This is a genomic window from Kaistia granuli DSM 23481 (genome assembly GCF_000380505.1).
GTDB lineage: Bacteria > Pseudomonadota > Alphaproteobacteria > Rhizobiales > Kaistiaceae > Kaistia > Kaistia granuli.
This window is the reverse complement of the sequence record NZ_AQYH01000010.1, coordinates 168,430-282,072: the sequence shown is the minus strand read 5'-3', so window position 1 is coordinate 282,072 and position 113,643 is coordinate 168,430. Positions and strand designations below refer to the sequence as shown.

Sequence of the window (113,643 nt, the reverse complement as noted above, 5' to 3'; positions counted from 1 at the left end):
TATTACGGTCCGTTCGCCTCGGCCGGTGCCGTCGGCAGCACCATGAACGCCATGCAGCGGGCTTTCCTGATCCGCACCTGCACCGACAGCGTCTACGAAAGCCGCACCCGTCCCTGCCTGCTGTTCCAGATCAAGCGCTGCGCCGCTCCCTGCACCGGCGAGATCGCGCTCGACGACTATGCCGAGCTGGTGCGTGAGGCGAAGGGCTTCCTGACCGGCAAATCCTCCGTGATCAAGACTGACCTCGCCCGGGCCATGGAGGCGGCCAGCGCCGATCTGGATTTCGAGCGCGCTGCCATCTATCGCGACCGCATCGCGGCGCTCTCGCATGTGCAGTCGCACCAGGGCATCAACCCCCAGACCGTCGACGAAGCGGACGTGCTCGCCGTGCACCAGGAGGGCGGCCAGAGCTGCGTGCAGGTGTTCTTCTTCCGCACCGGCCAGAACTGGGGCAACCACGCCTTCTATCCGCGCGCCGACAAGAGCCTCGACGCCGCCGAGATCCTCGGCGCTTTCCTGGCCCAGTTCTACGAAGACAAGCCCTGCCCGCGCCTGATCCTGCTCAGCCATGAGGTCGAGGAGATGGATCTGATCGCCGAGGCGCTCAGCGAACATGCCGGCCACAGGGTCGAGATCGCCGTGCCGAAGCGCGGCGAGAAGAAGGACCTGGTCGACCACGCGCTGCTCAACGCGCGCGAAGCGCTCGGCCGCAATCTGGCCGAGACGGCGAGCCAGTCGCGCCTGCTCGAAGGCGTCGGCACCACCTTCGGGCTGGAAGGCCCGCCGCGCCGCATCGAAGTCTACGACAACAGCCACATCATGGGCACCAATGCGGTCGGCGGGATGATCGTCGCCGGGCCGAACGGCTTCGTGAAGAACCAGTACCGCAAGTTCAACATCCGCTCAGAAGAGATCACCCCGGGCGACGATTTCGGCATGATGAAGGAAGTGCTGACCCGCCGTTTCTCGCGGCTGGTCAAGGAGCACGGTTCGCGCGAGGCCGCGCCGCGCGACGAGGAGGGTTTCGGCCCCTGGCCCGACCTCGTCTTCATCGACGGCGGCCAGGGCCAGCTCTCGGCGGCGCGCGAGATCATCGACGGGCTTGGCCTGACGGACCAGGTGCCGCTTGTCGGCATCGCCAAGGGACCGGACCGCGACGCAGGGCGCGAAAAATTCTTCATTCCCGGCCGCGAGGGCTTCATGCTGCAGCCGCGCGACCCCGTCCTCTATTTCGTCCAGCGCCTGCGCGACGAGGCGCACCGCTTCGCCATCGGCACGCACCGCGCCAAGCGCAAGGCAGCGCTGACCAAGAGCCCGCTCGACGAGATCGACGGCATCGGCCCGACGCGCAAGCGCGCCCTGCTGGCCCATTTCGGCACGGCGAAGGCGGTGAGCCGGGCCAGCGTGCCGGACCTGCTCGACGTGCCCGGCATTTCCGAGCAGATGGCGCGGACGATCTACGACTTCTTCCACGACAATGGCGACTAGGCGCGGTAGCGCCTCGTCCTGCGAACACTCTCAGGCGTCTGGTGCGACCGCCCGACGCCAGTAACCGAAGGTCACCGGCCCGATCGTCGCGCGCCGATCCTCCGGCAAGGTCTCCAGCGCCGCGAGGAAAGCCAGCGCCTCCGGCCCCAGCCCGAGCAGGGTCAGGGAGCGCAGGATCCGGCTGATGCGCAGCAGATTGTGATTGCCGGGCGTCAGCCAGTTGCGCGACTGGGCGGGGAAACCCGGCGCGGGAATGATGGTCTCGCGCTGTTCCTCGAAGCCGTAGAAAGCGAGCAGCCGGAGGAATGCGCGCCGCAGCGCCGCACGCAAATCCGCGCGGGTCCGGAACGCCGCGATGTCGGCATCGCCGAGCGCCGGCGCGGCCGGGTTGAACGCACTGCGCTCCGGCAACGGAAAGAGCCACTGGATGTAGTCGTGCACGCGCTCCAGCCGGTCGTCGTCCCAGGCGAGGATGTCGACGAGAGTCCGGCCGCGGTCATCCCTGCCCGTGCCGGCATGAAAACCGACCAGCGCGGAGGTGACGTCTGCCATCCGGTGTCCTCGCCAGAATAGGTTGACCGCCGGACCGCTCAGATCTCAGCCCCTGCGGCTGCGGCGGCCTCGCCATACTTCATGCCTTCCAGCTTCAATCCGTCCGGATCGAGGAAGAAGACCGCGTAATAGTCGTCGTAATACTCCGCCGCGGGATCGACGATGGTGACGTGCTCGCCGCGCAGGAATGCCTGCAGATCGTCGACATCCTTGCGGCTGCGAAGCTCGAACGCATAATGGTGGAAGCCGATGTCGCCGATCCGGTACGGCCGCTTCTTGCCCTCGGCGTCCGCCTCGCCGATCCAGAAGCGCGTCTTGCCATTGGTCCAGCCGATCGTGTCGCCATAGTCGCCCAGCACCTCGAAGCCGAGGAAGGTGAACAAGCGCCCGTAGAAGCGCTTGGAGCGCTCATAGTCGCCCACCCGAATGACGAGATGATCGATACCGACGACGCGAACCATCCTGCTTTTCCTTCCGCTTGACCTCCGCATTGTACGGCCGCGGCCAACAGCGCATCGAAATTTCGAAACCAGCGCCCGCCGACGAGTTCTGTCCAACACTATCGAAAATGGCACTCCCGGTAGACGCATACTCCTTATAATTCAATAAATAGAACAAAATTAAATAAGTATATCTTATTTTCAAGAAACTTAATTCAACACCCTGTCAATCAACTCTAATTTACTCGACGTCATGCAGGGTGCGTCCCTAGATTTCGCTCCATTGCGACTTCAACCCACGGTCCGCCAAGCGGGGAAAGCAGGCCTAACTCATGACCAAGATCTGGATTGCGGCAACGCTGGGAGCTGCGCTGGCAGCCGCGGCAGCGCCATCAGCCTATGCGGCGTCGCCCCTGACGAAGGAGGAGGCCCAAGCCATCGGCGTCGACGCCTATCTCTATTTCTACCCGCTGGTGACGATGGAGCTGACGCGGGGACAGAGCACCAATATCGCGCCGGGCAAGGAGCTCGGCCGCGGCCCGATGAACATGTTCAACAACATCCCGGAATTCCCCCCGGCCGACTTCAAGGTCGTCGTCCGGCCCAACTTCGACACGCTCTACTCGTCCGGTTGGCTCGACATGACCAAGGAGCCTATGGTCGTCTCCAGCCCGGATACCGGCGGCCGATACTTCCTGCTGCCCATGCTCGACATGTGGTCGGACGTGTTTGCCTCGCCCGGCTGGCGCACGACCGGAACCGCCGCCGCCAACTACCTGATCACGCCGCCGGGCTGGCGCCCCGACCTCCGGGATCGCTGGCGCGAGGAATTCAAGCTGCCGGAGGGCACAAGCCGCATCGAGGCGCCGACGCCCTATGTCTGGATCATCGGCAGAACCAAGACCGACGGCCCGGCAGACTATGACGCCGTCCACAAGATCCAGGCCGGCTACCGGATCGTGCCGCTTTCCGAATGGGGCAAGGACGCCAAGCCCCCTGTCGCGACGATCGATCCCGCCATCGACATGAAGACGCCGCCCAAGCTCACGGTCGACCACATGGCGGCCGACGCGTACTTCGCCAAGGCAGCCGAGCTGCTCAAGCTGCATCCCCCGCACATCACCGACCAGCCGATGGTCGCCAACCTCGCCAAGATCGGCATCGTCCCGGGCCAGACGTTTGACTTCGCCAAACTCACGCCGGAAGTGCAGGAGGGGCTGAAAGCCGCGCCGGCCGGGGCGCAGAAGCTGATGGCGTGGAAGGTGAAGACCCTGGCAGACGTCAAGAACGGCTGGTCGATGAACACCAGCACCATGGGCGTCTACGGCAATTATTACCTGAAGCGGGCGATTGTCGCGCAGCTCGGCCTCGGGGCCAATCTGCCCGAGGATGCCATCTATCCGCTCAATCTCGGCGATTCCGAAGGACACCCGCTCGACGGCGCCAACGACTACGTGCTGCATTTCGAGGCCAACGAACTGCCGCCGGTCAACGCGTTCTGGTCTGTCACCCTCTATGATCCGGACGGCTTTCAGATTGCCAACCCGCTCAATCGCTTCGCCGTCTCGAGTTGGATGCCCTTCGTCAGAAATGCCGACGGCTCGCTGGATCTCTACTTCCAGAACGAGAGCCCGGGCGCTGATAAGGAAGCCAACTGGCTGCCGGCCCCCAAGGGTCCGTTCAATCTGACGATGCGTCTCTACGCGCCGCAGAGCGCCGCCCTGACGGGCCGCTGGAACCCGCCCGCGGTGACCAAGACGACGGGGACGGCAGCCTTCCCGCAATAGGACGACGGCAACGCAAAGGGGACCAGGCCGCGAGGTCTCGTCCCCTTCTCATTCATCCATCGAGCTTGGTGATCAGAGCCAGAAGTTCGCCGAGATGCGGGACCTCGCGAAAGCGCGGCGCGCCGAGCGGCGGCTCGACATGCTCGAACGACCAGGTCAGGTCATGCGGAACATAGACGCCCCAGCTTCCGGCCTCGATCGCGGGCACGATGTCTGACTTCAGCGAATTGCCGACCATCATGCTCTGCGCCGGGCCGTCCGCGTGGCGGCTGAAGATGCGGTGATAGGTCGAGGCATTCTTGTCACTGACGATCTCGACCGCGTCGAACAGGTCGCCGAGCCCCGAGGCCGCGAGCTTGCGCTCCTGGTCGAACAGGTCGCCCTTGGTGATCAGGATCAGCCGATAGTTTCCGGCCAGTTGCTCCAGCGTCTCGCGCACATGCGGCAGTGTCTCGACCGGATGGACCAGCATGTCGCGACCGGCGGCGAGGATGTCGCTGATCGCGCCGGCCGGAATCCTACCGCCGGTCAGTTCGATCGCCGTCTCGACCATCGACAGCGTGAAACCCTTGATGCCGAAACCGTAGAGCTTGAGGTTGCGCCGTTCGGCCTCGTTCAGGCGGGCGGCGATGTCGGCGCGGTCGGCATGCTCGGCGAGCAGGTCGATGAAGCGCTGCTCGGTCAGCCGGTAGAACTGCTCGTTCTGCCAGAGCGTGTCGTCGGCATCGAAGCCGATGGCGGTGAGAGAGGGACTGCGAACCTGCATCGAACGGACCATTGGCAAAGGGGCCAATAAAAATGGCGGGTCCGGAGATTACCCGGACCCGCCACACAATTCCACGCGATCGTTGAGACGATCGGATCCAGATCAGGTTTCCTGGATGGCGGAAACCTTCCACGGACCGCCATCCTTGCGGGCGAAGGTCCAGAGTTCCGTCGTCTCGGTCAGCGCGTCGGCGCCGCCCGAAACAATTGCGCCGGTCGCCCGGTCGCGCATCACGTCGCGGCTCTCGTAGCGCATGGCGACGGTGGCGTAGTCGGTGTCGCCCTCGCTCCAGGCCTCGGCGAGATCGCCCTGCAGCAGCGTGATGTCGGTGACGTCGTTGCGCTGGCCGTTGGTGGCGTTCTGGCTGAGTTCCTCCGACAGGTAGGACATGATTTCCGGCGTCGTGCGCTCGCGCAGGCCGGCATAGTCCTCGCGGCCGAAAGCGCCCTGAACTTCGTCGAGAAGCTTCTGGAAGCTGTCGAGGTCGTCGCCGGTGATGCCGATCTCGTCATTGGCATTCATCGCATTGGCCGGACGCTTCTTGGCGCCGGCGCCGAAGCCGCCACCCAGACCACCGAGCGCACCCAGACTACCGAGGCCGCTACGGGGCGTCGTATTCGACGGGGCCTCGGCCGGTGCATCCGGCGTCATGCCGCGTGGCATGCCGGCCGGAGCCGCGCCAGCGGTGGCCGTACGATTGCGGTTGGCGAAGAAGCGGAACAGGAACATCGCGGCGATCGCCAGCAGCGCGAACTGCAGGATGAAGCCGAACGCTCCGGCCATGCCGCCGAGACCGTTGCCCATCAGCATGCCGATCAGGCCGCCCATCATCAGGCCGCCCAGCATGGCGCCGCCGAAACCACCCAGGAAACCGGGACGCTGGGCCTGCTGGCCCGGACGAGCCGCCGCGTTGGTCGCCTGGCCCGGCTGCGTCATCGAACGCTGAACGGGCTGCGCCGCGCTCGGCGCCGTCGGGGTAGCCGGCGCAGACTGGAACGTCCGCCCGCCACGACTACCGAAGCTGCCACCGCGACGCGCCTCGGCGTCATCGAATGCAGGGAAGCTCATCGCCGTCGCGAGGCCAAGCATCGCGAGAAATACCGGTGTGCGCTTGCCGAATAACATGTGAGATCCTTCTCCCTGCCAAAAAATCGGGCCCTTCCAGACCCTTGCCTGCATCATGTAGGAACTGACATTCGATTTGTTGAGAGGGAAATCCGCGTCACCCTGTCGATTTGCGCAAATCGGGCGCCGTGCTATTGGCTCGCCGCATGACATACAAGGTTGCCGCCCTCTATCAGTTCGCCGCGCTGCCCGACTTCGAGGCCCTGCGCGCGCCCCTGCTCGAACTCTGCGAAACGCAGGGGATTCGGGGCACGCTGCTGCTATCGCCGGAAGGCATCAACGGCACCATCGCCGGTACGGATGAAGGCATCGACGCGGTCATCGCCAGCCTGACGACCGGCGAACTTTTCGGCGGACGGCTCGATAATCTCGAGCTCAAATTCTCGGGCGCATCGGCGATGCCATTCAAGCGGCTGAAGATCCGGCTGAAGAAGGAAATCGTCACCCTCGCGCAGCCGCAGGTCGATCCGACCCGCCAGGTCGGCACCTATGTCGCGGCCGAGGACTGGAACGCGCTGATCTCGGATCCCGACGTCGTCGTCGTCGACACGCGCAACCGCTTCGAAGTGAAGATGGGGACGTTCGAACGGGCGCTCGATCCGGAAACGCGGAAATTCTCGCAGTTCCCGGATTTCGTCGGCCGCTCACTCGACCCGGCCGTCAACAAGAAGGTTGCCATGTTCTGCACCGGCGGCATCCGCTGCGAGAAGGCGAGCTCCTACCTGCTGTCGCAGGGTTTCGCAGAGGTGTTCCACCTCAAAGGCGGCATCCTCAAATATCTCGAGACCATCCCGCCGGAGCAAAGCCTCTGGCAGGGAGAATGCTTCGTCTTCGATGAGCGGGTGGCGCTCGGCCATGGTCTGGCGGAGCGCGCTCCGGAGGATCCGGCCGAGGAAGACTGACCCCGGCAGGGATCCTCGATCTGGCAGGGCGCGATCGGGATCGCGCCCGTCACTATCAGCCTGCGTCGTTCGCGTCGCTGGCGTCGTGCAGATAGGCCTCGACCACGCCCTTCAGCTTGATCGTCAGCGGATTGCCGAAGCGATCGCGCGCCTTGCCGGCGGCGACGCGGACCCAGCCTTCGCTGATACAATATTCTTCGACATTGGTCTTCTCGACGCCGTTGAAGCGGATGCCGATGCCGCGCTCCAGCAGGGCCTCGTCATGGAAGGGGCTCTTCGGGTCGTTCGAGAGACGGTCGGGCAGCGTGTCGGTCATGATTGAGCTTTCAAATCGATAGCATTCGACGGCACACATAGCGGGACGCCACCGTCCTGCCAACCCGCGCCGGCGCGACCGTCACCGGCCAAGCAGGGTCGCGATCGTCAGCATCCCGACATAGAGGCTCGTCGCCACCAGCATGAACATGACCGCGGCCGAGCCGAGATCCTTGGCGCGCCGCGCAAATTCGGAGCGCTCCGGCGAGACGCGATCGACGATCTCCTCGATCGCCGTGTTGATCGCCTCGACCGAGAGCGAGGCGAAGACCAGCACGAGATAGACGCCGATCTCGGCCAACGAGCGCCCCAGGACGACGATCCAGACCAGTGCGGCGAGACCTCCCGCAAGCTCCATTCGCGCCGCCGTCTCGCCCCGGAACAGGATCGCGACCCCGGACGCCGACCAGCGACTCGCCGCGACAAGATGTTCGAACCAGGCGCGCATGCGCGTCCCCCTCATCTGTTCGGCGGCGGCCGATTGTTGCCGGCTCGGCCGCTTCGCCATGGCGGAACGGCCGCCGGACGGGATATCATGTAGCCGATTCCCGCGAACGCCGTGTCGGCATCGCATTGTCGCGCCAGCCTCCTGGCCATATCCGGTTCTGCCATGTCTTTTGCTAGCCACCCTTGGCAGGGGCAGGCCCGGATGCAATATGAGGGTGAGGGTTCAAGGACGGTTATGAGCGAGCTTCGCACCTTCGACGTCAGACGGCCGCAGCGAGCACTTCTGCTTTCGCTCCCGAACATCCTGACCTATGCCCGGATTCTGGCTGTCCCCCTCGTCGTCTTCTGCGTCGTCGGTGGCAAGGATTCGTGGCGCTGGATCGCGCTGGCGCTCTTCATCCTCGCCAGTGTCACCGACTATCTCGACGGCTATCTGGCGCGGATCTGGAAACAGCAATCCTCGCTGGGCCGCATGCTGGATCCGATCGCCGACAAGCTGCTGGTCTCCGCCTGCCTTCTGGCGCTCGTGTTCGAACGCACGATTGGTGGGCTGTCGCTCTGGGCGGCGCTGATCATCCTGTCGCGCGAAATCCTCGTCTCGGGCCTTCGCGAATATCTCGCCGAGCTGCGCGTCAGTGTGCCGGTGTCGCGCCTCGCCAAGTGGAAGACGGCGCTGCAGATGGTGTCGATCGGGTTCCTGCTGGCAGGCCCCGCCGGCGACATCCATTTCGCCTATACGACGCTGATCGGCATCGTGCTGCTGTGGATCTCGGCCATCGTCACCCTCTATACGGGCTATGATTATTTCCGCGCCGGGCTCGGCCATATCCTGGAGGAGGAACCGTGAAGCTCCTCTATTTCGCCTGGGTGCGAGAGCGGATCGGCACGGCCGAGGAAACGATTGAGCCGCCGCGTGGCGTCGATACGGTTGACGACCTGCTCGGCTGGCTGCGCACGCGGGGCGAAGCCTATGACCTCGCGCTGGCTGAACCGGCCGCCATCCGCGTCGCCCTCGACCATGATCATGCCGAGCATGACACGCCTATCGCCGGCGTGCGCGAAGTCGCCCTCTTTCCCCCGATGACGGGAGGCTAGCCGCCATGGCCCATGTCCGCGTTGCCATCGTTTCCGAGCCGCTCGACATCACGGCGGAGATCGAGCGCGTGACGACGGGCCGGGGCGACATCGGCGCGGTGGTGACCTTCACCGGGCTCTGCCGCGACGAGGACGGCCGGCTCGAGGCGCTCGAGCTCGAGCACTATCCCGGCATGGCGGAGACGGAAGTGACGCGCATCGCCGAACAGGCGGCGAAGCGCTGGGAAATCTCCGACGTCACCGTGCTGCACCGGCATGGCAAGGTGAAGCCCGGCGAGACCATCGTGCTGGTGGTGACGGCCTCGAAGCATCGTCACGCCGCGTTCGAATCGGCCGAATTCATCATGGACTTCCTCAAAACCCACGCGCCCTTCTGGAAGAAGGAACACACCGCCGCCGGTGCCGTCGCCTGGGTCAGCGCCAAGTCGTCCGACGACGACGCCGAGGAACGCTGGAACACCGTCGATTGAATCTCTCCCTGACGAACCGCGGCAACAACGCCTTCGCGCCGCATCAGGCGCTGGCCGAACGCCTGCTGCCGCATGCGACCGACAGCGATGACGGCTCGCACGACATCGCCCACCTGCAGCGGGTCTGGAAGAACGCGGCCGCCATCCACGCCCGGGAAGGCGGCGACGGCGAGGTCCTCGCGGCGGCCGTCCTGCTGCACGACTGTGTCACCGTCGAGAAGAACGACCCGATGCGTCCGCAAGCCTCCCGCCTCGCGGCCCGCAAAGCCGCGGGCATCCTGGCCGATCTAGGCTGGGACCCGGCCCGGATCGACGCCGTCGCCCATGCGATCGAGGCGCACAGCTTTTCGGCGGGCATCACGCCGGAGACACTGGAAGCGCGCATCCTGCAGGATGCCGACCGTCTCGACGCGATCGGCATGATCGGCGCGGCCCGCTGCTTTTATATCGCCGGCCGCCTCGGCAGCGGCCTCTATGATCCCGACGATCCGCAAGCGATCGCCCGGCCGCTCGCCGATGCGCGCTTCGCGCTCGACCATTTCGAGAACAAGCTGTTCAAGCTCGCCAGCGGCTTCCAGACCGAGGCCGGATCGAGCCTGGCGACACTTCGGCAGGACCGCCTCCGCCGCTTTTACGATGAGTTTCTCGACGAGATCTGACGTCGCCGTCCCGGCGGATGCGCCGGCACGCCGGGAGGAGAGACAGATGCTGACGATCTGGGGCCGCAACAACTCGAACAACGTCAAGAAGGTGCTCTGGTGCGCCGAGGAAATCGGCCTCGCCTATGAGGCGATCCCGGCCGGCGGCGCTTTCGGCCTGACGGGCGATCCCACCTATCGCGCCATGAATCCGAACGGCTTGGTGCCGACGATCCGGGACGGCGACTTCGTCTTGTGGGAATCGAACGCCATCGTCCGCTACCTCGCCGCACGCTATGCCCTCGGCACGCTGGCGCCGGAGCCGGCGACGCTGCGCGCCAGCGCCGACCGCTGGATGGACTGGACGACGTCGAGCTTGGCCGCCCCGTTCCGCGACGTGTTCTGGGGCATGGTGCGCACCGCACCGGACCGGCGCGACAGCGCCGCGATCGAGGCGGGCCGGACCAAATGCGCTGCCCTGCTGGGAATGGCGGATCAGGCGCTCGCCGAGCAGCCCTATCTTTCGGGCCCGAGCTTCGGCATGGGCGACATCCCGCTCGGCTGCTTCGTCTATGCCTGGTTCGCCATGCCGATCGAGCGGCCCGACCTGCCGCATCTGGCCGCCTGGTACGAACGCCTCTCGGCCCGCCCCGCCTATCGCAAGGCGGTCATGATCCCGCTGAGCTGAGGCCGGCGAGCCTGGAAAAGCCCGATGCGGCGCGCCAGAAACAAAAATGGCCGGGGCAAGCCCGGCCATTCGAATTCAGAAGTGTTCGGTGATTAGCCGACGAGCTCGATGCCCGAGAACCAGTAGGCGATCTCCTGGGCAGCGGTCTCCGGAGCATCCGAACCGTGCACCGAGTTCTCGCCGATCGACAGGGCGAATTCCTTGCGGATCGTGCCGGCGTCGGCGTTGGCCGGGTTGGTCGCGCCCATGACTTCGCGGTTCTTCAGGATGGCGCCTTCGCCTTCCAGAACCTGAACGACGGTCGGGCCGGCGGTCATCGTCTCGACCAGCTCACCGAAGAAGGGACGCTCCTTGTGAACGGCGTAGAAGCCCTCGGCCTGCTGGCGGGACATCCAGACGCGCTTGGAGGCGACGACGCGCAGGCCGGCATCTTCCAGCTTGGCGGTGATCTTGCCGGTCAGGTTGCGCTTGGTCGCGTCGGGCTTGATCATCGAAAAGGTGCGTTCAATCGCCATTTCTCGGTCCTGTCTGTCGGTTTGATTTGGGTAATTGGGTGGCGCTGTATAGCCTCGTCGCCCCGACCCGGCAAGGGCGCGGACCCTTTCGATCGCTCTGTCGGAGCGTAAAAATGTCAGCCATACTTACCTGATAAACGCGACGTTTTCGCGACGGGCACGGGAGCCAGGCCTTGAAGCAGCACTTCACCATGTTCGCCGCCTATAATGCATGGGCCAATGAGCGCCTCTACGAGGCCGCGCGCTCCGTCTCACCGGAGCTCTATCACGCCGACCAGGGCGCGTTTTTCGGTTCGCTCGGCGGCACGCTCAACCACCTCGTCGTCACAGACCGGATCTGGATGCGCCGTTTCACCGGATCCGGCCCGCTGCACACGGCGCTGGACGAGACGGCGGCGGAGGCGCTCGACGAGCTAGCGCTGCTCCGGCGCGTCGAGGACGAACGGATCGTCGCCTATGTCGAAGGGCTCAGCGAGGCGGACATCGCCGGCAAGTTCACCTACCGGCCGATCACCAATCCGACCGAGGTCACGCAGCCGCTCGGCCCCGCCCTCGCCCACCTCTTCAACCACCAGACCCACCACCGCGGCCAGGCGACCGCGATCCTGACCCGCATCGCCGGCCGCGACGCCTGCGCCAGCCTCGATCTGATCCTTTTCCAGCGCCAGTCGGGAATGGGCCTTAGCTAGTGCCCGCGCGGCACGGGCAACCGGTCCGCCTGCAACCGATCGCGCAAATATATCGGCGATGTGTGATGGCGGTCGCTTGATTCAACCGAGGGGGAAGAGCACGTTTCCACACAGTTTCGTTCTCTTTGCCTGCGAGTCCCCATGTTGCGGCCCCTTCTCCTTGCCTTCGCCCTCTCCGTTTCGGCCGCGCAGGCAGCCACCCCGACGATCGAGGCCGAGCCGCCGCAGGACATCACCGACGCCCATCTGGCCGAGGTGGTCGACTTCGTCGTCGGCAACGCCGTGTTCGCGCTCTATCACCAGGCCGGCCACATGATGATGCAGCGCTTCGGCGTGCTGCAGGACGGCGGCGAGCAGGCGGCCGACGATTTCGCCGTCATGACGCTGCTGGAGCCGCGCTCCGGCGCCGGCGACCAGACGCTGGTCGACGCCATCGATAGCTGGATGCTTTCGAATCATCTGACCGCTTCCGCCCGCCCCGAGGCCGTCGGCCTGCCCGATCGCCATTCCCTCGACGCCGAGCGGACCAACGGCATCGTCTGCGACATGGTCGGCGCCAACGGCAAGGATTTCGCCGATGTCGCCGACGCGTCGTCGCTGACGCCTGCGGCCCGCGCCGATTGCGCCGCGAGCTACCAGAAGAAGCGCGCCCTCTGGACCGAAGGGCTGAAGCCGCTGGCCCGCGCCGCGGGCGCGCCCATGACCACCATCCCCGTCGTCTACGAAGAGCCGACCGGCGGCGAGATCGCGGAAGTGACCATCCTGCACGACAATCGCGTGCTGGAAGAGGTGGCGACGCGGCTCGCCAATGATTTCACGCTCTCCCCCGCCCCGACCATCCGGGCGAAAAGCTGCGGCGCGGTGACGTCGAGCTATGACGCGGCCCGCAACGAGCTCGTGCTTTGCTACGAGCTGGCGAGCTACCATGCCGAGCTGATCGTTCGCGACATCGCCGGTCGCTAGAAACGACCGGCGACTTGTCGACGCGGAACGCTTGCGTCCGGCGCCAAGGCACGGCACATAGCCGGCCATGCTGCATGTCAACGAAGTCACCTATCGCATCGCCGGCCGTACGCTCCTTGAGGGGGCGACCATTGCCCTACCCGACGGGGTAAAGGCCGGCTTCGTCGGCCGCAACGGCACCGGCAAGACGACCCTGTTCAAGCTGGTCACCGGCGAGATCGCGCCGGAGAGCGGCTCCATCGGCCTGCCGCGCGGCGTCCGCATCGGCCAGGTCGCCCAGGAGGCGCCTGGCACCGAACAGTCGCTGATCGACTTCGTACTCGCCGCCGATACCGAGCGCGCGGCGCTGCTGGCCGAGGCCGAGCACGCGACCGATCCGCACCGCATCGCCGAGATCCAGATCCGCCTGTCCGACATCGGCGCCCATGCGGCCGAGGCGCGCGCCGGCACCATCCTGTCCGGCCTCGGCTTCGACGCCGCGGCGCAGCTGCGCCCCTGCTCGGCCTTTTCCGGCGGCTGGCGTATGCGCGTGGCGCTCGCCGCCGTGCTGTTCGCCGAGCCCGACCTGCTGCTGCTCGACGAGCCGACCAACTATCTCGACCTCGAAGGCACGATGTGGCTCGAGAACTATGTCGCGCGCTATCCGCACACGGTCTTCCTGATCAGCCATGATCGCGACTTGCTGAACCGCGCCGTCGACATGATCGTCCATCTCGACCAGGGCAAGCTGACGCCCTATCGCGGCGGCTATGACAGTTTCGACCGCCAGCGCCGCGAGAAGCAGGCGTTGCAGCTGAAGCTGAAGAAGAAGCAGGACGATCAGCGCAAGCACCTGCAGGCCTTCGTCGATCGATTCAAGGCCAAGGCTTCCAAGGCGCGCCAGGCGCAATCGCGCATGAAGGCGCTGGAAAAGATGCAGCCGATCGCCGGCATCGTCGATTCGGATGTGACGCCGTTCTACTTCCCGCCGCCGGCCAAGATCCTGGCGCCGCCGATCATCGCGCTCGACAACGCCTCTGTCGGTTATGAGGAGGGCAAGCCGATCCTCCGCAAGCTCGACCTCCGCATCGACGTCGAGGACCGCATCGGCCTGCTGGGGGCCAATGGCAACGGCAAGTCGACCTTCGCCAAGCTGCTCGCCGGCCGCCTGCCCAACCTGACTGGCGCGATGCGACGCGCCGACAAGCTCGACATCGCCTTCTTCGCCCAGCACCAGCTCGACGATCTGCGCCCGGCCGAGACCGCCGTACAGCACATCCGCATGCTGATGCCGGACGCGACCGAGGCGCAGGTTCGCGCCCGAGTCGGCGCCATGGGTTTTCCGACCGCCAAGATGGACACGCCGGCGCGCGAGCTCTCGGGCGGCGAGCGGGCGCGCCTGCTGCTCGGCATCGCCACCTTCCGCGGCGCCAATCTGCTCATCCTCGACGAGCCGACCAACCATCTCGACATCGACAGCCGCGAGGCGCTCGTGCAGGCGCTGAACGACTATCCGGGCGCCGTGATCCTGATCAGCCATGATCGCCATCTGATCGAGGCCTCGGTCGACCGGCTGCTGCTGGTCGCCGACGGCACGGTGTCGAATTTCGACGGCGACATGGACGACTACCGAAAGCTGATCGTGAAGGGGCCGGATACCTCCAACGGCAAGACGGAGGGCGACGCCTCCAAGAACTCGGCCCAGGATCGTCGCCGCGAGTCGGCCGCCAAGCGGTCGGAGCTGGCGCCGCTGCGGAAAAAGATCAAGGAAACCGAATCCTTGATGGAAAAGCTTCAGAAAGAGATTCAGAAGCTGGACACCGCGCTCGCCGACGTCGAGCTCTACGTCAAGGATCCGAGCAAGGCGACAACGCTTGCCAAACAGCGCGCCGACGCGGTCCGGACGCTGGGCGAGCGGGAAGAGCATTGGCTGGAAATGTCGGCAGAATACGAGACGGCGGTCGGAGTGGACTGAACTCCTCTCCGCCCCGTTTCACCGAAATACGATCTCCGGAGACCGACGTGACGCTGCCTCTCATCACCGCCATCTGGATCGGTGACAAGCTCAATCCGCTATCCGCCGCCTGCCTCCGGTCGTTCGTGGTGGCCGGACATCGCACCCGGCTCTACAGCTACGGCAATCTCGGCAACGTTCCGGATGGCGTCGAGACGGCCGACGCCGCGACGATCCTGCCCGAGGCCGAGATGATCCGCCTGTCGTCCGGCGGCAAGTTCTCGCTGTTCTCGAACATTTTCCGGTACGAGCTTCTGCAGCGGGTTCCGTCGATCTATGTCGACTGCGACGTCTATTGCCTGAAGCCGCTGCAGCCGGCCGAGATCGTGCTGGGCTACGAGCGGGACAGCAGCATCAACGGCGCCGTCCTCGGCCTTGAGCCGGACAGCGAACTGCTGCAGGACCTGCGCCGGTCGGCGACGCCGGCCTTCATTCCCCCGTGGCTGAAGCCCCGTCATCAGATGAAGATGCGGATCCGGCAGTGGATTGGGCGGCCACGGCCGTTCTCGGAGACACCGTGGGGGACGCTCGGGCCGCGCCTGATCACCCATTTCGTCAACCAGCGCGGGCTGCACCATCACGTCAAGCCTGCGGACGTGTTCTATCCCGTCGACGCGGACCGGATTTCGCTCCTCTATGATCCGGATATCCAGCTCAAGGATCTGACGACGCATCGGACGTCCTGCGTCCATCTCTACAACGAGGTCATGCGGAGAGCCGCCCGGGACAAGATCCCGCCGACGTCACCCTTGGGGCAAATACTGCAACCCTATTAGGGGGTGCCAGGATCGGCTTCACGCCTTCTTCTGCCAGCGCCCCTGCTCGGATTGCTGCCAATAGGTCGCGTCATGGCCCTCGGCCTTGACGCGCTTCCAGGAGGCGCGGGCGCCGTCCAAGGCATCGGGGTCGTTGCCATCGAACATCAGCACCACGCGGACATAGCCGGAGAGGTCGCCGGCGGCGGCGCCGGCGACCAGAAAGCGGACATTGGCCTGATTGGGATTGTCCGGCTCGGGCGTGATCAGGATTGGGTGCTGCGCCGCGTCCGGGTCGCGCCAGAGGCCGTGCGGCAGGAACGTCTCTTCGCCATAGGTCCAGAGCAAGGCATCGAGCGCCTCGCAGCGCTCGACCGATCCGGCCTCGACGACGACCTTCCAGCCACGCTCCAGGCTCTTCTCGAGCAGGCCCGGCAGGAGCACTTCGAGCGGCTGCTGCTGCAGATGATAGAACAGAACCTCGGTCATCTCGCCTCATTGCGGGATCGAAGCCGAGCAATCCTGTCGCGCCACGGATCCATTATCGTCCTGCTCTCCGATGTCCGACGTCTCTGCTCTTCGCTGAGCCGCGCCACCTGGACGTTGAGAAGACGCCGGAACAGATCGGTATCCACCCCCTCGCCCGACGGATCGAGGATGGAAGCGACGTCTATACTGGATCTTTCGCCGCGCAGGCGATCATTCTCCTTGTGGAGATGCAGAACTTTCGCCGTTCCGGGAAAATCGACGTCCCGCGCCGCCAGATAGGCATAGCCGGGGTCGAGGGCGAGGATCGCATTCTCGCTCGCGAATTTGTTCAGATGCGACTCATCGTGCCAGACGGCGATGACGGCGCGCGAAAGATCGGCCTCGATCGACAGAGCGATGGCGTCGATCATCGAAGCGAATGCGTGCCGCTTCCCGCCGAACAGGCATCCCTGGTAGTAGCAGCGCCGCCGATCCCTGGGGACGAAGGCAGTCGAGATCGGATCCGTCTCGAACGTCGCCAGCGACGTCCTGTTGTAGAAGGACGGATGCACCACGGCGCACAGCGGGCTCTCGAGAACCGTGGAGCCGAATTCGCGAACGACCAGCATGTCGGCGTCGATGCAGAACAGATAGTCGGCATCGATCTCGGCATAGGCCGTCCGGATGCGATGAAACTTCAGCAGGGAATCGAAGGGCCAGCCGAGCCTCTCGATCCGAGCGAACCGAACCCCGGCCCGCGCCGGCGGGCTGCGGTCCGTCAGGCAGAGCACGGAAACGTCGTGCGAAGGAAACGCCCGCTCCAGGATGGAGCGGGCGAGATCGTCAAAGAAGTGGTCAAAATAGGCCCCCGTCGCAGTCACAACGAAAGCTATCTTCATAGGATCGCAGCCATCCGGTGGGAGCCTCCCTCGCAGATCGCGTCAGCCCTCGTAATTGTCGGCGACCAGGCGGTCGAGGATGCGGACGCCCCAGCCGGAGGCCCAGGAGCGGTTGATCTCGGTCTGCGGCGAGCCCATCGCCGTGCCGGCGATGTCGAGATGCGCCCAGGCGACGCCGTCGTCAACAAAACGCTTCAGGAACTGCGCTGCCGTGATCGAGCCGCCATAGCGGCCGCCGGTATTCTTGATGTCGGCGAACTTCGATTCGATCATCTTGTCGTAGGCCGGCCCGAGCGGCATGCGCCAGACCTTCTCGCCCGTCGCCTCGCCGGCCTTGGAGAGCGCGTCCGCCAGCACGTCGTCGGTGGCGAACATGCCGGCATAATCGGTGCCAAGCGCCACCATGATCGCGCCGGTCAGCGTCGCCAGATCGACGATCACCTTCGGCTCATAGGTCTTCTGCGCGTACCAGAGCGCGTCGGCCAGCACGAGGCGGCCTTCGGCGTCGGTATTGATGATCTCGATCGTCACGCCCGAGGCGGCGGCGACGATGTCACCCGGCCGCTGCGCGTTACCGTCCGGCATGTTCTCGACCAGGCCGATGATGCCGACGACATTCGCCTTCGACTTGCGCGCGGCGAGCGCGTGCATCAGGCCGACGACGGCGGCGGCGCCACCCATGTCGCCCTTCATGTCCTCCATGCCGCCGGCCGGCTTGATCGAGATGCCGCCGGTATCGAAGACGACACCCTTGCCGACAAAGGCGACGGGCTTCCCCTTGGACTTGGCGCCGTTCCAATGCATGGCGACGAGGCGCGGTGGCCGGACGGAGCCCTGGGCCACGCCGAGCAGCGCCCGCATGCCGAGTTTCTTCATCTGCTTCTCGGTCAGCGTCTCAATCGTCACGCCGAGCGCCTCGAGGGCGGCGGCCTTCTCGGCGAACTCGACCGGGCCGAGCACATTGGCCGGCTCGTTGACCAACTCGCGCGCCAGGATCGCGCCCTCGGCGATTGCCGAGCGGGCGACCCAGGCCTTCTTCGCCTTGCCGGACTCGGCCGCGACGATGTCGAGCGTCACCGGCGCCTTGGCGGCCTTGCCGTTGTCGCCGTCCTTGCCGTTCTTGCCCTTGCTCTTGTAGCGATCGAACGAATAGGCGCGCAGCACGGCGCCGAGCCCGATATCCGCCAGCTGATCGCCGCTGATCGCCGTTCCGTCCGGGCGTTCCGCATGAAGGGTCGCCTTCTCGCCCTTGCGCAGCGCGCCGAGGATGACGCCGCCGAGGCGCGACCAGTCACCTTCCACAAGTTCGTCCGCCTTGCCGAGCCCGACGACGACGAGCCGGTCAAAGGCAAGATTCGCCGGCGCCAGCAGGTCGAGGACCGCCAGGGACTTGCCCTTGTAGTCCGCCGTCGCTGCGGCCTTTTGGAGCAGGTCGGCAATGCCGAGCCCCTGTGCCGCGGCGCCGAGCCCGAGCGTCTCGTCGGTCAGGACGATCAATGTCCCCGTCTCGTTCATCGTCGACTTGTGGAAGGAAACGGCAGGGCTATGGGTCATTTTGGCTCGCAGAAATTGAGCAGCCGGCGCCGGAAGGCGCTGTCTGGGACAGGGGGTGCGTGGCTTCCGCCACACCCTTGGGATGATCAATCTGTCCTGCGACGGTCGTCTCTGGCAAGTGGCGCAGGTTCACGGTAGATATTCACCCTTCGTTAACACTGTTCATTCGCGTTTGATTCACCCAATTAGTCCACCCATGGAGCACCCCGGTCGTCGGGATCCGTGGGAGGTTCGATCCGCCATCTTGTTTCAGCCGAGGGCATGGCTGACATCGACACGGGGGGCGTGCAGAGTTCGAGGATCGACAATAGCCAGATGAAGCTCATCGAGCGTTACATCTTCAACCGCATGCTGGCGGCCTTCCTGCTCAGCCTCTGCGGATTGTCCGGTACGGTCTGGCTCAGCCAGGCCTTGCGCGAACTCGACCTGATCACGAGCAAGGGCCAGAACTTCGTCACATTTTTCCGCGTGTCGAGCCTGATTTTCCCCGGCCTGCTGCTGATCGTCTGCCCCGTCGCCCTGCTGATCGGCGCGATCTACACCTTCAACCAGCTGAACGCCGATTCCGAGCTCGTCGTCATCAACGCCAGCGGCGCCTCGCAGACGCGGCTCTTGAAGCCGGCGCTGGTCATGGGCCTGATCACCGCGATCATCGTCGGCTCGATGTCGCTCTATCTGGTGCCGCGTTCGCTGCAGGCCTTTCGCGGCTTGCTCACCGGCATCAACGCCGACCTGATCACCAGCTTCGTCAAGGAAGGCCAGTTCATGGAGCTGGGCAACCGCCTGGTGTTCCATGTCCGCGACCGCAAGCCCGACGGCACGCTCGAAGGCATCTTCATCCAGGACGGCCGCCAGGATGACCAGACGTCGATCTACATCGCCAATCGCGGCGTCGTGCTGAAGAACCCGCTCGGCACCTTCCTGATCATGCAGAACGGCACGATCCAGCAGAAGTCGGAAACCAACAGCTCGATGTCGATCATCGAGTTCGAGTCCTACGCCTTCGACCTGTCGACCTTCGGCAGCCGCAATGCGCTTCCCGCCTATACGGCGGCCGAGCGCAGCACCGCCTATCTGATCTCGCCCGACCCGAACGACCCGGAATACCAGAAGCGGCCCGGCACCTTCCTGTCCGAGCTGCATGACCGACTCTCGGCGCCGCTCTACGCGATCTTCTTTGCCATCCTGCCGGTCGCGGCCCTCGGCCAGGCCCAGACGACCCGCCAGGGGCGCAGCCTTGTCGTGCTCGGTACGATCGCGCTCGCCACCGGCGTGCGAATCGGCGGGCTGATCCTCGCCAGCCTTGCCGCCAACGACGCGCGCCTCATCCCGGCGCTTTACGCGCTGCCGATCGCCTTCATCCTGCTATCGCTGTTCGCCGTCTACAGCTCGTTCCGCTTCTCCGCCTCCGACAGCATCGCCTCGACGGTGACGGAGCTGGTGCAGCGCATCGGCAGCCGCCTGCGCATCGGCGCCCGCCCCTCGGCCGGGGGCCGGATGTAAGCCATGTTCCGCAGCCCGACGCTCAGCTTCTATTTCGCCCGCCGCTTCGCCAAGACCGCGCTGATCATCTTCATCGTCGTATTCGTGCTGATGGCGTTCATCGACTATCTCGAACTGGCACGGCGCGCCGCCCGGCGCGAGGGCTTCGACGCCTTCCTCTATCTGCTCGTCTCGCTCGCCCGCGTTCCGAACGTGATCGAGCGCGCCCTGCCCTTCACCATCCTGTTCGCCTCGATGGCGAGCTTCGTCATGGCGAATCGGCAGCTCGAGCTGGTGGTGGCGCGCGCCTCCGGCGTCTCGGCCTGGCAGTTTCTGCTGCCGGCCGGCCTCGTCGCCGTGCTGATCGGCATCTTTGCAACCACGGTCTTCAACCCGATCTCCACCGAGCTCAAGGAGAGGTCGATCCTCCTCGGCAACCAGCTTGCCCAGGAGCGTGTGAGAATCGAATCGGCAAAGCTTGCCGAGAAGAAGGCGCCCGAGCCGGCACCACCGCCGACGACCGAAATCGTCGCGTCAGCGGACAATTCGGATTGGCCGGTCTGGATGCGCCAGACGGGCCGCGAGGGATCCTCGATCATCGGCGCGCGACAGAGCCTCAACCGCGGTCTGTCGCTCGTCGACGCGTCGGCTTTCGTGTTCAAGCCGGACGGCTCCCTGGCCCGCCGGATCGATGCATCCACAGCTGATTTCGAGGACGGCGACTGGGTGTTCCGCAACGCTACCGTGCTGCAGGCGGGCTCGCGCCCGACACCGGTTCCCGAGGTTCGCCTGCCCACCGATCTCAATGCAAACCAGGTCAGCCAAAGGCTGGCGGACCCTGAGACAGTGTCCTTCTGGTCTTTGCCCGAACTTGTTGAAATTTCTAAGAAATCGGCAGTTCCTAGCGATGCGTACGAAATGCAGTTCCAATCCCTGCTGGCGCAGCCCCTGCTGTTCCTCGCCATGGTCTTCGTGGCTGCAACCGTATCGCTCCGTTTCTCCCGTTCGCGCGATCTCGGGCAGGTGATTTTGACTGGTGTCGCGGTAGGCTTCGTGCTTTATGTGATCACGGAATTGGCGAGGGGATTGGGGAGGAGCGGCGTCGTGTCACCGATGATTGCCGCTTGGACTCCTGCTATCGTCGCCATCTTATTGAGTGTAACAGTGCTTCTTCATCGGGAGGACGGATGATGGTCGTTTCCGCTCCTCGCCTGAGGCACAGCCTCGGCCAGCGCGCTGCGCGTGGCATCGGCGCGCTCGCCATCGCGGCAACCTTCGCTCTCGGTCTCGGTTTCTCGGACGCCGCTCTGGCGCAGTCGAGCCCCGGCACGCTGGGCTTCGGCGTCGATTCGATGCCGCGCCCTTCGAGCAACGCCCAGATGGTGCTCGAATCCGATCAGCTCGTTTATGATTATGACAAGTCTGCGGTTTCGGCCGTCGGCGCCGTCAAGATCTATTACGACGGCTACACGCTGGAAGCCGATCGGGTCACCTACGACCAGAAGAACAAGAAGATGCGCGCCGAAGGGCGCGTGAAGATCGTCGATCGCACCGGTGCCACCGTGACCGCCGACACGATCGACATCACCGACGATTTCGCTACCGGCTTCGTAAACGCGCTCCGGCTCGATACGCCGACGCAGACGCATTTCGCGGCCGAAAAGGCACTGCGCGACCAGGGCAAGACGACGACGTTCTATCGCGGCGTCTATACCGCTTGCGAACCCTGCCGCGAAAAGCCCGAAAAGGCGCCGATCTGGCAGGTCAAGGCTGCCCGGATCATCGTCGACCACAACGAACACATGGTCTATTTCAAGCGCGCGTCGATCGAATTCCTCGGTATGCCGGTGGCCTATTTCCCGGCCTTCTCGGCGCCCGATCCGACCGTCAAGCGCAAGAGCGGCTTCCTGTTTCCGTCCGCCGGCTACAAGAAGACGCTCGGTGCCTTCCTGCAGACGCCGTATTTCTGGGCGCTGGCGCCGAACTACGACCTGACGCTGGCACCGGCCGTCTACACCAACCAGGGCTTCCTGCTCGACGTCGAGTGGCGCCATCGCCTGGAGCACGGCCAGTACTCGCTGCGCATGGCCGGCATCAACCAGATGAATCCCGAGGATTTCTACGACGAAGGCACGCGCAATTCGGGCGTCAAGGATTTCCGCGGCGGCATCAAGACCGACGGCGAGTTCTATCTGAACCGCTACTGGACGTTCGGCTGGGACGCGACGCTGCTCAGCGACCGTACCTTCAGCCGCGACTACAGCCTGCTGTCGACCAACACCGACATCAATGTCTCGAATGTCCACCTGACCGGCATCAGCGACCGCAACTATTTCAATGCGCAGGCGCTGTATTTCCAGGTGCTGACCAACGACGAGGACATCAAGTACGATCAGGGCCGCCAGGCCATCGTGCATCCGGTCATCGATCACAGCTACATCTTCGACGACTCGATTCTCGGCGGACAGCTCTCGATCAAGTCGAACCTGACTAGCCTGTCCCGCGACGAGACCGATATCGTCAACGACCAGGGCGTCGGCATCGAGATCGCCCAGGGTGTCACCAACGGCGTCCTCGACGACGACGCGCACATCCTCGGCCTCTCCGGCAACTACAACCGGCTGAGCAGCCAGGCGACCTGGCAGCGAAGCATGATCGGCCCGATGGGCATGGTCTTCAAGCCGTTCGGCTATCTGCGCGGCGACGCCTACTACATCGATCAGGACCAGATCATTAATGGCCTGAACGACAACGGCTCCTATTTCCGCGGCATGCCCGCCGTCGGTCTGGAGTGGCGCTGGCCGATCATGGCGGCGGGGCTCGCCTCCAGCTTCCTGTTCGAACCGGTCGCCCAGATGATCGTTCGCCCGGACGAGCCGATGGCCGGCGCGCTGCCGAACGAAGACGCTCAGAGCCTCGTGTTCGATGATTCCAGCCTATTCGACTGGGACAAGTTCTCCGGCTACGACCGCATCGAAGGCGGCACCCGCGTCAATGTCGGCTTCCGCTATCTGGCCAGCGTCGGCCAGCTCGCGACGATCCAGGGCGTCATCGGCCAGTCCTACCAGGTCGCCGGGCTGAACTCCTTCGCCGTCGAGGACCTGTCGGCCACCGGCGCGGTGTCCGGCCTCGAGACCGATGTGTCCGACGTTGTCGCCGGCGTGACCCTCGATACGGGCTATGGCTACTTCCTGGCGGCGCGGGGCCGTTTCGACGAGGCGAACCTCGACGTCAACCGGGCCGAGCTGACGGCGACGGGCAAGTTCGGCGACGTCACGGCGTCGGCATCCTACCTGTTCATGCGCGAGCAGCCGGCGATCGGCAACGATTCGCGCACCGACACGATCAGCGCCCGCGCCTCGTGGCAGATGACCGATACCTGGCGCGTGTTCGGCTCGGTGGCGTGGGACATCGAGGGTGACCAGCTTGCATCGAGCGGCGTCGGCATCGCCTATGACGACGAGTGCACCACCTTCTCGATCGCCTATAGCGAGATCCGCGACGACTACACGGACCTCCAGACGTCCAAGCAGCTGATGGTTCGGCTCGAGCTCCGGACGCTGGGTGGAACCAAGTTGCGCAGCGACGTCGGCGAACTGACGTCCAGCAACAATTGATCTTCATGGTTTCGCCGGATTTGCAGGGTTTACCCATTCGAAATGAACGCCGTCGTGGCGGCAGGTCGGTTCGGTGCGCCGAGACGACGGCATCACGCCGCATCTGACAGGATTCGGATCATCGCCATGCGCATTCGACTGAAGTCTCTCTTCCTCCCCGCCCTCGCCGTGGCCATCGGTCTGGGCAGCCTCGGCCTGACCGAGGCCGCCTTTGCCCAGTCGGCCGTCCGGGCCACGGTCAACGACCAGCCGGTCACCTCCTACGAGGTGTCGCAGCGCGTGAAGCTGATGAAGCTGTTCCGTCAGCCGACGGGCGACAAGATCGCGCTCGATGAACTGGTCGACGAGGCGCTCATGGACCAGGTCGCCAAGCGCCGCGGCATGACCGTGTCCGACTCGATGGTAGATGAGCGCTTCAACGCCATCGCCAAGCAGGTCAAGCTGCCGCCGGCGCAGTTTGCCAAGGCGCTCGGCTCGCAGGGCGTGCAGGCCGATTCTCTCCGCAAGTTCCTGCGTGCCCAGATCACCGGCGCCATGGTGCTGAAGGCCCGCGCCCGCAGCGTCAAGGTCAGCGAAGCCGACGTGCAGGCGCAGATCGAGAAGGAAGGCATCCAGACCGAGACGGCGACGATCAAGGAGTTCAAGCTCCAGCAGATCGTCTTCGTCGTGCCGAAGGGGTCGTCGCCCGGTTATGTCGGCCAGCGCCAGCGCGAGGCCGAGGCCTTCCGCAAGCGTTTCGCCGGCTGTGACGCCAGCCTGGCCCAGGCCAAGGCCCTGAAGGGCGTCGTTGTGCTCAACATGGGCCGCCGCGACAGCACGCAGGTCCAGGGCCCCGCCGGCGACGCGCTGAAGACGACGCCCGTCGGCGGCACGCTGAAGCCGGACGTGACGGAGCGCGGCGTCGAGATCATCGCCGTCTGCGAAGCCAAGGAAATCCGCAGCACCGCCGGCGTGCGGGCCGAGATCGAGGAAAAGCTCGCCGGCGAGCAGAGCAAGAACCTCGGCAAGGAATTCATCGCCGAACTCCGCAAGAACGCCAAGATCTCCTACAAGTGAGCCGACATGGCTGAGCGCGAACCATTCCGTCCGCTTGCGCTGACGATGGGAGAGCCGGCCGGCATCGGTCCGGACGTGACACTGGCCGTCTGGCGAGAGCGTCGCGAGCGGAAGCTGCCGGCCTTCTACGTGCTGGCCGATCCCGATGCGCTCCGCACCCGGGCGGCCCTGCTCGGCCTCGACATCCCGATCGAAACGGTTAGCGCGACGGAGGCGATCGACGCCTTCGACCGCTTCCTGCCGGTCGTGCCGCTGGAATCACCGGCACACGCCTCTCCCGGCCAGCCGGACCGCGCCGCCGCGCGCGGCGTGATCGAGGCGATCGCACGTGCCGTCGGCGACGTGCGCGCCGGGCTCGCCTCGGCGCTCGTCACCAACCCGATCAACAAGAAGGCGCTGTTCGACGCCGGCTTCCAGCATCCGGGCCATACCGAGTTCCTCGGCATGCTCTCGGCCGCCTGGAGCGGCTCGCCCGCCCATCCGGTGATGATGCTGGCGGGACCGGGGCTGCGCGCCGTGCCGGCCACCATTCATGTGCCGATATCAGCCGTTCCCGAGCTCCTGACGGAAGACATGCTGATCCGCACGGGACGGACGATCGATCATGACATGCGCCGCCGTTTCGGCATGCCGAACCCGCGCATCGCCGTCGCCGGCCTCAATCCGCATGCCGGCGAAGGCGGCGTGATGGGCACGGAGGACGACGCAGTCATTCGTCCGGCCGTCGCAGCATTGCGCGCCGACGGCATCAATGCGTTCGGCCCGCTGGCGCCCGACACCATGTTCCACGCCGAAGCGCGCGCCCGCTACGACGTCGCGCTCTGCATGTATCACGACCAGGCGCTGATCCCGACCAAGACGATCGCCTTCTCCGAGACCGTCAACGTCACCCTCGGCCTGCCCTTCGTCCGCACTTCGCCCGATCACGGCACCGCCTTCGACATTGCCGGCACCGGCAAGGCCGACATGTCCAGCCTCGCCGCCGCGCTCCGTCTCGCCGACGAACTGGCGCGCCACGAGGCGGAATACCGCCAGCGCGAATTCGCCGGCGGGGTCGCTTCGTGACGTTAGCCCAGGACGGCCTCCCTCCTCTCCGTGACGTGATCGCCACCCATGGCCTGCAGGCCATGAAGGCGCTCGGCCAGAACTTCCTGCTCGATCTGAACCTGACCGGCCGCATCGCGCGCGCCGCCGGCCCTCTGGCCGGCGTCACCGTGATCGAGGTCGGCCCCGGACCCGGTGGACTGACGCGGGCGCTGCTTGCGGAAGGCGCGGAGAAGGTCATCGCGATCGAGCGCGACCGGCGCTGCCTCGATGCGCTCGCCGAAATCGCCGCCCATTATCCCGGCCGCCTCGAGGTGATCGAGGGGGATGCCATGCAGGTCGACATGGCAAAGCTGGCGACGGGCCGGGTGCGCATCGCCGCGAACCTGCCCTACAATATCGGAACGCCGCTGCTGCTCGGCTGGCTACAGAGCGAGCCCTGGCCGCCCTTCTACGAGAAGATGACGCTGATGTTCCAGCGCGAGGTGGCCGAGCGCATCGTGGCAGCGCCGGACGACGATGCCTATGGCCGGCTCGGCGTCATGTGCGGCTGGCGCAGCGAGGCGCGCATCCTGTTCGACATCTCGCCGAAGGCGTTCACGCCGCCGCCGAAGGTCGTCTCGTCGGTGGTGGAACTGATCCCGCGCCAGACGCCCCTGCCCTGCGAGCGCGCCAAGCTGGAACGCGTAACGGCCGCCGCCTTCGGCCAGCGCCGCAAGATGCTGCGCCAGAGCCTGAAAAGCCTCGGCACCGACCCGCTGCCGCTGCTGGCGGCCGCTGGCATCGTCGAGACCGCCCGCGCCGAAGAGATCGACGTCGCGGGCTTCGTGCGGCTGGCCAACGCGCTGCCCTGACGAGCCGCTCCGGGATCCGCCGCGGCGGAATCCGGTATCGCTAGTCGCGGGTGGTACAGTTCGTCGTCTCGCCGCCGACGGTCAGCATCGCGCCCTTGCCCTTGATCCAGAACTCGAGATCGTCCTTCACATAGCGCCCGCCATCGGCCGAGACGGCCTGCGGCAGCACGATCGTCTTACCGTCGGCGAACACCAGTTCGGCCGAGCCCGGCGCCGCTTCCGGCGAGCTGAAGCTGGCTGTCAGCCGCGTACCGTTCTCGCATTGATAGGCGAAGTTCCTGGCTGCCGAATTGTCGGTCGCCTCGACGGCGGAAGGCTGGAGGTCGGCAGCGAGGCCCACGGAAGCCGCAAACGGCATGGGCGCGAAAGCGAGGGCCAGGGCGAGGCAACGGTGGCGAAGCATCATCAGGTCTCCAATCAGGACAGATTTGCTGGGATCCTCGCCGCGCCGCGGATCCGGGGCAATGGGCAACCCGGACGCGACGCGGCGAACGTCTCACTCCTGCTGCAGCAGGTCCTCGACGAAGCCTTCCAGCCAGGTCGTGCGGGCGCGGCGCATGCGCTCGGCATAGAGGATCGCCTGCGCCTTCTCGAGCGAGGTCTGCAGGTCCTTGTTGATCAGGACATAGTCGTAGTCGCGCCAATGCTGGATCTCGGCCCGGGCGTTGGCCAGCCGCTTGGCGATGACATCCGGCGCATCCTCGGCGCGACGCACGAGGCGTGACGCCAGCTCGGCCATGGTCGGCGGCAGCACGAAGATGCGGACGAGATCCTCCGGCATCGCCTTGGCAACCTGGTCGGCGCCCTGCCAGTCGATGTCGAACAGCACGTCCTTGCCGGAGGTCAGCCAGGCCTCGACGGGCGCGCGCGGCGTGCCGTAGCAATTGCCGTGCACCTCCGCCCATTCGAGCAACTCGCCGGTATCGCGCAGCTTGTTGAAGGTCGGCTGGTCGATGAAGTGGTAGTGCACGCCGTCGATCTCGCTCGGCCGGCGCGCGCGCGTCGTCACCGAGACGGAGAGGACGATGTCCTTGTCCTCGGCCATCAGGTGGCGGGCGATGGTCGACTTGCCCGCGCCGGACGGCGAGGACAGGACCAGCATCAGGCCACGCCGCGAGGGTGAGTTTCCGGCAACCGACATCAGAGACTTCCTATTCGAGATTCTGGACCTGCTCGCGCAGCTGGTCGACGGCGGCCTTCAGATCGAGGCCGATCGCGGTCAGGGACCGGTCATTCGCCTTGGCGCAGAGCGTATTGGTTTCGCGGTTGAATTCCTGGGCCAGGAAATCGAGCTTGCGGCCGACGGCGCCACCTTCGGCAAGCAGCGCCCTGGCCGCCACCACATGCGCGGTCAGCCGGTCGAGTTCCTCGCGGATGTCGGCCTTCGTCGCCAGCAACACGGCTTCCTGATGCAGGCGATCGGGGTCGAGCTGGTTCGACGCCTCGAGCAGCGCCGCGACCTGATCAGCCAACCGCTTCTTGATCGCCTCGGTAGTGCGGGCCGGCGCCGTCTCGGCGGCATCCTTCAGACGCTCGATCTCGTCCATGCGCCCGGCCAGCACGGCGCCGATCGCCGCGCCCTCGCGGTCGCGCACCGCGACGAGCTCCGACAGCGCGGTTTCGAGATCGGCAAGAAGATCGGCGGCGAGGCCGGCCGCGATTTCCGGATCGTCCTCCGCCTCGACGGATTCGAGAATGCCACGGATCGACAGCAGCCCATCCAGCGTCGGCGGCGCCGCATCGATCTGATGGCCGACCCGGCGCACGAGATCGAGTACCTGGCCAAGCAGCTCTTCATTGACGCGCAACGCCGCGACACTGGTCTCGCGCTGCAGGCTGAGGCCGATCTGGATGCTGCCGCGCTGCACGGCCCTGCCGACACGCTCTCGCACCGGCTGGTCGAGATGATCGAAACCCGGCGGCAGGCGAAGGCGGATATCGAGCCCCTTGCTGTTGACGCTGCGCAATTCCCAGGTCCAGCGATAGCCGTGGCCCGCGCCGGCGGCTCGTGCAAAACCGGTCATGCTCGTCAATGCCATGGAATGTTCCCGGTCTCGCCCACTTCGGAGCGGCGACAGTAATGCGCGCACCGATGCCGCTCAAGGGCAACGGCGCGATATGCCGGCTATCCGGCAGGCCAATTGTCGCGAAACCCGGTTACAGGTGGAAGTCGGCCGACCAATTGGTTCTACTGCCCCGCGCAGGGACAGACGCGCTGCCACGGAGACACCATGCAATCCATCCTGAAACTCTCGCTCATCTCCCGCTACAGCGTCTTCGCGCTCTGCATCGTCGCGGCGCTCCTGATTCCGTTCACGCAGATCGACCAGCCGCTCAATTTCGTCCTGGTCGCGCTGTTCGTCGTACTGAGCGTGATCGGCATTTTCGACCTGATCCAGACGCGCCACGCCATCACCCGCAACTACCCGGTGATCGGCCATTTCCGCTTTCTGTTCGAGGCCGTGCGACCGGAACTGCGGCAGTACCTGTTCGAATCGGATTCCGACAAGCTGCCCTTCTCGCGGGCGGAACGCTCGCTGGTCTATCAGCGCGCCAAGAACGATCCAGATCAGCGCCCGTTCGGCACCATCCTCGACACCTATGCCAACGGCTACGAGTTCATCGGCCACTCGATCCGGCCGGCGCCGATCCAGGATCCGCAGAGCTTCCGCATCACCATCGGCAACGAGCAGTGCACGAAACCCTATTCCTGCTCGGTGCTGAACATCTCGGCCATGAGCTTCGGCGCGCTCAGCGGCAACGCCATCCAGGCCCTGAACCGCGGCGCCAAGCTCGGCGGCTTCGCCCAGGATACCGGCGAGGGATCGATCAGCGCCCACCATCGTGAATTTGGCGGCGATCTGGTCTGGCAGATCGCCTCCGGCTATTTCGGTTGCCGCAACCCGGACGGCAGCTTCTCGGCCGAGAAGTTCGCCGCCCAGGCGGCGAGCGACCAGGTCAAGATGATCGAGCTGAAGCTGAGCCAGGGCGCCAAGCCCGGCCATGGTGGCATCCTGCCCGGCAACAAGGTCAGCCCCGAGATCGCCGAGACTCGCGGCGTCCCGGTCGGACAGGAATGCGTCTCGCCGGCCGCCCATTCGGCCTTCTCCACCCCGACCGAGATGATGGCCTTCCTGGCGCGGCTCCGCGAGCTATCCGGCGGCAAGCCGGTCGGCTTCAAGCTCGCCATCGGCCAGCCCTGGGAATTCATGGCCATCGTCAAGGCGATGCTGGTGACCGGCGTCATCCCTGACTTCATCGTCGTCGATGGCTCCGAGGGCGGTACGGGTGCTGCGCCCGTCGAACTCAGCGACCATGTCGGCGTGCCGATGCGCGAGGCGCTGCTGCTGGTGCACAACACGCTGGTCGGCGCCGGCCTGCGCCAGCACATCCGGATCGGCGTCGCCGGCAAGGTCGTCTCGGCCTTCGATATCGCCGCCGTGCTCGCCATCGGCGCCGACTGGGTCAACGCCGCGCGCGGCTTCATGTTCGCCATCGGCTGCATCCAGTCGCGCAGCTGCCACACCAACAAATGCCCGACCGGCGTCGCCACCCAGGACGCATTGCGCCAACGGGCGCTCGTCGTGCCGGACAAGGCGCAGCGCGTCGCCAATTTCCATCGCAACTCGCTGCACGCCCTGGCCGAGCTGCTGGCGGCGGCGGGGCTGGAGCATCCGTCCGCCCTGCGTCCTCATCATCTGGCGCGGCGCGTCAGCGCCAACGAGATCCGCCTCTATTCGAAGCTGTTTCCCTATTTGACAGCAGGTGAGCTGCTGAGCGGTGACAGCCCTCACCCCTTCTATCGCCAGTCCTGGGATCTCGCATCGGCCGACAGCTTCGCGATCAACGAACTGCGCCAGGTCAATTGAGCAGCGTCTGAAGGCAGCTCCTCCAGGAAGTGCGCGGCTGTATCGCGGATCCATCCCACGTGTCGACCACTGCCGGCGACGAGACCGCTTTCCCTTTTCGTCGGCGCATGATTGCCTGTGCCGAGGGAATGAGAAGGCGGACTGGAATCGATCGATGAACAATCTGCATGTGGGCTCCTGCCTTTGCGGCGGAGTGAATTACGAGATCTCGGGGGATTTCGAGCGCTTCTATCTGTGCCACTGCCCGCGCTGCCGGAAGGACACGGGATCGGCGCATTCCGCCAACCTGTTTTCGACTACGGCGCGGCTCGTCTGGCTCACCGGCCAGGACAGGGTGAAGACTTATCAGCTGCCGACGACGCGGCACCAGAGAAGCTTCTGCCGCGATTGCGGCTCCGCCCTGCCCGATCTGCAGATGGAGGGCGCGCTGCTCGTCGTGCCCGCCGGAAGCCTCGATGGCGCCGCTCCGATCGAGCCGAACGCGCATATCTTCGTCGCCAGTCGCGCCAATTGGGACGACGATCTGGAAAGCCTTCCAAGATGCGACGGGCTGCCCGCCTGACCGGACGAGATCACGGAGCCGGCGGAGGATGCCACGGGCGGCAGGTGATCCTGCCGCCTTGGTCCCGGCCGCGTTGACCTAGGGCTTGGGTGCCGGCACTGGAGCGTCGTCTGCCGACGCATCGTCCGGCGCTTCCTCGGCATCGCCCGGACCGGCGCTCTGCTCGGCCGCCGACGCGTCGCCCTTCGCCTTCTGCTCCGCCACCCATTTGCGATAGCGCGCAACGTTCTTGCGGTGATCGGCATAGCTCTCGGCGAAGGCGTGACCGCCCGTGCCGTCGGCGACGAAATAGAGGTCCTTGGTACGCGACGGATTGGCCGCGGCGGCGAGCGCCGCCTTGCCCGGATTGGCGATCGGTCCCTTGGGCAGACCCGAAATCTTGTAGGTGTTGTAGTCGTTGACGGCGTCGAGATCGGAGCGGCGGATCGGCGTGCCGGACGGCAGGCCGCTACCGCCATAGATGCCGTAGATCACGGTCGGATCGGACTGCAGGCGCATGTTCTGGCGCAGCCGGTTGATGAACACGGCGGCAACACGGCTGCGTTCGTCGGCGATGCCGGTTTCCTTCTCGACGATCGAGGCGAGCGTGACGAGCTCTTCCTGCGTCTCGATCGGCAGATCCTTGTCGCGGCCATTCCAGACCGCCGTCATCACCCGGTCGCGCTCGCGCAGCATGCGGTCGATGATGTTCTGGCGGCTGTCACCGCGCGAATAGCGATAGGTATCGGGCAGCAGCGTGCCCTCGGCCGGGATTTCCTGGACCTCGCCGACGAGCACCGGGTCGGCGTTGAGTCGGTCGACGATCTGCTTGCTGGTCAGGCCTTCGGGGATTGAGACCGAATAGAGGATCGCCTTGCCGCCGACCATGGCGTTCATGATCTCGCGCATGCTGGAATGCGGCGCGATCAGATAGTCGCCCGATTTCAGATCGTCCTGCAGACGATAGGCGCGCACGCCGGCGATGAAGATCCATTTCGACGAGATCAGGCCGCGCTCATGCAACTCCTCGGCGATTTCGCGCAGACTCTTGCCGCGTTCGATCGACACCGTGCGGGGCTGGTCGAAATGGCTTTGCTGCTCGAAACGCAGCTTGCCGAAGAAGAACAGGCCGGCTGCGCCGAGAACGCCGACGACCAGGATGGTCATGGCGAAATTCATGACGATGACGATGGGGTGGCGCGCCTGCTGCGAGCGCGGCGGCGGCGGCGGCACACGCTCCGGGCGAAGCGCGTCGCCCGGACTGCGCGGATTGATGCGATTTCCGAACTCCGACGGGCGTCCGTCGCCGGGTTCGCCGGCCTTGTTATCCTTGGCGCCCGGTTGGTTCGTGTCGTTCATCGCACCCTACTTCTCAACATGACGACACCCGGACTCGATCCGGATGCCGAGATGCGACTGTATGGAGGATTATGGCGAAAGCGCGAAGCCGCGCTCTCAATCCGCGTGCCGACGGAAGACCAGCGACGCATTCGTGCCGCCGAAACCGAAGGAATTCGAAAGCGCGACGTCGATCTTCCGCTTGCGAGCCACCTTGGGGACAAGGTCGATCGCCGTCTCGACGGAGGGATTGTCGAGATTGATCGTCGGCGGCGCGACGTTGTCGCGGATCGCCAGCAGCGAATAGATCGCCTCGACCGCGCCGGCCGCGCCGAGCAGATGGCCCGTGGCGGACTTGGTCGACGACATGGAGATCGTCGAGGCGGCATCGCCGACAACGCGCTCCACGGCCTTCAGTTCGATGCCGTCGGCCATGGTCGACGTGCCATGGGCATTGACGTAGTCGATATCGGATGGCTGCAGACCGGCGCGCTTCAGCGCAGCGACCATGCAGCGATAGGCGCCGTCGCCGTCCTCGGACGGGGCGGTGATGTGATAGGCGTCGCCGGACATGCCGTAGCCGATCACCTCGCCATAGATCTTGGCGCCGCGGGCGATGGCGTGTTCGCGCTCTTCGAGCACGACGATGCCGGAGCCCTCGCCCATGACGAAGCCGTCGCGGTCGCGATCATACGGACGCGATGCTTCTTCGGGGCGATCGTTGAAATTGGTCGCCAGCGCCTTGCAGGCAGCGAAGCCGGCCAGCGCGATGCGCGAGACGGAGCCTTCGGTGCCGCCGGCGATCATGACGTCGGCATCGTCGAGCGCGATCAGGCGCGCAGCGTCGCCGATGGCATGCGAACCGGTCGAGCAGGCCGTCACGACCGAGTGATTCGGTCCCTTGAAGCCGTAGCGGATCGAGACCTGGCCGGAAGCCAGGTTGATCAGGCGGCCCGGAATGAAGAAGGGGCTGATGCGGCGGGGGCCCTTGTCGCGCAGCGTGATGCCGGCCTCGACAATGCCCTGGATGCCGCCAATGCCGGAGCCGATCAGCACGCCGGTGCGGATCTGGTCCTCATAGGCAGTCGGAAGCCAGCCCGAATCGTGCACGGCCTGGTCGGCCGCGGCCATCGCGTAGACGATGAAATCATCGACCTTGCGCTGATCCTTCGGCTCCATCCAGTCGTCCGGATTGTACTTGCCGTCGGCCTTGTCACCGTGCGGGATGAGACAGGCGATCTGAGCCGGCAGGTCATCGACCTGGAAGCTCGTGACCTTCTGGGCGCCGCTCTTGCTGGCAAGAATATTGGCCCAGTTGGCGTCGACGCCGCAACCGAGCGGCGTCACCATCCCCATCCCGGTTACAACGACACGTCTCATACGATTCCCCCGATCCGGACCCAAGCGGGTCCGGCCGTTCTTGTCATTGGCTTACGATGAATGAACATCGGCAATCAGCCGGCGTTCTTCTCCAGGAAGCTTACTGCGTCGCCGACCGTCAGGATCGTCTCGGCTGCATCGTCGGGGATCTCAACGCCGAATTCTTCTTCGAACGCCATGACCAGCTCGACCGTGTCGAGGCTGTCCGCGCCGAGATCATCGATAAAGCTGGCGCCTTCGGTCACCTTGTCGGCTTCGACGCCGAGATGCTCGATGACGATCTTCTTAACCCGCTCAGCGATGTCGCTCATGTCTAAAAACCTCGATTGTTCTCTGTCTATTATTTCCGCGACTTCTCGCGCGCTGGAAACCCGGACGTATCGGCAATCCCCCGAAAACGCACCGCGATATCGTCACTAGTCTTCGGCGATCGTCAATCCACACCCGCACCACCGCGAAAGCGGCGAAGACGGGGCACTGATATTGCGCGGTCCTAACATAGTTTAAGAACCTTGACCAGCCGCAGCGGAGGGGCGTGACCACCCACTCCAAAAGGAATTGCCCGAAGGCAAATTCCTCAATTAGATCATAGCCATACCACCGTTTACGTGCAGGGTTTGGCCGGTCACGTAGGACGCTTCTTCAGACGCCAGATAGACCACCGCGGCGGCGATATCCTCGGGCGAGCCGAGACGCTTCGCCGGAACCCGCTCGAGCAGTGCGGTGCGAATCTTTTCGTTCAATGCGTCCGTCATCGCCGTTTCGATGAAACCGGGCGCGACGCAGTTGACCGTGACGTTGCGGCTGGCGACTTCCTGGGCCAGCGATTTCGACATCGCGATCAGCGCCGCCTTGGACGCCGTGTAGTTGCCCTGCCCGGCATTGCCGGTGACGGCGACGATCGACGTCATCGAGATGATGCGGCCGCTGCGGCGACGCATCATGCCGCGCAGCGCCGCGCGGGTCAGGCGGAAGGCGGACGTCAGATTGACGTCGAGAACTTCCTGCCAGGCCTCATCGGACAGGCGCGCGAACAGCATGTCGCGGGTGATGCCGGCATTGTTGACCAGGATGTCGAGCTCGCCGAGCGCCTCTTCGGCGCGCGGAACCAGCGCCTCGACCTCTTCGGCGACCGACAAGTTGCACGGCAGGACGTGCACGTTGGTGCCGAGCTCGGTCGCCAGTGCGTCCAGCGCCTCGCGCCGGGTGCCCGAGATGGCGACGGTCGCGCCCTGCTTGTGCAGGGCCAGGGCGATCGCCCGACCGATGCCACCGCTCGCGCCGGTCACCAGCGCGCGCTTGCCGGTCAAATCGAACATGACGACTTCCTTCTGGTTACCGTGTTCCGGAACACTCAAACGAGACGCTCGACGGCGGCGGCGACGTCGTCCGACGTGCCGACATTCAGCGTCTGTGCCTCGGGTGCGATGCGCTTGGCAAGCCCCGAAAGCACCTTTCCGGCGCCAATCTCGGCAAAAAGGTCCACCCCATTGGCGGCGAGCCAGCCGATCGAATCGCGCCAGCGCACCATGCCGGTGACCTGCTCGACGAGACGGTTGCGAATTTCGGTGGGATCGGAGATCGGCGCGGCCAGCACATTGGCGACCAGCGGCACGACGGGCGCGTTGATCGTCACCTTGGCGAGCGCATCGGCCATCACGTCGGCGGCCGGCTGCATCAGGCGGCAATGGAACGGCGCGCTGACGGGCAGCAGCAGCGCACGCTTGGCGCCCTTGGCCTTGGCGATGTCGAGCGCCCGCTCGACGGCCGCCTTGTGGCCGGAGATGACGACCTGGCCGGGGCCGTTGTCGTTCGCAGCCTCGCAGACGTCGCCCTGAGCGGCTTCGTCGGCGACCGCCTTGGCCGTCTCAAAATCGAGGCCGAGCAGCGCCGCCATGGCGCCCTCGCCGACCGGCACGGCGGCCTGCATGGCGGAACCGCGGATGCGCAGCAGCCGGGCGGCGTCGCCGATCGACAGGCTGCCGGCGGCGGCGAGCGCCGAATATTCGCCAAGCGAGTGGCCCGCGACATAAGCGGCCTTGGAAACCTCGAAGCCTTGGGCCTCCAGCACGCGAAGCGCGGCGAGGCTGACCGCCATCAGGGCGGGCTGGGCATTGGCGGTGAGCGTCAGCGTCTCGATCGGCCCGTCCCACATGACGGCCGAGAGCTTCCCGCCGAGCGCCGCATCGACCTCGTCGAAGACGGCCCGGGCTTCCGCGAAATTATCGGCAAGCGACTTGCCCATGCCGACGGCCTGGCTTCCCTGGCCGGGAAAGGTGAGAGCAATGGTCATGGCGGGCTCCGCACGAATTGTTTCAGCGCTGATGGTCGCGTGTTCGGCGGCGGCTAATCCGCTGTAACGGCTGCCGAGTCAAGTCTCGCGGCATTTTCGCCTCGCGCCAACGACCGAATCCCACGGCCGGACGGGCCGATTTCGCCCCGAAACCATCGCATGACGACCCGCCTCGGGACGCCGGCCCGACGCGCCCGCGACGCTGCGGCGGCAAGGATTTTGGGTGCCCCAAAAGCAGATCGGCGGCGGACTGTTGTCCACCGCCGATGCTAGAGGCCGCCTCGTCAGGCGTGCCTTGGCTTCCGGATGTTCGGCAGGAAGGCCGTCAGCAGGCCCAGGACGGGCAGGAAGGCGCAGATCTGGAACACGAAGGTGATCGAGGTCCAGTCCGCCAGCTCGCCCAGCGCGGCGGCGCCGATGCCGCCCATGCCGAAGGCGAAGCCAAAGAACAGGCCGGACACCAGCCCGACCTTTCCGGGCACCAGCTCCTGCGCATAGACGATGATCGCCGGGAAGGCCGACGACAGGATGAAGCCGATCACGACCGACAGCGCCGCCGTCCAGAACAGATTGGCGTGCGGCAGGAGGAGCGTGAACGGCAGCACGCCGAGGATCGAAAACCACATGACGAACTTGCGGCCGAAGCGATCGCCGATCGGTCCGCCTGCGATGGTTCCCGCCGCGACGGCGGCGAGGAAGACGAACAGGTAGAGCTGCGAATCCTTTACCGACACGTCGAAGGTCTCGATCAGGTAGAAGGTGTAGTAGCTGGTCAGCGCGGCCATGTAGAAGAACTTGGAGAAGATCAGCACGCCAAGGATCAGGATCGAGCGCACGACGACGTTATGCGGCAGCGTCTGCACGACGGGCGGTGCAGCCTTCTTGGCCCGCTCGCGCTGATGCTCGCGATACCAGAAGCCGACCCGCGTCAGGATCAGCATGCCGGCGAGCGCGACGAGCGAGAACCAGGCGACGCTGGCCTGCCCGCGTGCGAGCACGATCACGGCAGCGAGCAGCGGCCCGATCGCCGAGCCGAAATTGCCGCCGACCTGGAACAGCGACTGCGCGAAGCCGTGACGTCCGCCGGACGCCATGCGGGCGACGCGGGATGCCTCGGGATGGAAGATCGACGAACCCATGCCGATCAGGCCGACGGCGAGCAGCAGCATCGGATAGCTCGACGCAATCGACACCATCAGCAGGCCGCATAGTGTCACGCCCATGCCGACAGCCAGCGAGAAGGGCTGCGGATGCTTGTCCGTGTAGATGCCGACCACCGGCTGAAGAATCGACGCCGTCAGCTGGAAGGCCAGCTGGATCAGGCCGATCTGGCCGAAGCTCAGGGTGAATTCATCCTTGAGGATCGGATAGATCGCCGGAATGACCGACTGCATCAGGTCGTTCAGCATATGCGAAACGCTGATCGCGACCAGAATGCCCAGGGATGCCCGTTCGACGACGCCGCGGCTCGGCGACGACGGCAAGGCTTGCGCGCTCTCGCTCACTTCCAAAGTCCTTGGTTGAGAATGACCAGGGGAAGGCGAGCCAAAAAGGGGCCATTCCGGAGGTCCAATGGAACGATGCCACTATGACGTCGACCTTACGAGAAGGGAAGCGTCGAATTATTGATAATTCCCATCACGACGGCTGATGGATCGCCGCCCGACCCTGTGTTCCAACCCGCGCATGGCGTGTCACGCAGCCCGCGCAGCGACGTCAACCGCGTCGACTTTCCGGGCTTGACCGCCGGCGACGGCTGCGGAGATCATCGGACCTGCATCCCGTGCCCTGCGAGCGTCTTCGATGGAACACGATCCGAACCTGCCCGTGCCGACGCCGCGAATCGATTCCGCCTTCCGCAACGGCTCGCTGACCGCGATCGGTATCATCCTCGGCTTCTCGCTCGGTTTCACGGCGCAATGGGCGACCGACGACTCGCCCTGGATCCTCTCGGACTATGTCGCCGCCGTCGCCCTCACCATCGGCATCGTGCTGCAGATCAAGGCGCTGGCCGAAATGCTCGAGGTCCATTCGCTCGAGATCCCGGTCTACAACCGCGCCAAGAACCGCTTCATGTCCGGTCTGCTGGTGACCGCCTTCGGCATCGGCATGGTGATCGTCGTCAACGCCGCGACGGCCTGAGCCCGGGCTCAGGCCCGCAGCGCGGCGGCGGGCGGCTGGCGGTAGGCCATGACCGCAGGAACGGCCGCCAGCACCGCCGAGACGCCGAGCAGCGCCAGCACGAGCCTCCAGTCCGCCGGCGCGAAGGCCACTGGCAGCACGACACCGTTCTCGCGCGTGAACAGTGCCGACAGGAACAGCGCAACGCCATAGCCGAGCGCCAGGCCGAGCAGGACGCCTCCGGCGACCAGCAGGAACAATTCGGTCCAGACGATGCCGAACAGCGCCAGGCGCGGCGCGCCCAGCGCCCGCAGGGCGCCGATCTGGCGGCGACGTTGCCCGACATGCACGATCGTCACCAGCGCGATGGCGGCGGCGACCAGGACCTGCGCGCCGATCGCCACCGCGCCCAGCACCTTCTTGGCGTCGCCCAACGTCGCATAGAGACTGGTCAGCACCTCGCCGGGAAATACCGCGAGCGTCGCGCCGGCGCGGTACTGGCCGCGCAGCTTGTAGGCGTCGGCAAACGTTTTCGGCTTGACCAGGATCGCCGGCACACCGGGCGTTGTCCCGCTCCACGGCCCGCCAATCGCCGACGGCCGGGCCTCGCCGGGATCGTGCTCCTCCTGCGCGGGATCGGCGCCCGCCTCGTGATCCTGGTCATGATCGTGGTCGTGGCCGGCGGGCTCGGGCGCCGTCTCCATGCCATGGATACCCCAGACCGCCTCGATCGGCACCAGGATGGCGCGATCCCAGGGCGTGCCGGTCGACGCCATGCGGCCGACGACGCGATAGGCGATCTCGGCATGGGCATGGCCGCCCTCTCCCGGCATGCCGTGCATCGGCTTCACGTCCTGCCCGAGCTTGAGCGCCACAGCGGAGCCGATGACGGCCTCCGGTCGCGCGGCGAAGGCCCGGCCCTCGGCCAGCCCGCCGCCGGCGCCGTCGATCAGGGCCGTCGTGGTGCCGACGATCGGATGGCCGACGAAGGAATCGCCGAAACCGACCGGTGCCGCCCAGGCGACGCGCGGGTCTTCGGCCAAATCGTGCAGCACCTTGCCCGGCACCAGCGGCAGGGGCGACGGCTGCAGGAAGATCGACGACAGCACCAGCTGCGTCTCGCTGCCGGCGGCGCCGACGACGAGATCGAACTTGTCGGCGGCGCGCGCGCTGCCGAGCCGCAGCGCCCGCTCCTGCAGCGTCACGGCGACGCCGAGGGCGGTGGCCAGCGCCACCAGCAGGACGACCACCAGCGATCCCGCCCAGAGGCGGCGGAGATCGGCGAGAACGAAGCGAATCATGCGGCGAGGTCTCCGGCCGGCTCTGCGATGATCCGCCCGGCGACGAGGCGGATGCGACGATCCATCCGTTCGACCAGCCGCGCATCATGCGAGACGACGAGCAGCGTCGCGCCCGCCTCCTCCGCCAGTTCCAGAAGCAGGTCGGCGACGACGGCCCCGCTCTCGGGATCGAGGCTGGCGGTCGGCTCGTCGGCGATGATGACGCCGGGATTGCGCAGGAGGGCGCGCGCGACGGCGACGCGCTGCATCTCGCCGCGCGACATGGTCGTGATCGACTGGTCGTGCCGCACGAGCCCGACCCGGGTCATCAACTCACGCGCCCGGCCGATATGCGATGCGACGCTGCGGGCGCGCAGGCGAACCGGCAGCAACACATTCTCCAGCGCCGAAAGGCCCGGGAAGAGGTGAAAGTCCTGCATCACCAGCCCGATATTCTCGGCCCGCCACGCGTCGCGCTTCGATTCGGGCAGCGTGGCGATGTCGGTATCGCGCCAGCGCACGACGCCCTGCGTCGAGCGTTCCAGGCCGGTGACGATATTGACCAGCGTGCTCTTGCCGGAGCCGGACGGCCCGGTCACTGCGACGCGCGCGCCGGGGGGGATCTCGAGTTGCGGGATCGACAGCACCGGTGTCGGCAGCCCGGGGAACGAGACGGCGAGGCGTTCAATATGCAGTCCGAGCATGGTCTAGGCTTCGTCGAAGCGGGCGCCGCGCAGGCGTAGCAGGCTGACGAAGCCGGTCTCTGCATCGGTCCAGGAACCATATTCCAGCGTCCCGCTCACCTCGATCACGGTGTTCGGCTGCACGAAGGTCTGCTTGGCGTCGAGATAGACAACGACGATGTTGTCCGGCCAGTCGGAGTCCGACGAGCAGAACGGGCAGATCGACATCGGGATTTCGGTGAGGACGAAGAAGGCCGCCTCGGCCTTGAGCGGCGGCGCCATGAAGCCGCGCATCGTCACCGTCTGGCCGGCCAGTTGCTTGACCTTGTCCGAGAAGGTCAGACCGAGCACGCCGACGGAGCCGTAGAGATCGTCGAAGGTCAACTGAGGGGCGGCGGCCTGCGCGGGCCGCAAGCCCACCGTCACCAGCGCCGCGACGCCGCCGGACAGCATCGCGCGGCGGGAAATCCGGGCCTCGGACATCGATCATTCCTCGATCAGGCGGCTTCGGGCGCGAACGCCCGGAGCCTGTTTTCAGGATGAAGCGAAAGCCGGGATCAGGGCTTGGCGGGCGCGAGCGCCAGCGCGTCGACGATGACTCGGTAGACGTCGCTCTGCTCCATGTAGCCCTTGAAGCCTTCGGCGCCCGGGCCGGCGGCCTGCAGCACGACGTCATCAACAGAATGCACGCCCGAGTCGCCATCCCTGGGGATGTTGCCGGTCACCAAAACCGCGCCGGGAACGTCCTTGTAGGCTTCGTTCGCCACATATTCCTTCTTCTCGTTCTGCACGGCCGGCACGAACGGGCCGTCGAGCTTCGGACGGAAGGTCTCGTAGTGGTCGGGGCCGTTATTGGCGGCGAGGAACAAGCGACGCGTCACGTCGATGCTGTCGGGATAGCCGTCCTTGTTGGCGTCGACATAGTTCGGGAAGCCGGCATCGGCATAGGTGCCGACCTTGGCGCGCATCTCGTCGCCGGGCTTTTCGTCATCGACAGTGCCGATGATCGAGACGCCATGCGTATGGTCGCCGGTGACGATGACCAGCGTGTCCGGGTTCTTCTCGGCGAAGGCGCGGGCGGCGGCGACGGCCTTGTCGAATTCGATCGTCTCGACGACGGCGCGGTCCCAATCGAGCGGGTGGGACATCTTGTCGATGTTCGCCGCCTCGACCATCAGGAAGAAGCCTTCCGGATTCTTGGCGAGTTGGCCAAGGGCAGCTTCCGTCATCTCGACGAGGCCGGGCTGGTTCGGGAACTTGCCGACCGTGCCCTTCTTGAGGAAGTCACGGTCCAGCACCGTATCCAAGTTGCCGGTGTGGAACAGGCCGAGGATTTTGCCGGTATTGGTGCCGGCGGCCTTGGTGAGCTCAGCCTTGTCGGTTGCCAGCGTGTAGCCGGCTTCCTGGAACTGCTTGATGTAGTCCTTGTCGTCCTTGCGCTTGGAGCCGGGCGTCTCCTTGCCGAGGAAATAGGCGGAACCGCCGCCGAGAACGACATCCGGCTGGACGTCGAACAGCATGCCGGTGATCTCGGCCTTGTCGGCGCGCTTGCGGGTATGGGCGACCACCGCGGCCGGGGTCGCGTCCTGCAACTCGGAGTTGGTGACAATCCCGATCGACTTCTTGGTCTGGCGACGCAGAGCCTCGCCCAGCGTCTCGACCTTCGGATCGTCCATCGTCGCCGGCGTGCGGTCAGCATAGACGCCGAGCGCGTTCACCGCCGTCTTGTGGCCGGTCATGTAGGCCGACATGGTGTTGGCGCTGTCGGTCGCGACCGCTTCGGTCGACGAGGTGCCGATGAAGGCCATATGGTCGAGATCGTCCATGGCGAGGCGGCCGTCGGCCTTGCCCTCGGTCATGCCCTTGGACATGATCCGCGCCGCGGTGCGATGCGCCACCGAAAGACCGTCGCCGATCAGGAAGATGACGTTCTTGGCCTTGGGCTGCTCGGCGGTGCCGTAGACATCCCAGGTGACCGACTTCGTCTCGCCGCCGGCCGTGGCTTCGACCGTGTAGGTGCCGGGCGTCGCGAGCACGAGCTTGCGCAGGATCAGGGCCGAGCCGAGCTTCTTTTCGTCCTTGCCAAGCTCACTTTCCGTGAAGGTCGCCTCGGCGCCGAACGCCGCCTTGTAGTCCTGACCGTTGACCGTGACCTTGACGTCCTCGGGCTTGACGGTCTCGCTGAACTCGACCTTGAAGTCGAAGGGCGAGCCGGCCAGGATCGTCGCGCGGTCGAGCGGATAGACGGTCGCCGCCTGAGCCGCGCCCGCAAGCATCGTCGTCGCTGCAAGAGTGAACAGCAGTTTGCGCATCGGAAGCCTCATGCATTGGAGTGACCGCCAGGCGGTCGACGTCTCCGGGGCTAAGACCTGTGCGTGACGCCGATGTGAAGCCTCGACGACGCTTCGATGACGGCCCCCGATGATGGGTCAGGCACGGTCGGCGTTCGCCTTGATAAAGTCGATGAAGGCACAGAGCGGCCGCTGGAGCCGGTGCTGGAGCCCTGGTGGCAGAGCTTCTCGGGACCGTCTCTCTATTGCCCGGGCCGGCGGCTCGTGCCTGCGCGAAGCAGGCGCTGCTGCCGCACCTTGCCTTCGCCGCCATTCCCGTATATGCACCGCCCGTCGTATCGACACCCGGCCGGGGGTTGAACGGAAGGCGGCGTGAGCCGTAGGGATCACAAGGATCCCGTCTTCCCGTGTCTCCGCTCTCGAAGTTCGTACCGATCAGCCTTTCTCGAAGGCTTCGGTGAGGCTTGGCGCCGGGAAATGAAAAGGAAGGGCAATCATGCCGCTTTATGAGCACGTATTTCTGTCGCGACAGGACGTGTCCGCACAGCAGGTCGAAGCACTTACCGAGCAGTTCAAGGGCCTCATCGAGGCCAATGGCGGCACGGTCGGCAAGATCGAGCAGTGGGGCCTGAAGTCTGTTGCGTTCCGCATTCGCAAGAATCGCAAGGCGCACTACACGCTGATGAACATCGAAGCCCCGGCTGCGGCCATGGCCGAGCTGGAGCGTCAGCAGCGCATGAACGAGGACGTCCTCCGCATCCTGACCCTCAAGGTCGAGGCGCATGAGGAAGGCCAGTCTGCCATGCTGCAGAAGCGCGATCGTGACGATGGCGACCGCGGCGGCCGCTTCGGCGACCGTGGTGACCGTCCGCGTGGCGGCTTCGGCGGTGGCGGCGGCGGCTTCCGTGGCGACCGTGAAGGCGGCGCCGGCGGCGGTTTCCGTGGCGAGCGCCGTCCGCGCTCGGAAGAGTCTGAAGGAGCGGCTGAATAATGGCTGAGATCGGCACCACCAGCACGTCGAGCGGCGGCCAGCGTCGTCCGTTCTTCCGTCGTCGGAAGACCTGCCCGTTCTCGGGCGCGAACGCTCCGAAGATCGACTACAAGGACATCCGTCTCCTGCAGCGCTACATTTCCGAGCGCGGCAAGATCGTTCCGTCCCGCATCACGGCGGTTTCCGCCAAGAAGCAGCGCGAGCTCGCCCAGGCAATCAAGCGCGCCCGCTTCCTCGGCCTGATCCCCTACGTGATCAAGTAAGACTTCGGTCGCCGGAGACTTTCGTCTCCTAAGGCGACCGGTTGAATTCGTCGGGCCGACGCTTGCGCCGGCCCGACACGCCCTTGAGGGCAAATCCATCCGGGCCCCTCGGGGCCATGATCCTCCATCGCCCTCGGGCGAAGACTTGGTTGGGGTCGGCCGGGCTTCCCGTGACCTGCCTCTAACCGCTCTCGAAGCGGGACAGCGAGATATGACGATGCGGAACATCCTGATCGGCCTCGGCGCCGGAATGGCTACGGCGCTTCTGTTCGCCGGCCTCATCAGCGGAACCGCGCTCGCCTTCCCCCTCTTCATCCTGTCGCCGCTTCCCATCGCCATCGCCGGCCTCGGCTTCGGTACGTTCGCAGGCAGCGCCGCGGCGGCGGTCGCCTCGGCCTTGATCGGCTTCACGATCGGGCCGCTTGCCGGCGGCCTCTATCTCATCCTGTTCGCCGCGCCCGTCGCCTGGGCCGCCCATCTGATCGGCCTGTCGCGCCCGGTCGAAGGCACGCCCGCCGGCCGGCAGTGGTTTCCGCTCGATTCGGTCCTGTTCCGCGCCTCGCTCGCCGTGGCGGTCGCCGTCGTCATCGCCGGCTTCGTGCTCGGCTACGATCCGGAGACGCTGATCCAGGAGACGGTGAAGATGCTGCAGGCCTGGTTGGCCCAGTCTCCGTCCGACGGCATGACGCCGACCGCGGCCGAGATGGAGCCGCTGGTGCGCTTCAACATCGCCCTGATGCCATTCACCTCGGCGAGCCTGACGCTGGGCATCCTCGTGCTCGCCACCTGGCTCGGCGGCCGCATCGCCAAGATGTCGGGCCTCCTGCAGCGCGAATGGGCGCCGCTCTGGACCGTGGTGCTGCCGCAGCAGGCGGCGCTGCTGTTCGGCATCGCCTTCGTCGCCTCGATGATCCCCGGCGCCCCCGGCCAGGTCGCCGGCGCCGTCGCCGGCGCAATCGGCTTCGCCTTCGCGCTCACCGGCTTCGGGCTGCTGCATGCGGTGCTGGTCGGCAAGGCCGCCCGGCCGCTCATTCTCTTTCTCGTCTATGCCGTCAGCTTCGTCTTCCTGCTGCCGCTCGGCATCATGGCCGTGGTCGGACTGGTCGACACGGCACTCCAATTCCGGGCCCGCCGCTTCGCGGCAGGGTCCGGCGTCTCGTAAGTCATTGTTTCGTATTTAAACTTCGAAGGAGTCATTCCAATGGACGTTATTCTGCTGGAACGCGTCGCCAAGCTCGGCCAGATGGGCGAGATCGTGCACGTCAAGGACGGCTACGCCCGTAACTACCTGCTGCCGCAGGGCAAGGCGCTCCGCGCCAACGAGGCGAACAAGAAGCGCTTCGAGAACGAGAAGGTTCACCTCGAGGCCCGCAACCTTGAGCGCAAGACGGATGCCGAGAAGGTCGCCGAGGCGCTGAACGGCCAGAGCTTCGTCGTCGTCCGCCAGGCTGGCGAGACCGGCCAGCTCTACGGTTCGGTCTCGAGCCGCGACGTTGCCGAGCTGGTCACGGAAGCCGGCTTCTCGGTCGGCCGCAGCCAGGTCGTTCTCGAAGTTCCGATCAAGACGATCGGCCTGCATGACGTCGTCATCGCCCTGCATCCGGAAGTCGAAGCGACCGTCACGATCAACGTCGCTCGCTCGGTCGACGAGGCCGCCCGCCAGTCGAAGGGCGAAGACCTGTCGGCCGTCCAGGACGATTTCGAGCTCGAGCCGCTGCCGGAAGGCGAAGGCTTCGCCAACGAAGAAGAAGAGATCTGATCGATCTCCGGCACCCCAAGGGAGCCTTATTTTATCGAAGGGCGTCGCGGTCACCGCGGCGCCCTTTTTCTTTGGCCAACCCTACGTCACCACATTGTCGCTTACCGGCTTGATAACGCGACGAAATCGGAGTTACCATCGCTCGACGGCCGGACGTCACCGACCGCCATGTCGCAACCTGCCTTGGTAACCAAGACATTCAGGAGGGGGCAGCGGATCACCATGAACCGGTTGCTCATCAACTATCTGTCAGGCGTCCTGAAGCACGGATCGCTTGAAATCGTCGACGCGAAGGGAACCCTTCACAGTTTCGGCGACGGAAGCGGAACTCCCGTCCGCGTCCGGTTCACCAGCCCCGCCGCCGAACGAGCGGTGATGTTGAACCCCGAGCTGAAACTCGGCGAGACCTTCATGCAGGGCGGATTCGTCGTCGAACGGGGTTCGATCTACGATTTTCTCGAAGTGGTGCTGCAGAATACCGGCGGCGGCGGACGCTCCTGGTGGATGAACGCGCTCTACCGCGTGCGCGTCTGGACCCGCCGCTTCCGCCAGTGGAACACGCCGTTCCGCTCGCGCCAGAACGTCGCCCATCACTACGACCTCGACGGGCGCCTCTATTCGCTCTTCCTCGACAGCGACCAGCAGTATTCCTGCGCCTATTTCGAGACGCCGGACAGCAGCCTCGAGGAAGCCCAGCTGGCCAAGAAGCGCCATCTCGCGGCCAAGCTCGCCCTGGCGCCTGGACAGAAGGTGCTCGACATCGGCTCGGGCTGGGGCGGCCTCGGCCTCTATCTCGCCACCCACGCGGATGTCGACGTCACCGGCGTGACGCTCTCGGAAGAGCAGCACAAGGTCTCCAACGCCCGCGCCTCCGCCCTCAATCTGGCCGACCGCACCAGCTTCCTGCTGCAGGACTATCGCGCGCTGAAGACGCAGTTCGACCGCATCATCTCGGTCGGCATGTTCGAGCATGTCGGCGTCGGCCATTTTCGCGAGTATTTCGACAAGGCGCGCCAGTTGCTGACCGAAGACGGCGTCATGGTGCTGCACGCCATCGGCCGCTTCGATTCGCCCGGCGAGACCAATTCCTGGATCCAGAAATACATCTTCCCGGGTGGCTACATCCCGGCGCTGTCGGAGGTGTTCCCGGCCATCGAGAAGGCGGGTCTCAAGGTCACCGATGTCGAGATCCTGCGGCTGCACTATGCCGAAACGCTCAAGGCCTGGCGCGAGCGCTTCATGGCTCGCCGCGACGAGGCGGTGGCGCTCTATGACGAGGCGTTCTGCCGGATGTGGGAATTCTATCTCGCCGCTTCGGAGACGGCGTTCCGCTACCAGGACATGATGATCTTCCAGATCCAGATCGTCCGGGACCAGAACGCGCTGCCGCTGACGCGGGACTATATCTGGCAGGCCGAAGAGGCTCTGCGCATCCGCGACCATGCCGGACAACGGCCGTCGCTGAAGATCGCGGGCGGGTGACGGCCTTCCGTCACCCCACCCTCCCCGCGTTCGACGCCCAGCCCCTGCAACCGCGAATCGTGCCATCCTCGGCGCAACGCCGCCGAATCGCCACGTGCAAGCGTTAAACGCATCTCCCGTGCGGGCCGTTGGATAACGGGTACGAAACCAGCAAGGGTTTGGATCCCGGTCCGGGCTGCGCCTAACTAAGGTTCAGCGACCGAGAGCACATTGACCATGAACCTTCCAGCCCGAGCCGTGCAGCCGCAGGCAGCCGAATTCTACCGGCAGCCGCCGCACAATATCGAAGCGGAGCAGGCGCTCCTGGGCGCCATCCTCGTCAACAACGAGGCCTTCTACCGCGTCTCCGATTTTCTCGTGCCGGGCCATTTCTTCGAGCCGGTGCATCAGCAGATCTACGAGCTCACCGCGCAGATCATCCGCCAGAACAAGATCGCCAACCCGGTCACGCTGAAGAATTTCCTTCCCGCCGACCTCGCCATCGGCGAGCTCAATCCGGCGCAATATCTGGCCCGCCTCGCCGCCGAGGCGACGACCATCATCAACGCCGAGGATTATGGCCGCTCGATCTACGACCTGGCGCTGCGCCGTTCGCTGATCGGCATCGGCGAGGACGTCGTCAACATTGCCTTCGACGCGCCGATCGACATGCCGCCGAAGGCGCAGATCGAGGACGCCGAGCGCCGCCTGTTCGCCCTTGCCGAGACCGGCCGCAACGACGGCGGCTTCCAGTCCTTCGAGGACGCACTCAAGGCGGCGATCGACATGGCCAGCGCCGCCTACCAGCGCGACGGCCATCTGTCCGGCATCGCGACGGGCCTCGACGACCTCGACCGCCAGATGGGCGGCCTGCAGCCTTCCGATCTGATCGTGCTGGCCGGTCGTCCCGCCATGGGCAAGACCTCGCTCGTCACCAACATCGCCTTCAACATCGCCAAGGCCTATCGTGGCGAAGTGCAGCCCGACGGTTCGACCAAGTCAGTCAATGGCGGCATCGTCGGCTTCTTCTCGCTGGAAATGTCGGCCGAGCAGCTGGCGACGCGTATCGTCGCCGAGCAATCCGGCGTCTCGTCCTCGCATATCCGCCGCGGTTCGCTCGACGAGCGCCAGTTCGCGAGGGTGGTCGAGGCCTCGCGCGAAATGGCGCGGATTCCGCTCTTCATCGACCAGTCCGGTGGTCTCTCGATCGCCCAACTGACGGCCCGAGCCCGCCGGCTGAAACGCCAGCGTGGCCTCGACCTCCTGATCATCGACTATCTCCAGCTGCTGCAGGGCTCCGGCAAGGGTCAGGCGAACCGCGTGCAGGAAATCACCGAAATCACTACCGGCCTGAAGGCGCTCGCCAAGGAACTTGCCGTACCGGTCATCGCGCTGTCGCAGCTCTCGCGTCAGGTCGAGGCGCGCGAGGACAAGCGGCCGCAGCTCGCGGATCTGCGTGAATCGGGCTCGATCGAGCAGGACGCCGACGTGGTGATGTTCGTCTATCGCGACGAATATTATCTGAAGGGCAAGATGCCGAAGGAAGGCACCGAAGAGTTCTTCAAGTGGCAGGCGGAGATGGAGCAGGTCGCCGGCGTCGCCGAAGTGATCATCGGCAAGCAGCGCCACGGCCCGACCGGCACCGTGCCGCTGCAGTTCGAGGCGGAGATCACCCGCTTCTCCAATCTGGCCAGGCGCGACCACCTGCCCGAATCGTTCGAGTAGCCGGCGCTCACGCCGTCGGCTGCAGCAGATCCCATTTGTTGCCGTAGAGATCCTCGAACACCGCCACGAGGCCGTAGCGCTCCTGGCGCGGCGCTTCGAGGAAGGTGACGCCGCGCGCCTGGAAGGCCGCGTAGTCGCGCTTGAAATCGTCGGTATGCAGGAACAGGAACACCCGGCCGCCCGACTGGTGGCCGATGGCCTGTCGCTGCACATCGCCGCGCGCCTCGGCCAGCAGGATCCGCGTCTCGGCGGATCGGTTGGGCGCCATCAGCACCCAGCGCTTGCCAGCCTCCAGCGGCGTATCCTCGACGCAGACGAAGCCGAGCCGGTCGCGATACCAGGCAATCGCCTCGTCATAGTCACGCACGACGAGCGCGAGCGCGGCGAGATAGCGGTGTTCGGTCGATTCCTGCCTCAATGCCTGCTCCCGATTGCCTGGCCCGCCGCCACTGACGCAGGGTGCGCCGGGACGGTAGCTGCGAGGATGCGAAACGCCTTGAGATCGCCGTGAAAATCGGTGAGACCGGCGCAGCCAAGATACTGCCCATGCCGGTCCGCCGGCGACCGAGAATCGCGTACCCTCCCCGCCATGGAACACTCTGATCCCGATCGCGTCGATACGCCCGTCACAGCCGGCAACCGGCTGACGATCGACCTCGCCGCGCTGGCCCGCAACTGGCGCGCGCTCGACGCGCTCTCCGGCGCCGCCGAGACCGCCGCCGCCGTCAAGGGCAACGCCTATGGCATCGGCGTCGAGCCGGCCGTGCGTGCCCTGTCCGCCGCCGGCTGCCGGACCTTTTTCGTCGCCCTGCCGGACGAGGGCGTCCGCATGCGCGCGGTCTCACCCGAAGCGACCATCTACGTCCTGAACGGGCTCGCCAGCGATCTGGCCAGCATGCATGCGGCGAACCATTTGCGGCCGGTCATCGGCTCGATCGGCGAGTTGAAGGACTGGGCCAGCTACCGCGCGCAAGGCGGCACGGGAGAGGCGGCGCTGCATGTCGACACCGGCATGAACCGCCTCGGCCTGACCTTCGCCGAAGCGCGCGAGCTCGCCGCCGACAAGGCCGCCGTCGACCGTCTCGGCCTGACCCTGGTGATGAGCCACCTCGCCTGCGCCGACACGCCGGACCATCCGCTCAACGGCCGCCAGCTCGCGACGATGCAGGATGTGCGGAGCCTGTTTCCGGGTCTCGCCGTCTCGCTCGCCAACACGGCCGGCATCACGCTCGGCAACGACTATCAGTTCGATCTCGTCCGCCCCGGCATCGGCCTCTATGGCGGCCCCTACAGGGTCGACAGGCCGGCGCTGGAAACCGTCGTCACGGCGCAGGCGCGCATTGTCCAGATCCGCGACGTGCCGGCCGGCGAGACGGTCGGCTACGGCGCTCTGGCGACGACCCGTCGCCAGAGCCGGATCGCCATTCTTTCGACTGGATATGCCGATGGCTACCACCGCAGCGCCGGCTCGACGGATCAACGCCGCGGCGCCGACACCTGGCTGCATGGCCGGCGCGCGCCGCTGTTCGGCCGCATCTCCATGGACCTGATGGCGATCGACGTCACCGACATACCGGAAGCGGAGCGCGGCGACTGGGTCGAGCTGTTCGGCGCCAGCCTGCCCGTCGCCGAGGTCGCCGAAGCGGCCGGCACGATCAGCTACGAACTCCTGACCAGCCTCGGCAGCCGCTATCAGCGGCACTACATCGGAGGCGCGTGATGGCGCGAGCCAAGATCCAGTTCATCTGCCAGAACTGCGGCGCCGCCAGCCCGCGCTGGCAGGGTCGCTGCGAGGCCTGCGGCGAGTGGAACACGCTGGTCGAGGAAAGCGCCACCGGTGGCATTGGCGGCGGCCCCGCCAAGAGCGCCGGCGGCAAGCGCGGCCGCATCGTCGAGCTGCAGCCGCTTTCCGGCGGGAGCGCCGACGCGCCGCGCATTCCCTCCGGCATCGCCGAGCTCGACCGCGTGACCGGCGGCGGCTTCGTCCGCGGCTCGGCCCTGCTGGTCGGCGGCGACCCCGGCATCGGCAAGTCGACGCTGCTGCTGCAGGCCTCCGCCGCACTCGCGGCCCAGGGCCAGCGCGTCGTCTACATTTCGGGCGAGGAAGCGGTGGCGCAGGTCCGCCTGCGGGCCGAGCGCATGGGCGTCGCCAACATGCCGGTGGCGCTCGCCGCCGAAACCAGCGTCGAGGACATCCTCGCCACGCTGCAGGCCGGCCCGGTGCCGGCGCTTGTCATCATCGACTCGATCCAGACGTTGTGGACGGAGCTGGCGGAATCGGCGCCGGGCACGGTGTCGCAGGTGCGCGCCTCGGCGCAGGCGATGATCCGCTACGCCAAGCACTCCGGCGCCACCGTCGTGCTGGTCGGCCATGTCACCAAGGACGGCCAGATCGCCGGCCCGCGCGTCGTCGAGCACATGGTCGACGCCGTGCTCTATTTCGAGGGCGAAGGCGGCCATCATTTCCGCATCCTGCGCGCGGTGAAGAACCGCTTCGGCGCCACCGACGAGATCGGCGTCTTCGAGATGACCGGCAGCGGCCTGCGCGAAGTGCCCAATCCGTCGGAGCTTTTCCTCGGCGAGCGCAACGCCGCCTCGCCCGGCGCCGCCGTCTTCGCCGGCATGGAGGGCACGCGGCCGGTTCTCGTCGAGATCCAGGCGCTCGTCTCGCCCTCGCCGCTCGGCACGCCGCGCCGCGCCGTGGTCGGCTGGGATTCCGGCCGCCTCGCCATGGTGATCGCCGTGCTCGAATCGCATTGCGGCATCAAGCTCGGCCCGAACGACGTCTATCTCGCCGTGGCCGGCGGGTTGAAAATTGCTGAGCCGGCGGCCGATCTTGCGGTTGCAGCGGCGCTGGTCTCCTCGCTCTCCGGTATTGCCCTGCCGGCCGATTGCGTCTATTTCGGCGAGGTCAGCCTGTCGGGGGCCGTCAGGCCGGTTTCCCAGGCATCGCAACGCCTGAAAGAAGCGCAGAAGCTCGGTTTCGCACGAGCCGTCCTGCCCCTCGCATCGATCGACAAGGACGCCAGCGTCGTTCCCGGACTGCAGGGGATCGACCAGCTCGCCGCCCTGGTCGCCACGATCGCGGCGTCCGGAACGCGGCCCGAGCGCCGCGCCGTGCCGGACCAGGCGGAAAGACGAAGGTCGGCTGTGGCCGATGAGGCATTGGATTCGTGAGCGCGACGGGCTAAACCGCAGCCATGAGGCAAGAGCGCGCGGCTTAAGGGGTCATCGTAGGAATGCCGGTCACGATTCTGGACGGTGTGGTTTTCGTCGTCGTGCTCATCTCGGCCATGCTGGCCATGGTGCGCGGCTTCGTCCGTGAAGTGCTGTCGGTCGCCTCCTGGGCGCTGGCGGCGGCGGCCGCCTTCTTCTTCTACAAGCCGCTGCTGCCCTTCGTGGAGCCCTATATCGCCAATCGCAACGTGGCGATCATCGCGGCGGCCGCCGGTATCTTCTTCGTCGCGCTGATCCTCGCGAGCTATATCGCGATGAAGATCTCCGATTTCGTCATCGACAGCCGTGTCGGCCTCCTAGACCGCATCCTCGGTTTCATCTTCGGCGTGGCGCGCGGCCTGCTGCTGGTCGTCATCGCCTTCGCCTTCCTGTCCTGGATCCTGTCGGACCGGCAGCCGGCATGGGTTGCGGATGCGCAAAGCGCGCCTATGTTGAAGTCACTGGCCGACAGGCTCGTCGCTGCCTTGCCGGAAGACATCGAGAAGACAATACAGGACCGGTTGCACGGCGGCAGCGAGGACGCGGCCTCGCCGGCGGATGCGCCGGTCGAGGATGCGCCGGAGACCGGAGCGCCGGCGACGACGCAGCCCAACGCGCAACCGCAAGCGACGCCGAACTACGGATCCGAGGAACGCCAGGGCCTCGACAATCTGTTCGACAACAGCGGCGAGGCTCCAGCCGAAGGGCCGGAGCCATAGCCGTCGCCGGAATGACCGGGGGAAAGACCAATCCCTGAGGCACTCTCGACGAGAGGGTACCCGTCAGGTTGTGAGGACCGGAAATGGACGATTTTTCGATGCTGCCAATGCTCGCCGACGATGACCACCTCCATGAGGAATGCGGCGTCTTCGGCGTGTTCGGGCATGACGACGCCGCCGCGCTGACCGCGCTCGGCCTGCATGCGCTCCAGCATCGCGGCCAGGAGGCCGCCGGCATCGCCGCCCATGACGGCCGCCAGTTCTCGATCGAGCGCCATATCGGCCTGGTCGGCGACAATTTCACCCGCAAGTCGGTCATCGACCGCCTGCCCGGCCGGCGCGCAATTGGCCATAATCGCTACGCCACGACGGGCGGCGCGGGCCTGCGCAACGTCCAGCCGATGTTCGCGGAATTCGCCGGGGGCGGCTTTGCCGTCGCGCATAACGGCAATCTCACCAATGCGATGACGCTGAAGCGCGAGCTGCAGCGTCGCGGCTCGCTGTTCCAGTCGACGTCCGACACCGAGACGATCATCCATCTGATCGCCACGTCGATCCACGGCCAGCTGCTCGACCGTTTCATCGACGCCATCCGCCGCATCGAGGGCGCCTATTCGCTCGTCGCGCTGTCCGAAAAGAAGATGATGGGCTGCCGCGATCCGCTCGGCGTGCGCCCGCTGGTGCTGGGCGCGCTCGACGGCGCGCACATCCTCGCCTCCGAGACCTGCGCGCTGGACATCATCGGCGCCACCTATGTGCGCGAGATCCAGCCCGGCGAAGTCGTCATCATCACCGATGAGGGCATCGAGAGCTTCTTCCCGTTCGAGCGCCAGCGCCCGCGCTTCTGCATGTTCGAATATGTCTATTTCGCCCGTCCGGATTCCTCCGTCGACGGCCGCGGCGTCTACGAGATCCGCAAGCGGATCGGCGCCGAGCTGGCGCGCGAGAGCGGCGTCGCCGCCGACGTGATCGTGCCGGTGCCGGATTCCGGCGTGCCGGCGGCGATCGGCTATGCGGAGGCCGCCGGCATTCCGTTCGATCTCGGCATCATCCGCAACCACTATGTCGGCCGCACCTTCATCGAGCCGACCGACGCCATCCGCCACATGGGCGTCAAGCTGAAGCACAACGCCAATATGGGCGTCATCGCCGGCAAGCGCGTCATCCTGGTCGACGATTCGATCGTGCGCGGCACCACCTCGATGAAGATCGTGCAGATGGTGCGCGAGGCAGGGGCTGCCGAAGTGCACATGCGCATTGCCAGCCCGCCGACGACCGATTCCTGCTTCTACGGCGTCAACACGCCGGAGAAGTCGAAGCTGATTGCCTCGCACATGTCGGTGCAGGAGATGGCCGATTACATCAAGGCCGACAGCCTCGCCTTCGTGTCGATCGACGGCCTCTACCGCGCGGTCGGCGAGGCGCAGCGCGACAATGCCGCGCCGCAGTTCTGCGACGCCTGCTTCACCGGCGACTATCCGACCCGCCTCGCCGATTTCGAGGATCGCGGCAAGGTCCAGCCGCTGACGCGGCTCGCCGAGGCAAGCTGAGGCGCAACGCGCCTCCGCTGGTTCCCACACCCCTTCCCGCGTCCCGTCTGGGGCGCCGGACCACCCTCTGCCCGGACCGGGCCCTCTCCTGAAGCTTGATTGGACGCACCCGTGACCACTCCCGATCTCTCCGGCCGTACCGTTGTCGTGACCGGCGCATCGCGCGGCATCGGCTGGAACGCCGCGCTGGCGATTGCCGAGGCCGGTGCGCATGTCATCGCCATCGCCCGCACGGTCGGCGCGCTGGAAGAGCTCGACGACGAGATCAAGGCCAAGGGGGGCTCGGCCACGCTGGTGCCGCTCGACCTGCGCGATCTCGACGCCATCGACCGCCTCGGCTTCTCGATCTACGAGCGCTGGGGCAAGCTCGACGGCCTCGTCGGCAATGCCGGCCAGCTCGGCGTCATCACGCCGGTCGGTCATCTCGACCAGAAGGAGTGGGACAATGTGATGACGGTCAACGTGACCGCCAATTACCGCCTGATCCGCTCGCTCGATCCGTTGCTGCGCCAGTCGGACGCCGGCCGCTCGCTGTTCCTGAGCTCCGGCGCCGCCGTGAACTGCCGGCCCTATTGGGGCGTCTATTCGGCCTCCAAGGCTGCGCTCGAGGCCATCGTGCGGACCTATGCGGCGGAGATCGATTCGAGCACGGTGCGCACCAACCTCCTCGACCCCGGCCCGCTGCACACCCAGATGCGCGCCAAGGCGAAGCCCGGCGAGGATCCCGAGACCTTGCAGCATCCGCGCGTCGTCGCGCCGGATATCGTCCGCATGATCGCGCCCGATTTCACCGACAATGGCACGCGCTACGAATTCCCGACCAAGACCGTGACACGCTTCCTGCCCAAGGCAGGGCTCGCACAGCGGCGCTAGAGGATCGTGACATTCCGCAGGCGCGGCAGCACGGCTCGATTGACCAGCCGGTCGACGAGGATTTCGCGCCGGCTGAACCAGTTCACGACATTCTCCGCGCCCATCAACGCGATGCGCTCCATCGTCGCCGCCGTCTCGGCGGCAATATGCGGCGTGAGGATCGTGTTGGGAGCCACCAGCAGCGGGTTGTCGGCATTCGGCGGCTCGACCGCCAGCGTATCGAGCGCGGCGCCGCCCAGGCGCCCCGTGGCGAGTGCCTCGGCCACATCCGCTTCGTTCAGCAGCCCGCCCCGCGCCGTGTTGACCAGGAGCGCCCCGGGCTTCATCCGGGCGATCGCCTGGCGATCGAAAAAGCCGCGGTTGGACGCGTCCATCGGGCAGTGCAGGCTGACGATATCGCTTTCGGCCAGTAGCTGTTCCAGCGGCAGGATGGCAAATCCGGTCCGGCTCGGGCTTTCGCCCCCCGGCCTGCCCGAGGCGACGACCCGCATGCCCAGCGCTTTTGCCATCTCGCCGACGCGACGCCCGATCCGGCCGAGCCCGACAATGCCCAGCGTCTGGCCGCGAAGCTCGGTCGCCCGGTAGGGACCACGATCCCAGATACCGGCCTTCAGCCGCGCATCGAGCCGAACGACATCGCGCCGGATCGCCAGGATCAGGGCGATCGCCATCTCCGCCGTGGCGTCGGCATTGGCATCGCCCGCCGTCATCACGGCAATGTCGCGCGCCGTGGCAGCGGCGAGATCGACGCTGTCGACCCCTGCCCCCATCTTGGAGATCAAGGCGAGATCGGGAGCGGCGTCGAGCACGGCGGCATCGAGCGGCGGATTGGCCCGCACCAGGATGGCGTCGAAGCGCCGGGCCGACAGGGTCGCGATCATGCGGGCCTTGTCGATCGGCCCGCTCATCGTCTCGATGGTGGCGCCGATCGGCGCCAGGACACGGGCTGCCGGCTCCAGCAGATCATCGCCCGTCATCAGGACGTGGATGGGCGAGATCATGGCGTCGATCCTGTGCTCCGAAGGGCGAGGAGCCGTATCCGGCCCCGCGACGCTAGCGCTTCTTCGCCTTGTGCTCGAACGGGTTCTCGCCCTTGCGCAGCTGCAGGCGCAGCGGCACGGCGTTGAGCTTGAAGGTTTCGCGGATGCCGTTCAGCAGATAGCGCGTATAGGCGTCCGGCAGCGCCTCGGGCCGCGAGCAGAAGGCGACGAAGGTCGGCGGCCGCGCCTTGGGCTGCGTCATGTAGCGGAGCTTGACGCGGCGGCCGGAGACGGCCGGCGGCGGATGATGTTCGAGCACGCTCGCCAGCCAGCGGTTCAGCGCCGCGGTCGGGATACGGCGGTTCCACGTCGCGTAGACCTTGAGCAGTTCACTCATCAGCTTGTCGATGCCCGAGCCGGTGAGGCCCGAGAGCGGCACCAGCGGCACGCCACGCACCTGCGGCAACAGCCGCTCGGCCATCTCGCGCAGTTCCGCCATCTTGGCCTGGCGGTCCTCGACCAGATCCCACTTGTTGAACGCGATCACCAGCGCCCTGCCCTCGCGGGCGACCAGATCGGCGATCTGCAGGTCCTGTTTCTCGAACGGGATCGTGACGTCGAGCATCAGCACGACGACCTCGGCGAAGCGGATGGCGCGCAGGGAATCGCCGACCGAGAGCTTCTCGAGCTTGGTCTCGACGCGCGCCTTCTTGCGCATGCCGGCCGTGTCGAACAGCTTGATGCGGCGGTCGTTCCAGGTCCAGTCGACCGAGATCGAATCGCGCGTGATGCCGGCCTCGGGGCCGACGAGCAGACGGTCCTCGCCCAGCATGGTGTTGATCAGCGTCGACTTACCGGCGTTCGGCCGACCGACGATCGCCACCTTGATCGGACGGGTCAGGTCGAGCGGCGCTTCGATTTCCTCGCCGGTCTCCGGATCGATCGGCAACGGCGCGTCGAAATCATCGTCCTCGACGTCGCCTTCCTCTTCCTCGCGCTCGAACGGCAGCAGCGCGGCGAACAGGTCGGCCATGCCCTCGCCATGCTCGGCCGAGAGCGCCACCGGCTCGCCGAGGCCGAGCGCATAAGCTTCCAGCACGCCGTTCTCGCCGAGCTTGCCCTCGGCCTTGTTGGCGACCAGCACGACGGGCTTGCCGACACGGCGCAGCAGCTCGGCGAAATGCTCGTCGACCGGCGTCACGCCGACGCGGGCGTCGATCAGGAACAGCGAGACGTCCGCTTCCTCGATCGCCATCTCGGTCTGGGCGCGCATGCGGCCTTCGAGGCTGTCCGGATCGGCATTTTCAAGGCCGGCAGTATCGATGATGGTGAAGTAGAGATCACCGATGCGGGCTTCGCCCGGCCGACGGTCGCGCGTCACGCCCGGCGTGTCGTCGACGATCGCGATCTTCTGGCCGACGAGGCGGTTGAACAGGGTCGACTTGCCGACATTGGGGCGGCCGATGATGGCGACGGTAAAGGTCATGATAGATACGGCCTCAAATGGCGTCGGGAAGCCGCGGTGTCCGCGACTTCCCGAAATACTGCCACGTCGAGGTTCCGGCTAATACGCTCCGCGTGGCCCCGGAACGACGAAAACGATGGATGTCGGCGCTCGCCCGGCGTCAGCTCTTGGCTGGAGCCGGGGCCGCGCCGATCTTGGAACGAATGAGATCAAGCATCAGCTGGGTACGGCTCTGCATCGACTGCGGCGTCTCCGGATCGTCGGCGATCGACTGGAAATAGCCGCGCGCCGCTTCCGCGTCGCCATTGCGCCAGGCTGTCAGGCCGAGCAGCTCGCGGGCGCTGTGTCGCCACGGATTGCCGACTTCGGCGAGATCGCCGACCCGGCTCTTCATGGCAGCGAGATCGGAGCTGTCGACGACGAGCAGCGCCGCGCGCAGCCGCGCCATCGCCTTCAGGAGCGCCGGCGTATCCGCCCGGGCGGCGATCGCGTCGAACGCCTTGACGGCCTCGTCGGTCTTCTTGGTCGCGGCGAGCTCGGAAGCCGCGCGGAAGCCGGCGAGCACCGGATAGCCGCCGGTTCCCGTCGCGGCGATCTCGTTCAGCGCCGTGATCGCCTCGTCATGCTTGTTGTCGCTGGCGAGCTTCAGCGCCGCGACGAAACGGTCGCCCTCGGCGGCTGCCTGCTGCTCGCGCCAGTATTCCCAACCGCGCCATCCGCCGACGCCGGCGACGATCAGAACCGCGACCAGAAGAACATAGGGTCCGAAGCGCGCCCAGAGACGCTTCGCCTTTTCGCGGCGAAGGTCGTCTTCGACTTCGTGAAAAATATCGGTCATTCTCTTCTTTCCGGCTCCGGTCAGCGGCGCGCACCATAACGAAGCGTCCCTGCGCTGGCAAATCGATGCGTGTCGCCGGACTGCAGAATATCACCCCATCCGGAGCCTGTGTAAGAACCTGCGTTTTCAGCGTCCCACGACACGGCCGGATTCCGGTCGGCCCGGGCGCGGCTATCGCGGCCACAGGCCCCGTTTCCGCAAGGATCGCTGATACTTCAGGAGCCTGCTTTCCCATCCGGACTGCCTGCGAACGCCCCGTTTGACGAGGCTTTCCAGAGCCGCCTTGATGCCAGGCCGACCTGGCCATGGCTCGCTCGCCAAATCACGATAGAGCTCCAGCACCGGCGCATTTCGGATCAGGACTCCCCGAATAGATCGCGGGGTTACCGGAATGCCGAGCGCCGGGACATGGCCGACGCCATTGGCCATGAAGTTCAACTTGGTGCGGATGCACTTCTCGCATCGGCCGCAATTGCCCAGGCTCTCCGGCCGCTCCCAGCAAACCCGCAGGTTTTCCAGGACCGCTGCCTCGCCGGTGAGCGCCGCAGCCTTTTCGGTCCGCGACCAGCCGCCACCGGTAAAATGCAGCGGAAAAGAGGGACCGCTCATCATCTGGTTCGAAGCAGCGTTGCTGCCCCAACCCGGCATGTCGCCACCATAGGCATTGTCACTCGCGATGATGGCTTGGCCGACCCGGCCTTTGAGCTGGTGCAGGACCGAGGCAACGCCGAAGATGTATCCGAGCTCCCACGGAGCACCCAGCGTCCGCCAGTTGGTTCGTACGGTCGTCAGGGACAGCCCATAACTGGTCAACATCAAGCTGGCGCGGCGCCGTGCATCCTCAAACCAAACGGGTTGATCGAGGGGCAGGTCGAATCCCTGGATGAGAACGCCGGAGCGTACATCCAGCTTGCGATAGCCCAGCAGATCCCGCTTGTGAGCATGGACGGCAAAGATGGAATCGAGACCACCCGAGAAGGCGGCGACCGCCGTTCTGGTGGCCGGCAGCATCGCGGGTCGAACGCCCGCGACATCCAGGCCGACGCGGCGAAACAGCCCAGGATGCCAGCGAGACCAGGCATCCTGGACTTCCTCGAGCTGAGCGAGCAGGTCTTCATCGACCTCTGACTCGACTTGGATGTCGAGTCCGCGCTGCATCGCGTAGGGCAGAAAGGCGACGAGCGCCGCGTTGCCGATTCCGGATGCATCGGGCGTCAGCGCTCCGTCGAACTGATAGAAGACCGACCGCTCGGGCTCGCCGTCCTGACTGGCAGTGATCGTCGTCGTCGTGCCGTCGATCGTCGGCACAAGTCGCAGAGTCTTCATGGCCCCTCGCCCCAAGGAGATCAATTTTCTGAAACGCGGATGATCGGGTGTAGCTTTGCCGGCGATCAGGTCACCGCGCGACGTGTCCGGATGCCGTGCGCCCCGAGACGCGCCTGCAAGTCGGCGATGACCCGCGCCTTCACGTCCTCGAAATTCGGCGCCTTCACCGATAGCTCGGCTAGACGCGTCCGAGGGAAACGCTTGGTCTGCGCCGACGGGATGCCGATCATGTCGATCACCTTCGTGCGCCCCTCCTGAATTCCCGTGTAGACGGTCGGAATTCCCATGGCCGCGCACGGCATCGCGCAATGGATCCGGCTGGTGACGACCATTCCCGCATGGTCACGGTAAAATTCCAGCATGTCCTTCGCGACCTGAAACTTGGTAGCCCTCGACATGTAGGACGGCACTTCGTGCGAGATGCTGACGTGCCCACGCCGCTCGCCGGACAGGAAGTGTTTGAAAGGTTGGTCCACGAGAACCAGTTTCGGCTGCCTGGGCTCCTCGGACCGCGTCGGAAACGTCATCGTCGCGCAGCCGCTAACATAGGCATCGACGTCCCAGGATTTCAGGATCTCGGCGGTTGCTTTGTCGCGGCAGCCGATCGGCGCAAAGCGCGCGAAATAATCTCTGGAGTGCCGGTACGCTTCGGCGGCATCCGGCGTCATATGAAAACCGAAGAAGATCGGCGTGATCGCCGGAGACGGTGGCCAGTTCTGCGGCTCGTGGGTGAACCAACCGTTCATGACCACGACAACCGGCTCGCCACTATAGGCATGCAGGAAGTCACGATCGACCAGATCATATGCCTGGTCGACGTGCTGGGCGACGGCGAGGGTCTGGATATTGTCGCCGATATTGACGGTGTTGGAATAGTCTAGAAGAGCAATTTTCATTATACCCGTCAGGTAGTTATAGTAAAAACCCCGGCAATTGACGGTAGCCGGATCGCAGAGCCGGGTTCGGGAGCGCTAACGCAGGATCGACACGCCCCCGCAAACGTACTCGCCGGAGGGCGGCTCGCTAAGCCTTCTTGGTGTAGACCTGCTCCGGCGACGGGAAGGCGCGCGACTTCACCTCTTCCGCATAGGCGGAGATGGCTTCCTCGATCATGCCGCCGAGATTGCCGAATTTCTTGACGAATTTCGGCACGCGCGACGACAGGCCCAGCATGTCCTCGAGCACCAGGATCTGGCCGTCGCAATCCGCCGAGGCGCCGATGCCGATGGTCGGCACCGCGACCTTGGTGGTGATCTCGCGTGCCACCGGCTCGATCACGCCCTCGACGACGATGGCGAAGGCGCCGGCTTCGGCGATCGCCTGCGCATCGGCGAGCACCGCCGCGGCGCTTTCGTCGCTCTTGCCCTGCACCTTGAAGCCGCCCATCGTGTTGATCGACTGCGGCGTCAGGCCGATATGCCCCATGACCGGGATGCCGCGCTGGGTCAGGAAACGCACGGTCTCGGCCATGTGCACGCCCCCCTCCATCTTGACGGCGCCGCAGCCGGTTTCCTTCATGATCCGCGCCGCCGAACGGAAGGCCGCCTGCGGGCTCTCTTCGTAGGAGCCGAACGGCAGATCGACGACGACAAGCGCCCGCTTCGAGCCGCGCATCACCGCCTGGCCCTGCAGGATCATCATGTCGAGCGTGACGGGCACCGTGCTCTCGAGCCCGTGCATGACCATGCCGAGCGAATCGCCGACCAGCATGAAGTCGACATACTGGTCCATGATCGACGCCGTATGGGCGTGATAGGCCGTCAGCGAGACGATCGGCGTGCCGCCCTTGCGACTCCTGATGTCGATCGCCGTCATACGGCGGGTCTGGGCCACAACGGACATCCATGCTCTCCTTTGACGCGAAAGCGCTTTCTGCGGATCGCGGCGTGCGCATCCGCCCGCCACTCGCCGGACCACACGAGCATCCGGCCGGGTGTAGCTAGCACGGTTTGCCGCGTCGTTCGACCGTTGCGCGCATGACAGCGTCCTCCGTCGCTGCAACCCGGCTGCTGCAACCATGCATGGCTCCGGCCCGACTAGCGGCATTACCGGTTGTTTAGACTTGGATGATACCGTTGCGTCAGGATGATCGGATCTTCGAGGAGCTCGACTGTCATGCGCCATCCCCTTGGCTTGTTCGGCCTGTCCCTGACGTTGGGCATCGCGGCCCTGTTCGGCCTGCCGCCGCCCGCGGCAAAGGCCGATGTCGTTGCCCGCATCAACCTGTCATCGCAGCAGATGGTCGTCTATGTCGACGGACGGGCGCGCTATGGTTGGGACGTCTCGACGGCACGCAAGGGCTACCGCACGCCGGTCGGCAGCTACCGGCCGACCCGGATGCACCGCATGTGGTACTCGCGCAAATACGACATGGCGCCGATGCCCAATTCGGTCTTCTTCCATGGCGGTTACGCAATCCACGGCACGCCGCATGTGCGGTCGCTCGGAAGGCCCGCCTCGCATGGCTGCGTGCGGCTCGCCCCCGAAAACGCCCGCAAGCTTTACCAGCTGATCGCCGAGCGCGGCATGCGCAATGCGCGCGTCGTGATCACACGCTGACGAATTCGCGTCGCGCGCAGCTTTCGGTGAGGTTGGTCACTGACAGGCTCCGGGGCGCGCGCTAAGACATACCGACGGTTGCGCCTCCCGGCGCCAGACCGTCCATCCTTCGCATGACCTGGCCGCCGCCGCCGCAACGGTGCCGGCCCATCCCGGAACCGCCGCCATGACCGCCCGCTCCCTCGGCCGCCTGTTTGCCCCGCTCGCCCTCGCCGGCCTGATCGCGCTGCCGCAAATGGCCGCCGCCAACTCGCTGTTTCCTGGCCCCGCCGGCGTCCGCGCCACGGTCAACCTCGCCAAGCAGCGCATGGATGTCGTCGTCAACCGCGGCAACGGCGTCAAGGAGAACTACAGCTGGAAGGTCTCGACCGGACGCAAGGGCTTCGAGACGCCGCCGGGCCAGTTCCGGCCGGACTATCTCGACGAGATGCACTATTCGTCGAAATACGAGAACGCGCCGATGCCCTACTCCGTCTTCTTCAATGACGGCATCGCCGTGCACGCCACCAGCGAGACGAAGCACCTCGGCCGCCCCGCCTCGCATGGCTGCGTCCGCCTCAGCAAGGCGGACGCCGAGGTGTTCTTCCGCGCCGTCGCCGATATCGGCATGATGCGGACGGCGATCATCGTCGAGAAATAGTCCCGGCTAGAGCACGTCACCGTTTCTCCGAAACGGCGCAATGCTCTAACTCCTTGTCTATTCGCGTTTTCTTCACGCGAACCGGTACCCACTTCGCTCGAAAACGCTCTAGCCGCCTGCGGCGGCGCCGTTGCGTCGATGCCGGCTCAATGCGTCGTCATCGGCGTCATGAAGGCATAGGGCCGAGCTTCCATCAGCTTCCAGCCGCCGCCCTGCTTGCGCAGCAGCGCGACGACATGGATCTGGAACGGCTGGCCGCCGCCGGTCTCCGCACCGACGATCTCATGCGTCGCGTCGACGAACACCGCATCGCCGACCGGCCGCACCGCGTCGATGGTGAACTGGCTGTGCGTGCCCTTCAGGATCGACGCGAGGTCGGATGCCAGCACGCGCTGGACGCCGACGGCGCCCGAGCCGGCCATGCCGCTCGGGCTGATCAGATTGGCGTCCTCGGCAAAATGCGTTGCCGCCTCCCGGGCGTCGCCGCGATCCATGCAGGCCGCGAGCGAATCGAACAGCGGCTGGATCTCGTCGGCGAGCTTACGGATCACCGGGCTCATCGCCGGATGCGCGTGAGCCCCTTGTTGCGTGGACATGCTACCGCTCCTCCAACAAGCCGGATCCTGCCGATCCGGCGCGGGGAGCATAGAACGGCCGGACCTCGCCGGCCCCGCACATCTGCGCGATGTCGCCCTCTAGGAGACGCGGACGCCCTCGCGCCAGACGCTGCGCACGACCGGCACGCCCTCGCCGGCGCGCACGCGGACCAGGTCGGCCCGCAATCCCGGACGGATGGCGCCGCGATCGTCGAGGCCGACCGCCTCCGCCGGCGCGCGCGTCACCAGGCGCACCGCCTGCGGCAGGCTGATCGACGGCACCAGCCCCGGCAGCGCGAAGACGGCGACCATCAGGCTGAACGGCACATAGTCCGACGACAGGATGTCGAGCTGCCCCGCCTCGGCCAGCACCACGGCCGAGACGTTGCCGGAATGCGAGCCGCCGCGCACCAGATTGGGCGCGCCCATCAGCACATGGATATCGGCGGCGCGCGACGCGGTCGCCGCCTCGATCGTGGTCGGGAACTCGGCGATCGAGACGCCATCGGCGGCGGCTTCCTCGACATGGGCCGCCGTCGCGTCGTCATGGCTGGCGACGGCGATGCCGCGCGCATGGCTGAGTTCAACGATCTCGCGGCGATGACGGGCCGAAAACTCGTCCGCCTGGGCGATGCGCCGGGCCGCGAAGGCTTCATAGGCGGCATCCGACATGCCCATCTTGCCCTGGTAGAAGGCGCGATAGCTGTCGAGGCTGGCGAACTGGCGCTGGCCGGGAGAATGGTCCATCAGCGAGACAAGGCGCACCGGCAGAACGTCGAGAAATCCGGCCAGTCCATCGAGAACGTCCGGCGCCGAAACCTCGCAGCGCAGATGCAGGAGATGGTCGGCCCGCAGCCGTTCCTCGCGCTTCGCCGTCTCGATCGCATCGGCCAGCATCTGCATTTCGGCCGTCGTGGTGCGCGCATCCTCGTCCATGCCGACGCGCAGCGCGTCGAACACGGTGGTGATGCCGGCGCCGGCGACCTGCGCATCGTGCGACTGCACCGCCGCGACCGGATTCCAGCGCACGCCGGGACGCGGTGCATAGTGATTTTCGAGATGGTCGGTATGCAGTTCGACGAAGCCCGGCACGAGATAATCGCCGCCGAGATCCTCGCCGTGCCGCGTCGCGCCGCTGTCGAAATCGGCGATCTTGCCGTCGCGAACCAGCAAGCTGCCCTCGACGATCTCGTCGTCCAGCACGATCCTGGCGTTGGTGAAGATCTGCTCGGCCATCAGCGGGCGCCTCCGGCCAGCATGGCGACGTGGCGAACCAGGAACGGCGCGCCGCGCTCGGGCTCGACGAAGACGGCGAGCCGATCAAGCACGAAGGGGCGGCCGTCGAAATCCGCGAAACGGCGCTTCAGCTCGGTCGCCATCGGCTCGGCGTCGTCCTTCGGCACCCGGCCGGTCAGCGACATGTGATAGCGGAAGGCATCGAAGACGTAGGGATAGCCCCAGCGGATCAGGTTGGTTTCCTCGTCGAGCGTCAGACCGGCGACGCGGCGGCGCGCGATATCGGCTTCCGAAAGCGGCGCGCGGAAGGGCTCGAAATCGGCGACGATCCGGCCGGCGAGGTCGTCCAGCGCCGGAACCGGCTCGTTGGGGACAAGCGCGAAGAAGCGCCCGAGACGCCGGATCACCAGCTCCGGCACGGTGACCGGCGCGGTCTCGGCCGCGAAGGCGTCGAGGGTTGCGATCAGCGCCTCGACGCTCTGCCCCTCGGCCAGGGTAAACGGCGCCTTCAGCGTGCCATGGAAGCCATAGCGGGCGGGATCCGCCAGATAGCCCTCGATCGTGCCTCCCGAAAAGCCGTCCACGCAGGGCAAGGGATGGTCCTCCCCCGTAAAGGCGTCGCGGCCGAGCCAGCGGGCGGCGGCGAGCGAAAGCGGGTTGTCGGCGGCGGGCGTGGCATAGATGGCGTAGCGCAAGATAATCTCGACTTTTGGCGTCCGAATCGCGGACCGCCAGTCTAACCCGACGGGCATGGCGGAACGGAGACAATGCGCGCCCCCGGCCCGATCACAAAAACGCGCAGCAACGCAACGTCGCGTGAGGCATGTCGTGGTTGTATTTCACAGTCCGGCAACGATATTCCGTATATATCGCAGATCGTACGGTCGTTCGATTGAATGAGGATGCAAGATGAGCCTGTCCAAATCCGCCCTCGGTATTGCCGCCCTGGCGCTTCTCGCCGCGCCAGCGGTTTTCTCGGCGACGCCCGCGGCGGCGACGAGCGCCAACGACTTCTCCACGAGCGGCATTGATTCCGGTCCGCTGCCGGACTGGAAGGTGTTCGGCTTCGATCTTTCGAGCGTTCCCGGCGACCCGGCCTCGCTCGCCGCCTTCAAGGCGTCGCTCGATCCGACCACGCAGCTGGCGATCCGCAATCGCTGCCGCCAGGACATCGCGCTCAACCCGTTCCGCTATTCGCCGAAGGTGCGCGAATTCTGCGTGGCGCGCTGATCCGGCCCGGCGCCGTAACCAGCCTACCTTCCAAGGGAAGGCCGATGCCTATGACGAGGACCGCGTAGAGGCGGCCCTCGCCGGCCCGACCGTGCCGATCAGACGGCCGCCGCCGCCAGCCGGTCGATCTGGGTCAGCAATTCCGTCCGGGCCGTCGGTTCGCGCAAGCCGCGCGGGCCGTAGATATGACGCGCCAGGAAGTGCCCGGTCAGCCGGAAGGCGTCGCGCAGCTCGTCCGGCCCGCCATTCGAGACACCACCGGTCATGAACGGGGCGAGGCGCAGCAGCCGGTCCTCATAGCCGACCGCGCCGGCGCGACTGACGGCGCGGCCCGATTTCGGCGAGACATAGTGCAGCTCGTCGCGCGCGCCGGTGGCGGCGCAGGCCGAGAGATCCAATCCGAAGCCGAGCTCCTCCAGAAGAACCAGCTCAAAACGGGCGATGAAGGTCGCGATATCAAGCAATTGCGGCTGGTCGGCATTGGCGACGGCGTCGAGCGCCGCCTCGACGGCGCCGTGCAGGGCCGGATGCGGCTCGCGCTCGGCGAGCAGGCGAAGGTGGCCCGTCAGCGTCTGCAGCGCGAAGATCGTTCCGGGATCGCCGATCAGCCGGGCCGCGCGGCTCGTCAGCGGCTCGATGGTGAAAATGCCGAGATGCTCGTCGAGCCGGGCCCGCCACACCGCCTGCACGGTGTTGCCGGGCTGGAGCACGGGCGCGAGACGGCGCGAGCGGCCGCCGCGCACGAGGCCGAGATGGCGGCCGCGCCCGGCCGTCATCAGCTCGAGGACGACGCTCGTCTCGCCCTGCTGCCGGACGCCCAATACCAGGCCCTGATCGGTCCATTCCATGCGCGTATTCTAGTGGGAGTGACGGAGGCAGTCATCCGCGCAGAATTCCCACGCAGACGGAATAGGCGCCGCTTCCCGCGCCCTACCCGACCTCTCGCCTGCCCGTCATTCCCCCGAAAGCAGGAATCCACGCGGCGAAAAAATCGGTAGTTCACGCGACACCCAGCACGGCTGAATGGATCCCGGATCAAGTCCGGGATGACGACGGAGTGTGGATAGCCGCCGAAGGACAGCTGCCGACAGAGGGTCAGGTGCCGGAAGAGCATCCGACGCAGGAGCTCGGCGGCATGATGGATGTCCCAAAAAGAAAAGCCCGGCGGATTGCTCCGCCGGGCCTTCAGTAGCTCAAGCGAGCTTGGGATTACCAGGAGCGCTTCAGGAACAGGTTGAACGTCCAGCCGTTGCCGTCAACGGTGTTGACGTCATCGTTGTCGACGTTGATGTCCGTGTAGAACACGTCGCCAACCAGGTCGAGGCCCTTGACCGGCGTATAGGCGGTCGTGAAGCCAACGCGCCATGCATCAACGTTGATGCCGTCCTGGAAGTCAGAACCGTCGTAGTTAGCGTAACCGCCCGAGAGCGACGACCAGAGCTGCGGGGTCCAAACATGCTTGTACGAAGCGAGGGCCGACCAGCTGGTGCCCGGAGCAACGCTGTAAGCGCTGTTCAGGCCGACGCCGGCGAAGCCAGCCACCGACGTGCCGCCGGCGATGCCGGTGTACGAGTTGGCGTTGTCGCCATAGGCAGCCGAAACGAAGAAGCGATCGCCAGCCGAGAAGCTGTCAAGAGCGATTTCGAGGCCCGCACCGACAGCCCAACCCGAGTCACCGTCGAACGTGTCCGTGACAGCGTCGTAGGTAACTGCCTGGTTCGCGTAGGCAGCAGCGATCTTGGCGCTGAAGATGCCCGAAGCGTAGGTCACAGCACCGACGATGTCCGGCACGTTGCTCGTGTCGATGTTGTCGGCGGGAACCGGCAGGATATCCATCGTATTGGCGAGCTGGCCACGGTCACGCTGATCTTCGATCGAGATCGCCAGACCGAAGCCGTTGACGGCGTAGGTCAGCTGGATGTGGTCGACCGTCGAGTCCGAACCGAACATGCCGGTGTCGTTGTAGCCGCGACCGAAGTCGAACAGCGACGTGAAGTAACCAGCCTTGAGCGGTCCGAGCTCGAGGTAGGCGCTGTCGACGTAAGCCGACTTCGTCGTGTTGTTCAGGTACTGCGAGACCGTCTCGCCGCTGGTGCCCGGCGAGTTGCTCGTGGCAGCGCGCATGTCGATGAAGCCGGTCAGGTTACCGTATTCGGTGACCGACGAAGCGGTTGCCTGGATCGAGACTTCCGTGAAGAAGTTGCCCCAGCTGCTGTCCGGATACAGGCCGTTGAAGACCGTGTTCGGGAGGTCCGAACGATCACCGAAGGAGGTGCCGAACTTGACGTAGCCGCCGATCTTGATGCAGGTGTCCGTGCCCGGCGAATAGAAGAAGCCCGTGCCGAAAGCGTCGCAGACCTTCACGTAGTCAACCGGCTCGGCGACCGTGAGATCCGCCGCCTGAGCGCCACCAGCCATCAGCATGGCTGCTGCAGAGCCGAGGAGAAGGGTCTTAAAGTTCATATCCTGACCTCCAAAAAGGTAAAACCAGGAGAGTATTTCATTCTTCTCGTCGCCGCCGAGTAGACCCCGCAGGATCACCCCTTCTCGTCAGCCCGTACGAAGTCCGTCCTAATCCCCGTTCAGCCCCATCTACTTTTTATTGACCCCCACCCCAGGGTGGCCGGCAGATGAAGCCGGAATCTCATCTCGTGATTCCGTGTCTCAGATCATAGCGAAAGCGTGATCGGGCGCTATGACAGAAATGACACACCAAGTGTCTTCCGTGTGACGCTTGTGGTTAAGTTCTCGGTAACGAATAGAGCGGCCGCGAACTCGCAAGTCGTTGCGATTCCTTGCATTCTTTCGCGTCGACCCTCGGATTCCGGCTGCACGCGATGCGCGTAGCCGGACATTGCCGCACCCGATCGTGCCGGCGGGACGCCATTGGAGCGCCAGATTCGCGCCCGATTCCGGCGACCGCTTTGCGGCGGGGCTGCGCCGTTTCGCGCAACGGATTCATCTTGAAACCGGTACCCACTCCCGCGCCCGATGCTTTAAGGTCGCCCGACACCGCAACGACAAGGAAGATCGCCTGCCATGACCGCCCTCGACAGAAACGCCATTCTCGAGCGGCTGCGCTCGGTCGAAGGTCCGGACGGCAACGGGGACATCGTCAGCCTCGGCCTCGTCTCGGACATTCTGATCCATGGCGGCAAGGTGATGTTCTCGATCACCGTCGACGCGGCGCGCGCCCATGCGCTCGAGCCCCTGCGCGAGAAGGCCGCCGCCGCCGTGCGCGAACTGGAAGGCGTCGAGAGCACGCTGGTCATCCTGACGGCCGAGCGCAAGGGCGGCGGCATGGCCGCGGCGCCGCCGGCCCGCCCGGCTCCGGCGCGCGCGCATTCCTCCCCGGCCGCCCATCCGCCGCGTCCCGCCGGGGCACGTCCAGCCTCATCGGCGAAGCCCGGCATTCCCGGCGTCGGCGCGATTATCGCCGTCGCTTCCGGCAAGGGCGGCGTCGGCAAGTCGACGACGGCGGTCAACCTGGCGCTCGGGCTTCTCGCCAATGGATTGAAGGTCGGTCTGCTCGACGCCGATATCTATGGCCCCTCCGTGCCGCGCCTGCTCGGCCTTTCCGGCCGCCCCGAGGCCGTCGAGGGGCGGATCCTGAAGCCGATGGAGGCCTATGGCCTGAAGACCATGTCGATGGGCTTCCTGGTCGAGGAAGAGACGCCGATGATCTGGCGCGGGCCGATGGTGATGTCGGCGATCACCCAGCTCCTGCGCGAGGTGGCCTGGGCGCCGCTCGACGTGCTGGTCGTCGACATGCCGCCCGGCACCGGCGACGCGCAGCTGACCATGGCGCAGCAGGTGCCGCTCGCCGGCGCCGTCATCGTCTCGACGCCGCAGGACCTGGCGCTGATCGATGCGCGCAAGGGGCTCGCCATGTTCAACAAGGTCGACGTGCCCGTCCTCGGCATCGTCGAAAACATGAGCTATTTCATCGCTCCCGATACCGGCACCCGCTACGATATCTTCGGCCATGGCGGAGCCAGGCGCGAGGCGGAACGGCTCGGCGTGCCGTTCCTCGGCGAGGTGCCGCTGGAAATGGTGATCCGCGAGACCTCGGACAGCGGCAAGCCGGTGGTCGCGACGGCGCCCGACGGCCCGCATGCCCGCATCTACAAGGAGATCGCGACGAAGGTCTGGGCCAATGTCCGCGGCGGCGCCGGCGCGCGGCCCGCGCCGAGCATCGTCATCGAATAGGCTGGCGCCGCCAACCGCGGACGACATTGTCGAAGGCGCCGCCCGGAGCGATCCGGGCGGCGTTTTCTTGTTCGGGCCGGATCAGGCGCCGACCGTGAAGCGCCGGCGCGTATGCTTGCGGCTCTCCGCCTCGTCGAGAATGGCGACGGCGAGATCCCCGACCGAGATATGGGCCGTGCCCGTCGCCGGATCGACGACCGGATTGTCGAGGCCGAGGCGATAATGGCCCGTGCGCGGCGTGTCATGTTCGAGGATGGCGGCGGGCGACACAAAGGTCCAGTCGAGCTCCGTCTCCTTGCGGATCTCGTTCAGGCCGTCGCGCGCCGCCAGCGCGCCCGGCTTCCAGGCCTCCGGGAATTCCGGCAGGTCGACCGCCTGCACGCCCGGCGCTACTTCGAGGCTGCCGAAGCCGCCGACGACCAGCAGCGGCAGGCCCGCCTTCTTGACGCCGGCGACGATGGCCGCCGCGCCCTTGCGGTACTCATTATAGATGTCGGGATTGGTCCAGCCGGGATTGTAGGCGCTGACGACATAGTCGTAGCCGGCGACCAGCGCCGCGACCCGGTCGGCGTCGAGCACGTCGCCGGCGATCCTGGTGAGGCCCGGCGCATCGGCGAGCTTTTCCGGATGGCGGGCGATCGCCCCGACCGCATGGCCGCGCGCCAGCGCCTCCGCGACGACCGTCGCGCCCACAAAGCCCGTCGCGCCAATGACTGCGATCTTCATCGTTTCGATCCTTTTCCACTTATGCAAGGCGTGCGTTCCGCTGCCTCACGCCGCATCCATCGCGGTTACGATCGGTAACTAAGCGCTTGACTTGAATGCGGGAAGGACGCATCTGCGCGGCACCAGGGCACTGCGAGGGAACCACCTCGCGGCCAGGACGGAGCCGAAACATGAACGAAATGGCAGAAACGCGTGATTTCATCGCTGCGTCGCCAGCGGCGGAAAAGACGATTGGAACGCCGCTGGTGAACGGACCGTTCGCCGGCATGACCGTGCTTCCCGCCGAAGCGTGTCCCGTCCGCGACGTGCTGGACCGGCTGGGCGATGCCTGGAGCTATCTGACGGTGCTGCAGCTGACGACGGGACCGCAGCGCTTCAATGCTCTGAAGCGCGCGGTCACCGGCATCTCGCAGCGCATGCTGACGGTGACGCTGCGCAGCTTGGAGCGCGACGGCCTGGTCAGCCGCGAGGTGTTCCCGACCACGCCGCCGCAGGTCGAATATGCGCTGACCGATCTCGGCCGTTCGCTGGCCGAGCCGATGAAGGTGCTGACCGGCTGGGCGAGCGCGCATCACGACGCGATCCGCGCCTCCCGCCGGAGCTATGACGCCGGCCGCGACGGCTGAGCGACGACGCCGGGACGCGCTGGGCGGCGCCGGCTATCGGGCCAACGACACCGTCGGCTTAATCGAAGTCAGGTGTCGAGCAGGCCCTTCAGCGCGACGTACTGGATCAGCATGATCGTCTTGGCGTCGCAGATGCGGCCGTCATCGACCATGGCCAGCGCCTCGTCGAACGGAAGCTCCAACACCTCGATATCCTCGCCTTCATGCTCGTGGCCGCCGCCATCGCCGGTGCGATCGCCGGGCTGGTAGCGCGCGACGAAGAGGTGCAGCTGCTCGACGACGCTGCCGGGCGACATGAACGAGACCATGATGCGGCGCGGCGCCTCGAGCGTGACGCCGAGTTCCTCCTCCGCTTCCTTCCTGATGCAGGTGACGGGATCGTCGGCATCGAGCAGGCCGGCGCAGGCTTCGATCAGGGGCTCGACATGCCCCCGGACAAAAGCCGGATAGCGGAACTGGCGGATCAGCAGGATCGTGCCGCGATCCGGATCGTAGGGCAGCACAGCCGCGCCGTCGCCCCGGTCATAGGTCTCGCGGACCTGTTCCTGCCAGGTGCCGTCGGAGCGGCGGTAATCGAAGACGTTCTTGTGCAGCCGGCCCCAATTGTCGGAGAGCAGCACACGCTCGCGCTCCCGGACCCGGTCCTTCCAATCGGTCATGTGAGTTCTTTCCTGCCTGTCAGCCCGTCGATGCCGGCCCGCCGGGCCGAGCGCATCACGACACCAGTCGCCTTATAAGAAGCGAAAGCGACGCTTCATAGACGGCCCGGCCGCCGCCGGCGTCGATCGCCAGCGCCGCACGGTCGAAGGCGGCCGAGACGAGGTCGCCCAGGGCCTCGGCCCCCTCCGCGATGCCGGCCTCGGCGAGTCCTTCCCGCAGGGTGCGCGCGGCATGCGCCTCGTCGAGCGCGCGCGTCTCGGCAAGACCGAGCACGGCCGGCGCCTCGATCAGCAACAGCCGCGTCCGGCCGGGCGCCGCCATCGCGTCGAGATAGGCGCGACTGCCGGCGAGAAGCGCCTCGACCGGATCGTCTCTGGCTTCCGCTCCACGCTCGATATCCTCGGCCACCGCCCTCGCCTCCGCCTCCGCCACCGCCCGGAACAGGTCCCGCTTGTCGCGAAAATGGTGATAGAGCGCGCCGCGCGTGATGCCGGCGGCGGTCACGATCTCCGGCGTCGCCGTCTCGGCATAGCCCTTGTCGACGAACAGCGCCCGCGCCGCCGCGATCAACGCGGCGCGGGTCTTCTCGGTGCGGTCCTGGTTGCTGCGCGGCGATTGCATACATACAGCCTGTATGTTAATGAAAGGAAACATGCAGACTGTATGTCAATTCAGGAAGCCCGGAAAGCCATGGAGACCCCGATGAAGATCACCAGCTACTATCCCGTCATCATGACGCGCGACGTCGCCGGCACGGCGGCCTTCTATCAGGCGCATTTCGGCTTCGCCGTTTTGTTCGAAACCGACTGGTACGTGCACCTGCAATCGATGAACGACGCCAGCGTCAATCTCGCTGTCCTCGACGGGTCGCACGAGACGATCCCGGCAATCGGGCGTGGCACGGTCTCCGGCCTGCTGCTCAATTTCGAGGTCGAGGATGTCGACGCCGAGCATGCCCGCCTCAAGGGGGCCGGCCTGCCCATGCTGCTGGAGCTTCGCGACGAGGCGTTCGGCCAGCGCCATTTCATCACCGCCGATCCGAACGGCGTGCTGATCGACGTGATCAAGCCGATCCCGCCCAGCGCCGACTATGCGACGGCATATGCGGAAAGCGCCCTGCCCGCCTCAGGCTGAGCCCGGTGGCAATGCCATCTCGCGCGTGAGCCAGTCATGGAAGAGCCGCACCTTGCGGCTCCTCCTTTTCGCCTCGGTCGTCACGAACCAATAGGCGAGATCCGTCTTCGCCTCCGCCGCGAAGGGCCGGACGAGGCGGCCGGCGTCGAGCGCGTCCTGCACCACCATCTGCCAGGCCAGCATCACCCCCTGCCCCGACAGCGCCGCCTCGAGCGCCAGCACCGGATCGGTGAAGGCCGGGCCTGCGAGCTTCGGCATCGGCGCGTTGGCCGCGCGGAACCACGCCGGCCAGTCGACCATCGTGCCCTCGTCGATGACGACAGGGACGTGGCCGAGATCGGCGGGCGTCTTCAGCGCGTCGCGCCAGTTCGGCGCGCAGACCGGAAAGAAAGGCTGCGGCAACAGTTTCTCGGCGACGATGCCGGCCCAGTTGCCCCGCCCGAGCCGGATGGCGCAGTCGACATCGCTGCGCGCCAGGTCGACCACGTCGGTCGTCGCGACGAAGCGGATCTCGATATCGGGGTTCTGGCGCGTGAAGCGGCCGAGGCGCTGCACCAGCCAGCGCGCCGCGAAGGTCGGCGCCGTGGTGATGGTCAGCATGCCGCGCCGGTCGCCCTCGATCACCGAGACTGCCTCCGCCACCTGCCGGAACCCGGCCGACAGCAGCGGCAATGCCGCATCGAGCGCCGGCGTCGGCGTCAGGCCGCGCGGCGTCCGCTCGAACAGCACCACGCCCAATCGCGCCTCGGCGCGGCGAATGTGCTGGCTGACCGCGCCCGGCGTCACGCCGAGCTCGGCGGCGGCGACCGAAAGCGTGCCGCCGCGCGCGACGATTTCTATAGCCCGCAGGGCGTTGAGCGGAACTTTGAACGGATCGGCCATATAGATTTTCTAAAGTGTGACCGAGATCATGTCGATACCGCCGCGATCGGTTTAGGACCATGCTGCCTCGACGTCAGCCGAGGAGATGAACCATGACGATCCAGGGGCTCATCAAAGCCATCGTCGACTGGGCGGCCGAACCGGTCCCGGTCGCCGGCAATGAAAATGATTCTTCGGAGTCCACACTCTGGACACGAAACCTGCGTGAACTGGCGGATCTGCCGCTCGGCCCGGAGCCGACTGGCGCCCCGGACGAGATACCGGAAAGACGTGACCGCTGCGCCTGAGCGCGGCGGCGGGTAGAGGAGAAGTCGAAATGTCCAGCCGAGCCAAGACCCCGCGCCCCAGCGCTGCGGCACTGCGCGAAGAGGCGCTGCGCAGCCAGTACAAGGCGCTCAACCGCTGGCTCGCCGCCGCCGTGCTGCACGCCCGTCCCGCGTCCTCGACGCAGATGACGATGTCGACGACCTCGTCGCGCGACGCGGAAATGGAATAGAGCGCGGGCTTCGATAGCGAAGGCACGCTCGGCTCGCCACGAGCAGGTGGTGAATGCGAGGCAAGGCGTCGAACGCGCCTGCCGTCTGCAGAGCTGCAACCGAATTCCCGCGTACCCCGTCATCCCGCGAAGGGGGGATCCATGCAGCCGCGCATCCGGGAGTTTCGCGCGGCCGTCATCCCGGCTGGATGGATCCCGGGTCGAGCCCGGGACGACGGCAAGTGGGGGCCCCGGCGATCTCCCCCTCCCGCTTGCGGGAGAGGGTCGGGATGAGGCCCGGAGTCGATCCGCTCAGCCCTTGTCGAGCCAGGCGACCTGCTCGGGCGTCAGGTTGATGTCGAGCGCCGAGAGGCTGTCCTCGAGTTCGGCCAGCGTGCGCGGGCCGATCAGCGGCACTACCGGGAAGGGCTGCGCCAGCACATAGGCGAGCGCTATGTGGATCGGGTCGCGGCCGAGCTTCTTGGCGAGTTCGATCGCCCGGTCGCGACGACCGAAGTTCTTCTCCGAATACCAGACGCGCACGATCTCCTCGTCATCATGCTTGTCGCGACCGGCGCGGTCGGTGAAGAAGCCCCGGCCCTGGCTCGACCAGGCGAAGTTCGGGATCTGGCGCTCGTTCAGCCACGCCTTCCACGGATCGTCCGAGGCGGCGACGCAGCCAGCCCAGATCGGATCGAGCATCTCGGCGAGCGAGAAGTTGTTGGAGAGCGCGCCCGGCTTCTGCTTGCCGTTCGCCTCGGCATAGGCGATCGCCGCGTCCATGCGCTCGCGCGTCCAGTTCGAGCCGCCAAACGGACCCCGGATGCGGCCGGCCTTCACCTCGGCATCCATCGCATCGACAAACTCCCCGACCGGAACGTCCGGATTGTCGCGGTGCATGAAGTAGATGTCGACATGGTCAGTCTTGAGCCGGTCGAGCGTCTCGGTCAGCTGCTTGCCGATGACATCGGGATAGACGAGCGGCGAATGCGCGCCCTTGCCGATGACGACGGATTCGTCGCGCACGCCGCGGCTGGTCAGCCAGTCCCCGAGGATCTTCTCCGTCTTGCCGCCGGCATAGATGTAGGCGGTGTCGAACAGATTGCCGCCCGCCTCGTGGAAGGCATCGAGCAATACCGAGGCGCTGGCGAAATCCGGAAAGAACTCGAAGCCGAGTGCGGCCACCGAGGTCGGCTGGCTGACGCCCGGAAGCTGGCGCTTCGGGATCGACTTAGCGCCGCGCGAGAGCTTGGCGCCCTTGATGGTGTTGGTCTTGCGCGCCGCCGTCTCGATGCCGAAGACGAGGCCGACATTGGCGCGCCACTTGTCGAGCGTCCGGAGATTGCCGAGCGTGTCGGCCCAGCTCATGCCCGGCGACGCCAGCTCCTGCTTGCCGGCGCGGATCGCCTCGCCCGCCGCGTCGACTTCGAAGGAATAGAGCCAGCCGGGCTCGACCACCTCGATCGCCTCGACACTGCCGTCCGGGCGTACGATGCGGATCGTGCCGGTGCCGCCCTGCTTGCCGCCGGCGAACCAGAAGTCGGAGACCTCGATGCGCCCCTTGGTGCCGAGGATGCGCAGCATGTTGTCCTGCGCCAGCGACACGCTGCAGGAGACTTCGGCGATGATGTCATTCGGGAAGGTGAGGATCGCCGCCGCCCACTCGTCGACGCCGGACTGGCCGAGATGCGCCGAGCCCTGGACCTGGACCGGATCGAGGAACGGCTTGCCGGAAGCCGCGCCAGCGATCAGCCGCGTCATCGAGACCGGATAGCAGCCGACATCCATGATGCCGCCGCCGGCGAGGTCATTGGCGTAGAGACGGTGCTCGGGATCGAATTTCGGCATGGCGAAGCCGAAACTCGACTTGATGGCGCGCACCTCGCCGATCGCGCCCTCGGCGACGAGGTCGTAGAGCCGCTTGGTCTGCGGATGGAGCCGGTACATGAAGGCTTCGCCGGCGAAGGTGCCAGCCTTCCTGTGGGCATGGAAGATCGCCTCGGCCTCGTAGGCGGTCAGGCCGAGCGGCTTCTCGACCAACACATGCTTGCCGGCCTCGGCCGCCTTGATCGCCCATTCGGCGTGGCCGGGATGCGGCGTCGCGATGTAGACGGCCTCGACCTCGGCATCGTCGAGCAGCGCCTGGTAGCCGTCATGGATGCGGGCGCCGGGGAAATCTTCGGCGAGGCCGGGCTTGGCCGGATTGCGCGTACCGATCGCGACGAGCCGCCCCGTCTTCGAATGGGTCAGGCCGTCGCGAAACGCCTTGGCGATGCCGCCGGGCCCGATGATGCCCCAGCGAACCGGATCCTGGCTTTTGCCCTCAGTCGTCATATCAGTCTCTCTCGTTGAACATCGTCCGGCGCTCATTCACCGGCGGAAGGTTTGCAGATCGGGTATCGGTCGCCTAGCCCTTGACCGCGCCCATCGTCAGTCCGGCGACGAAATGGCGTTGCATCAGGAAGAACATCACGACCGGGGGAATGGCGACAAGTACCGTCGCGGCGGCGATGATGTTCCAGGCGGTGACGTACTGACCGCGCAGCGTGGCGAGGCCGGCGGTGACGGGGCGGACCGTGTCGGCCTGGGTCAGCACCAGCGCCCAGAAATAGTCGTTCCAGACGAAGGTGAAGATCAGCACGCCGAGCGCGGCGAGCGCCGGCCGCACCAGCGGCGTCACGATGTGCCAGAGCACCTGCCAGGGCGAGGTGCCCTCGACCTTCGCCGCCTCGAACAGTTCGCCCGGCAGTTCGGCGATGAAATTGCGCATGAACAGCGTCGCGAAGCCGGTCTGGAACACGGTGTGGAACAGGATCAGCGCATAGGGCGTGTCGTAGAGGCCGACCTTCAGCATGAAGTCGCGCACCGGGATCATCAGGATCTGGTGCGGGATGAAATTGCCGCCGATCAGGAGCGCGAACAGGAGCATGTTGCCGCGGAAGCGATAGCGCGCCAGCACGAAGCCCATCATGGTCGACAGGATCATGACGAAGAACACGGTCGGCAGCGTGATGACGAGCGAATTGAAGAAGAAGCGCGCCATCGCCGTCTGGGTGAACACGGCCTGGTAGTTCTCAAGAAGGTTGAAGCTCTTCGGCCAGCCCCAGTAATTGCCGACCATCAGATCCTCGGACGTCCGGATCGAGGTCAGGGAAATGGCGAAGAGCGGCAGCAGCCAGAGGGTGAGCACCACGATGATGGCGACGGGATAGAGCGCGCGGATCGCCGGGCGCGCCTGCTGGACGGGGAACGGATAGCTCATCGGTCGCGCCTCCGCTCGGCGCGCACGACGCGGGAGAGATACCAGGTGATGAACACCGCCATGACGGCGAACAGGACGGTCGCGATCGCCGCCGCATAGCCCATGCGGTAGGAGAAGATCGCCTGCTCGTACATCTGATAGGCGAGCACCGACGACGACCCGTAGGGACCGCCCTGGGTCATGATCGCGATCAGGTCGAAGCTGCGGAGCGCGCCGATCACCGTCACGGTGAGCGCGATGAAGCTGGCGGCGCGCAGCTGCGGCAGCACGACATGCCAGAACATCAGGAAGCCACGCGCGCCATCGACGCGACCAGCGCCGAGCACGTCCTCGTCGAGATTGTTGAGCCCGGCCAGGAACAGCACCATGCAGAAGGCAACCTGCGGCCAGAGCGCCGCCGCGACGATGCCGAAGGTGACGAGCTCAGGATCAGAAAGGATCGCCGGCGCGGTCGCACCGAAAGCCTGGAAGATCAGCGCCATCATGCCGAAGGTCGGATCGTAGAACCAGCTGTAGACGACGCCGACCGTCACCGGCGCCAGCACCAGGGGCATGAAGAACAGCGATTTGGCGAGGCGGATGCCGCGGATCTTCTGGTTGACCAGCAGCGCCAGCGCCAGCCCGCCGACCGGCGCGATCAGGAACAGCACCAGCCAGATGACGTTGTTGCGCAGGCTGGTGAGGAACTGCGGATCGACGATCAGCTCGCGGTAATTGCCGAGCCCGACCCAGCTCATCGGCCCCATGCCGTCCCAGTCGTAGAGACTGATGCGGAAGCTCTGCAGGGTCGGGATGACGATGATCAGCAGGAACAGGATCAGCCCGGGGGCGAGCAGCAGCGCCGGTGTGATCCACTCCCGGTGCCGTCGCCACCAGGAGGACGGCAACCGCCTGTCCCGGGTTCGGCCGCTGGAAGCTCGCAAGACGTCTGACATCAAGGCTCTGTCCACTCGGTACTGTCACCGCCAGGCAGCAGCGGAGGGCGGGCAACTGGCCCTGTCCGTCCACCCTGCGCGGCGCGAAGCCGGCGCGACCCGAAGGCCGCGCCGGCCGGCCATTCGTCTCAGCTCTTCTTGTAAATGCGCTTGCGCGCCTGCTCGAGCCGCGCCTGCACCTGCTTACGGCTGGAGGGATCGGACATGAATTGCTGGAAGCCGTTCATGCCGATCTGCGCCATGTCGGGATCGGTGTCGCGGTCGTAGTACTGCGAGGCCGACTTCGCCGATTTCAGGATCGCCTGGCCCTTCTCGAGCAGCCAGTCCTTCTTCAGCGCCGGCACGTCGGAACGCGTCGGGATGTTGCCTTCCGGCTCGACCCAGAGCGCCAGCCGCTCGGGCTGGTAGAAGAAGGTGAGGAACTGGCGCGCCAGGTCCTTGTTCTTGGCGCCCGACGGAATGTGCATGGAATCGACCGGGAATTCCTCGGCGGTCGGCACCGCCGCGTCGATCACCGGGAACTGCAGATAGGTGTATTTGTCGAGGTCGGCCGGCGGGATGTTGCGGGTCAGGAACTGGCCCATCAGATACATGCCGGCCTTGCCCTGCAGCAGGAACGGCACCGCGCCCTGCCAGTCATAGGAGGTGTGGTTCGGAATGAAGAACTTCTTGTCGATCAGCTCCTGCCACTTGTCGAAGACGGCATCGAGCTTCGGATCCTCGTAGGACGCCTCGCCCGCCATCAGCTGCATGTGGAAATCGTAGCCATTGATCCGGAGGTTCAGATAGTCGAACCACGCCGCCGTCGGCCACAGATCCTTGGTGCCGATCGCGAAGGGCGAGATGCCGTCCGCCACCATCTTGTCGCCGAAGACGATCAGCTCTTCCCAGGTCTCGGGCGCCTTGCCGCCGGCATATTTGTCGAGATGGTCCTTGCGCGCCCAGATGCCCCAGAAGCTGGCGCCCGTCGGCACGCCATACTGCTTGCCGTCGACCGTGACGGTCGTGGTCAGCGCGCCGACCTTGTCGGCCCAGCCCTCCTTGGCCCAGAGGTCGGAAATGTCGTCGAACAGGCCGCGATTGACGAAGGCGCGCATGCGGTCGCCCGAGAACCACAGGCAGACATCCGGCGGATTGGCGACCAGGAAGTTGCGGATCGCGGTCTTGTAACCCTCATGGTCCATCGCGTTCTGCTGGACCTTGATGCCGGTCTCCTTGGTGAACTCCTCGATGAACTGGGCCATCAGCTTGCGCTGGCCCTCGCCGCCGATATTGGTGTTGATGACGAGGGTGCGATCCTCGGCAAAGGCCGGGCCCATGCCGCCGCCAATCGCGACGGCGCCGACACCAGCCATGAGAGATTTCAGGAGCGTACGACGACTCGTCGCGCGAAACGGCACGTCACTCATTTCATTCCTCCCAACGACACACAATTTTTAGTTGTCGTAGCGTCGGAACAGCCCTTCGGCTGCCCTCCTCCGTCGCCCGACAGTCATGTCCTCCAGCGTGTCTTGGGCGTCATTAGGGATCCGGCCCGGAGCGAATGTCAACACATTCCGGGTACGCACCTCAAAACTGTCCGCCACCTCTCAGCCTACTTGCGGGACGCCATGCACAGGGCTGAAACGCAGTGATATATTTGAATAATATTATACGATGTCCAGTACCGGGTTTGCCCCGCAGGATAGCGACGGGACCCGTCAACCCTCCGGCCACGGGCCGTGAAACGCGAAGTCCGGCACGGCACGGCGCGTGCGCCCACCCAGCTCGCGTTCCCGGTCGCGCTCCGGTAGCACATCGGGATCGCCGGGGAAGCCGATGCCGATACCGGTGCAGGGCTCGAAGCCCTTGGGCACATGGGCGGCGGCGATCACCTTGTCGCTGTCGAAGCCGCCGAAGGGATGCACGGCGAGGCCGTTGGCGGTCGCCTGCAGCAGCAGGTAGCCAAGCGCGATGCCGGTGTCGTGGCGATTGTGCCAGAGCGCCCGGCCGCTGTCGGAATGCGTCTTCGCGATCGCATAGCCCAGCACCGAGCAGCGCCGCACCCAGGGCTGGTTGCCCTCGGCGGCGCATTCGACCAGCGCGTCGAAGAAGGGTTCGCCACGGAAGGCATAGACGAAGCGCCAGGGCTGGCTGTTGGAAGAGGACGGCGCCCAGCGCGCGGCCTCGAACAGCGGCTTCAGATCGGCCTCGGTCAGGGTCTTCTCGGGATCGAAGGCGCGCGGGCTCCAGCGCTCGGCAATCACCGGCAGGATCGGCACATCGGTCTCGGCGGTCTTCCGCATTCATCATCTCCATCGGCACGCAGCGCGTCCCGCGGCGAGAGTCGCGCCGCCGACGCGAGCCGATCGTAGAGGGGCGGAGCGCGCGCGTAAGCCCCCTGCTTGAGAAATGCGGGCCATGATGTTTGATCGATGCCGCAGCGGCGAGGCAGATTCGCCGGGAGGAGCAGCATTCGATGAAGACAGTTCTCGCCTATGGCGATTCCAACACCTGGGGCGCCGCGACGGTCCCCCGCCCCGACGATCGCTACGGGCGCGACGAGCGCTGGCCGGGCGTTGCCCAGGCCGAGCTCGGCGCAGGCTGGCACGTGGTCGAGGAAGGCCTGCCCGGCCGCACCACCGTTCACTCCGACCCGGTCGAGGGCGAGTACATGAACGGCAAGACCTATCTCCTGCCCTGCCTCAGGAGCCACCGGCCGCTCGACGTCGTGGTGATCATGCTGGGTACCAATGACCTCAAGGCCCGCTTCAACGTGCCGGCAGAGGATATCGCCAAGGGCGTCGGCGAGCTGATCAAGGTGATCAAGCAGGCCGAGGCCGGCAACGATGCGGGCGTGCCGAAGATCCTCGTCGTGGCGCCGCCGCCGATGCTCGACCACACCGGCGAGAAGCCGGAATACACGCCGATGCTGGCCGGCGGCCTGCCGAAGTCGCAGGCTTTCGCGACGCTCTACGCTGCGATCGCCAAGGAACACGGCACGGCCTTCCTGGACGCCGGGCAGCACATCCGCTCCAGCGCCTATGACGGCATCCATTTGGATCCCGACGCGCAGGTCACGCTCGGCAAGGCGATCGCTGCCGTCGTCAAGACGCTGGCCTGATCCGTCGATGGCCGTCGGGCTCAGGCGGGCTGGAGGGCTTCGGCCACCGGCTCCGCTTCCGCTTGGGCGATCAGCTCGGTGACGGCTGCGGCCGTCATCGGGCGGGCGAAGTAGTAGCCCTGGAGATGCGAGCATCCGGCGGCGCGCATGATCTCGACGTCGGCCTCCGTCTCCAGGCCCTCCGCCGTGACCGCGAGGTCGAGCGCCAGACCGAGCGCCACCGTCGCCTCGCACAGGCGTCGCGTCTCGGGATCGACCGACACGCCATGCACGAGCGAGCGGTCGATCTTCAGCTTGTCGAAGGCGAAGCGCCGGAGATAGCCGATCGAGGAATAGCCGGTGCCGAAATCGTCGAGCGCCACGGTGACGCCGAGGACGCGCAGCACGGCGACGATGTGCTGCGCGCGATCGGGATAGGAGACGAGGTTCGTCTCCGTCATCTCGACTTCGAGCCGCGCGGCCGGCAGGCCGGTTTCCGACAGGATCGAGGCCAGGATCCGATCGAAGCCGGGATTGCGGAACTGCACGGCCGAGACGTTGACCGCGAGGCGAACCTGCGGCCACGCCACGGCGTCCAGGCAGGCATGGCGCAGCACCCAGGTGCCGAGCTCGTCCATCAGCCCCATTTCCTCGGCGACGGAGATGAAGAGATCGGGCGGAACCGCGCCGCGAACCGGATGCTGCCAGCGCAGCAGCGCCTCGACCAGCGCCGGTCGCAAGGTCGCGGCGTCGTAGATCGGCTGATAGACGATCTTCAGGGCATTTCCCTTGAGCGCGATTCTGAGATCGTCGGCCAGCAGCCGGCGCTCGAGCTTCTCGGCGTCGATCGACCGGTCATAGAGGGCGACGCGGCTGCGGCCGAGTTCCTTCGCTTGGTACATGGCGACATCGGCACGGCGCAAAAGTTCCTCGGCCGAGATTCCGCCCTCGTCGGCGAAGGCGATGCCGACGCTGGTACCGACGGTCAGAACCCTGCCGTCGAGATGGATCGGCGCGTGCAGGAACTGGACGAGGCGATTGGCGATCTCCTCGGCGGCGCTGACAGCGTCGGGGCTGTCGAGCACAAGGGCGAACTCGTCGCCGCCGACGCGCGCCAGCAATCCCTTGTGGGCGCAGATCGCCTTGAACCCGCGGGCGACGCGCTCCAAAAGGCGATCACCGGTATCGTGGCCATAGGAGTCGTTGACCTCCTTGAAGCCGTCGAGATCGAGGAAAACGACGGCGAGCGCCTCCGTGCCGCCCCGCCGAACCGCGACATCGAGCCCCTTGGTCAGGGCCGCCCGGTTGGGCAGGCCGGTCAGGCTGTCGTGATGCGCGTCATAGACGGCCTGATGCTCGCGCCGGCGCGCCGACACCAGATTGGCGTAGCCGATGCCGAGCAGGAACAGGATGGTCAGGCCGATCAGCCCGAGCGTCACATAGGCGACTGGGGCGACCCGCTGGAAGGCCTCGTTGCCGGGGCTGTTATACTGCCAGGTCAGCGCCCCGACCTTCTTGCCGGTCGGATCGACGAGCTGGACATGCTGGCCGTCGAAGTTCGGATCGAAGCTGAGCGACATGCCCTCGATGGCGAAATCGGCGCCCATGCGCCGGATCGACCGGTCGTCGAGCGTGTGGGCGAGCACGAGCAGACGCGGCCGGCCGACGGCGCGCTCAACGCCGCGCGTGGTGGGATAGATCGACCCGACCGCCACCGCCGCGATGGCGCCGGACCGGTCCTTCATGATGCCGGCCTGGGCATCATATTCGGTATAGTTCCGCGCTAGCGCCGTCATCATCACCTGCAGCGGCGAGCCGAACTCCTCCAGCGGCCCGCGCGGCGCGACGCCGCCATGACGATAGGCGAACAGGTGCTGGCCGTTCTCGTCGAGGAGATAGGCGGCGTCGAAGAAGACGGCGGAACGCGTCGATTCCTTGAAATTGCGGGTAGCGAATTCGGTGTCGACCTTGCCGTACAGCGCCACGGCGGCGTCATCCCAGACGGCATAATCGCCATGGGCATCGCGCAAGCGCTTGAGCAGGGCCTGCAGCGACGCCTCGGCGGAGCGCTCGGTCGCCACGGCGTCGATCTGGTCGACTTCGCCGGCCATTTCGGTCAGCGCGACGATCATGAAGACGATCGATCCTGCCAGCACGAGAAGGACCGGCAAGGCGATGCGCAGCGCAAATCTGAAGGTCGAGCGCGGAATGAGACTCATGGCACCGCTGAAGATAACTTCCCCAGCGGCATACAATCACTCCGACCTTAAGGACGAATGAAGCATATCCATGGTTGTTGAACGGTTTTCGACCCTGCACAGGATTTCGCGCAGCGCCACGGCCAGCGACGTCTCGGCTTCGACGCGGATCTCGGGCAATTTCAGCCAGTCGGCCAGGTGCCGCAACTCCAGCGCCAGGGCGCCGATCATGTCGTCCGTCCGGCGCAGCCCCGCCTCGGCGAACACGCCGAAAACCCGCAGCCGTCCACCGGCGCGGTCCGCCTTCAGGTCGACGCGTGCCTCGAGCCGGCCGCGATGCAGGAACGGCATGACGAAATAACCGAAGATGCGCTTCGGCTCCGGCGTGTAGAACTCCAGCCGGTAGTGAAAATCGAAAATCCGTTCCGTGCGGGGGCGATGCCAGACCAGCGGATCGAACGGCGACAGCAGCGCCGTCGGCGCCAGCCGCTTCGGGATCACGGCGCCGGTGGCGAGGTAGGCCGGCTGCTTCCAGCCGTCGACCTTCACGGGCTCGAGGTCGCCCGCCTCGACCAGTTCGGCGAGCGCGAGTTTGGTCTCGGCGACCGGCAGGCGGAAATAGTCGCGGATGTCGATCTCGGTCGCCACGCCATGGGCGCGGGCGCCGGCCAGCGTCAGGGCGCGGATGGCATCGGCCTCGTCGGGCGTCGCCACACTGCCGATCGCCGCCGGAATGACGCGCTCCGTCAGGTCATAGACCCGCTCGAAGCCGCGCCGGTGGCTCGTCGTCACCTCGCCGGTCCAGAACAGATATTCGAGCGCCGTCTTGCCCTTGTGCCAGCCCCACCAGGGACCGCTGCGAGTGCCCGGATCATCCAGTTCGCTGGCGCTAAGCGGACCGCGCCGGCCGATCTCCGCGATCACCGCGCGGATATAGTCGGGGTTGTCGGCGGCGAACTTGACGATGCCGCCATAGATGCCGATCCCGGCCGCCGCCCGCTTCATCCGCCACCGCATCAGCGGATGGAAATCCAGCGGCAGCAGCGAGGCCTCGTGCGCCCAGTATTCGAACAGCGCCCGCTTGGTGCCACCGGCGAAGGCTCGCTCGTCGAGGGCGGCGCGGGAATAGGCGCCGAGCCGACTGAAGACCGGCAGGTAGTGGGAGCGCACCAGCACATTGACGGAATCGATCTGCAGCAGGCCCATGCGCGCCACGACGGGGGCGATGCGCCGCCATTGCGACGGCGTCGGGTCCCGGCCGCCGCCAAATCCCTGCGCCGCGAGCGCGACGCGACGCGCTTCCTCGGCCGATAGTGTCCCCTGCAGCGCGCTCTGATGCATTGTCATGCGACGACTATCGCAGGCTGTCCCGACGGACGCCAGTCATGCCGCCTCAGGTCCGCACGAGATTGATCAGCCGTTCCTTGTCCAGCATGGGCGGCGGCGCCAGATCGGGGAAGAGCCGCCGGCTGTCGCCGAGGTCGGCCAACAGCGTCGTGATCTCGGCCGCCGACATCGGCTTGGCAAGATGGAAACCCTGCACGTACTCGCACTGCAGCAGGCGCAACAGCTGCAGTTGCTCGACCGTCTCGATGCCCTCGGCGACGACGGCGATGTCCATGGCGTCGCCAAGCGCGATCATCGACTGGATCAGCGCGTTGGCGGTCGGATTGGTCCCAAGTTCCGAGATGAAGGACTTGTCGATCTTCAGCCAGTCGAACGGGAACTGGCGCAGGTAGCCGATCGACGAGAAGCCGGTGCCGAAATCGTCGAGCGACAGGCCGAAGCCCATCGACTTCAGCCGCGCCAGCTTGCGCTTGGCGATGGTCGGGTTGCGGACCAGCAGCCCCTCGGTCAGCTCGAGCTTGAAGCGGTTGGGCACGACGTCATGACGGCGGGCGATGGCGCCGAGATCATTGGCGAAGCTCGGATCGCGCAGCTGGGCCGGCGAGACGTTGATCGACATCTTCAGGCCGGGCCATTCGATCATGTCCTGGCAGGCGCGCTGGAACACGAACTTGCCGATGTCATGGATCGCGCCGGTCTCCTCGGCGACCGGGATGAACTCGGCCGGTGAGACGCGGCCGAACTCCTTCGAGTCCCAGCGCACCAGCGCTTCGACGGAAACGATGGCAAGATCGCTGGCCCGCACGATCGGCTGGTAGGCGACCGAGAGCTCGTCGCCCTCGATGGCGCCGCGCAGCGCGATGCCGAGGCGCTTTCGGTGCAAGGCGCCGGTCTCGAGCCCCGAATGATAGGGCACCGCGTCGCGCTCGGCCGCGTTCTTGGCCTGGTACATGGCAAGGTCGGCCCGGCGCAGCAATTCGGCCGGCGTGACGTCCTGGCCGTCGGAGACGGCATAGCCAACCGCCGCCGTCACCTGGAACTGGAAGCCGGCGACGCTGAAGGGCTGGTCGAGCGCGTGCACCATCGCCGAAGCGACGCCGGCCACCGCCGCCGGGGCGGAACGCCCGGTCAGCGCCACGGCAAATTCATCGCCGCCGACGCGGGCGAAGCGGGCGTCCGGCGGCAGGATCATCGACAGCCGCTCGGCCAGCAGGCCGACCAGCTCGTCGCCGCCCTGGTGGCCGATGGAGTCGTTGACCGACTTGAAGCCGTTGACGTCGAGATAGATGATCGCTGCCTCGGCCTTGGCGCAGGCCTCGCCGAACTGATCGCTGTCGCTGAGCTCGTTGAAGCCGTAGCGATTGGTCAGGCCGGTCAGGCTGTCGGTGCGCGCCGCCGTGATGGCCTGATGCTCGCTCAGCGCCTGCGACAGGGCGAGCCGGCGGGCCCTCAGCACGGTCCACATCGCGATCAGGCAGAACACCAGCAAGCCGCCGGCGATCGGCGCCACCACGTTGCGGAGCACGGCGAAGCCGGGCGTCGGCGGGGTCCAGACGAAGCGGCCGATCACATTACCGTAAATGTCGCGGATCTCGGGGAAGTCCTTGGCCGAATGCGCGGCATCCTCGCGCTCCAGGCGTAGGTCGTTGATGAGGAAGCTGCGACCGAGTTCCGACAGGCGCTGATTGCTCAGATAGAAGCCCATGACGAGGACGGGCAGGTTCTTTGGGTCGACCGTATCGACCTTCGACACCGGCGCGATGCGCGACACCGCGAAGAGCAGCGTCCCCGCCGAGGTCTGGACATAGGAGGAACGCGCGGCATTGTTCTCGATCGGCGCCGTGCGGATCAGCTCCTCGATCTTCTCGATCAGCTTCGGCGACATCACCGTTTCGGAATTGGGCGCGTCGGCCGGCGTCCACCAGCCATACATCAACTCGTGCTCGGGCGAGATGATCGCCAGGAAGTCGGCGATCTGGGTATCGATGATGCCGGTGCCGATATTCGCCTCGATCCACTCCTTGTCGGACCGGCCGTAGGCATCATAGGCCTCTTCCCACCAGGAATAGTCGTTGGCCAGGCCCTGGACCCGCGTATGCATCGCGTCGACGCCACCCATCACCATGGTGCGTGTCTGCTCGGCGGCCTGATCGTTCTGGCGATAAGCCATCCATGCGACGCCCGAGATGACAGTCACGATCGTGACGACAATGCCGGCTACAAGATTGAATGTAATTCGCCCGGCGATTGGGTGAGACATACGTCGTGTCCATCTCTTTTCTTCGACGCGCTACCCTACGCATCAGCCTTTTATGCGGCCTTAACCGGTTCCCGACGATTTTAGTGATAGCTGGGGTACGGACCGCACCGAGCAGGGGCAGCTGGGAATGAGCGATTCCAAACGGCAGTTCGAAGCCCTCTTTCGACCGGCGCGGACGGAGGCCTTCGCATGAAAGAGAACAGTAGACTCAGCTATAATATGGTTGACTTTGCTTCGAATTTGCCTCCAATTTCAAACCAATCACGTCCAAGTAAAGTCTGGGTAGCGTTGCGGGGGCAATATGAACTTCCCACCGGATGATGATTCGGCTGGGATGGCGTCTTCGGTCGCCGTCGGCTGCCCATTTCATCCCAAAGTACCGTCAAACAACGAGTTTGACGACTGGTTGCAGGCAGACCTTCGCTGTTCCGCCGGCAAGCGGGAGTTTCAGCTTGGCCGCTATACGGTCGCGCATGTCCGCAACGGCTACCAGTTCTCCGAGGCGCTGAACACCTTCCGGCAGGATGTCGAGGAGTACCGGAAGACCGGTTTCCTGGCGATCGTCGCCACCCCGTTGAGCTTCTCAAACTCGGAGGACGAACTGCGCCTGCTCGCCCAGATCATGGTCGATGCCGGCCATGCCGACAGCGCCGGCGCCCTGGTCAACAGCCAGACGGTGGCGATCCCGTTCGACGTCGTCTGCCCTGTCACCGGCATTCCGACGATCTACGAGTTCTTCCCCGTCGCCTTCTGCCCCCATGCCGCCGCCGTCGCCGATCCGCTCTACGATCCGGCGCTCAGTACCCCGTTCCTCGCGATCAACACCACCTCCGACGCCTTCGCCTTCGCGATGCTGGTGCGCGACCTGTGCCAGCGTCACTTCCACTGCGCCCCGCACGAGGTGCGCGAGCGGCGCGAGCTGGAACGGCTGCTGCACAAATGCGCCGCCGCGTGGCAGAAGATGTCGATCAACACGATCCAGGGCTACCAGAAGGTGTCGGCGACGGCGGAGCGCTCCGTGCATCTCTCCGACGACCAGCAATACTGGACGGCGCCCCACAACGACCCGGTCTTCGCCGAGCTGGCGAAGGAGCCGCATGACCACGAAATGCCGGTGGTCTATGCTCACCGCCTTTGCGAGCGCTGGCTCGCTGCGCTATTCGACGGTCAACGCTATCAGGCAAGCCGTGACGGACAGTCCGGCGGTATCCCAGCTTTCGACTTCAGGAAGTGACCGCATGAGCTACACGAACGATGAAGTCATCGAGGTCCGGGCGATCAGCGACGATCACCAGACCATCCATGCCAAGGCCACCATCCCGAAGGACACGCTGCTCGGCTTCTTCGACGGCAAGGCGATGCTGATCGACCTCGACAAGCAGAGCGAGCTCGACGACTACTGGTGGCGGCAGTCCGTCCATCTGAAGCTGATCGGCCGCAAGCTGCTCTGCCTGCTGCCGGTGGAAGAGCCAGCCGGCATCGACTTCCTCAACCATTCCTGCCATCCGAACACACGGGTGGAGGACCAGCTTTACGTCTTTGCCGATCGCGATATCGCCGTCGGCGAGGAACTGACCGCCGACTACCGGACCTTCGACCTGGTTCCCCAGGGCATTCGCTGCTGGTGCCCCGAGCCGCTCTGCGAGATCTGATGCAATCGAGAGACACGAGACCGACCGCGGCGCGAACCCGGTACTGGCGCGTCGCGGGCGTCTTGCTGCTGATCGGCATCGAGGCGTTGCTGTTCGGCTATTCCTATCCGTTCTTCTCGCTCGCGCTCGAAAAGAAGGGCATCGCCACCTGGCTGATCGGCCTCAACGCCTCGATCGCCGGCGCCGGCATCCTGATCTTCGGCCCGTTCGTGCCCTGGCTCATCGACCGGATGGGGCTGCGCCTGCTGGTGGCGGCGCAGTTCGCGCTGTCGCTTGCCTCGTTCGCCGCCATCTTCGCCTTCGACAACATCGCCGTCTGGTTCGTCGCCCGCTTCGTCATGGGCACCTGCTTCTCGGCGCTGTGGACGACGACCGAGATCTGGCTGAACGGCGTCGTCGACGACCGCAATCGCGGCCGCATCGTCGGCGCCTCCGGCACGCTTTACGCCGCCTGCCAGTTCATGGGTCCCCTGCTGCTGAGCGGCACCGGCTCGACCGGCAGCCTGCCGCTGATCGTCGCCATGATCCCGCTCGCCATCGGCGTTGCCGTGGCGCTCTCGATCCGCTCGGCCGTCGGTGACGTCGAGGACGAGGAGGAGAGCGGCGACGTCCATACGCTCAGGATGTCGCTGACGCTGGCCGGCAGCCTGATCGCCGCCGCTTTCCTGACCGGCATCGGCGAGACGGCGATGCAGAGCCTGCTGCCGCTCTACGGCCTGGCGCACGGGCTGACCGACGCCGGCGCCTCGCGCCTGGTCGCCATCTTCAGCCTCGGCGAGGCGGTGCTGATCGTGGCGCTGGGCTGGTTCGCCGACCGGCATGGCCGGCGGCTGACGCTGATCGGCTGCGCCGTGCTGGCGGTGGTAAGCACCCTCGCCTTCCCGTTCGTGATGAACCAGGCGTTCCTGCTCGAGCCCGTCGTCTTCCTCGCCGGCGGCACCGTGTCGGGCCTCTATACGCTCGGCATCGTCCTGATCGGCCAGGATTTCCGCGGCCAGCGGCTCGCCGTCGTCTCGACCGGCTTCGCCATGGCCTATTCGGCCGGCTCCGTCATCGGCTCGACGCCGATCGGCTTCCTCATGGACCTGTTCGGCGCGGAAGCGTTGCCGGTCTCGGTCGCCGTCGGCTTCCTGGCGCTGCTGGTCTTTCTGCTCCGCCCGAGCCGCAAACAGGCGGCCGAAGCCCCGGCCGACTGAGCGTCGGTTCCCGCCGGTCGGAGACCTCTGACGGCCATGGGAGGCGCCGCCAAGCAATAGGTCCGCCCACGACCCCCTTTCGGACATTTCGGGGTGGCATCGCCTTTTCTTGAAAGCCGTCATTGTTCTGGAGCGGTTCGACACATTGCTGCAACGGCTACCCTGTGCAGGACGAACCCCTACTCAGCTAGAACGGCGAAGAGGCTGTGGATGTTGCCCTCCGGATCGGCAAAGAAGCCGGCATAGTGTCCCCAGTGCTTCTTCGTGGGGGCGGCGATGGATCGCCCGCCATTCGCCACGATGTGGCTAAACCGTTCGTTGACATCGTCCGTCGATGCACATTCGAAATTCAGCTCGAAGGCCTGGCCAGTGAACGGCGTGCGGTAATCAGGGTGATCGTGCGTATTGGGGCTCATGCCGATCCTAGAGAAGATGGCAAGGCGGATGCCTTCGCCTCCAAAGGCGACGTAGTTCTGCTCCGTGACGTCAACGCGAAGGCCGAGCGCGTCACGATAGAAGGTAGCGAGCTTCGCTACGTCCTCTGCGAGCACAGTGATTCCCTCCAACCTAGCAATGGCGGCTTTGGTAGCGGTCAACGCGCAATCTCCAAGTTCGTTTCTGTTTTGTTCTTCACTAAGCGCCGATTCGCGCTGTGCGGCAACACCGTGGCTACGACACTGAGGTTGGATGCTTAACCAGGAGCCGACAGGCAGTAATCCACCCATGTCCGACATTCGCTATGCCGGACGCCGCGCCTCCAACCGAGCCAATTAACAGGCCGCCCGAGAATGTCTCGCGGCGGCCTTTTCCATGGCTGACAAGCGGGACTTCGAAGCGAAGCCCTGTCGGATCAGAACGACATCTGCGTGCCGATCTCGACGACGCGGCCGGTCGGAAAATGGAAATACTCCGTCGCGTCGCTCGAATTGATCGCCAGCCTGATGGCGCGATGGGGTTGGACCATGCCAGATCCAGCCGCTAGGGCGTGAACTCGTCCGGGCTCGGCGGCTCGAACAGACGCATCCACTCCACGAACCGATTCTCGGGGATATGAAACGTGCCGGGCGGAAGCTCGGCATTCCTGGCCCGGATGCGCTCCAGCAGCACCTCTTGCGACGCATCGCCATAGTGAATCCGGAAGCCCGCGCCGAGGTCGCTAGCTTTCGCTCGAAACTCGTCCCGCTCGCTTCGGCTCCAGAAACCGAAATCCAGGATCACATCGACGCCCAGCGTCAGGACGCGCGCCGCCGTCTCCCACAGAAGCGCTTCGACGGTCGCATGCCGGGCGTTGTGCTCCGCGAATTCGGCATCGTCGCTGTCGTCGTGGACGTCCATTCCGAACAGCCGAACGTGCCATTCATCGACAGTGAGGCGAAGCGCCGAGTGCTCGACCTCGAGCTTGCGCGCCAAGGTCGTCTTGCCGCTGCCCGGAAGGCCCACCATCAAGTGAAGCGTTGCCATGGGGCCCCATCCAACTAGCCAGATCCTAGGCGACGGGCTCTAGCCGAGGGAGCGATCTCCGGCAACCCTCCCGTCGGCCTCGCCCTATCCCTCGCCATCATCCCGGACGCGGCGAAGCGGAGATCCGGGATCTATTCAGCCGATGCTTCAGGAGGCTAGTGCGACAAAGTCCTTGGTTGCCGGGAATGCGTCCCCAAACAACAACGCCCGCCTCTTTCGGGGCGGGCGCTGTCTATACTCGGATTTGGCAGCGTCAGATCGACATCTGCGTGCCGATCTCGACGACGCGGCCAGTCGGAATATGGAAATACTCCGTCGCGTCGCTCGCGTTGATCGCCAGCTTGATGAACAGCTTGTCCTGCATGCGGGCGAACAAATGGTGGCTCGCCGGCTTGATCGAGCGGCGCGACAGGAAGAACGACGTCGACATGATGTCATACTTCCAGCCCTGCTTGCGGCAGAGGCCGAGCGCCTTCGGCACGTTCGGCGTCTCCATGTAGCCGAAGGTCATGAAGATCCGCGTGAAGCTGTCGTTGATCGGCTCGATCCGCACGCGGTCGGCCTCGTCGATACGCGGCGTATTGCTGGTGACGACCGTGAGCAGCACGTTCTTCTGATGCAGGACGCGATAGTGCTTGAGGCTGTGCAGCAGCGAGGACGGCGCCGTCTCCGGATCGCTGGTCAGGAACACCGCCGTGCCGGGAACACGCACCACGCTGCTCTTCTCGAGATTCTTGACGAGATCGCTGAGCGGCACGTCGGCGCGCCGGCTCTTCTCGAACAGGATCTTGGTGCCCCGCACCCAGGTCCGCATGATGAACATGATGGTGAGCGCGAAGACGATCGGCAGCCAGCCGCCTTCGGTGATCTTGAGCAGATTGGCGCCGAGGAAGATCAGGTCGATCAGCAGGAAGGGGGCGATCAGCAGGACCGAAACCCAGAGCGGCCAGCGCCAGAAGCGCCACACCACGATGAAGGCCAGGCAGGCCGTGATCACCATTTCAGCGGTGACCGAGATGCCGTAGGCGGTGGCGAGCTTGCTGGACGAGCCGAACATGATAACCAGCAGCAGCACGGCGACCATTAGGATCGAATTGACCTGCGGCATGTAGATCTGGCCGACATGCGTCTCGGACGTATGTTCGATCTCCATGCGCGGCAGCAGCTTCAGCTGGATCGCCTGGCGGGTCATCGAGAAGGCGCCGGTGATGACGGCCTGCGAGGCGATGACGGTCGCCAGCGTGGCGAGCAGCACCACCGGCAGCAGCGCCCACTCCGGGAACAGCAGGTAGAACGGGTTCTTGATCGCCTCGGGATTGGCGAGAACCAGCGCGCCCTGCCCCAGATAATTGGCGGTCAGCGCGGGAAACACGAAGGCGAGCCAGGTGGCCTGGATCGGCTTACGGCCGAAATGGCCGAGATCGGCATAGAGCGCCTCGGCGCCGGTCACCGACAGGAAGGCGGCGCCGATGACGAGCAGGCTGGTATGGCCGTGCGTCACGACATAGCTGACCGCGTTGTACGGATTGAAGGCGGCGAAGATGCCGGGATCGTCGGCGATGTGCAGGAAGCCGCCGACCGTCATCACGACGAACCAGAGCGCGGTAATCGGTCCGAACCAGGCAGCGACCTTGGCCGTGCCGTAGCGCTGCACGAGGAACAGCGCGGCGATGATGACGATGGTAATCGGGATGACGTAGCCGTCGAAGGCGGGCGTGACGAGCGTCAGGCCCTCCACCGCCGACAGCACAGAGATCGCCGGCGTGATCACCGCATCGCCGTAGAACAGCGCCGCGCCGGCGACCCCGAGCACGAAGATGATCGGCGCGGATCGCCCCGTCGCCCGGAGCGCCAGCGCCATCAGCGACAGCGTGCCGCCCTCGCCATTGTTGTCGGCGCGCAGCAGGATGACGACATACTTCAGCGTGACGATGATGGTCAGCGTCCAGATGATCAGCGAGATGACGCCGATCACCTCCTCGCGCGCGAGCGTTCCATGGGCCTTCTCGGCCGCGTGCAGCGCCTCGCGCAGCGCGTAGATGACGCTGGTGCCGATATCGCCATAGACGACACCGACCGAACCGAGGGCGAGCGTGAAGAAGCCGACATGGGGTACGCCGTTGCCGCCACCGTTCTCTTCGGCGGCCGTTCCGGGCGCTGCGGTGTCCGCACCCGGATGAGCGGTCCCGGTGTCGGACCCCTGAGCATTCAAAGCCATGAAATGGTCATCTCATTCACCGCACCTGCCGGCGGCCGCGTGCTTATAGCAGAAGACACGCGGGGCACAACGCGCCCCCTCGAAACGAGGGGACGCCCTACGTCACCTCAATCATAGCAGCCGCACCGCCTCGCCACATCCGCAAAAACACCCCGGCATGGCAACGGCCAGAGCCCCATTCCAGCAGTCTGGAATGGCTAGCCGTCCCCCATCGCCATCAGCGAGGCGTTGCCGCCGGCCGCCGCCGTGTTGACCGAAATCACCTGCTCCTCGGCGAACCGAAGCAGGTAGTTGGGGCCGCCCGCCTTCGGGCCGGTGCCGGAGAGGCCGGAGCCGCCGAAGGGCTGGGTGCCGACCACCGCGCCGATGACGTTGCGGTTCACATAGACATTGCCGACGGCGAGCTTCTCGACGATGGCGTCGACCGTCTCGTCGATGCGGCTGTGGATGCCGAGCGTCAGGCCGTAGCCGGTCGCGGCGACGGAAGCGATCACCGTGTCGAGCTCCTTCGCCTTCCAGCGCACGACATGCAGGATCGGGCCGAACACCTCGCGATCGAGCGTCTTTGCCTCCCTGAGCTCGACGATGGCAGGCGCGACATAGGTGCCGGCGTTGGGCACCCTGCCCTCGAAGCGAACCGTCTCCGTCTTCCGCATCGCGGCGAGGTGGCGGTCGAGATTGCCCTTCGCCTCGGCATCGATCACCGGGCCGAGATCGGTCTTCGGATCGCGCGGATCGCCTACCTTGAGTTCGGCAGCGGCGCCAGTGATCATCTCCAGCATGCGATCGGCGACGTCTTCCTGCAGATAGAGGATGCGCAGCGCCGAGCAGCGCTGGCCGGCCGAGCGGAAGGCGGAGGCGACGACGTCGTCGGTCACCTGCTCCGGCAGGGCGGTCGCGTCGACGATCATGGCGTTCAGACCACCCGTCTCGGCGATCAGCGGCACGATCGGCCCCTGCTTCGCGGCGAGCGAACGGTTGATCGACCAGGCCGTCTCGGTCGAGCCGGTGAAGGCGACGCCCGCGGTTAACGGATGGCTAACAAGTCGGGCGCCGATCCGGCCGTCCCCGAGGGCGAGCTGGCAGGCGGCGACGGGCACGCCCGCCTCGTGCAGCAGCCGGATCGCCTCGAAGGCGATGACAGGCGTCTGCTCGGCCGGCTTGGCGACGACCGCATTGCCGGCCGCGAGCGCCGCCGTCACCTGGCCGAGGAAGATCGCGAGCGGGAAGTTCCACGGCGAGATGGCGACGAAGACGCCGCGACCGCGATATTGCAACTCGTTGCGCTCGCCGGTCGGGCCCGGCATCCGGACCGACTGGCCGAAATGCCGGCGCGCTTCGGCGGCGTAGAAACGGCAGAAATCCGTCGCTTCGCGTACTTCCGACAGGCCGTCCGCCAGCGTCTTGCCGGCCTCGCGGGCGAGCAGGCTCATCAGCCGGTCGCGGTTTGCCTCCAGCAGATCCGCCATCCGCTCCAGCGCGGCTGCACGATCCTCGACCGGGGTCGCTTGCCAGGCGCGAAAACCTGCCTGCCCCGCCTGCATGACCGCGTCGACCGCGTCCTCCGGCAAGGAAACGACCGAACCAACCACCGTCCTGCCATCGACGGGGCTCAGCACCGGCTGCGGCTGGCCGTCTTCGAGCGGCACCGCCACCACCGGCTTGGCGACCAGCGCCGTGCCGTCCTCCGCTTTCATGCCCTCGACCAGCGCCGCCAAAGTCGCGGCATGGCCGAATTCGAGCCCGGCCGAGTTGCGCCGGCTCTCGCCATAGAGATCCGCCGGCAGGGGCAAGTTGCGGTTGCGGGCGCGAGCGCCGCCTTCCAGCGTCGTGTCGGGCCGGACCAGCAGGCTGGCGATCGGCACCGACCGGTCGCCGACGACCGCGACAAACGAGGAGTTCGCGCCGTTTTCGAGCAGGCGGCGGACGAGATAGGCGAGCAGGTCGCGGTGGCCGCCGACGGGCGCGTAGATGCGAGTCGAGACCGTCGGCACACTCTCATGCACCGCCTTGTGCAGCGCCTCGCCCATTCCGTGCAGCCGCTGCAGCTCGAAGCCTGTCGCCTCGCCGGCCATCTCCAGGATGGTGGCGACCGTCAGCGCATTATGGGTGGCGAATTGCGGGAAGATACGCGGCCGCAGATCCAGCAGCTTTCGCGCGCAGAACAGATAGTTCTGGTCCGTCGCCGCCTTGCGGGTGAAGACGGGATAGTCGTCAAGCCCGCGCTCCTGCGCCCGCTTGATCTCCGTATCCCAGTAGGCGCCTTTGACGAGGCGGACCATCATCTTGCGGTCGAGCGCTTTTGCCAGTTCGCCGATCCAGTCGATGACCCCGGCGGCGCGCTTCTGATAGGCTTGGATGGCGAGACCAAAGCCGTCCCAGCCGGCGAGCGAGGGATCGGCGAGCGCCGCCGCGATGACGTCGAGCGACAGCTCCAGCCGGTCGGCCTCCTCGGCGTCGACGGTGAAGTTCAGGTCGTAGCTCTTGGCCTGCGCCGCCAGCTTGACCAGCTGTGGCACCAGCTCCGCCATGACACGGGTGTGGTTGGTGGCCTCGTAGCGTGGATGCAGCGCCGAGAGCTTGACGGAGATGCCCGGCCGGTCCGGCAGCGCCTTCTTGCCGGCGCCCTTGCCGATGGCGTCGATCGCCATGGCATAGCTCGCGAAATAGCGTTCGGCATCCTCCGCGGTGCGGGCGCCCTCGCCCAGCATGTCGTAGGAATAGCGGAAACCTTGCTTTTCCAGCGTCTTCGCCCGCTTCAGCCCGTCCTGGATCGTCTGGCCGAGCACGAAATGATAGCCGAGGAAGCGCATCGCCTGGCGTGTCGCGGTACGAACCGTCGGCGTGCCAACGCGCTTGACGAGGCCGGCGATGATGCCGTCGGCGCTGTCCGTCGGCGTCACGATGCGGGCTGAGAGGCCGAGTGCCCAGGTCGACGCGGAGACGAACCAACCCTCCGCCTTGCCGCTGTGCTCGCTCCAGTCGGCGCCGCCGAGCTTGTCCTCGATCAGGCGGTCCTGTGTCGCGGAGTCCGGCACGCGCAGCAGCGCCTCGGCCAGCACCATCAGCGCCAGCCCCTCGCGGGTGGAAAGCCCGAACTCGCGCAAGAAATCCTCGATGCCGCCGACGGCGCCAGACTGGCCACGGATCGCCTCGATGAAGGCGGTGGCGCGCCGGTCGATGCGTGTCTCGGCGCTGGCGTCGAGCATGGCGCCACGGATCGCATGGCGGATCAGCGAGGCGTCGTCGCCGGCGTAGGGGGCGCGGAAGGGTTCAAAGGCGGCGGTCGGCATGGAAAGCTCCGGGATGGCGTTTGCCGCACTCTATCGCCTCCATGAGCGCTGCTTTGGGGTTTGATGCCAGCCCAAACCGTGATTATCTCGGCCAGGGTCACCTTTGGCGTGATTTTCACTATCCCTCTCGACACAAGCCGATGGATGCTCCGATGACAATGACCGACGATGATCTCGCCCGGTTCGCAGCAGAGGGCGCGCCGTCACTGCCGCTGACCGGCCGGCAGGCCTATGTGGCGCATCGTGGCGCCCGCATCTGGTACGCGCAGTTCGGCAGCGGCGAGCCGGTGATCCTGCTGCATGGCGGGCTCGGGCACGGCGGCAACTGGGGCTACCAGGTGCCGGCGCTGGTCAAGGCCGGCTATGCCGTCACCGTCATCGACAGCCGCGGCCATGGCCGCAGCACGCGCGACGGACAGCCCTACTCCTATGACCTCCTGGCCGCCGATGTCGGCGCGGTGATGGACGAGCTGGAAATTCCGAAGGCGGCGATTGTCGGCTGGAGCGACGGCGCCTGCACCGGGCTCGTATTGGCGCGCAGCCATCCAGAACGAGTGTCCGGGCTGCTCTTCTTCGCCTGCAACGTCGATGCGAGCGGCACCAAGCCTTTCGTGCCGACGCCAGTGATCGACAATTGCTTCAGCCGCCATGTCGCGGACTATGCGGCGCTTTCCGTGACGCCCGACGCCTTCAAGGCCTTTTCGGAAGCAGTCTCGACCATGCAAGGCGCGCAGCCCAACTATAGCGCCAAGGATCTCGCCGAGATCGACGCGCCGGTCCTCGTCCTGCAGAGCCCGAAGGACGAATTCATCAAGACCGAGCATGCCGAGTATCTGGCCCGGACCCTGCCGCGCGCGCGCCTCCGCCTCGTCGAAGGCGTCACCCATTTCGCGCCGCTGCAGCGGCCTCACCTCTTCAACGCCGAGGTCCTCGACTTCCTGGCGACCCTGCCATCCGACTGACCGCATTCATTCGAGAGAGACCCAAACCGCATGGACCGCATCGACCGCGCCATCCTGAAGGCCCTGCAGGCGGATGGCCGCATCACCACGCTGGAGCTCGCCGCCAAGGTCAATTTGTCACCGACCGCGACAGCCGACCGCGTCAAGCGCCTGACCCGCGAGGGCTATATAGAGGGCTATCACGCGCGGCTTTCGGCGGAGAAGCTGGACCTCGGCCTGCTGGTGTTCGTGGAAGTGAAGCTCGACCGCACGACGCCTGACGTTTTCGAGCATTTCGCGATCGCCGTCCGCCGCGCATCGGAGGTGATGGAGTGCCACATGGTGGCGGGCGGCTTCGACTATCTGATCAAGGCACGCGTCAGCGACATGAACGCCTACCGCGCCTTCTTATCCAACAGCCTGCTGTCGCTCCCCGGCGTGCGCGAGACGCACACCTACGCCGTGATGGAAGAGGTCAAGAACACGGATCTGCTGCCGCTTTAGGCGGGGGGCCGACATTGGCAGACAAACCTCCGTCATCTCCCGCCCCTCAGGCCGTCGTCCCCGAGAAGACGGGGATCCAAGCGGCCGAAGTGCTGGCAGCGCGAGCTTCCCCATGTCGCGGCTGGATGGATCCCGGGTCGGGATGACGGGGAGGTTGGGTGATAGGCCCGTCAACCCAACAAAAAGCCCTCCCCCGCGGCGCGGGAGAGGGCCAGAACGTCCGGACGAACCGATCCGATCAGAACGGCGAGTCGGGGTAGTAGAAATCCTTGGCGTTTTCCTTCGTCACCAGCGTGGCGTCGAGGATGTAGTTGCCGCGGACCGGCAGGTGGTCGTAGAGACCGGCGGCCGTCAGATCCATCGCGACGGCGACCATCGCAGGCGGATAGAGGATGTCGACCGGGATCATCTTGTCGCCGTCCATGACCTTCTTGATCATGTCCTTCATGCCGGCGCCGGCGATGACGAACTGGATGTCCTCGCGCTTGGCCTGGCTGATGGCTTCGAGGACGCCGACGGCCATGTCGTCGTCCTGGGTCCAGACCGCGTCGATCTGCGGGAACTTGGCCAGGTAGTCCTGCATGACCTTGAACGCGTCGTCGCGGCTCCAATTGCCGAACTGGCGATCGAGAACCTTGATCTCGCTGCCGGCGATGCCCTCGTCGAAGCCCTTGTTGCGCTCTTCGTCGATGACGATCGGCAGGCCGCGGATGACGACGACGTTACCCTTGCCGTTCAGTTTTTCCTTGATGTACTCGCCGGCGACGCGGCCGAGCGCCGGGTTGTTGCCGGCGACATAGAGGTCGGCGACGGAGTTATCGGTCAGCGCACGGTCGACGACCGTGATGAACACGCCCTTTTCCTTGACCTGACGGATCGGGTCGGTCAGCTCGTCGGAATTGTGCGGCAGGGTGACCAGCGCGTCGATGCCCTGCGTGGTCAGGTCCTGCAGGGCGTTGGCCTGCGACGCGCCGTCCGGCGACGTCTTGACGATGACCTTGAGGCCCGGATAGCGCTGCTCGAGGCGCTTGGCCTGCTCCTGGGCGTGGTAGACGACGCCGCCGGTCCAGCCATGGTCGGCCGCCGGAATGGAGACAGCGATGGTCTTCGTTTCCTGCGCCTGGGCGAGGCCGGCGACGAGCATCAGGCCCGCCGCGACCGATCCGAGTAGAAGTTTCCGCATTTCTCTCTCCCTTTTGAACCAGTGCAACCCGGAGGATTAACTCCTCCCTTTCCGCCTCAACGCTTCCGAACGAGCGAGCGCTGGACCAGCATCGCGATGATGATGATCGCGCCCTGAACGGCTCCGATGAGGTATTCGCTGACGAAGTTGGACAGCACCATGATGTTGCCGACCACTTCGAGAATGAGGGCGCCGCAGATCGTGCCCCAGATCCGGCCGACGCCGCCCTTGAGCGCGGTGCCGCCGATGACGACCGCGGTGATCGCCTGCAGTTCCCAGAGCAGGCCCGTCGTCGGCGTGGCGGCGCCCAGCCGCGGCACGTAGACGAGGACCGCGATGGCGACGCAGACACCCTGGATGACATAGGTGAGCGTCCGCACCCGGTTGACCGGGATACCGGAATAACGCGCCACATCCTCGTTGGAACCGACGGCGATGACGTGGCGGCCGAAGGCGGTGCGGTAGAGCAGGAAGGCGCCGATCAGCGCCACTGCGAGGATGACGAGGATCGGGATCGGCACGCCGAACACACTGCCGAAATAGATCGGCCGGTACGCGGCGCGCAGATCCGGCGCCTTCATGGCGATCGAGCCGCCCTCGGCGAGGTAGATCGTCAGCGCGCGGAAGATGCCCATCGTGCCGAGCGTGACGATGAAGGGCTCGATCCTTCCGACCGTGGTGATGGCGCCGTTGGCGAGGCCGCACAGCGCGCCGACTCCGACCGCCAGTAGCATCGCAACCGCCAGCATGGCGATATCGCCGCCGATGACGCCGGTATTCATGAACAGGATCATGACGCCGGCGACGAAGGCCGACATCGCGCCGACCGACAGGTCGAGGCCGCCGGCCGAGATGACGAAGGTGGCGCCGACCGCGATGATGGCGATGAAGGCGCTGCGCGTCAGAACGTTGAGCAGATTGTCGACGCCGAGGAAGTTCGGGTTCACCAGCGCGCCCAGCACCAGAAGGAAGGCCAGCGCCACGAAGGGCGCGACGGCACGCAGATCAATATCGCCGAGCGATCGGCGGGCGGCGGATTTGGTGGCCGTGGTATCGGTCATGCGTGTTCCGCCATCGAGGCGGCCTCCCTCGATGTCACACCCGTTGCAAGCACGACGATTTCGTCCTCGGTCATGCGCTCGCCCGCCACCTCGCCGACGATGCGCCCGTTGCGCATGACGAGGATGCGGTCGCAGATGCCGATCACTTCCTGCATCTCGGACGAGATGACGATGACCGATTTTCCGCTCTGCGCGAGCTCCGCGATGAATTTGTAGATCTGTTCCTTGGTGCCGATGTCGATGCCGCGCGTCGGCTCGTCGATGATGACGATCTTCGGGTCGAGCAGCATCATCTTGGCGAGCAGCAGCTTCTGCTGGTTGCCGCCGGAAAGCTGTCCGGCGAGCAGATCCTTGTTGCGCGTGCGGATGTCGAATTCCGTGATCGCGCCATCGAGCGCCTTCGCTTCCTTGCGGCGATCGATCAACATGCCGCGCAGGAACTGGCCAAGGGCGGCGAGCGTCAGGTTGATGCCGAGGTTCTGGGCGAGCAGCAGGCCCTTCCCCTTCCGGTCCTCGCTCAGATAGACGATGCCGGCGCGCATGCTGTCGCGGACCGTAACGAAATTCACCGGCTTGCCGTTCAGCTTGACCTTGCCATGCGCCGGGCGGAGGCCGACCGCGCCTTCGAGCAATTCCGTGCGGCCGGCACCGACCAGCCCGGCGAAGCCGAGAATCTCGCCCTGCCGCAGCTTGAACGAGGCGTCCTGCGCATAGCCGGGCACATTCATGCTCTCGACTTCCAACGCAAAGTCCGGCGCCGTCGTGGCGACGCGGTCGGGATAGAGCTTGGCGACGTCGCGGCCGACCATCAGACGCGCCATGTCGACCGCTTCCAGCCCTTCGGCCGGACGGGTGGTGATCAGCTTGCCGTCGCGCAGCACCGTGACGCGGTCGGCGATCTCCTTCACCTCCGGCAGGCGGTGCGAGATGTAGAGGACGGCGGCGCCCTTCTTCTTGATGTCGAGGATGACGCGCAGCAGCGCGTCGGTCTCGGTCAGCGTCAGCGAGGCGGTCGGCTCGTCGAAGATGACGACCCGGTGCGGCACCAGCAGCGCGCGGGCGATCTGCACCAGCTGGCGCCGGGCGATCGAAAGCCTGCCGACGACGGTCGTCGGATCGATGTCGATGCCGAGCGCGCGCACGGCTTCCGCAGCGCCTTTGTTCATCGCCTTGTCGTCGAGCGTCAGTCCCTTGCGAATCTCGCGGCCGAGATAGATGTTCTGCGCCACGGTCAGATCAGGCGCGAGCAGGATTTCCTGATGCACCAGGACGATGCCACGATGCTCGGCGTCGACGGGGCCGGCCATGACGACCGGCTGCCCGTCCATTCTCAGTTCCCCCTTCGTCGGCGGCAGATGGCCGGCGAGGATCTTCATCAGGGTGGATTTTCCGGCGCCGTTCTCGCCGATGATGGCGTGGACCTCGCCGGGCACGAGGGACAGGTTGATGTCCCCCAATACCTCGACGGGCCCGAACGACTTCGAGATGCCCACCGCCTCGAGAAGAGCCGGCTTCGCGGACGTCACCATGTCTCTCCTCTCGGGGTTCGACATCAGCCGACCTTGGTCCAGACGTTGCCGGCCTTCGACGATGCGACGGCGGCTTCGATGAACTGCATGCCGATCAGGCCGTCCTCGACCGTCGGATAGTTCACGGCCGGATCCACCTGGCTGCCGTCGCGGGCCGCGCGGATGGCGCGAGCCGCCTCGGTGTAGATATTGGCGAAGCCTTCCAGATAGCCCTCCGGATGGCCGCCCGGCACGCGACTGACGCGCGTGCCTTCCGGCCAGGCGCCGGCGCCGTTGCGGGTCAGAAGCTGCTTCGGCTCACCGAACTTGGTGAACCAGAGATAGTTCGGGTCCGCCTGCGTCCATTCAAGGCCGCCCTTGGTGCCGTAGATGCGCAGCTTGAGGCCGTTTTCGTTGCCGACGGCAACCTGGCTCGCCCAGAGCATGCCCTTGGCTCCGCCCTTCCACTTCAGAAGGATCTGCACGTCGTCATCGACGAGGCGGCCCTCGACGAAGGTCGAAAGCTGCGCCAGCAGCTGATCGAGCTCCAGTCCGGAAACATAGCAGGCGAGGTTGTAGGCATGGGTGCCGATATCGCCGATGCAGCCGCCGGCGCCGGTCCGTTTCGGATCGGTGCGCCACTCGGCCTGCTTGTTGGTGCCGGAGGCCTCGGCCTTCTCGGTCAGCCAATCCTGCGGGTACTCGGCCTGCACCAGCCGGATCTCGCCGAGCTCACCGGCGGCGACCATGGCGCGCGCCTGCCGGATCATCGGATAGCCGGTGTAGTTGTGGGTCAGGGCGAAGATCTTGCCCGACGACTTCACCAGATCGACCAGTTCCTTCGATTCCTCGACCGTCAGCGTCATCGGCTTGTCGCAGATGACATGGATGCCGGCGTTGAGGAACGCCTTGGCAGCCGGGGCGTGCATGTGGTTCGGCGTGACGATCGCCACCGCCTCGATGCCGTCGGGACGGGCTGCCTCGGCCTTGGCCATCTCCTCGAACGACGTGTAGGCGCGGTCGTCGGCGATGCCGAGATCCTTGCCCGACGCCTTGGCGCGGGCCGGATCCGACGACAGCGCACCGGCGACCAGCTCGTACTGGTCGTCCATGCGGGCCGCGATCCGGTGCACCGCGCCGATAAAGGCCCCCTGCCCGCCGCCGACCATGCCGAGCCGGATGCGACGGCTGGCTGTTTCTTCCTTGCTGGCTCCGATTGCCATGGTGGTCTCCCGATCCTGATTGCGTTGCCGAGTTAGGCGATGCCGAGAATGCGGCGGTTGGCCGCCTCGTCGGTGCCGGAACCGGCGAAATCGTCGAAGGCGTGCTCGGTGACGCGGATGATGTGGTGTTTGATGAACTCGGCACCCTCGCGCGCACCGTCCTCCGGATGCTTCAGCGCGCATTCCCACTCGAGCACGGCCCAGCTGTCGAAGTCATAGGCGGTGAGCTTGGAGAAGATGGCGCCGAAATCGACCTGGCCGTCGCCGAGCGAGCGGAAGCGGCCGGCGCGGTTGACCCAGCTCTGATAGCCCGAATAGACGCCCTGGCGGCCAGTCGGGTTGAACTCGGCGTCCTTGACGTGAAACGCCTTGATGCGCTCGTGATAGATGTCGATGTAGTCGAGATAATCGAGCTGCTGCAGCACGAAGTGCGAGGGATCGTAGAGCAGGTTGGCGCGCGGATGGTTCTTCACCTCGTCGAGGAACATCTCGTAGGTGATGCCGTCATGCAGGTCCTCGCCCGGATGGATCTCGTAGGCGACGTCGACGCCGTTCTCCTCGAACACGTCCAGGATCGGGGTCCAGCGACGGCCGAGCTCGGCGAACGCCTCCTCGACCAGGCCGGCCGGGCGCTGCGGGAACGGATAGAGGAACGGCCAGGCCAGCGCGCCCGAGAAGGTCGGATGCGCCTTGAGGCCGAGATTCTTCGAAGCCTTGGCGCAACGCTTCAGATGATCGACGGCCCATTCCTGGCGCGCCTTCGGATTGCCCCGCATGGCGGGAATGGTGAAGCCGTCCATCAGTTCGTCATAGACGGGGTGCACGGCGACCAGCTGGCCGATGATGTGCGAGGCGAGCTCGGTGATCTCGAGGCCGTGCTTGGCGGCGGTGCCGGCCAGCTCGTCGCAGTAATCCTTGGATTCCGAAGCCTTGTTGAGATCGATCAGCCGGCTGTCCCAGGTCGGGATCTGGATGCCTTTGTAGCCGAGCGAGGAGACCCAGCCGCAGATCGCGTCGAACGAATTGAACGGAGCGGCATCACCAGCGAACTGCGCCAGGAAAATGGCCGGCCCCTTGATCGTCTTCATTGAAAGTCTCCTTCGGATCTGTCGTCTCGGGCTGACGCCCTCGGTCGGTTGAGGCTAGGTCGTTGAAGGCCGGAACGACGCCCGTCAGGGCACATTGTCCCGAATGAAAATGTCGATCTTGATACGCTCCTGGCCGGGAACGATCTCCATGCCCTCGCGCATGGCGAGGAGGATGCGCGCGGTGCTGCGCGCCATGTGGCCGGGATCCTGGTTGATGATCGCGTCGATGGGGCCGCGGATCAGATGGCGCCGGTTGAAGGCCGTCAGCTCATGCCCGACGAAGACGATGTCGCGCGTGCGCCCGGAATTCTCCAGCGCCGCGACGATGCCCGGCGTGCCGCCGCCGACATTGTAGATGCCGACGAGATCGTCATGCTCGGCCAGCAGCCCCTCGGCTGCCAGCCGCACGCGCTCGTCTTCGTCGCGCCCTTCGCGCACCGGCAGCACTTCGAGGTTCGGGTATTCGCGGGCGATGATCTGCTCGAACCCGTATTGCCGCTCGATGTGATCGCGCAGCGCCAGCGATCCGGCAATCAGCCCGACCTTGCCGTGGCGCTGGCCGAGGAAGCGCCCCAGCAGGCTCGCCGCCGTCCGGCCGGCGGCCGAATTGTCGATGCCGACGAAATGAGCGCGCCGCGTGCCCGGCAGGTCCGAGACCAGCGTCACGACGGCGACGCCCTGATCGGCGATGGTGTTGATCGCCTCGGCCACGGCCGGATGGTCGAGAGCCACCACAGCGAGGCCGTCGATGTCGGAGGGCAGTTTTTCCAGCGCGGTCGCCAGCGCCTCGCCGTCGAAGACATCGACCTGGGTGATGTTCAGCAGCACCCGCTCATGCACATAGCGTTCGGCGGTGGCGCGAAACTCCGTTTCCAGCACGCGCATGAACTCGTTCGTGCCGCTGGGAAGGAGGATCTCGAACCGGTAGTCACGGCCACGCGCCAGGCGCGACGCCATCCGATCCGGCTGATAATTCAGCCGATCGACCGCGGTCTGCACCTTTTCAACCGTTCGCGCATGGACGCCGGCTCTACCATTCAGCACGCGATCGACCGTCGCGAGACTGACGCCAGCCTCCCGGGCGACGTCTTGCAGCGTCGTCTTGCCCACGAGGAATTCCTCCCGGGTGATGAAATATCATCAGGAAATGAGGTAGGCAACTCAGACTTGCGCTAGATGCCTATGGCGATGCGGAAAGCGTGATCCTGCCCTCCAGCATCGCCTTGTCGAAATCGCTGATGAGCAGGTCGACCCGGACCGTCCATTCCGCAGTGCCGGCAAGCCCGGCCACCGAGGTGCGCCAGCGGCCGTCCTCGCCTCGTTGCGCCACCATGCGGATCGGCTCCATCCCGCCATCGGTCGGTGCCAGCGAAATCGAGACTTCCTGGGGCTTGAAGGGCACGCCATCGGCGTCAAGCGGGTCGATATCGACCGTGGCGGCGCCCGAGGCGAGCGGCGTCAGCACGAATTCGGCCATCGCCTTCTCGCCGTGGAGATGCAGCTCGATCGGCGGCAAGGCGCGAGCCAGCGCGCGCGGCGGCGGCGTGAAACGCCAGGAGGCGGCAAGACCGAAGACGACGACGACCAGGACCAGTTCGGCCGCGATTGAGCGGACCAGCCGGCGCGTCGCACGCCCATCGCCCAGCAGGACGGGCCGGGTCAGCACGGTGCGATTGCGCACCGCCAGCCCGAGGACGAGCGCCACCGCGCCGAGTTTCAGCACGAGGACGCGGCCATAGGCGGTCGACCAGAAGGCGTCGATCGCGCCCATCTGCACGACGGCGATGACGACGCCGGAGATAAGCAGGACGGCGAACACGAACGGCGCACGGGTGGAAAAGCGCACCAGCGCCGCGCGGCCGCGATCGGCAGGGAGGGCGAACGCCAGCGGCAGCAGCGCCCCGGCCCACCACGCGATGGCGGAGGCGTGCAAGAAGACCAGCGGCCGCATCATCAGCTGCGGCTCGGTGGCCGAGGCGTGACCGGTCGCGGCCAGAGCCAGGCCGGGCGCCAGCATGGCGACGGAAGCAAGGGCCCGGAGCGTCCGCAGCGAGGCAGCACGCAAGGCGAGGATCCCGAGTCCCGAGCCGATCATCGCGAGGATGGCCGTGCGGCCGAAGCTGGTTTCGAGGCCTGTCGCCCAGACATCGCGCCGCGCCAGCGCGGATAGCGACACACCAAGCGCATCGAGCCCCTGCCAGCCGAGACCGACGAGGGCGGATGCGACACCGAGCCCGAGCAGGCTCGTCAGAACCCGGCGCAGCGCGCCGGCGCGGAGCGTAGACCGCGACGACCAGGCGACGAAGAACACGCCGCCGACGCCGAGAAACAGCGCCGAATAGAGCCCGACGCGGGCGAACCAGAGGCCAAGCGTGACGCCGAGCGGCCTGTCTTCAGCCGCTCCGATCGAGGGCGCCGCACTGGCAGCGCCGACCGAGAAAGACAGCGTTCCGCCGATCGGATGGCCATCCTCGGACACGACCCGCCAACTGACCAGATGCGTCCCCTGCGCCAGATCCGGCGGCAGCGGCAGGGTGAGCCGCGCGCCGTCGCCGGAGACGCCCAGAAGGTCGACCGGGCCGCCACCGGGCGAAAGCAGGCGGAAGACCAGCGGCGCCACCGGCTCGCTGAACACCAATTCGACCTGATCGGGAGCCGCCGCCAGTACGCTGCCGGCGGCCGGCTCGCTCGTCACCAGCGCGGCATGCGCCATGGCCCCTCGCGGTGCCGACGACACCGCGAGGACGATCAGGGCGAGGCACAGGAAAATGCCGCGCAAGGACATTCCTTAGCCCTTCGGCGAGAGGATCACGGCCGGGGCCGGGCTCTCATAGTCGTCGTCCGACTTGCCGGCGGCCGGAATCTCGATCCAGCGCTCAGAGCCCTTCTCGCATTCCTGGACGACCGGGAAATAAAGCGGCCCCGCCGGCAGATCGGCGGTCAGGTAGGTGCGGAAGGCGAACTCGTCATAGAAGTCGTCCGGCAGGCTGCCGCCCGACCAGACGATCTCCTTCACCCCTTCCGACACCTTGGCGCCCCAGAGGTCGTAGGTCTTGGCATAGGCGCCCTTGACGGTCTCGAGCGTCCAGCCGGGCTTCGGCTGCGGCTTGACGTTGATGACCCCCTCGGGGATCTGCACGCGCAGCTTAACGGTCGGCGAGCCGGCGCAGCCATGGCCGACCTGAAGGACAGCCTTGTAGCTGGCCCCGAGCTTAGTCTCCGGGGTCGCGAGCGTGACATGGGCGGAGGCAGCGGAGACGGACAGAAGCAGGACGCCGGCGGCGCCTGCGAACAGAAGCTTGCTCATGAAAAGTCACCTGAAAAATCGCAATGCATTGCCGGGGCTTGGCCAGCACCGGCGCAAGACGGCCGTCGATCGGACGGCCGGCGATTTCAGGCGAGCGGTGGTCCGCGTGCGTCGGGAAGGAAGATCAGCGCCGCCCCGGCATCGGCCGTGTGGGCGACGGGAAGCACCCTGAAGGCAACCGGAGGCAGCGGCTGTGGTACCGGGAAGGACGCCGCCGGTCCGAAAGCCTTGGCGACCTGGGCGAGCACGCAGAGATCGCAGGTGCTGACGGTCGTGCCCTTGGCGGGGTCGGTTTGCTCGCCGGCCGGAAGGCAGAGAATGGTCAGGCCGCTGCGGTCGCCGAGCGCCAGCCGCGCCTCGGCGCTGGCATGGACGGGGGCGAGCAGGACAAGGATGAGCACGGCGAGAACGCCGAAGGCGCCGCCTATCTCTCCCGCGATCTGTCGCCAGGTCTCTCGCATCGCCGCCCCTTCAGGCCCGAAACGCCTGAACCTCACGTTGATTGTTACAGAGCTCGCCCGCGTCCGGCCAGTGCGACGCATTGGCATAGATGCAGCAGAGGCGGAATGGTTTCCCGACTTTCAGGGGAATTCCGGCTTTGCCATAGCGAGCCCCGGACGAAGCCCCTAGATTAAAGTCTGACCGAACTGGCTGATCCGAAGCCGGTCGCCGCGGGAGACCTCACTGATGAAGACCGACGCCGCCGCCTTCCGGCTCGAGGATTACCGCGCCCCGGCCTTTACCATCGACACGGTCGATCTGAATTTCGTGCTCGCGCCGAAGGCGACGCGCGTCACGGCGAAGCTCGCCATCCGGCCGAACACGGACGAAGCCGCCGAGGGCAAGCTGGAACTCATCGGCGACGAGACGGTCCTCAAGGGATTGAAGCTCGACGGCGCCTCCGTTCCGGCTGACCAGTATTCGGCCACGCCCGACCTGCTGACGCTCCACCGCGTCCCGAACGCGCCCTTCACGCTCGAGATCGAGACGGAGGTCGACGCCGACGCCAACACCAAGCTGATGGGCCTCTACCGCAGCAACGGCACCTATTGCACGCAGTGCGAGGCGGAAGGATTTCGCCGCATCACCTATTTCCTCGACCGGCCGGACGTGCTGGCCGTCTACACGACGCGGATCGAGGCGGCCAAGCTCGACGCGCCGATCCTGCTCGCCAACGGCAATCCGGTCGAGAGCGGCGATATTCCCGGGACCGGCCGGCACTTCGCCGTCTGGCACGACCCCTTCCCCAAGCCGTCCTATCTGTTCGCCATGGTGGCCGGCGACCTCGGCGTGATCACCGCCAGCTTTCGCACCATGTCGGGCCGCGACGTCGAGCTGCGCATCTATTGCGAGCACGGCAAGGAAGCGCGCTGCGCCTATGCGATGGACGCGCTGAAGCGGTCGATGAAGTGGGATGAGGACGTCTTCGGGCTCGAATACGACCTCGACATCTTCGTCATCGTCGCCGTGTCGGATTTCAACATGGGGGCGATGGAGAACAAGGGCCTCAACATCTTCAACGACAAGTATGTTCTGGCTGACCCCGACACTGCGACGGACGCCGACTACGCCAATGTCGAGGGTGTGATCGCGCATGAATATTTTCACAACTGGACCGGCAACCGCATCACCTGCCGCGACTGGTTCCAGCTCTGCCTGAAGGAAGGCCTGACGGTTTTCCGCGATCAGGAATTCTCGTCCGACATGCGCTCGCGCGCGGTCAAGCGGATCGCCGACGTGCGCACGCTGCAGGCGCGACAGTTTCCCGAGGATGGCGGCCCGCTCGCCCACCCGGTCCGGCCCGAAATCTATCATGAAATCAGCAACTTCTACACGCCGACCGTGTATGAGAAGGGCGCCGAGGTCGTGCGCATGCTGAAGACGATCCTCGGCCCCGACGATTTCCGGAAGGGCATGGATCTCTATTTCGAACGCCATGACGGCGAGGCGGCGACGGTGGAGGATTTCCTCGCCAGCTTCGCCGACGCCGCCGGCGTCGACCTCGCCCAGTTCCATCTCTGGTACTCGCAGGCCGGCACGCCGCAGATCGTCGCCAAGGGCGAGTATGACGCGGACGCCAGGACCTATCGCCTGTCCCTCACGCAGAGCGTGCCGCCGACGCCCGGGCAAACCCTGAAGCGGCCGATGCACACGCCGATCCGGTTCGGCCTGATGGGCCCGAACGGCGAAGATCTCGGCTACGAGACGGTCAGCGGCGGGCGCGTCGAAAACGACGTGATCCACCTGACCGAGGCGAGCCAGACGCTGACCTTCGAGGGCGTCGGCGCGCGGCCGGTGCCCTCGCTGCTGCGCGGCTTTTCCGCTCCCGTCCGCCTGGCCATCGACATCTCGACGGCCGACCTCCTGTTCCAGGTCCGGGCAGACAATGATGCATTCAATCGCTGGCAGGCGGCACAGACGCTGGCGATGCGCAACCTGATCGCCGGTACCGCGGCACAGGCGAAGGGCAGCGCGCCGAGCGTCGAGCCGGCCCTGATCGAGGCGCTCGGCGACGTGCTCGACAACGACTTGCTGGAACCGGCCTTCCGGGCCCAGGTTCTGCAACTGCCGAGCGAGGCGGATATCGCCCGCGAACTGAGACACGACGTCGATCCGGACGCGATCGCCGCGGCGCGCCGCGCGCTGCGGCTGGCGATCGCCACCGGGCTGCAGGATCGCCTGCAGCCTCGCTACGCGGCGCTCTCGGAGGATGTCGGCACCTATTCGCCGGATGCCGGCAGCGCCGGTCGCCGGGCCCTGCGCAACACCGTGCTCGACCTGATGGTCGCCACCCGCTCGCAGGATGCGGTCGCCCAGGCACTGCGCCATTTCGAGACGGCCAACAACATGACCGACCGGCTGGCCGCCGTCGGCATCCTGTCGCAAGCCGCCCTGCCGGAACGGCGCGCGGTCCTGAAGGCCTTCCACGATCGCTATGCCGACGACGCGCTCGTGCTCGACAAGTGGCTGATGCTCGAGGCGACGGTCCCGTCCTCCGAGACGCTCGAGCGGGTGCAGTCGCTGCTGCGCCATCCCTCCTATTCGGCCAACAATCCGAACCGGATCCGGGCCCTTGTCGGCAGCTTCGCCGGCGCCAACCAGACCCAGTTCAACCGCGTCGACGGCGCCGGCTACGAGTTCCTGGCCGACTTCGCGCTCGACCTCGACAAGCGCAACCCGCAGACGACGTCGCGGCTTCTGGTCAGCTTCCGGTCGTGGCGCGCTCTGGAGCCGATCCGGCGCGGCCATGCCGAGGCGGCGCTACGGCGAATCGCGCGGGCCGACAACCTCTCGCCCGACACCCGCGATATCGTCACCCGCACGCTCGCCTGAGCGTCAAAAGCCAGCAATTCAGCCGCTTTCGGCACGAGAAAAGCGCGTCGGGGCCCAACCCTGACGTGCCCCGAAAATTATGCTTAACGAAACCCTAATGCCGTCTGGACTTTGTGATTCGCGTCGATTCAAATGGGGGTGATTCGGGGCAAGGGACTGGCCCGATGATAGCGGATATCAGGGGGCCGAGATGGCGCGGGCAGAAACAGCCAGTGCGTCTGCGAGCGAGCGCATGCCTATCGCCGGGATGTTGTTTCGACGCAAGCAGATGATCAAAGGTCACGCGAAACTGCTGGCCAAGCCGGCCTATGAGAAGCTCGTCTCGTCCGAGCCGATCCTGCGGCGCTGCATTCCCGTCCTCATCATCATCTTCCTGCTGATCGTCGCGCTCGCGCGCTTCATGCAGCTCTACGACCTCCGCATGGAGCGCGAGAACCAGGCGCGCGACATGATGGGCATGGTCGCGAGCTATCTCGCGCAGTCGTTCGACCAGGTCGAGCCGACGCTGCCGACCGATCGCTACCAGATGGCCGTCCAGAACGCGCTCGACAACGCCCTGCCGCAGAGCGCTGCCAATAGCGGCCAGCGCGTCTATGTCGCCGACGCGACGGGCCGCGTGCTGGCAACCGCGCCACGCTCGGGAGCGGAGGAAGACCGCAGCTTCACCGAGGTCATCACGGGCGCGCAGCCGCTCGTCATCTTCGGCGACCGCGCCGGCGTCCTCAAGGTCAACATCGACGGCGACCAGCCGGCGCTTGCGACGCTGCGCCACCTGAACGGCCGGCTCGGCTTCGTCGCGGTCGCCACCCCCCTGCCCGCCATCTATCGCGACTGGCGCGCCGACGTATCGCTCAACGTGTCCGTGTTCGTCGGCACCAGCGGCATCCTGCTGGTCATCCTCTACGGCTATTTCTCGCAGTCGGCCCGGGCCCAGGAAGCGGACATCATCTATCAGGAGACCTATGACCGCTTCGACACGGCGCTCCGCCGCGGCCGTTGCGGTCTGTGGGACTGGGACGTCGCGCGAGGCCGCCTGTTCTGGTCGAAGTCCATGTTCGAGCTTGTGGGCATGGCGCCACGGGACTCGCTGCTTGGCTTCGGCGAGGTCAACGATCTCGTCCATCCCGAAGACGGCGACCTGATGAACCTGGTCGAAGCCCTCTACGAGGCGAACGAGACCACCGTCGACCGCATGTTCCGCATGCGCAAAGCCGATGGCAGCTATGTCTGGCTGCGCATCCGGGTCGAGCTGGTCGATGCGGACGGCACCGAGCCCCACCTGATCGGCATCGCCGTCGACGTCACCGAGCAGATGCGGCTGGCCGAGAGCTCGCGCACCGCCGACATCCGCCTGCGCGACGCCATCGAGACGATCTCGGAAGCCTTCGTGCTCTGGGACACCGAAAACCGGCTCGTCATGTGCAATTCCAAGTACCAGCAATTGCACGGTATTCCGGATTCCGTGCTGCAGCCTGGCACCCCCTATGCCGAAGTCATCGCCGCCGGCCACCAGCCGGTCGTGCGGGCGCAGATCCCGACCGAGGGCCGCGCCGAGGAAGGCGCCCGCTCGTTCGAGGCGCAGCTCAATGACGGCCGCTGGCTGCAGATCAGCGAACGTCGCACCAAGGATGGCGGCTTCGTCTCCGTCGGCACCGACATCACGACCATCAAGCGCCACGAGGAAAAGCTGATCGACGGCGAGCGCCGCCTGATGGCCACCATCGCCGACCTCCGCCAGTCGCGCCAGAAGCTGGAGCAGCAGGCGCAGGAGATGGTCGATCTCGCCGAGAAATATTCGGAGCAGAAGGACCGCGCCGAAGCGGCCAACCGCACCAAGTCCGAATTCCTCGCCAATATCAGCCACGAACTGCGCACGCCGCTCAACGCCATCATCGGCTTCTCGGAGATCATGCAGTCGGGCCTGTTCGGACCGCTCGGCTCGCCGAAATACGGCGAGTACTGCCAGGACATCAACGCCAGCGGCAATTTCCTGCTGAACGTCATCAACGACGTGCTCGACATGGCGCGGATCGAAGCCGGCCGCATGACACTCG

Annotated in this window: 108 protein-coding genes (2 of these 108 cut by a window edge); 48 read left to right on the top strand and 60 right to left on the bottom strand. The window is 66.0% G+C overall.

Features of this window, described 5'->3' with window-relative positions; all coding sequences use genetic code 11:
• Positions 1–1,488, top strand: the 3' portion of a protein-coding gene (gene uvrC / locus G342_RS0116490) for an excinuclease ABC subunit UvrC (protein WP_245557300.1). The gene continues 393 nt to the left of window position 1, outside the view; the window shows 1,488 of its 1,881 coding nt (coding positions 394–1,881); its start codon lies off the left edge, out of view; it ends in the stop codon at positions 1,486–1,488.
• A 30-nt stretch (positions 1,489–1,518) separates the two neighbouring features.
• Here the strand turns inward: uvrC and G342_RS0116485 are convergent, their stop codons facing one another.
• Together G342_RS0116485 and G342_RS0116480 are read right to left on the bottom strand one after the other, a co-directional pair.
• Complete coding sequence (locus tag G342_RS0116485; protein ID WP_018184271.1) at positions 1,519–2,040, bottom strand: opioid growth factor receptor-related protein; 522 nt, start codon at positions 2,038–2,040, stop codon at positions 1,519–1,521.
• Positions 2,041–2,078: 38 nt separating this feature from the next.
• On the bottom strand, positions 2,079–2,501 hold the full coding sequence (locus tag G342_RS0116480; protein ID WP_018184270.1) for a VOC family protein: 423 nt from the start codon (positions 2,499–2,501) through the stop codon (positions 2,079–2,081).
• A gap of 311 nt (positions 2,502–2,812) precedes the next feature.
• Between G342_RS0116480 and G342_RS0116475 the strand changes: the two genes are divergently transcribed.
• Positions 2,813–4,267, top strand: a complete 1,455-nt coding sequence (locus G342_RS0116475; RefSeq protein ID WP_018184269.1) for a DUF1254 domain-containing protein — start codon at positions 2,813–2,815, stop codon at positions 4,265–4,267.
• Between the two features lie 52 nt (positions 4,268–4,319).
• On the opposite strand, the gene G342_RS0116470 is transcribed toward G342_RS0116475, so the two are convergent.
• The gene (locus G342_RS0116470) at positions 4,320–5,033 is read right to left on the bottom strand and encodes an HAD family hydrolase (protein ID WP_026304523.1); all 714 of its coding nucleotides are present in this window, start codon (positions 5,031–5,033) and stop codon (positions 4,320–4,322) included.
• A gap of 102 nt (positions 5,034–5,135) precedes the next feature.
• A complete protein-coding gene (locus tag G342_RS0116465) occupies positions 5,136–6,158 on the bottom strand; it encodes a Tim44 domain-containing protein (RefSeq protein WP_018184267.1) in 1,023 nt (340 codons plus the stop codon).
• 146 nt (positions 6,159–6,304) lie between these two features.
• On the opposite strand from G342_RS0116465, the gene trhO reads away from it, so the two are divergent.
• The gene (gene trhO, locus G342_RS0116460) at positions 6,305–7,060 is read left to right on the top strand and encodes an oxygen-dependent tRNA uridine(34) hydroxylase TrhO (protein WP_040879030.1); all 756 of its coding nucleotides are present in this window, start codon (positions 6,305–6,307) and stop codon (positions 7,058–7,060) included.
• Between the two features lie 55 nt (positions 7,061–7,115).
• Here the strand turns inward: trhO and G342_RS0116455 are convergent, their stop codons facing one another.
• Positions 7,116–7,376: a DUF3297 family protein gene (locus G342_RS0116455; protein ID WP_018184265.1), complete on the bottom strand. Its 261-nt coding sequence runs from the start codon at positions 7,374–7,376 to the stop codon at positions 7,116–7,118.
• Between the two features lie 81 nt (positions 7,377–7,457).
• Entirely contained in the window at positions 7,458–7,823 is a 366-nt protein-coding gene (locus G342_RS0116450; RefSeq protein ID WP_018184264.1) for a diacylglycerol kinase, read from the bottom strand.
• 234 nt (positions 7,824–8,057) lie between these two features.
• Here G342_RS0116450 and pgsA point away from each other — a divergent pair, with 234 nt between their 5' ends.
• From pgsA to G342_RS0116425, 5 genes are read left to right on the top strand one after another with little or no spacing between them, the layout of a single operon-like run.
• Positions 8,058–8,669, top strand: a complete 612-nt coding sequence (gene pgsA / locus G342_RS0116445; RefSeq protein WP_018184263.1) for a CDP-diacylglycerol--glycerol-3-phosphate 3-phosphatidyltransferase — start codon at positions 8,058–8,060, stop codon at positions 8,667–8,669.
• Positions 8,666–8,917 (top strand): molybdopterin converting factor subunit 1, encoded by a 252-nt coding sequence (moaD, locus tag G342_RS0116440; RefSeq protein WP_018184262.1) that lies wholly within the window; start codon positions 8,666–8,668, stop codon positions 8,915–8,917. The genes pgsA and moaD overlap by 4 nt, the downstream gene beginning before the upstream one ends.
• 5 nt (positions 8,918–8,922) lie before the next feature.
• The gene (locus G342_RS0116435) at positions 8,923–9,387 is read left to right on the top strand and encodes a molybdenum cofactor biosynthesis protein MoaE (RefSeq protein WP_018184261.1); all 465 of its coding nucleotides are present in this window, start codon (positions 8,923–8,925) and stop codon (positions 9,385–9,387) included.
• Positions 9,384–10,046, top strand: a complete 663-nt coding sequence (locus G342_RS0116430; protein ID WP_018184260.1) for an HD domain-containing protein — start codon at positions 9,384–9,386, stop codon at positions 10,044–10,046. The genes G342_RS0116435 and G342_RS0116430 overlap by 4 nt, the downstream gene beginning before the upstream one ends.
• A gap of 46 nt (positions 10,047–10,092) precedes the next feature.
• Complete coding sequence (locus tag G342_RS0116425; protein WP_018184259.1) at positions 10,093–10,713, top strand: glutathione S-transferase; 621 nt, start codon at positions 10,093–10,095, stop codon at positions 10,711–10,713.
• Between the two features lie 92 nt (positions 10,714–10,805).
• Here G342_RS0116425 and ndk read toward each other — a convergent pair whose 3' ends face one another.
• A complete protein-coding gene (gene ndk / locus G342_RS0116420) occupies positions 10,806–11,228 on the bottom strand; it encodes a nucleoside-diphosphate kinase (RefSeq protein ID WP_018184258.1) in 423 nt (140 codons plus the stop codon).
• A gap of 173 nt (positions 11,229–11,401) precedes the next feature.
• On the opposite strand from ndk, the gene G342_RS0116415 reads away from it, so the two are divergent.
• From G342_RS0116415 to G342_RS0116400, 4 genes are all read left to right on the top strand, one after another.
• Complete coding sequence (locus G342_RS0116415; protein WP_018184257.1) at positions 11,402–11,917, top strand: DinB family protein; 516 nt, start codon at positions 11,402–11,404, stop codon at positions 11,915–11,917.
• 141 nt (positions 11,918–12,058) lie between these two features.
• Entirely contained in the window at positions 12,059–12,880 is an 822-nt protein-coding gene (locus tag G342_RS0116410; protein ID WP_018184256.1) for a DUF4344 domain-containing metallopeptidase, read from the top strand.
• A 67-nt stretch (positions 12,881–12,947) separates the two neighbouring features.
• Complete coding sequence (locus G342_RS0116405) at positions 12,948–14,834, top strand: ABC-F family ATP-binding cassette domain-containing protein (RefSeq protein WP_018184255.1); 1,887 nt, start codon at positions 12,948–12,950, stop codon at positions 14,832–14,834.
• 47 nt (positions 14,835–14,881) lie between these two features.
• On the top strand, positions 14,882–15,649 hold the full coding sequence (locus tag G342_RS0116400) for a hypothetical protein (RefSeq protein ID WP_018184254.1): 768 nt from the start codon (positions 14,882–14,884) through the stop codon (positions 15,647–15,649).
• Between the two features lie 18 nt (positions 15,650–15,667).
• On the opposite strand, the gene G342_RS0116395 is transcribed toward G342_RS0116400, so the two are convergent.
• Genes G342_RS0116395 through G342_RS0116385 form a run of 3 tightly spaced genes read right to left on the bottom strand, consistent with a single transcriptional unit; the run spans position 15,668 to position 18,549 of the window.
• Complete coding sequence (locus G342_RS0116395; protein WP_018184253.1) at positions 15,668–16,117, bottom strand: DNA polymerase III subunit chi; 450 nt, start codon at positions 16,115–16,117, stop codon at positions 15,668–15,670.
• Positions 16,114–16,995: a glycosyltransferase family protein gene (locus G342_RS0116390; protein ID WP_018184252.1), complete on the bottom strand. Its 882-nt coding sequence runs from the start codon at positions 16,993–16,995 to the stop codon at positions 16,114–16,116. The genes G342_RS0116395 and G342_RS0116390 overlap by 4 nt, the downstream gene beginning before the upstream one ends.
• 42 nt (positions 16,996–17,037) lie before the next feature.
• Positions 17,038–18,549, bottom strand: coding sequence for a leucyl aminopeptidase (locus G342_RS0116385; protein WP_026304520.1), 1,512 nt, complete (start codon positions 18,547–18,549; stop codon positions 17,038–17,040).
• Positions 18,550–18,810: 261 nt separating this feature from the next.
• On the opposite strand from G342_RS0116385, the gene lptF reads away from it, so the two are divergent.
• The 6 genes from lptF (at position 18,811) to rsmA (ending at position 26,602) form a co-directional block, all read left to right on the top strand.
• The gene (lptF, locus tag G342_RS0116380) at positions 18,811–20,052 is read left to right on the top strand and encodes an LPS export ABC transporter permease LptF (protein ID WP_018184250.1); all 1,242 of its coding nucleotides are present in this window, start codon (positions 18,811–18,813) and stop codon (positions 20,050–20,052) included.
• A 3-nt stretch (positions 20,053–20,055) separates the two neighbouring features.
• Entirely contained in the window at positions 20,056–21,222 is a 1,167-nt protein-coding gene (locus G342_RS0116375; RefSeq protein ID WP_018184249.1) for an LptF/LptG family permease, read from the top strand.
• Positions 21,219–23,648, top strand: coding sequence for an LPS-assembly protein LptD (locus tag G342_RS0116370; protein ID WP_083931252.1), 2,430 nt, complete (start codon positions 21,219–21,221; stop codon positions 23,646–23,648). The genes G342_RS0116375 and G342_RS0116370 overlap by 4 nt, the downstream gene beginning before the upstream one ends.
• 126 nt (positions 23,649–23,774) lie before the next feature.
• Complete coding sequence (locus G342_RS0116365; protein WP_018184247.1) at positions 23,775–24,704, top strand: peptidylprolyl isomerase; 930 nt, start codon at positions 23,775–23,777, stop codon at positions 24,702–24,704.
• 6 nt (positions 24,705–24,710) lie between these two features.
• A complete protein-coding gene (pdxA, locus tag G342_RS0116360; protein WP_018184246.1) occupies positions 24,711–25,769 on the top strand; it encodes a 4-hydroxythreonine-4-phosphate dehydrogenase PdxA in 1,059 nt (352 codons plus the stop codon).
• Between the two features lie 62 nt (positions 25,770–25,831).
• On the top strand, positions 25,832–26,602 hold the full coding sequence (rsmA, locus tag G342_RS0116355; RefSeq protein WP_245557299.1) for a 16S rRNA (adenine(1518)-N(6)/adenine(1519)-N(6))-dimethyltransferase RsmA: 771 nt from the start codon (positions 25,832–25,834) through the stop codon (positions 26,600–26,602).
• A gap of 40 nt (positions 26,603–26,642) precedes the next feature.
• On the opposite strand, the gene G342_RS0116350 is transcribed toward rsmA, so the two are convergent.
• The 3 genes from G342_RS0116350 to G342_RS0116340 all read right to left on the bottom strand — a co-directional run bounded on the left by G342_RS0116350 (position 26,643) and on the right by G342_RS0116340 (position 28,641).
• Positions 26,643–27,008, bottom strand: a complete 366-nt coding sequence (locus tag G342_RS0116350) for an MliC family protein (RefSeq protein WP_018184244.1) — start codon at positions 27,006–27,008, stop codon at positions 26,643–26,645.
• Positions 27,009–27,098: 90 nt separating this feature from the next.
• On the bottom strand, positions 27,099–27,743 hold the full coding sequence (gene gmk / locus G342_RS0116345) for a guanylate kinase (RefSeq protein ID WP_026304515.1): 645 nt from the start codon (positions 27,741–27,743) through the stop codon (positions 27,099–27,101).
• A gap of 10 nt (positions 27,744–27,753) precedes the next feature.
• On the bottom strand, positions 27,754–28,641 hold the full coding sequence (locus tag G342_RS0116340) for a YicC/YloC family endoribonuclease (protein ID WP_018184242.1): 888 nt from the start codon (positions 28,639–28,641) through the stop codon (positions 27,754–27,756).
• Positions 28,642–28,833: 192 nt separating this feature from the next.
• On the opposite strand from G342_RS0116340, the gene G342_RS0116335 reads away from it, so the two are divergent.
• Together G342_RS0116335 and G342_RS0116330 are read left to right on the top strand one after the other, a co-directional pair.
• Positions 28,834–30,471 (top strand): FMN-binding glutamate synthase family protein, encoded by a 1,638-nt coding sequence (locus tag G342_RS0116335; protein WP_018184241.1) that lies wholly within the window; start codon positions 28,834–28,836, stop codon positions 30,469–30,471.
• Between the two features lie 154 nt (positions 30,472–30,625).
• Positions 30,626–31,033 carry a GFA family protein gene (locus G342_RS0116330; protein WP_018184240.1) on the top strand — a complete coding sequence of 136 codons (408 nt, stop codon included), beginning with the start codon at positions 30,626–30,628 and terminating at the stop codon, positions 31,031–31,033.
• 78 nt (positions 31,034–31,111) lie between these two features.
• Here the strand turns inward: G342_RS0116330 and mltG are convergent, their stop codons facing one another.
• The 6 genes from mltG to G342_RS0116300 all read right to left on the bottom strand — a co-directional run bounded on the left by mltG (position 31,112) and on the right by G342_RS0116300 (position 37,528).
• Positions 31,112–32,371 carry an endolytic transglycosylase MltG gene (mltG, locus tag G342_RS0116325; RefSeq protein ID WP_018184239.1) on the bottom strand — a complete coding sequence of 420 codons (1,260 nt, stop codon included), beginning with the start codon at positions 32,369–32,371 and terminating at the stop codon, positions 31,112–31,114.
• Positions 32,372–32,467: 96 nt separating this feature from the next.
• The gene (gene fabF, locus G342_RS0116320) at positions 32,468–33,730 is read right to left on the bottom strand and encodes a beta-ketoacyl-ACP synthase II (protein WP_026304513.1); all 1,263 of its coding nucleotides are present in this window, start codon (positions 33,728–33,730) and stop codon (positions 32,468–32,470) included.
• 74 nt (positions 33,731–33,804) lie between these two features.
• Positions 33,805–34,041 carry an acyl carrier protein gene (locus G342_RS0116315; RefSeq protein ID WP_018184237.1) on the bottom strand — a complete coding sequence of 79 codons (237 nt, stop codon included), beginning with the start codon at positions 34,039–34,041 and terminating at the stop codon, positions 33,805–33,807.
• Between the two features lie 270 nt (positions 34,042–34,311).
• On the bottom strand, positions 34,312–35,049 hold the full coding sequence (fabG, locus tag G342_RS0116310; RefSeq protein ID WP_018184236.1) for a 3-oxoacyl-[acyl-carrier-protein] reductase: 738 nt from the start codon (positions 35,047–35,049) through the stop codon (positions 34,312–34,314).
• A 35-nt stretch (positions 35,050–35,084) separates the two neighbouring features.
• Positions 35,085–36,023, bottom strand: a complete 939-nt coding sequence (fabD, locus tag G342_RS0116305) for an ACP S-malonyltransferase (RefSeq protein ID WP_018184235.1) — start codon at positions 36,021–36,023, stop codon at positions 35,085–35,087.
• Positions 36,024–36,307: 284 nt separating this feature from the next.
• Positions 36,308–37,528 (bottom strand): MFS transporter, encoded by a 1,221-nt coding sequence (locus G342_RS0116300; RefSeq protein WP_018184234.1) that lies wholly within the window; start codon positions 37,526–37,528, stop codon positions 36,308–36,310.
• 298 nt (positions 37,529–37,826) lie between these two features.
• Here G342_RS0116300 and G342_RS0116295 point away from each other — a divergent pair, with 298 nt between their 5' ends.
• Positions 37,827–38,165 (top strand): hypothetical protein, encoded by a 339-nt coding sequence (locus tag G342_RS0116295; RefSeq protein WP_018184233.1) that lies wholly within the window; start codon positions 37,827–37,829, stop codon positions 38,163–38,165.
• Between the two features lie 8 nt (positions 38,166–38,173).
• Here the strand turns inward: G342_RS0116295 and G342_RS0116290 are convergent, their stop codons facing one another.
• The 4 genes from G342_RS0116290 to G342_RS0116275 form a co-directional block, all read right to left on the bottom strand.
• Entirely contained in the window at positions 38,174–39,445 is a 1,272-nt protein-coding gene (locus tag G342_RS0116290) for an FtsX-like permease family protein (RefSeq protein WP_018184232.1), read from the bottom strand.
• Positions 39,442–40,128, bottom strand: a complete 687-nt coding sequence (locus G342_RS0116285) for an ABC transporter ATP-binding protein (RefSeq protein ID WP_018184231.1) — start codon at positions 40,126–40,128, stop codon at positions 39,442–39,444. Before G342_RS0116285 ends, G342_RS0116290 begins: the two co-directional genes overlap by 4 nt.
• 3 nt (positions 40,129–40,131) lie before the next feature.
• The gene (locus G342_RS0116280; RefSeq protein WP_018184230.1) at positions 40,132–40,590 is read right to left on the bottom strand and encodes a hypothetical protein; all 459 of its coding nucleotides are present in this window, start codon (positions 40,588–40,590) and stop codon (positions 40,132–40,134) included.
• A 74-nt stretch (positions 40,591–40,664) separates the two neighbouring features.
• Complete coding sequence (locus G342_RS0116275) at positions 40,665–42,419, bottom strand: alkaline phosphatase (protein ID WP_018184229.1); 1,755 nt, start codon at positions 42,417–42,419, stop codon at positions 40,665–40,667.
• A gap of 475 nt (positions 42,420–42,894) precedes the next feature.
• On the opposite strand from G342_RS0116275, the gene rpsF reads away from it, so the two are divergent.
• The 6 genes from rpsF (at position 42,895) to G342_RS0116245 (ending at position 48,597) form a co-directional block, all read left to right on the top strand.
• On the top strand, positions 42,895–43,389 hold the full coding sequence (gene rpsF / locus G342_RS0116270; RefSeq protein ID WP_018184228.1) for a 30S ribosomal protein S6: 495 nt from the start codon (positions 42,895–42,897) through the stop codon (positions 43,387–43,389).
• Complete coding sequence (rpsR, locus tag G342_RS0116265) at positions 43,389–43,652, top strand: 30S ribosomal protein S18 (protein ID WP_018184227.1); 264 nt, start codon at positions 43,389–43,391, stop codon at positions 43,650–43,652. Before rpsF ends, rpsR begins: the two co-directional genes overlap by 1 nt.
• A gap of 211 nt (positions 43,653–43,863) precedes the next feature.
• Positions 43,864–44,814 (top strand): YybS family protein, encoded by a 951-nt coding sequence (locus G342_RS0116260; protein ID WP_018184226.1) that lies wholly within the window; start codon positions 43,864–43,866, stop codon positions 44,812–44,814.
• Positions 44,815–44,853: 39 nt separating this feature from the next.
• The gene (gene rplI, locus G342_RS0116255; RefSeq protein WP_018184225.1) at positions 44,854–45,411 is read left to right on the top strand and encodes a 50S ribosomal protein L9; all 558 of its coding nucleotides are present in this window, start codon (positions 44,854–44,856) and stop codon (positions 45,409–45,411) included.
• Positions 45,412–45,633: 222 nt separating this feature from the next.
• Positions 45,634–46,893, top strand: a complete 1,260-nt coding sequence (locus G342_RS0116250; RefSeq protein ID WP_018184224.1) for a cyclopropane fatty acid synthase — start codon at positions 45,634–45,636, stop codon at positions 46,891–46,893.
• A gap of 216 nt (positions 46,894–47,109) precedes the next feature.
• Positions 47,110–48,597, top strand: a complete 1,488-nt coding sequence (locus tag G342_RS0116245) for a replicative DNA helicase (RefSeq protein ID WP_051094272.1) — start codon at positions 47,110–47,112, stop codon at positions 48,595–48,597.
• A gap of 7 nt (positions 48,598–48,604) precedes the next feature.
• Here the strand turns inward: G342_RS0116245 and G342_RS0116240 are convergent, their stop codons facing one another.
• Positions 48,605–49,015 carry a VOC family protein gene (locus tag G342_RS0116240; RefSeq protein ID WP_018184222.1) on the bottom strand — a complete coding sequence of 137 codons (411 nt, stop codon included), beginning with the start codon at positions 49,013–49,015 and terminating at the stop codon, positions 48,605–48,607.
• A 171-nt stretch (positions 49,016–49,186) separates the two neighbouring features.
• Here G342_RS0116240 and alr point away from each other — a divergent pair, with 171 nt between their 5' ends.
• The 5 genes from alr (at position 49,187) to G342_RS0116215 (ending at position 54,955) form a co-directional block, all read left to right on the top strand.
• The gene (gene alr, locus G342_RS0116235) at positions 49,187–50,317 is read left to right on the top strand and encodes an alanine racemase (RefSeq protein ID WP_018184221.1); all 1,131 of its coding nucleotides are present in this window, start codon (positions 49,187–49,189) and stop codon (positions 50,315–50,317) included.
• The gene (radA, locus tag G342_RS0116230; protein WP_018184220.1) at positions 50,317–51,774 is read left to right on the top strand and encodes a DNA repair protein RadA; all 1,458 of its coding nucleotides are present in this window, start codon (positions 50,317–50,319) and stop codon (positions 51,772–51,774) included. Before alr ends, radA begins: the two co-directional genes overlap by 1 nt.
• Positions 51,775–51,836: 62 nt before the next feature.
• Positions 51,837–52,532, top strand: coding sequence for a CvpA family protein (locus G342_RS0116225; RefSeq protein WP_018184219.1), 696 nt, complete (start codon positions 51,837–51,839; stop codon positions 52,530–52,532).
• An 83-nt stretch (positions 52,533–52,615) separates the two neighbouring features.
• Positions 52,616–54,082 (top strand): amidophosphoribosyltransferase, encoded by a 1,467-nt coding sequence (gene purF, locus G342_RS0116220; RefSeq protein WP_018184218.1) that lies wholly within the window; start codon positions 52,616–52,618, stop codon positions 54,080–54,082.
• A 111-nt stretch (positions 54,083–54,193) separates the two neighbouring features.
• Positions 54,194–54,955, top strand: a complete 762-nt coding sequence (locus tag G342_RS0116215; RefSeq protein ID WP_026304510.1) for an SDR family NAD(P)-dependent oxidoreductase — start codon at positions 54,194–54,196, stop codon at positions 54,953–54,955.
• Here G342_RS0116215 and G342_RS24395 read toward each other — a convergent pair.
• From G342_RS24395 to panB, 6 genes are all read right to left on the bottom strand, one after another.
• A complete protein-coding gene (locus G342_RS24395) occupies positions 54,952–55,956 on the bottom strand; it encodes an NAD(P)-dependent oxidoreductase (protein ID WP_018184216.1) in 1,005 nt (334 codons plus the stop codon). The genes G342_RS0116215 and G342_RS24395 overlap by 4 nt on opposite strands.
• Before the next feature lie 52 nt (positions 55,957–56,008).
• Positions 56,009–57,421, bottom strand: a complete 1,413-nt coding sequence (gene der, locus G342_RS0116205; protein WP_018184215.1) for a ribosome biogenesis GTPase Der — start codon at positions 57,419–57,421, stop codon at positions 56,009–56,011.
• Positions 57,422–57,560: 139 nt separating this feature from the next.
• Positions 57,561–58,238 carry a tetratricopeptide repeat protein gene (locus tag G342_RS0116200; protein ID WP_018184214.1) on the bottom strand — a complete coding sequence of 226 codons (678 nt, stop codon included), beginning with the start codon at positions 58,236–58,238 and terminating at the stop codon, positions 57,561–57,563.
• A 171-nt stretch (positions 58,239–58,409) separates the two neighbouring features.
• The gene (locus tag G342_RS24390) at positions 58,410–59,564 is read right to left on the bottom strand and encodes a hypothetical protein (protein ID WP_018184213.1); all 1,155 of its coding nucleotides are present in this window, start codon (positions 59,562–59,564) and stop codon (positions 58,410–58,412) included.
• A gap of 65 nt (positions 59,565–59,629) precedes the next feature.
• Positions 59,630–60,460, bottom strand: coding sequence for a polysaccharide pyruvyl transferase family protein (locus G342_RS0116190; protein WP_018184212.1), 831 nt, complete (start codon positions 60,458–60,460; stop codon positions 59,630–59,632).
• Positions 60,461–60,587: 127 nt separating this feature from the next.
• Entirely contained in the window at positions 60,588–61,406 is an 819-nt protein-coding gene (gene panB, locus G342_RS0116185; protein ID WP_018184211.1) for a 3-methyl-2-oxobutanoate hydroxymethyltransferase, read from the bottom strand.
• A gap of 273 nt (positions 61,407–61,679) precedes the next feature.
• Between panB and G342_RS0116180 the strand changes: the two genes are divergently transcribed.
• Entirely contained in the window at positions 61,680–62,123 is a 444-nt protein-coding gene (locus G342_RS0116180) for a L,D-transpeptidase (protein ID WP_018184210.1), read from the top strand.
• 166 nt (positions 62,124–62,289) lie between these two features.
• Positions 62,290–62,763, top strand: coding sequence for a L,D-transpeptidase (locus G342_RS0116175; RefSeq protein ID WP_018184209.1), 474 nt, complete (start codon positions 62,290–62,292; stop codon positions 62,761–62,763).
• 146 nt (positions 62,764–62,909) lie between these two features.
• Here the strand turns inward: G342_RS0116175 and G342_RS24385 are convergent, their stop codons facing one another.
• From G342_RS24385 to G342_RS0116160, 3 genes are all read right to left on the bottom strand, one after another.
• Positions 62,910–63,359 carry a nuclear transport factor 2 family protein gene (locus G342_RS24385; protein ID WP_198010810.1) on the bottom strand — a complete coding sequence of 150 codons (450 nt, stop codon included), beginning with the start codon at positions 63,357–63,359 and terminating at the stop codon, positions 62,910–62,912.
• 99 nt (positions 63,360–63,458) lie between these two features.
• On the bottom strand, positions 63,459–64,595 hold the full coding sequence (locus G342_RS0116165) for an alpha-D-ribose 1-methylphosphonate 5-triphosphate diphosphatase (RefSeq protein ID WP_018184207.1): 1,137 nt from the start codon (positions 64,593–64,595) through the stop codon (positions 63,459–63,461).
• The gene (locus G342_RS0116160; protein ID WP_018184206.1) at positions 64,595–65,290 is read right to left on the bottom strand and encodes a DUF1045 domain-containing protein; all 696 of its coding nucleotides are present in this window, start codon (positions 65,288–65,290) and stop codon (positions 64,595–64,597) included. The genes G342_RS0116165 and G342_RS0116160 overlap by 1 nt, the downstream gene beginning before the upstream one ends.
• Before the next feature lie 214 nt (positions 65,291–65,504).
• Between G342_RS0116160 and G342_RS0116155 the strand changes: the two genes are divergently transcribed.
• The gene (locus G342_RS0116155) at positions 65,505–65,825 is read left to right on the top strand and encodes a hypothetical protein (RefSeq protein ID WP_018184205.1); all 321 of its coding nucleotides are present in this window, start codon (positions 65,505–65,507) and stop codon (positions 65,823–65,825) included.
• 98 nt (positions 65,826–65,923) lie between these two features.
• On the opposite strand, the gene recO is transcribed toward G342_RS0116155, so the two are convergent.
• Together recO and G342_RS0116145 are read right to left on the bottom strand one after the other, a co-directional pair.
• The gene (gene recO, locus G342_RS0116150; RefSeq protein ID WP_018184204.1) at positions 65,924–66,673 is read right to left on the bottom strand and encodes a DNA repair protein RecO; all 750 of its coding nucleotides are present in this window, start codon (positions 66,671–66,673) and stop codon (positions 65,924–65,926) included.
• Positions 66,674–67,034: 361 nt separating this feature from the next.
• A complete protein-coding gene (locus G342_RS0116145) occupies positions 67,035–68,366 on the bottom strand; it encodes a porin (protein WP_245557289.1) in 1,332 nt (443 codons plus the stop codon).
• Between the two features lie 498 nt (positions 68,367–68,864).
• Between G342_RS0116145 and G342_RS0116140 the strand changes: the two genes are divergently transcribed.
• Positions 68,865–70,034, top strand: a complete 1,170-nt coding sequence (locus G342_RS0116140) for an Mrp/NBP35 family ATP-binding protein (RefSeq protein ID WP_018184202.1) — start codon at positions 68,865–68,867, stop codon at positions 70,032–70,034.
• Between the two features lie 81 nt (positions 70,035–70,115).
• On the opposite strand, the gene G342_RS0116135 is transcribed toward G342_RS0116140, so the two are convergent.
• Positions 70,116–70,760 (bottom strand): NAD(P)-dependent oxidoreductase, encoded by a 645-nt coding sequence (locus tag G342_RS0116135; protein ID WP_018184201.1) that lies wholly within the window; start codon positions 70,758–70,760, stop codon positions 70,116–70,118.
• 170 nt (positions 70,761–70,930) lie between these two features.
• Here G342_RS0116135 and G342_RS24380 point away from each other — a divergent pair, with 170 nt between their 5' ends.
• The gene (locus tag G342_RS24380) at positions 70,931–71,386 is read left to right on the top strand and encodes a winged helix-turn-helix transcriptional regulator (protein WP_018184200.1); all 456 of its coding nucleotides are present in this window, start codon (positions 70,931–70,933) and stop codon (positions 71,384–71,386) included.
• A gap of 68 nt (positions 71,387–71,454) precedes the next feature.
• On the opposite strand, the gene G342_RS0116125 is transcribed toward G342_RS24380, so the two are convergent.
• Entirely contained in the window at positions 71,455–72,045 is a 591-nt protein-coding gene (locus G342_RS0116125) for an NUDIX domain-containing protein (protein ID WP_018184199.1), read from the bottom strand.
• Positions 72,046–72,100: 55 nt separating this feature from the next.
• Positions 72,101–72,667, bottom strand: coding sequence for a TetR/AcrR family transcriptional regulator (locus G342_RS0116120; protein WP_018184198.1), 567 nt, complete (start codon positions 72,665–72,667; stop codon positions 72,101–72,103).
• Between the two features lie 81 nt (positions 72,668–72,748).
• On the opposite strand from G342_RS0116120, the gene G342_RS0116115 reads away from it, so the two are divergent.
• Positions 72,749–73,180, top strand: a complete 432-nt coding sequence (locus tag G342_RS0116115) for a VOC family protein (RefSeq protein WP_026304509.1) — start codon at positions 72,749–72,751, stop codon at positions 73,178–73,180.
• Here the strand turns inward: G342_RS0116115 and G342_RS0116110 are convergent.
• Entirely contained in the window at positions 73,172–74,062 is an 891-nt protein-coding gene (locus G342_RS0116110; RefSeq protein WP_018184196.1) for a LysR substrate-binding domain-containing protein, read from the bottom strand. The genes G342_RS0116115 and G342_RS0116110 overlap by 9 nt on opposite strands.
• Positions 74,063–74,154: 92 nt before the next feature.
• Between G342_RS0116110 and G342_RS0116105 the strand changes: the two genes are divergently transcribed.
• On the top strand, positions 74,155–74,349 hold the full coding sequence (locus tag G342_RS0116105; protein ID WP_018184195.1) for a hypothetical protein: 195 nt from the start codon (positions 74,155–74,157) through the stop codon (positions 74,347–74,349).
• A gap of 29 nt (positions 74,350–74,378) precedes the next feature.
• Positions 74,379–74,558, top strand: a complete 180-nt coding sequence (locus tag G342_RS0116100; protein WP_018184194.1) for a hypothetical protein — start codon at positions 74,379–74,381, stop codon at positions 74,556–74,558.
• A gap of 291 nt (positions 74,559–74,849) precedes the next feature.
• Here G342_RS0116100 and G342_RS0116095 read toward each other — a convergent pair whose 3' ends face one another.
• The 5 genes from G342_RS0116095 to G342_RS0116075 all read right to left on the bottom strand — a co-directional run bounded on the left by G342_RS0116095 (position 74,850) and on the right by G342_RS0116075 (position 81,019).
• Positions 74,850–76,871, bottom strand: coding sequence for an aldo/keto reductase (locus G342_RS0116095; protein WP_018184193.1), 2,022 nt, complete (start codon positions 76,869–76,871; stop codon positions 74,850–74,852).
• A gap of 73 nt (positions 76,872–76,944) precedes the next feature.
• A complete protein-coding gene (locus G342_RS0116090) occupies positions 76,945–77,799 on the bottom strand; it encodes a carbohydrate ABC transporter permease (protein WP_018184192.1) in 855 nt (284 codons plus the stop codon).
• Positions 77,796–78,734, bottom strand: coding sequence for a carbohydrate ABC transporter permease (locus G342_RS0116085; RefSeq protein ID WP_083931248.1), 939 nt, complete (start codon positions 78,732–78,734; stop codon positions 77,796–77,798). The genes G342_RS0116090 and G342_RS0116085 overlap by 4 nt, the downstream gene beginning before the upstream one ends.
• 128 nt (positions 78,735–78,862) lie before the next feature.
• A complete protein-coding gene (locus tag G342_RS0116080) occupies positions 78,863–80,089 on the bottom strand; it encodes an ABC transporter substrate-binding protein (RefSeq protein WP_018184190.1) in 1,227 nt (408 codons plus the stop codon).
• Positions 80,090–80,434: 345 nt separating this feature from the next.
• Positions 80,435–81,019 carry a nitroreductase family protein gene (locus tag G342_RS0116075; protein WP_018184189.1) on the bottom strand — a complete coding sequence of 195 codons (585 nt, stop codon included), beginning with the start codon at positions 81,017–81,019 and terminating at the stop codon, positions 80,435–80,437.
• Between the two features lie 173 nt (positions 81,020–81,192).
• On the opposite strand from G342_RS0116075, the gene G342_RS0116070 reads away from it, so the two are divergent.
• On the top strand, positions 81,193–81,837 hold the full coding sequence (locus tag G342_RS0116070) for an SGNH/GDSL hydrolase family protein (protein WP_026304507.1): 645 nt from the start codon (positions 81,193–81,195) through the stop codon (positions 81,835–81,837).
• 20 nt (positions 81,838–81,857) lie between these two features.
• Here the strand turns inward: G342_RS0116070 and G342_RS24375 are convergent, their stop codons facing one another.
• Genes G342_RS24375 through G342_RS0116055 form a run of 3 tightly spaced genes read right to left on the bottom strand, consistent with a single transcriptional unit; the run spans position 81,858 to position 87,531 of the window.
• Entirely contained in the window at positions 81,858–84,035 is a 2,178-nt protein-coding gene (locus G342_RS24375) for a putative bifunctional diguanylate cyclase/phosphodiesterase (RefSeq protein ID WP_018184187.1), read from the bottom strand.
• Positions 84,036–84,071: 36 nt separating this feature from the next.
• Positions 84,072–85,361 (bottom strand): winged helix-turn-helix domain-containing protein, encoded by a 1,290-nt coding sequence (locus tag G342_RS0116060; protein WP_018184186.1) that lies wholly within the window; start codon positions 85,359–85,361, stop codon positions 84,072–84,074.
• A 46-nt stretch (positions 85,362–85,407) separates the two neighbouring features.
• Positions 85,408–87,531, bottom strand: coding sequence for a bifunctional diguanylate cyclase/phosphodiesterase (locus G342_RS0116055; protein WP_018184185.1), 2,124 nt, complete (start codon positions 87,529–87,531; stop codon positions 85,408–85,410).
• A 496-nt stretch (positions 87,532–88,027) separates the two neighbouring features.
• Here G342_RS0116055 and G342_RS26290 point away from each other — a divergent pair, with 496 nt between their 5' ends.
• From G342_RS26290 to G342_RS0116040, 3 genes are read left to right on the top strand one after another with little or no spacing between them, the layout of a single operon-like run.
• Positions 88,028–88,855: a hypothetical protein gene (locus G342_RS26290; protein ID WP_018184184.1), complete on the top strand. Its 828-nt coding sequence runs from the start codon at positions 88,028–88,030 to the stop codon at positions 88,853–88,855.
• Between the two features lie 4 nt (positions 88,856–88,859).
• Complete coding sequence (locus G342_RS26285) at positions 88,860–89,273, top strand: SET domain-containing protein-lysine N-methyltransferase (RefSeq protein WP_018184183.1); 414 nt, start codon at positions 88,860–88,862, stop codon at positions 89,271–89,273.
• Positions 89,273–90,469 (top strand): MFS transporter, encoded by a 1,197-nt coding sequence (locus G342_RS0116040; protein WP_083931246.1) that lies wholly within the window; start codon positions 89,273–89,275, stop codon positions 90,467–90,469. Before G342_RS26285 ends, G342_RS0116040 begins: the two co-directional genes overlap by 1 nt.
• A gap of 179 nt (positions 90,470–90,648) precedes the next feature.
• Here the strand turns inward: G342_RS0116040 and G342_RS0116035 are convergent, their stop codons facing one another.
• The 4 genes from G342_RS0116035 to putA form a co-directional block, all read right to left on the bottom strand.
• Complete coding sequence (locus G342_RS0116035) at positions 90,649–91,065, bottom strand: VOC family protein (protein ID WP_018184181.1); 417 nt, start codon at positions 91,063–91,065, stop codon at positions 90,649–90,651.
• A gap of 382 nt (positions 91,066–91,447) precedes the next feature.
• Positions 91,448–91,930 carry a P-loop nucleotide/nucleoside kinase family protein gene (locus G342_RS0116025; RefSeq protein WP_026304506.1) on the bottom strand — a complete coding sequence of 161 codons (483 nt, stop codon included), beginning with the start codon at positions 91,928–91,930 and terminating at the stop codon, positions 91,448–91,450.
• A 253-nt stretch (positions 91,931–92,183) separates the two neighbouring features.
• Complete coding sequence (locus G342_RS24370) at positions 92,184–94,148, bottom strand: potassium transporter Kup (RefSeq protein ID WP_018184178.1); 1,965 nt, start codon at positions 94,146–94,148, stop codon at positions 92,184–92,186.
• A gap of 197 nt (positions 94,149–94,345) precedes the next feature.
• The gene (gene putA, locus G342_RS0116015) at positions 94,346–97,441 is read right to left on the bottom strand and encodes a bifunctional proline dehydrogenase/L-glutamate gamma-semialdehyde dehydrogenase PutA (protein ID WP_018184177.1); all 3,096 of its coding nucleotides are present in this window, start codon (positions 97,439–97,441) and stop codon (positions 94,346–94,348) included.
• A gap of 152 nt (positions 97,442–97,593) precedes the next feature.
• On the opposite strand from putA, the gene G342_RS0116010 reads away from it, so the two are divergent.
• Both G342_RS0116010 and G342_RS0116005 read left to right on the top strand, forming a co-directional pair.
• Positions 97,594–98,403, top strand: coding sequence for an alpha/beta fold hydrolase (locus G342_RS0116010; RefSeq protein WP_018184176.1), 810 nt, complete (start codon positions 97,594–97,596; stop codon positions 98,401–98,403).
• A gap of 30 nt (positions 98,404–98,433) precedes the next feature.
• Entirely contained in the window at positions 98,434–98,886 is a 453-nt protein-coding gene (locus tag G342_RS0116005; RefSeq protein ID WP_018184175.1) for an Lrp/AsnC ligand binding domain-containing protein, read from the top strand.
• 238 nt (positions 98,887–99,124) lie between these two features.
• Here the strand turns inward: G342_RS0116005 and G342_RS0116000 are convergent, their stop codons facing one another.
• From G342_RS0116000 to G342_RS0115960, 9 genes are all read right to left on the bottom strand, one after another.
• Positions 99,125–100,069 (bottom strand): ABC transporter substrate-binding protein, encoded by a 945-nt coding sequence (locus G342_RS0116000; RefSeq protein ID WP_018184174.1) that lies wholly within the window; start codon positions 100,067–100,069, stop codon positions 99,125–99,127.
• A gap of 56 nt (positions 100,070–100,125) precedes the next feature.
• Entirely contained in the window at positions 100,126–101,130 is a 1,005-nt protein-coding gene (locus G342_RS0115995) for an ABC transporter permease (RefSeq protein WP_018184173.1), read from the bottom strand.
• Positions 101,127–102,659, bottom strand: a complete 1,533-nt coding sequence (locus tag G342_RS0115990) for a sugar ABC transporter ATP-binding protein (RefSeq protein WP_018184172.1) — start codon at positions 102,657–102,659, stop codon at positions 101,127–101,129. The genes G342_RS0115995 and G342_RS0115990 overlap by 4 nt, the downstream gene beginning before the upstream one ends.
• A gap of 23 nt (positions 102,660–102,682) precedes the next feature.
• Positions 102,683–103,861, bottom strand: a complete 1,179-nt coding sequence (locus tag G342_RS0115985; RefSeq protein ID WP_018184171.1) for a Gfo/Idh/MocA family protein — start codon at positions 103,859–103,861, stop codon at positions 102,683–102,685.
• Positions 103,862–103,893: 32 nt separating this feature from the next.
• Positions 103,894–104,949 (bottom strand): sugar phosphate isomerase/epimerase family protein, encoded by a 1,056-nt coding sequence (locus G342_RS0115980; RefSeq protein ID WP_018184170.1) that lies wholly within the window; start codon positions 104,947–104,949, stop codon positions 103,894–103,896.
• Positions 104,950–105,033: 84 nt separating this feature from the next.
• On the bottom strand, positions 105,034–106,059 hold the full coding sequence (locus tag G342_RS0115975) for a LacI family DNA-binding transcriptional regulator (protein ID WP_018184169.1): 1,026 nt from the start codon (positions 106,057–106,059) through the stop codon (positions 105,034–105,036).
• A gap of 70 nt (positions 106,060–106,129) precedes the next feature.
• Positions 106,130–107,728 carry a copper resistance CopC/CopD family protein gene (locus tag G342_RS0115970; protein WP_018184168.1) on the bottom strand — a complete coding sequence of 533 codons (1,599 nt, stop codon included), beginning with the start codon at positions 107,726–107,728 and terminating at the stop codon, positions 106,130–106,132.
• A 9-nt stretch (positions 107,729–107,737) separates the two neighbouring features.
• Positions 107,738–108,256 (bottom strand): YcnI family copper-binding membrane protein, encoded by a 519-nt coding sequence (locus G342_RS0115965; protein WP_018184167.1) that lies wholly within the window; start codon positions 108,254–108,256, stop codon positions 107,738–107,740.
• Positions 108,257–108,342: 86 nt separating this feature from the next.
• Entirely contained in the window at positions 108,343–108,717 is a 375-nt protein-coding gene (locus G342_RS0115960) for a hypothetical protein (RefSeq protein ID WP_018184166.1), read from the bottom strand.
• Positions 108,718–108,943: 226 nt separating this feature from the next.
• On the opposite strand from G342_RS0115960, the gene pepN reads away from it, so the two are divergent.
• Positions 108,944–111,589: an aminopeptidase N gene (gene pepN, locus G342_RS0115955; protein WP_018184165.1), complete on the top strand. Its 2,646-nt coding sequence runs from the start codon at positions 108,944–108,946 to the stop codon at positions 111,587–111,589.
• A 268-nt stretch (positions 111,590–111,857) separates the two neighbouring features.
• Positions 111,858–113,643, top strand: the 5' portion of a protein-coding gene (locus G342_RS0115950; protein WP_245557288.1) for a PAS domain-containing sensor histidine kinase. The gene runs 539 nt beyond the window's last position; only the first 1,786 of its 2,325 coding nucleotides appear in the window; its start codon is at positions 111,858–111,860; its stop codon lies beyond the right edge, outside the window.

Bases quoted from the DNA above. Each gene is read 5' to 3' on its own strand.
- G342_RS0116115 (WP_026304509.1), top strand. From the start codon at position 72,749: ATGAAGATCACCAGCTACTATCCCGTCATCATGACGCGCGACGTCGCC.
- G342_RS0116295 (WP_018184233.1), top strand. From the start codon at position 37,827: ATGGAACACGATCCGAACCTGCCCGTGCCGACGCCGCGAATCGATTCC.
- G342_RS0116085 (WP_083931248.1), bottom strand. From the start codon at position 78,734: ATGTCAGACGTCTTGCGAGCTTCCAGCGGCCGAACCCGGGACAGGCGG.
- G342_RS24395 (WP_018184216.1), bottom strand. From the start codon at position 55,956: ATGATCTCGCCCATCCACGTCCTGATGACGGGCGATGATCTGCTGGAG.
- fabG (WP_018184236.1), bottom strand. From the start codon at position 35,049: ATGTTCGATTTGACCGGCAAGCGCGCGCTGGTGACCGGCGCGAGCGGT.
- G342_RS0115990 (WP_018184172.1), bottom strand. From the start codon at position 102,659: ATGGTGACGTCCGCGAAGCCGGCTCTTCTCGAGGCGGTGGGCATCTCG.
- G342_RS0116340 (WP_018184242.1), bottom strand. From the start codon at position 28,641: ATGGCATTGACGAGCATGACCGGTTTTGCACGAGCCGCCGGCGCGGGC.
- G342_RS0116290 (WP_018184232.1), bottom strand. From the start codon at position 39,445: ATGATTCGCTTCGTTCTCGCCGATCTCCGCCGCCTCTGGGCGGGATCG.
- G342_RS0116450 (WP_018184264.1), bottom strand. From the start codon at position 7,823: ATGCGCGCCTGGTTCGAACATCTTGTCGCGGCGAGTCGCTGGTCGGCG.
- G342_RS0116455 (WP_018184265.1), bottom strand. From the start codon at position 7,376: ATGACCGACACGCTGCCCGACCGTCTCTCGAACGACCCGAAGAGCCCC.
- trhO (WP_040879030.1), top strand. From the start codon at position 6,305: ATGACATACAAGGTTGCCGCCCTCTATCAGTTCGCCGCGCTGCCCGAC.
- G342_RS0116140 (WP_018184202.1), top strand. From the start codon at position 68,865: ATGACCGCCCTCGACAGAAACGCCATTCTCGAGCGGCTGCGCTCGGTC.
- putA (WP_018184177.1), bottom strand. From the start codon at position 97,441: ATGCCGACCGCCGCCTTTGAACCCTTCCGCGCCCCCTACGCCGGCGAC.
- G342_RS0116025 (WP_026304506.1), bottom strand. From the start codon at position 91,930: ATGGCAACGCTTCACTTGATGGTGGGCCTTCCGGGCAGCGGCAAGACG.
- G342_RS0116200 (WP_018184214.1), bottom strand. From the start codon at position 58,238: ATGACCGATATTTTTCACGAAGTCGAAGACGACCTTCGCCGCGAAAAG.
- G342_RS0115980 (WP_018184170.1), bottom strand. From the start codon at position 104,949: ATGAAGACGATCAAGGGGCCGGCCATTTTCCTGGCGCAGTTCGCTGGT.
- mltG (WP_018184239.1), bottom strand. From the start codon at position 32,371: ATGAACGACACGAACCAACCGGGCGCCAAGGATAACAAGGCCGGCGAA.
- fabF (WP_026304513.1), bottom strand. From the start codon at position 33,730: ATGAGACGTGTCGTTGTAACCGGGATGGGGATGGTGACGCCGCTCGGT.
- G342_RS24385 (WP_198010810.1), bottom strand. From the start codon at position 63,359: ATGTCCACGCAACAAGGGGCTCACGCGCATCCGGCGATGAGCCCGGTG.
- G342_RS0116485 (WP_018184271.1), bottom strand. From the start codon at position 2,040: ATGGCAGACGTCACCTCCGCGCTGGTCGGTTTTCATGCCGGCACGGGC.
- lptF (WP_018184250.1), top strand. From the start codon at position 18,811: ATGGCTGACATCGACACGGGGGGCGTGCAGAGTTCGAGGATCGACAAT.
- radA (WP_018184220.1), top strand. From the start codon at position 50,317: ATGGCGCGAGCCAAGATCCAGTTCATCTGCCAGAACTGCGGCGCCGCC.
- G342_RS24370 (WP_018184178.1), bottom strand. From the start codon at position 94,148: ATGGCTTTGAATGCTCAGGGGTCCGACACCGGGACCGCTCATCCGGGT.
- G342_RS0116165 (WP_018184207.1), bottom strand. From the start codon at position 64,595: ATGGCCGAGCAGATCTTCACCAACGCCAGGATCGTGCTGGACGACGAG.
- G342_RS0116055 (WP_018184185.1), bottom strand. From the start codon at position 87,531: ATGGCTTATCGCCAGAACGATCAGGCCGCCGAGCAGACACGCACCATG.
- G342_RS0116225 (WP_018184219.1), top strand. From the start codon at position 51,837: ATGCCGGTCACGATTCTGGACGGTGTGGTTTTCGTCGTCGTGCTCATC.
- pdxA (WP_018184246.1), top strand. From the start codon at position 24,711: ATGGCTGAGCGCGAACCATTCCGTCCGCTTGCGCTGACGATGGGAGAG.
- G342_RS0115960 (WP_018184166.1), bottom strand. From the start codon at position 108,717: ATGCGAGAGACCTGGCGACAGATCGCGGGAGAGATAGGCGGCGCCTTC.
- G342_RS0116010 (WP_018184176.1), top strand. From the start codon at position 97,594: ATGACAATGACCGACGATGATCTCGCCCGGTTCGCAGCAGAGGGCGCG.
- gmk (WP_026304515.1), bottom strand. From the start codon at position 27,743: ATGTCGGTTGCCGGAAACTCACCCTCGCGGCGTGGCCTGATGCTGGTC.
- G342_RS0116110 (WP_018184196.1), bottom strand. From the start codon at position 74,062: ATGGCCGATCCGTTCAAAGTTCCGCTCAACGCCCTGCGGGCTATAGAA.
- G342_RS0116315 (WP_018184237.1), bottom strand. From the start codon at position 34,041: ATGAGCGACATCGCTGAGCGGGTTAAGAAGATCGTCATCGAGCATCTC.
- G342_RS0116470 (WP_026304523.1), bottom strand. From the start codon at position 5,033: ATGCAGGTTCGCAGTCCCTCTCTCACCGCCATCGGCTTCGATGCCGAC.
- G342_RS0116040 (WP_083931246.1), top strand. From the start codon at position 89,273: ATGCAATCGAGAGACACGAGACCGACCGCGGCGCGAACCCGGTACTGG.
- G342_RS0116000 (WP_018184174.1), bottom strand. From the start codon at position 100,069: ATGCGGAAACTTCTACTCGGATCGGTCGCGGCGGGCCTGATGCTCGTC.
- G342_RS0116120 (WP_018184198.1), bottom strand. From the start codon at position 72,667: ATGCAATCGCCGCGCAGCAACCAGGACCGCACCGAGAAGACCCGCGCC.
- fabD (WP_018184235.1), bottom strand. From the start codon at position 36,023: ATGACCATTGCTCTCACCTTTCCCGGCCAGGGAAGCCAGGCCGTCGGC.
- G342_RS0116350 (WP_018184244.1), bottom strand. From the start codon at position 27,008: ATGATGCTTCGCCACCGTTGCCTCGCCCTGGCCCTCGCTTTCGCGCCC.
- G342_RS0116280 (WP_018184230.1), bottom strand. From the start codon at position 40,590: ATGTCCGAGGCCCGGATTTCCCGCCGCGCGATGCTGTCCGGCGGCGTC.
- G342_RS0116125 (WP_018184199.1), bottom strand. From the start codon at position 72,045: ATGACCGATTGGAAGGACCGGGTCCGGGAGCGCGAGCGTGTGCTGCTC.
- G342_RS0116180 (WP_018184210.1), top strand. From the start codon at position 61,680: ATGCGCCATCCCCTTGGCTTGTTCGGCCTGTCCCTGACGTTGGGCATC.
- G342_RS0116375 (WP_018184249.1), top strand. From the start codon at position 20,056: ATGTTCCGCAGCCCGACGCTCAGCTTCTATTTCGCCCGCCGCTTCGCC.
- der (WP_018184215.1), bottom strand. From the start codon at position 57,421: ATGACCTTTACCGTCGCCATCATCGGCCGCCCCAATGTCGGCAAGTCG.
- G342_RS0115985 (WP_018184171.1), bottom strand. From the start codon at position 103,861: ATGGCAATCGGAGCCAGCAAGGAAGAAACAGCCAGCCGTCGCATCCGG.
- G342_RS0116410 (WP_018184256.1), top strand. From the start codon at position 12,059: ATGTTGCGGCCCCTTCTCCTTGCCTTCGCCCTCTCCGTTTCGGCCGCG.
- G342_RS0116365 (WP_018184247.1), top strand. From the start codon at position 23,775: ATGCGCATTCGACTGAAGTCTCTCTTCCTCCCCGCCCTCGCCGTGGCC.
- G342_RS0115965 (WP_018184167.1), bottom strand. From the start codon at position 108,256: ATGAGCAAGCTTCTGTTCGCAGGCGCCGCCGGCGTCCTGCTTCTGTCC.
- G342_RS0116155 (WP_018184205.1), top strand. From the start codon at position 65,505: ATGAGCCTGTCCAAATCCGCCCTCGGTATTGCCGCCCTGGCGCTTCTC.
- G342_RS0116370 (WP_083931252.1), top strand. From the start codon at position 21,219: ATGATGGTCGTTTCCGCTCCTCGCCTGAGGCACAGCCTCGGCCAGCGC.
- G342_RS24375 (WP_018184187.1), bottom strand. From the start codon at position 84,035: ATGAGTCTCATTCCGCGCTCGACCTTCAGATTTGCGCTGCGCATCGCC.
- G342_RS0116275 (WP_018184229.1), bottom strand. From the start codon at position 42,419: ATGCGCAAACTGCTGTTCACTCTTGCAGCGACGACGATGCTTGCGGGC.
- G342_RS0116005 (WP_018184175.1), top strand. From the start codon at position 98,434: ATGGACCGCATCGACCGCGCCATCCTGAAGGCCCTGCAGGCGGATGGC.
- recO (WP_018184204.1), bottom strand. From the start codon at position 66,673: ATGGAATGGACCGATCAGGGCCTGGTATTGGGCGTCCGGCAGCAGGGC.
- G342_RS0116095 (WP_018184193.1), bottom strand. From the start codon at position 76,871: ATGACGACTGAGGGCAAAAGCCAGGATCCGGTTCGCTGGGGCATCATC.
- G342_RS0116475 (WP_018184269.1), top strand. From the start codon at position 2,813: ATGACCAAGATCTGGATTGCGGCAACGCTGGGAGCTGCGCTGGCAGCC.
- G342_RS0116190 (WP_018184212.1), bottom strand. From the start codon at position 60,460: ATGAAAATTGCTCTTCTAGACTATTCCAACACCGTCAATATCGGCGAC.
- G342_RS0116250 (WP_018184224.1), top strand. From the start codon at position 45,634: ATGAACCGGTTGCTCATCAACTATCTGTCAGGCGTCCTGAAGCACGGA.
- G342_RS0116260 (WP_018184226.1), top strand. From the start codon at position 43,864: ATGACGATGCGGAACATCCTGATCGGCCTCGGCGCCGGAATGGCTACG.
- alr (WP_018184221.1), top strand. From the start codon at position 49,187: ATGGAACACTCTGATCCCGATCGCGTCGATACGCCCGTCACAGCCGGC.
- G342_RS0116385 (WP_026304520.1), bottom strand. From the start codon at position 18,549: ATGACCCATAGCCCTGCCGTTTCCTTCCACAAGTCGACGATGAACGAG.
- rpsF (WP_018184228.1), top strand. From the start codon at position 42,895: ATGCCGCTTTATGAGCACGTATTTCTGTCGCGACAGGACGTGTCCGCA.
- G342_RS0116405 (WP_018184255.1), top strand. From the start codon at position 12,948: ATGCTGCATGTCAACGAAGTCACCTATCGCATCGCCGGCCGTACGCTC.
- G342_RS0116100 (WP_018184194.1), top strand. From the start codon at position 74,379: ATGTCCAGCCGAGCCAAGACCCCGCGCCCCAGCGCTGCGGCACTGCGC.
- G342_RS24380 (WP_018184200.1), top strand. From the start codon at position 70,931: ATGAACGAAATGGCAGAAACGCGTGATTTCATCGCTGCGTCGCCAGCG.
- G342_RS0116390 (WP_018184252.1), bottom strand. From the start codon at position 16,995: ATGAAGATAGCTTTCGTTGTGACTGCGACGGGGGCCTATTTTGACCAC.
- G342_RS24390 (WP_018184213.1), bottom strand. From the start codon at position 59,564: ATGAAGACTCTGCGACTTGTGCCGACGATCGACGGCACGACGACGACG.
- G342_RS0116480 (WP_018184270.1), bottom strand. From the start codon at position 2,501: ATGGTTCGCGTCGTCGGTATCGATCATCTCGTCATTCGGGTGGGCGAC.
- G342_RS26285 (WP_018184183.1), top strand. From the start codon at position 88,860: ATGAGCTACACGAACGATGAAGTCATCGAGGTCCGGGCGATCAGCGAC.
- G342_RS0116395 (WP_018184253.1), bottom strand. From the start codon at position 16,117: ATGACCGAGGTTCTGTTCTATCATCTGCAGCAGCAGCCGCTCGAAGTG.
- G342_RS0116070 (WP_026304507.1), top strand. From the start codon at position 81,193: ATGAAGACAGTTCTCGCCTATGGCGATTCCAACACCTGGGGCGCCGCG.
- G342_RS0116465 (WP_018184267.1), bottom strand. From the start codon at position 6,158: ATGTTATTCGGCAAGCGCACACCGGTATTTCTCGCGATGCTTGGCCTC.
- G342_RS0116175 (WP_018184209.1), top strand. From the start codon at position 62,290: ATGACCGCCCGCTCCCTCGGCCGCCTGTTTGCCCCGCTCGCCCTCGCC.
- rpsR (WP_018184227.1), top strand. From the start codon at position 43,389: ATGGCTGAGATCGGCACCACCAGCACGTCGAGCGGCGGCCAGCGTCGT.
- G342_RS0116080 (WP_018184190.1), bottom strand. From the start codon at position 80,089: ATGGCTGGTGTCGGCGCCGTCGCGATTGGCGGCGGCATGGGCCCGGCC.
- G342_RS0116425 (WP_018184259.1), top strand. From the start codon at position 10,093: ATGCTGACGATCTGGGGCCGCAACAACTCGAACAACGTCAAGAAGGTG.
- G342_RS0116060 (WP_018184186.1), bottom strand. From the start codon at position 85,361: ATGACAATGCATCAGAGCGCGCTGCAGGGGACACTATCGGCCGAGGAA.
- G342_RS0116075 (WP_018184189.1), bottom strand. From the start codon at position 81,019: ATGCGGAAGACCGCCGAGACCGATGTGCCGATCCTGCCGGTGATTGCC.
- G342_RS0116435 (WP_018184261.1), top strand. From the start codon at position 8,923: ATGGCCCATGTCCGCGTTGCCATCGTTTCCGAGCCGCTCGACATCACG.
- G342_RS0116105 (WP_018184195.1), top strand. From the start codon at position 74,155: ATGACGATCCAGGGGCTCATCAAAGCCATCGTCGACTGGGCGGCCGAA.
- G342_RS0116090 (WP_018184192.1), bottom strand. From the start codon at position 77,799: ATGAGCTATCCGTTCCCCGTCCAGCAGGCGCGCCCGGCGATCCGCGCG.
- ndk (WP_018184258.1), bottom strand. From the start codon at position 11,228: ATGGCGATTGAACGCACCTTTTCGATGATCAAGCCCGACGCGACCAAG.
- pgsA (WP_018184263.1), top strand. From the start codon at position 8,058: ATGAGCGAGCTTCGCACCTTCGACGTCAGACGGCCGCAGCGAGCACTT.
- G342_RS0116335 (WP_018184241.1), top strand. From the start codon at position 28,834: ATGCAATCCATCCTGAAACTCTCGCTCATCTCCCGCTACAGCGTCTTC.
- rsmA (WP_245557299.1), top strand. From the start codon at position 25,832: ATGAAGGCGCTCGGCCAGAACTTCCTGCTCGATCTGAACCTGACCGGC.
- purF (WP_018184218.1), top strand. From the start codon at position 52,616: ATGGACGATTTTTCGATGCTGCCAATGCTCGCCGACGATGACCACCTC.
- rplI (WP_018184225.1), top strand. From the start codon at position 44,854: ATGGACGTTATTCTGCTGGAACGCGTCGCCAAGCTCGGCCAGATGGGC.
- pepN (WP_018184165.1), top strand. From the start codon at position 108,944: ATGAAGACCGACGCCGCCGCCTTCCGGCTCGAGGATTACCGCGCCCCG.
- G342_RS0116285 (WP_018184231.1), bottom strand. From the start codon at position 40,128: ATGCTCGGACTGCATATTGAACGCCTCGCCGTCTCGTTCCCCGGGCTG.
- panB (WP_018184211.1), bottom strand. From the start codon at position 61,406: ATGTCCGTTGTGGCCCAGACCCGCCGTATGACGGCGATCGACATCAGG.
- G342_RS0115995 (WP_018184173.1), bottom strand. From the start codon at position 101,130: ATGACCGATACCACGGCCACCAAATCCGCCGCCCGCCGATCGCTCGGC.
- G342_RS0116245 (WP_051094272.1), top strand. From the start codon at position 47,110: ATGAACCTTCCAGCCCGAGCCGTGCAGCCGCAGGCAGCCGAATTCTAC.
- G342_RS0116135 (WP_018184201.1), bottom strand. From the start codon at position 70,760: ATGAAGATCGCAGTCATTGGCGCGACGGGCTTTGTGGGCGCGACGGTC.
- G342_RS0116330 (WP_018184240.1), top strand. From the start codon at position 30,626: ATGAACAATCTGCATGTGGGCTCCTGCCTTTGCGGCGGAGTGAATTAC.